This window comes from Haematospirillum sp. H4485 (genome assembly GCF_012102745.1).
Classification (GTDB): domain Bacteria; phylum Pseudomonadota; class Alphaproteobacteria; order Rhodospirillales; family Rhodospirillaceae; genus Haematospirillum.
Genome location: NZ_JAAVSY010000001.1, coordinates 1 through 115,343, shown reverse-complemented (window position 1 = coordinate 115,343; position 115,343 = coordinate 1). Strand labels below are relative to the sequence as shown.

The 115,343-nt window shown below is 55.5% G+C and carries 92 protein-coding genes, 2 tRNA genes and 2 pseudogenes (1 of these 96 running past the window's edge); 44 read left to right on the top strand and 52 right to left on the bottom strand.

The features are described from left to right. Positions 1–185 carry the beginning of a TetR/AcrR family transcriptional regulator gene (locus tag HEQ61_RS11375; RefSeq protein WP_168018638.1) on the bottom strand. It extends 430 nt beyond the left edge of the window, so the window shows 185 of its 615 coding nt (coding positions 1–185); its start codon is at positions 183–185; its stop codon lies beyond the left edge, outside the window. 167 nt (positions 186–352) lie between these two features. Beyond that, on the bottom strand, positions 353–691 hold the full coding sequence (locus HEQ61_RS00480) for a hypothetical protein (protein WP_168018636.1): 339 nt from the start codon (positions 689–691) through the stop codon (positions 353–355). 602 nt (positions 692–1,293) lie between these two features. Here HEQ61_RS00480 and HEQ61_RS00475 point away from each other — a divergent pair. From HEQ61_RS00475 to meaB, 3 genes are read left to right on the top strand one after another with little or no spacing between them, the layout of a single operon-like run. Beyond that, positions 1,294–3,345, top strand: a complete 2,052-nt coding sequence (locus HEQ61_RS00475) for a methylmalonyl-CoA mutase family protein (protein ID WP_168018634.1) — start codon at positions 1,294–1,296, stop codon at positions 3,343–3,345. Beyond that, positions 3,329–5,542 (top strand): methylmalonyl-CoA mutase, encoded by a 2,214-nt coding sequence (gene scpA / locus HEQ61_RS00470; protein WP_168018631.1) that lies wholly within the window; start codon positions 3,329–3,331, stop codon positions 5,540–5,542. The genes HEQ61_RS00475 and scpA overlap by 17 nt, the downstream gene beginning before the upstream one ends. A gap of 39 nt (positions 5,543–5,581) precedes the next feature. Next, positions 5,582–6,574 carry a methylmalonyl Co-A mutase-associated GTPase MeaB gene (meaB, locus tag HEQ61_RS00465; protein WP_209315572.1) on the top strand — a complete coding sequence of 331 codons (993 nt, stop codon included), beginning with the start codon at positions 5,582–5,584 and terminating at the stop codon, positions 6,572–6,574. Positions 6,575–6,585: 11 nt separating this feature from the next. Here the strand turns inward: meaB and HEQ61_RS00460 are convergent, their stop codons facing one another. The 4 genes from HEQ61_RS00460 to HEQ61_RS00445 all read right to left on the bottom strand — a co-directional run bounded on the left by HEQ61_RS00460 (position 6,586) and on the right by HEQ61_RS00445 (position 11,018). Beyond that, positions 6,586–7,776 carry a type III PLP-dependent enzyme gene (locus tag HEQ61_RS00460; RefSeq protein WP_245183033.1) on the bottom strand — a complete coding sequence of 397 codons (1,191 nt, stop codon included), beginning with the start codon at positions 7,774–7,776 and terminating at the stop codon, positions 6,586–6,588. A gap of 238 nt (positions 7,777–8,014) precedes the next feature. Then, entirely contained in the window at positions 8,015–8,872 is an 858-nt protein-coding gene (speE, locus tag HEQ61_RS00455; protein WP_168018629.1) for a polyamine aminopropyltransferase, read from the bottom strand. A gap of 96 nt (positions 8,873–8,968) precedes the next feature. Beyond that, on the bottom strand, positions 8,969–9,808 hold the full coding sequence (locus tag HEQ61_RS00450; RefSeq protein WP_168018628.1) for a 23S rRNA (adenine(2030)-N(6))-methyltransferase RlmJ: 840 nt from the start codon (positions 9,806–9,808) through the stop codon (positions 8,969–8,971). Positions 9,809–9,881: 73 nt separating this feature from the next. Beyond that, on the bottom strand, positions 9,882–11,018 hold the full coding sequence (locus tag HEQ61_RS00445; protein WP_322099157.1) for a DUF2817 domain-containing protein: 1,137 nt from the start codon (positions 11,016–11,018) through the stop codon (positions 9,882–9,884). 219 nt (positions 11,019–11,237) lie between these two features. Between HEQ61_RS00445 and HEQ61_RS00440 the strand changes: the two genes are divergently transcribed. Then, on the top strand, positions 11,238–11,903 hold the full coding sequence (locus HEQ61_RS00440) for a DUF6134 family protein (protein WP_168018627.1): 666 nt from the start codon (positions 11,238–11,240) through the stop codon (positions 11,901–11,903). A 1-nt stretch (position 11,904) separates the two neighbouring features. Here the strand turns inward: HEQ61_RS00440 and mnmC are convergent, their stop codons facing one another. From mnmC to rplM, 9 genes are all read right to left on the bottom strand, one after another. Then, the gene (mnmC, locus tag HEQ61_RS00435) at positions 11,905–13,878 is read right to left on the bottom strand and encodes a bifunctional tRNA (5-methylaminomethyl-2-thiouridine)(34)-methyltransferase MnmD/FAD-dependent 5-carboxymethylaminomethyl-2-thiouridine(34) oxidoreductase MnmC (RefSeq protein ID WP_168018626.1); all 1,974 of its coding nucleotides are present in this window, start codon (positions 13,876–13,878) and stop codon (positions 11,905–11,907) included. Positions 13,879–13,977: 99 nt separating this feature from the next. Continuing rightward, positions 13,978–14,778 (bottom strand): cytochrome c oxidase subunit 3, encoded by an 801-nt coding sequence (locus tag HEQ61_RS00430; RefSeq protein WP_168018625.1) that lies wholly within the window; start codon positions 14,776–14,778, stop codon positions 13,978–13,980. Next, entirely contained in the window at positions 14,778–15,425 is a 648-nt protein-coding gene (locus HEQ61_RS00425; RefSeq protein WP_168018624.1) for a cytochrome c oxidase assembly protein, read from the bottom strand. Before HEQ61_RS00425 ends, HEQ61_RS00430 begins: the two co-directional genes overlap by 1 nt. 2 nt (positions 15,426–15,427) lie before the next feature. After that, positions 15,428–17,044, bottom strand: a complete 1,617-nt coding sequence (gene ctaD, locus HEQ61_RS00420; protein WP_168018623.1) for a cytochrome c oxidase subunit I — start codon at positions 17,042–17,044, stop codon at positions 15,428–15,430. Positions 17,045–17,102: 58 nt separating this feature from the next. Beyond that, positions 17,103–17,942: a cytochrome c oxidase subunit II gene (gene coxB / locus HEQ61_RS00415; RefSeq protein ID WP_168018622.1), complete on the bottom strand. Its 840-nt coding sequence runs from the start codon at positions 17,940–17,942 to the stop codon at positions 17,103–17,105. Positions 17,943–18,259: 317 nt separating this feature from the next. Beyond that, the gene (locus HEQ61_RS00410) at positions 18,260–19,681 is read right to left on the bottom strand and encodes a homospermidine synthase (RefSeq protein ID WP_168018621.1); all 1,422 of its coding nucleotides are present in this window, start codon (positions 19,679–19,681) and stop codon (positions 18,260–18,262) included. A gap of 196 nt (positions 19,682–19,877) precedes the next feature. After that, positions 19,878–21,011: a type III PLP-dependent enzyme gene (locus HEQ61_RS00405; protein WP_168018619.1), complete on the bottom strand. Its 1,134-nt coding sequence runs from the start codon at positions 21,009–21,011 to the stop codon at positions 19,878–19,880. 630 nt (positions 21,012–21,641) lie between these two features. Beyond that, a complete protein-coding gene (gene rpsI, locus HEQ61_RS00400; protein ID WP_168018618.1) occupies positions 21,642–22,094 on the bottom strand; it encodes a 30S ribosomal protein S9 in 453 nt (150 codons plus the stop codon). 3 nt (positions 22,095–22,097) lie between these two features. Further along, a complete protein-coding gene (gene rplM / locus HEQ61_RS00395) occupies positions 22,098–22,562 on the bottom strand; it encodes a 50S ribosomal protein L13 (protein ID WP_168018617.1) in 465 nt (154 codons plus the stop codon). 309 nt (positions 22,563–22,871) lie between these two features. Between rplM and HEQ61_RS00390 the strand changes: the two genes are divergently transcribed. Continuing rightward, positions 22,872–24,662 carry a potassium/proton antiporter gene (locus tag HEQ61_RS00390; protein WP_168018615.1) on the top strand — a complete coding sequence of 597 codons (1,791 nt, stop codon included), beginning with the start codon at positions 22,872–22,874 and terminating at the stop codon, positions 24,660–24,662. 34 nt (positions 24,663–24,696) lie between these two features. Continuing rightward, positions 24,697–25,191 carry a CoA-binding protein gene (locus tag HEQ61_RS00385; protein ID WP_245183032.1) on the top strand — a complete coding sequence of 165 codons (495 nt, stop codon included), beginning with the start codon at positions 24,697–24,699 and terminating at the stop codon, positions 25,189–25,191. A 36-nt stretch (positions 25,192–25,227) separates the two neighbouring features. Here the strand turns inward: HEQ61_RS00385 and HEQ61_RS00380 are convergent, their stop codons facing one another. Then, on the bottom strand, positions 25,228–26,532 hold the full coding sequence (locus HEQ61_RS00380) for a glutamine synthetase family protein (protein WP_245183059.1): 1,305 nt from the start codon (positions 26,530–26,532) through the stop codon (positions 25,228–25,230). 300 nt (positions 26,533–26,832) lie between these two features. On the opposite strand from HEQ61_RS00380, the gene HEQ61_RS00375 reads away from it, so the two are divergent. Then, positions 26,833–27,438, top strand: coding sequence for a hypothetical protein (locus HEQ61_RS00375; RefSeq protein ID WP_168018613.1), 606 nt, complete (start codon positions 26,833–26,835; stop codon positions 27,436–27,438). Positions 27,439–27,467: 29 nt separating this feature from the next. Here the strand turns inward: HEQ61_RS00375 and glpD are convergent, their stop codons facing one another. Continuing rightward, on the bottom strand, positions 27,468–28,991 hold the full coding sequence (glpD, locus tag HEQ61_RS00370) for a glycerol-3-phosphate dehydrogenase (protein ID WP_168018612.1): 1,524 nt from the start codon (positions 28,989–28,991) through the stop codon (positions 27,468–27,470). 301 nt (positions 28,992–29,292) lie between these two features. On the opposite strand from glpD, the gene HEQ61_RS00365 reads away from it, so the two are divergent. Then, positions 29,293–30,087: a DeoR/GlpR family DNA-binding transcription regulator gene (locus HEQ61_RS00365; RefSeq protein ID WP_168018611.1), complete on the top strand. Its 795-nt coding sequence runs from the start codon at positions 29,293–29,295 to the stop codon at positions 30,085–30,087. Here the strand turns inward: HEQ61_RS00365 and HEQ61_RS00360 are convergent. Next, positions 30,084–31,325, bottom strand: coding sequence for a TIGR03862 family flavoprotein (locus HEQ61_RS00360; protein ID WP_168018610.1), 1,242 nt, complete (start codon positions 31,323–31,325; stop codon positions 30,084–30,086). The genes HEQ61_RS00365 and HEQ61_RS00360 overlap by 4 nt on opposite strands. Before the next feature lie 168 nt (positions 31,326–31,493). On the opposite strand from HEQ61_RS00360, the gene HEQ61_RS00355 reads away from it, so the two are divergent. From HEQ61_RS00355 to HEQ61_RS00345, 3 genes are all read left to right on the top strand, one after another. Next, positions 31,494–31,928, top strand: a complete 435-nt coding sequence (locus tag HEQ61_RS00355; RefSeq protein WP_066135189.1) for an Lrp/AsnC family transcriptional regulator — start codon at positions 31,494–31,496, stop codon at positions 31,926–31,928. A 152-nt stretch (positions 31,929–32,080) separates the two neighbouring features. Then, positions 32,081–32,308: a hypothetical protein gene (locus HEQ61_RS00350; RefSeq protein ID WP_168018609.1), complete on the top strand. Its 228-nt coding sequence runs from the start codon at positions 32,081–32,083 to the stop codon at positions 32,306–32,308. 410 nt (positions 32,309–32,718) lie between these two features. Further along, positions 32,719–33,246, top strand: coding sequence for a chemotaxis protein CheW (locus tag HEQ61_RS00345; protein WP_066136762.1), 528 nt, complete (start codon positions 32,719–32,721; stop codon positions 33,244–33,246). Between the two features lie 35 nt (positions 33,247–33,281). Here HEQ61_RS00345 and HEQ61_RS00340 read toward each other — a convergent pair whose 3' ends face one another. The 7 genes from HEQ61_RS00340 to HEQ61_RS00310 form a co-directional block, all read right to left on the bottom strand. Continuing rightward, positions 33,282–35,819 carry a PAS domain-containing hybrid sensor histidine kinase/response regulator gene (locus tag HEQ61_RS00340; protein ID WP_168018607.1) on the bottom strand — a complete coding sequence of 846 codons (2,538 nt, stop codon included), beginning with the start codon at positions 35,817–35,819 and terminating at the stop codon, positions 33,282–33,284. A 159-nt stretch (positions 35,820–35,978) separates the two neighbouring features. Beyond that, positions 35,979–37,634, bottom strand: a complete 1,656-nt coding sequence (locus tag HEQ61_RS00335) for a diguanylate cyclase domain-containing protein (RefSeq protein WP_168018605.1) — start codon at positions 37,632–37,634, stop codon at positions 35,979–35,981. Continuing rightward, positions 37,631–38,020, bottom strand: coding sequence for a response regulator (locus HEQ61_RS00330; protein WP_168018599.1), 390 nt, complete (start codon positions 38,018–38,020; stop codon positions 37,631–37,633). The genes HEQ61_RS00335 and HEQ61_RS00330 overlap by 4 nt, the downstream gene beginning before the upstream one ends. After that, positions 38,014–40,797 carry a PAS domain S-box protein gene (locus tag HEQ61_RS00325; RefSeq protein ID WP_168018598.1) on the bottom strand — a complete coding sequence of 928 codons (2,784 nt, stop codon included), beginning with the start codon at positions 40,795–40,797 and terminating at the stop codon, positions 38,014–38,016. Before HEQ61_RS00325 ends, HEQ61_RS00330 begins: the two co-directional genes overlap by 7 nt. A gap of 151 nt (positions 40,798–40,948) precedes the next feature. Further along, a complete protein-coding gene (locus HEQ61_RS00320) occupies positions 40,949–41,725 on the bottom strand; it encodes a putative DNA-binding domain-containing protein (RefSeq protein WP_168018597.1) in 777 nt (258 codons plus the stop codon). After that, complete coding sequence (locus HEQ61_RS00315; protein WP_168018596.1) at positions 41,709–42,557, bottom strand: DUF692 domain-containing protein; 849 nt, start codon at positions 42,555–42,557, stop codon at positions 41,709–41,711. Before HEQ61_RS00315 ends, HEQ61_RS00320 begins: the two co-directional genes overlap by 17 nt. 211 nt (positions 42,558–42,768) lie before the next feature. Then, complete coding sequence (locus tag HEQ61_RS00310) at positions 42,769–44,868, bottom strand: ATP-binding protein (protein WP_168018595.1); 2,100 nt, start codon at positions 44,866–44,868, stop codon at positions 42,769–42,771. Between the two features lie 176 nt (positions 44,869–45,044). On the opposite strand from HEQ61_RS00310, the gene HEQ61_RS00305 reads away from it, so the two are divergent. The 4 genes from HEQ61_RS00305 to HEQ61_RS00290 all read left to right on the top strand — a co-directional run bounded on the left by HEQ61_RS00305 (position 45,045) and on the right by HEQ61_RS00290 (position 49,322). After that, on the top strand, positions 45,045–46,466 hold the full coding sequence (locus HEQ61_RS00305; RefSeq protein WP_168018594.1) for a bifunctional enoyl-CoA hydratase/phosphate acetyltransferase: 1,422 nt from the start codon (positions 45,045–45,047) through the stop codon (positions 46,464–46,466). A gap of 3 nt (positions 46,467–46,469) precedes the next feature. Continuing rightward, positions 46,470–47,663 (top strand): acetate/propionate family kinase, encoded by a 1,194-nt coding sequence (locus HEQ61_RS00300; RefSeq protein WP_168018592.1) that lies wholly within the window; start codon positions 46,470–46,472, stop codon positions 47,661–47,663. A gap of 79 nt (positions 47,664–47,742) precedes the next feature. After that, positions 47,743–48,513 (top strand): peroxide stress protein YaaA, encoded by a 771-nt coding sequence (yaaA, locus tag HEQ61_RS00295; protein ID WP_168018590.1) that lies wholly within the window; start codon positions 47,743–47,745, stop codon positions 48,511–48,513. 20 nt (positions 48,514–48,533) lie between these two features. Next, positions 48,534–49,322, top strand: coding sequence for an alpha/beta fold hydrolase (locus HEQ61_RS00290; RefSeq protein ID WP_168018588.1), 789 nt, complete (start codon positions 48,534–48,536; stop codon positions 49,320–49,322). Positions 49,323–49,338: 16 nt separating this feature from the next. On the opposite strand, the gene HEQ61_RS00285 is transcribed toward HEQ61_RS00290, so the two are convergent. The 3 genes from HEQ61_RS00285 to HEQ61_RS00275 form a co-directional block, all read right to left on the bottom strand. Further along, positions 49,339–51,327 carry a DNA translocase FtsK gene (locus tag HEQ61_RS00285; RefSeq protein ID WP_415877244.1) on the bottom strand — a complete coding sequence of 663 codons (1,989 nt, stop codon included), beginning with the start codon at positions 51,325–51,327 and terminating at the stop codon, positions 49,339–49,341. Between the two features lie 107 nt (positions 51,328–51,434). Beyond that, the gene (locus tag HEQ61_RS00280; RefSeq protein WP_168018584.1) at positions 51,435–51,908 is read right to left on the bottom strand and encodes a PAS domain-containing protein; all 474 of its coding nucleotides are present in this window, start codon (positions 51,906–51,908) and stop codon (positions 51,435–51,437) included. Positions 51,909–51,994: 86 nt separating this feature from the next. Further along, on the bottom strand, positions 51,995–52,459 hold the full coding sequence (locus HEQ61_RS00275) for an iron-sulfur cluster assembly scaffold protein (RefSeq protein WP_168018582.1): 465 nt from the start codon (positions 52,457–52,459) through the stop codon (positions 51,995–51,997). 209 nt (positions 52,460–52,668) lie between these two features. On the opposite strand from HEQ61_RS00275, the gene HEQ61_RS00270 reads away from it, so the two are divergent. From HEQ61_RS00270 to HEQ61_RS00245, 6 genes are all read left to right on the top strand, one after another. Then, positions 52,669–53,976, top strand: coding sequence for an OmpP1/FadL family transporter (locus HEQ61_RS00270; protein WP_168018580.1), 1,308 nt, complete (start codon positions 52,669–52,671; stop codon positions 53,974–53,976). Between the two features lie 133 nt (positions 53,977–54,109). Continuing rightward, the gene (locus HEQ61_RS00265) at positions 54,110–55,846 is read left to right on the top strand and encodes a long-chain-fatty-acid--CoA ligase (RefSeq protein WP_245183031.1); all 1,737 of its coding nucleotides are present in this window, start codon (positions 54,110–54,112) and stop codon (positions 55,844–55,846) included. Between the two features lie 146 nt (positions 55,847–55,992). Beyond that, positions 55,993–57,135, top strand: a complete 1,143-nt coding sequence (locus HEQ61_RS00260) for a thiolase family protein (RefSeq protein WP_168019191.1) — start codon at positions 55,993–55,995, stop codon at positions 57,133–57,135. A gap of 21 nt (positions 57,136–57,156) precedes the next feature. Then, the gene (locus HEQ61_RS00255) at positions 57,157–59,499 is read left to right on the top strand and encodes a 3-hydroxyacyl-CoA dehydrogenase/enoyl-CoA hydratase family protein (RefSeq protein WP_168018578.1); all 2,343 of its coding nucleotides are present in this window, start codon (positions 57,157–57,159) and stop codon (positions 59,497–59,499) included. 20 nt (positions 59,500–59,519) lie between these two features. Further along, on the top strand, positions 59,520–61,316 hold the full coding sequence (locus tag HEQ61_RS00250) for an acyl-CoA dehydrogenase C-terminal domain-containing protein (protein WP_168018576.1): 1,797 nt from the start codon (positions 59,520–59,522) through the stop codon (positions 61,314–61,316). Between the two features lie 78 nt (positions 61,317–61,394). Continuing rightward, the gene (locus HEQ61_RS00245; protein WP_168018574.1) at positions 61,395–61,928 is read left to right on the top strand and encodes a thioesterase family protein; all 534 of its coding nucleotides are present in this window, start codon (positions 61,395–61,397) and stop codon (positions 61,926–61,928) included. Here HEQ61_RS00245 and HEQ61_RS00240 read toward each other — a convergent pair whose 3' ends face one another. Beyond that, positions 61,929–62,825 (bottom strand): hypothetical protein, encoded by an 897-nt coding sequence (locus HEQ61_RS00240; protein ID WP_168018572.1) that lies wholly within the window; start codon positions 62,823–62,825, stop codon positions 61,929–61,931. A gap of 132 nt (positions 62,826–62,957) precedes the next feature. On the opposite strand from HEQ61_RS00240, the gene HEQ61_RS00235 reads away from it, so the two are divergent. Next, positions 62,958–63,908 carry a lysine-2,3-aminomutase-like protein gene (locus HEQ61_RS00235; protein WP_168018570.1) on the top strand — a complete coding sequence of 317 codons (951 nt, stop codon included), beginning with the start codon at positions 62,958–62,960 and terminating at the stop codon, positions 63,906–63,908. Here HEQ61_RS00235 and HEQ61_RS00230 read toward each other — a convergent pair. Continuing rightward, entirely contained in the window at positions 63,905–64,591 is a 687-nt protein-coding gene (locus HEQ61_RS00230) for an RluA family pseudouridine synthase (RefSeq protein ID WP_168018568.1), read from the bottom strand. The genes HEQ61_RS00235 and HEQ61_RS00230 overlap by 4 nt on opposite strands. Positions 64,592–64,731: 140 nt before the next feature. Continuing rightward, positions 64,732–64,807 (bottom strand) — tRNA-Glu (locus tag HEQ61_RS00225). A 453-nt stretch (positions 64,808–65,260) separates the two neighbouring features. Between HEQ61_RS00225 and HEQ61_RS00220 the strand changes: the two genes are divergently transcribed. The 6 genes and pseudogenes from HEQ61_RS00220 to HEQ61_RS00195 all read left to right on the top strand — a co-directional run bounded on the left by HEQ61_RS00220 (position 65,261) and on the right by HEQ61_RS00195 (position 70,815). Beyond that, positions 65,261–66,532: a NupC/NupG family nucleoside CNT transporter gene (locus tag HEQ61_RS00220; protein WP_168018566.1), complete on the top strand. Its 1,272-nt coding sequence runs from the start codon at positions 65,261–65,263 to the stop codon at positions 66,530–66,532. A gap of 81 nt (positions 66,533–66,613) precedes the next feature. After that, a complete protein-coding gene (deoC, locus tag HEQ61_RS00215; RefSeq protein WP_168018564.1) occupies positions 66,614–67,447 on the top strand; it encodes a deoxyribose-phosphate aldolase in 834 nt (277 codons plus the stop codon). Continuing rightward, entirely contained in the window at positions 67,429–68,664 is a 1,236-nt protein-coding gene (locus tag HEQ61_RS00210; RefSeq protein WP_168018562.1) for a phosphopentomutase, read from the top strand. Before deoC ends, HEQ61_RS00210 begins: the two co-directional genes overlap by 19 nt. Positions 68,665–68,697: 33 nt before the next feature. Continuing rightward, positions 68,698–69,120 (top strand): annotated as a pseudogene (locus HEQ61_RS00205) (cytidine deaminase); the annotation flags it as partial. Positions 69,121–69,138: 18 nt separating this feature from the next. Continuing rightward, the gene (gene udp / locus HEQ61_RS00200) at positions 69,139–69,924 is read left to right on the top strand and encodes a uridine phosphorylase (RefSeq protein WP_168018558.1); all 786 of its coding nucleotides are present in this window, start codon (positions 69,139–69,141) and stop codon (positions 69,922–69,924) included. A gap of 324 nt (positions 69,925–70,248) precedes the next feature. Continuing rightward, positions 70,249–70,815, top strand: coding sequence for a winged helix DNA-binding protein (locus HEQ61_RS00195; protein ID WP_322099156.1), 567 nt, complete (start codon positions 70,249–70,251; stop codon positions 70,813–70,815). Positions 70,816–70,880: 65 nt separating this feature from the next. Here the strand turns inward: HEQ61_RS00195 and HEQ61_RS00190 are convergent, their stop codons facing one another. Beyond that, positions 70,881–73,166 carry a hypothetical protein gene (locus HEQ61_RS00190; RefSeq protein ID WP_168018556.1) on the bottom strand — a complete coding sequence of 762 codons (2,286 nt, stop codon included), beginning with the start codon at positions 73,164–73,166 and terminating at the stop codon, positions 70,881–70,883. A 363-nt stretch (positions 73,167–73,529) separates the two neighbouring features. On the opposite strand from HEQ61_RS00190, the gene HEQ61_RS00185 reads away from it, so the two are divergent. The 4 genes from HEQ61_RS00185 to HEQ61_RS00170 all read left to right on the top strand — a co-directional run bounded on the left by HEQ61_RS00185 (position 73,530) and on the right by HEQ61_RS00170 (position 76,745). Continuing rightward, a complete protein-coding gene (locus tag HEQ61_RS00185; protein ID WP_168018554.1) occupies positions 73,530–74,153 on the top strand; it encodes an exopolysaccharide biosynthesis protein in 624 nt (207 codons plus the stop codon). A 164-nt stretch (positions 74,154–74,317) separates the two neighbouring features. Beyond that, positions 74,318–74,650: a lipid asymmetry maintenance protein MlaB gene (locus HEQ61_RS00180; RefSeq protein WP_066135129.1), complete on the top strand. Its 333-nt coding sequence runs from the start codon at positions 74,318–74,320 to the stop codon at positions 74,648–74,650. Between the two features lie 209 nt (positions 74,651–74,859). Further along, on the top strand, positions 74,860–75,279 hold the full coding sequence (locus HEQ61_RS00175; protein ID WP_066135127.1) for an HIT domain-containing protein: 420 nt from the start codon (positions 74,860–74,862) through the stop codon (positions 75,277–75,279). A gap of 50 nt (positions 75,280–75,329) precedes the next feature. Then, positions 75,330–76,745, top strand: a complete 1,416-nt coding sequence (locus HEQ61_RS00170) for a cryptochrome/photolyase family protein (RefSeq protein WP_168018552.1) — start codon at positions 75,330–75,332, stop codon at positions 76,743–76,745. On the opposite strand, the gene HEQ61_RS00165 is transcribed toward HEQ61_RS00170, so the two are convergent. Next, complete coding sequence (locus HEQ61_RS00165; RefSeq protein WP_168018550.1) at positions 76,746–78,017, bottom strand: D-amino acid dehydrogenase; 1,272 nt, start codon at positions 78,015–78,017, stop codon at positions 76,746–76,748. 181 nt (positions 78,018–78,198) lie between these two features. On the opposite strand from HEQ61_RS00165, the pseudogene HEQ61_RS00155 reads away from it, so the two are divergent. Both HEQ61_RS00155 and HEQ61_RS00150 read left to right on the top strand, forming a co-directional pair. Then, positions 78,199–79,250 (top strand): annotated as a pseudogene (locus HEQ61_RS00155) (AMP-binding protein). A 121-nt stretch (positions 79,251–79,371) separates the two neighbouring features. After that, complete coding sequence (locus tag HEQ61_RS00150) at positions 79,372–80,199, top strand: sulfite exporter TauE/SafE family protein (RefSeq protein WP_322099155.1); 828 nt, start codon at positions 79,372–79,374, stop codon at positions 80,197–80,199. On the opposite strand, the gene gltX is transcribed toward HEQ61_RS00150, so the two are convergent. The 11 genes from gltX to glmU all read right to left on the bottom strand — a co-directional run bounded on the left by gltX (position 80,196) and on the right by glmU (position 93,663). Then, complete coding sequence (gltX, locus tag HEQ61_RS00145) at positions 80,196–81,533, bottom strand: glutamate--tRNA ligase (protein WP_168018544.1); 1,338 nt, start codon at positions 81,531–81,533, stop codon at positions 80,196–80,198. The genes HEQ61_RS00150 and gltX overlap by 4 nt on opposite strands. Before the next feature lie 31 nt (positions 81,534–81,564). Then, entirely contained in the window at positions 81,565–83,235 is a 1,671-nt protein-coding gene (locus HEQ61_RS00140) for an NAD+ synthase (RefSeq protein WP_168018542.1), read from the bottom strand. A gap of 144 nt (positions 83,236–83,379) precedes the next feature. Then, positions 83,380–84,525: a nicotinate phosphoribosyltransferase gene (locus HEQ61_RS00135; protein WP_245183030.1), complete on the bottom strand. Its 1,146-nt coding sequence runs from the start codon at positions 84,523–84,525 to the stop codon at positions 83,380–83,382. A 50-nt stretch (positions 84,526–84,575) separates the two neighbouring features. Next, positions 84,576–85,994, bottom strand: a complete 1,419-nt coding sequence (locus HEQ61_RS00130; protein WP_168018541.1) for a class II 3-deoxy-7-phosphoheptulonate synthase — start codon at positions 85,992–85,994, stop codon at positions 84,576–84,578. Between the two features lie 249 nt (positions 85,995–86,243). Next, complete coding sequence (gene gor, locus HEQ61_RS00125) at positions 86,244–87,614, bottom strand: glutathione-disulfide reductase (protein WP_168018540.1); 1,371 nt, start codon at positions 87,612–87,614, stop codon at positions 86,244–86,246. A gap of 93 nt (positions 87,615–87,707) precedes the next feature. Then, positions 87,708–88,241, bottom strand: coding sequence for a GNAT family N-acetyltransferase (locus tag HEQ61_RS11125; RefSeq protein ID WP_168018539.1), 534 nt, complete (start codon positions 88,239–88,241; stop codon positions 87,708–87,710). 144 nt (positions 88,242–88,385) lie between these two features. Next, positions 88,386–89,687: a DUF4910 domain-containing protein gene (locus HEQ61_RS00115; protein WP_168018538.1), complete on the bottom strand. Its 1,302-nt coding sequence runs from the start codon at positions 89,685–89,687 to the stop codon at positions 88,386–88,388. 111 nt (positions 89,688–89,798) lie between these two features. Further along, positions 89,799–90,164, bottom strand: coding sequence for an AAC(3) family N-acetyltransferase (locus HEQ61_RS00110; protein WP_322099154.1), 366 nt, complete (start codon positions 90,162–90,164; stop codon positions 89,799–89,801). Between the two features lie 23 nt (positions 90,165–90,187). Continuing rightward, on the bottom strand, positions 90,188–90,421 hold the full coding sequence (locus HEQ61_RS00105) for a hypothetical protein (RefSeq protein ID WP_168018536.1): 234 nt from the start codon (positions 90,419–90,421) through the stop codon (positions 90,188–90,190). 39 nt (positions 90,422–90,460) lie between these two features. Further along, positions 90,461–92,284 (bottom strand): glutamine--fructose-6-phosphate transaminase (isomerizing), encoded by a 1,824-nt coding sequence (glmS, locus tag HEQ61_RS00100; protein WP_168018535.1) that lies wholly within the window; start codon positions 92,282–92,284, stop codon positions 90,461–90,463. Between the two features lie 14 nt (positions 92,285–92,298). Further along, the gene (gene glmU, locus HEQ61_RS00095; protein ID WP_168018534.1) at positions 92,299–93,663 is read right to left on the bottom strand and encodes a bifunctional UDP-N-acetylglucosamine diphosphorylase/glucosamine-1-phosphate N-acetyltransferase GlmU; all 1,365 of its coding nucleotides are present in this window, start codon (positions 93,661–93,663) and stop codon (positions 92,299–92,301) included. A gap of 267 nt (positions 93,664–93,930) precedes the next feature. On the opposite strand from glmU, the gene HEQ61_RS00090 reads away from it, so the two are divergent. Further along, positions 93,931–94,005: transfer RNA gene (locus HEQ61_RS00090), tRNA-Val, on the top strand. Between the two features lie 117 nt (positions 94,006–94,122). Here the strand turns inward: HEQ61_RS00090 and HEQ61_RS00085 are convergent. Both HEQ61_RS00085 and HEQ61_RS00080 read right to left on the bottom strand, forming a co-directional pair. Next, on the bottom strand, positions 94,123–94,614 hold the full coding sequence (locus tag HEQ61_RS00085; RefSeq protein ID WP_168018533.1) for a c-type cytochrome: 492 nt from the start codon (positions 94,612–94,614) through the stop codon (positions 94,123–94,125). 226 nt (positions 94,615–94,840) lie between these two features. After that, positions 94,841–95,239, bottom strand: coding sequence for an acyl-CoA thioesterase (locus HEQ61_RS00080; protein WP_066136744.1), 399 nt, complete (start codon positions 95,237–95,239; stop codon positions 94,841–94,843). Positions 95,240–95,445: 206 nt separating this feature from the next. On the opposite strand from HEQ61_RS00080, the gene parE reads away from it, so the two are divergent. Then, positions 95,446–97,431: a DNA topoisomerase IV subunit B gene (gene parE, locus HEQ61_RS00075; RefSeq protein WP_168018531.1), complete on the top strand. Its 1,986-nt coding sequence runs from the start codon at positions 95,446–95,448 to the stop codon at positions 97,429–97,431. Positions 97,432–97,606: 175 nt separating this feature from the next. On the opposite strand, the gene otnI is transcribed toward parE, so the two are convergent. Continuing rightward, positions 97,607–98,398 (bottom strand): 2-oxo-tetronate isomerase, encoded by a 792-nt coding sequence (otnI, locus tag HEQ61_RS00070; RefSeq protein WP_168018530.1) that lies wholly within the window; start codon positions 98,396–98,398, stop codon positions 97,607–97,609. 120 nt (positions 98,399–98,518) lie between these two features. On the opposite strand from otnI, the gene hemN reads away from it, so the two are divergent. Together hemN and HEQ61_RS00060 are read left to right on the top strand one after the other, a co-directional pair. After that, complete coding sequence (gene hemN / locus HEQ61_RS00065) at positions 98,519–99,868, top strand: oxygen-independent coproporphyrinogen III oxidase (RefSeq protein ID WP_168018529.1); 1,350 nt, start codon at positions 98,519–98,521, stop codon at positions 99,866–99,868. A gap of 141 nt (positions 99,869–100,009) precedes the next feature. Next, complete coding sequence (locus HEQ61_RS00060) at positions 100,010–101,884, top strand: PAS domain-containing protein (protein WP_322099169.1); 1,875 nt, start codon at positions 100,010–100,012, stop codon at positions 101,882–101,884. On the opposite strand, the gene HEQ61_RS00055 is transcribed toward HEQ61_RS00060, so the two are convergent. Both HEQ61_RS00055 and HEQ61_RS00050 read right to left on the bottom strand, forming a co-directional pair. Beyond that, positions 101,842–102,597: an SDR family oxidoreductase gene (locus tag HEQ61_RS00055; RefSeq protein ID WP_168018527.1), complete on the bottom strand. Its 756-nt coding sequence runs from the start codon at positions 102,595–102,597 to the stop codon at positions 101,842–101,844. The genes HEQ61_RS00060 and HEQ61_RS00055 overlap by 43 nt on opposite strands. Next, positions 102,594–103,676, bottom strand: a complete 1,083-nt coding sequence (locus HEQ61_RS00050) for a mitochondrial fission ELM1 family protein (RefSeq protein ID WP_322099153.1) — start codon at positions 103,674–103,676, stop codon at positions 102,594–102,596. The genes HEQ61_RS00055 and HEQ61_RS00050 overlap by 4 nt, the downstream gene beginning before the upstream one ends. A gap of 384 nt (positions 103,677–104,060) precedes the next feature. On the opposite strand from HEQ61_RS00050, the gene HEQ61_RS00045 reads away from it, so the two are divergent. The 3 genes from HEQ61_RS00045 to HEQ61_RS00035 all read left to right on the top strand — a co-directional run bounded on the left by HEQ61_RS00045 (position 104,061) and on the right by HEQ61_RS00035 (position 107,524). Beyond that, a complete protein-coding gene (locus tag HEQ61_RS00045; protein ID WP_168018525.1) occupies positions 104,061–104,747 on the top strand; it encodes an orotate phosphoribosyltransferase in 687 nt (228 codons plus the stop codon). Positions 104,748–104,890: 143 nt separating this feature from the next. Then, complete coding sequence (gene rmuC, locus HEQ61_RS00040; RefSeq protein ID WP_168018524.1) at positions 104,891–106,462, top strand: DNA recombination protein RmuC; 1,572 nt, start codon at positions 104,891–104,893, stop codon at positions 106,460–106,462. A 195-nt stretch (positions 106,463–106,657) separates the two neighbouring features. After that, entirely contained in the window at positions 106,658–107,524 is an 867-nt protein-coding gene (locus HEQ61_RS00035; RefSeq protein ID WP_168019183.1) for an LOG family protein, read from the top strand. Between the two features lie 25 nt (positions 107,525–107,549). Here the strand turns inward: HEQ61_RS00035 and HEQ61_RS00030 are convergent, their stop codons facing one another. After that, positions 107,550–108,326 (bottom strand): MOSC domain-containing protein, encoded by a 777-nt coding sequence (locus tag HEQ61_RS00030; protein ID WP_168018523.1) that lies wholly within the window; start codon positions 108,324–108,326, stop codon positions 107,550–107,552. Between the two features lie 198 nt (positions 108,327–108,524). Between HEQ61_RS00030 and clpB the strand changes: the two genes are divergently transcribed. Next, entirely contained in the window at positions 108,525–111,146 is a 2,622-nt protein-coding gene (gene clpB / locus HEQ61_RS00025) for an ATP-dependent chaperone ClpB (RefSeq protein ID WP_168018522.1), read from the top strand. Positions 111,147–111,193: 47 nt separating this feature from the next. Here the strand turns inward: clpB and bla are convergent, their stop codons facing one another. Beyond that, positions 111,194–112,087 carry a class A beta-lactamase gene (gene bla / locus HEQ61_RS00020; RefSeq protein ID WP_168019182.1) on the bottom strand — a complete coding sequence of 298 codons (894 nt, stop codon included), beginning with the start codon at positions 112,085–112,087 and terminating at the stop codon, positions 111,194–111,196. A 141-nt stretch (positions 112,088–112,228) separates the two neighbouring features. Next, complete coding sequence (locus HEQ61_RS00015; protein WP_168018521.1) at positions 112,229–113,122, bottom strand: MBL fold metallo-hydrolase; 894 nt, start codon at positions 113,120–113,122, stop codon at positions 112,229–112,231. A gap of 430 nt (positions 113,123–113,552) precedes the next feature. On the opposite strand from HEQ61_RS00015, the gene HEQ61_RS00010 reads away from it, so the two are divergent. Both HEQ61_RS00010 and HEQ61_RS00005 read left to right on the top strand, forming a co-directional pair. Next, positions 113,553–114,401: a M15 family metallopeptidase gene (locus HEQ61_RS00010; protein ID WP_168018520.1), complete on the top strand. Its 849-nt coding sequence runs from the start codon at positions 113,553–113,555 to the stop codon at positions 114,399–114,401. Between the two features lie 339 nt (positions 114,402–114,740). Next, positions 114,741–115,115, top strand: coding sequence for a holin family protein (locus tag HEQ61_RS00005; protein WP_168018519.1), 375 nt, complete (start codon positions 114,741–114,743; stop codon positions 115,113–115,115). Positions 115,116–115,343 lie beyond the last annotated feature (228 nt).

The following is a 115,343-nucleotide window of genomic DNA, read 5'->3' as shown; positions in this document are numbered from 1 at the left end:
TTCTTGGTCGGAAAATGTTTGTAGAAGGTCATTCTTGCAACCCCGGACTCCTGAACCAGCCTGTCAACGCCGGTACCGTGAAACCCGTAGCGATCGAAGAGTCTCTCGGCGACTTCTACCAAGGTATCACGTTTGAGTGACGGACGTACGGCATCTGTCCTCAATACGGCGGTGCGACGCGGCATGAATTCTCTTCTCCTGCAAGCGGGGGGGGGGTACGAATAGTGGTGCAAAGTGACTTATCAGGCACAGCACGCTACGGCAACCCCACCCTTCACCAAAACCAAACATGACACAGGCGACCCAGTACCACCAAACAGCCATCCAACGCCCCAAATAACCTTGTACACACTCAACAAACCAGTTCATGAGCTGATGCGAGCTTCTGTCGGACACTCCCCATCCTTGACAACCAAGGCTCCGGATTGATTACGGACAGGGCCACAAAACGGAAAAACGTTCCGCACTGAAGGTCATCCTGTATCACATATGTATCTCTACGAGCCGCAGGGCCAACTGCTGCACTGAACAGTGCAATCCGGATCATGTTGGACTGAACGCCCCCGAGAAAAATACCAAGCTCCCACGTTCCATCCAGAACGACCCGAACACGATGTATATAGTAATCACCCCTATACCAATAAGGCCTGAGCGTGTCACATGAGCGGCAAACGTCCTCAGAATGGCTCACCCTTCATGAAACCGGATATCGCAGACTGCCTCATTGGGTGCCGAAAAGTACTCCATTGCATTCTCGAACCGGGCATGGAGGAAGCGTGCTACTATAGCCCATAAAATCAAAGGATGCGGCAAAGGCAAAATCGTAGTCCTAACGGGCAAACAGAGATAAGGACATGCTATACATCTGTACCGGGAGGAACGCTTTCAACATAAGATGTTATAACCCTGTCATCAAAATACTCTTCAACAGCACGCCGCCCCTGATCATGCTGGAATGACCATCCAAACATACCAACTACCGGGGTAAACGAAACCAACGCTGATGGACCTACCATCAGTCAACAGGCCAAGGGCAGAAGCTGGAAAGAGCAAACAAAAAAGAATCAAGGCAACAAGAGAAAAGAATTTCATAACCGCCCCATAGCACCGGGACAAATGTATCACACGGTGGAAGCGACTGCTTAAAAGCAATCAACATGATCCGGATCTAACCTTGATTCGATAAACAGGCGATGGGTTAACAGAATATATCGTTTTGACGCAACGGTATCGTATTATGAATATAGAGTCGGGAACCTGCGAAACAGCACCAAGAAAGAGACGGAAAGAACCATGGACGCAGAAGCCACAACAGACGCCGGATCTGGCCCTGTTACCCTGGATTCCGCACTGTGGTATCAGATGGTAGCCCGTGCCTTGGCTCAAGAAGATGCGGAAAAGGTTCTCTCCTCCCGCCTGCACGACGGCTTTGCTATCAAGCCGCTTTATGGCAGGCACAATACAGATGTTGCCGACATTGCCCCCCCGGGACTTGCTCCCTTCATACGCGGGGGAGCTGCCTCCGGGGCTGTTGTTCATGGCTGGGATATCCAGCAGGAGTTCAAGCATCCTGACCTTCAGGTTACAAACCAGGAGCTTCTTGAGGATCTGGAGAATGGCGTCACATCCGTCTTGCTGAAATGTGATGCCACGGCCCAGCACGGAACAGACACGCAGCATGTATCCGCTGACGACACAACACCCTGCGATGGGATTTTGATGTTCACTGCAGACGATCTAGATACAGCTCTGGCTGGTATTCTTCTGGAGGCTGTTCCTGTTAACCTGCAAATGGGGAATGGTGCATGGGCGGGAGCTGCCTTTCTGCAGGCCGTCTGGCGCAAGCGAGGCTTGGCAACGCATGAATGCAGCGGCTCCTTTAATATCGACCCGGTCGGAACACTGGCCAGAACCGGTCTTCTGATACAGGGGCATGAGCAGGCTCTGAAAGACTTGGGCATCTTCACGCGCAGAACCGTGCAGCATTTTCCCTATGTCGGGGTAGCCGCCGCAGATGGGACCATCTGGTCTGACGCTGGAGCAACCGATTGCCAGGAAATCGCCTGCACCTTGTCTACAGCACTTCTTTATTTACGCGCCATGATGGCTGCCGGGCTTGAGGCAGAAGAGGCATGCTCCCGCATTTGCTTTGTTCTGACAACCGGAACAGACCTGTTTGCGGGCATCGCCAAACTGAGGGCAGCACGCATGGCCTGGGCCCGAGTTGCATCAGCCTGCGGTGCTTCGGGGCCAGCAACAAGCATGCGCCTTCGGGCCACCACAGCAAGCCGCATTTTGTGCCACCGTGATCCGTGGACCAATATCTTGCGCGCAACCCTTGCCGGGATGGCTGCTGTCCTGGGGGGGGCCGGTAGCATCACAACACTACCCCCTGACGCTGCAAGCCGATTTCCATCCCGTGATGTACGGCGGATTGCGCGCAACATCCAGCATATCCTGCGCGATGAAAGTGGCATCGGACGTGTTCTTGATCCTGCCGGCGGATCCTGGTTTCTGGAAACGCTGACACAACAGGTAGCAGAAACAGCGTGGACGCACTTCCAGGAGCTGGAAAGACACGGGGGTATTCTGCCAAGCCTCCTTGATGGCTCTCTGCAACAGATGCTGGATGCCGCATGGGAATCACGGACCAAGGCTGTTGGCTGTCATGCTGACCTGATCACTGGCGTCAACCGGTTTCCTTCTCCTGACAGGCTGTCCATGCCCGAGCAAAGCATTAATCATTATGCCCTGCGCAAGGGTGTGGCCGCGCGTCTGCGCACTGTACCCGAAACAGTACAGGCCAACGGTATGGATGCATTCTTCCACGCCGCGGAGACAGCACGTCTGTCGGGGCTTACGGCGTGGATTGCCGGCAACCACCAACCGACAAGCCTTGCCCCGCTGCCATGCCGTCGCGTGGCTGAGGAGTTTGAAAGTCTGCAGGATGCATCGGACCACGCAGCCCGTACCAATAAAAGACCCGCTATTTTTCTGGCGTATACGGATGGATGTTCTGATGCCATGACGTTTGCCCGTCATGTCTTGTTATCGGGCGGCCTGGATGTTGTGGAATGCGGGAGACCTGAGTCCGTTGATGCCATGACAAGCCGCCTTGAAGCGCATCCCGGGCTTGATGTATGCCTGTGCACAAGCCCGGATCTATGGCCCTCCCTGTGTGAACGCCTACGCCGAACCGGGATCAGGCACATCACCGCCGTAACAGAAACACATGTGGACTGGCCCGGTGCAGATACCGTTCTGTCCCGGACAAGCCACACTCCGGACTTTCTGCGGGCCTGCCTGCACCGCGCGGGAGCATGGCCCCATGTCATCCATTCCTGATTTCAGCACCCTTCCCCTTTATGACAATGGGTCCCTGTCCGAACATGCACAAAACGGCGATATCGAAACATGGGCTGAACATTTCACGCGCGAGGCAGGCTGCCACCCCGATGAAGCGGTATGGAAGACAGCAGAAGGCATACCCGTAAAACCCCTGTACACGGCCCACGATACAGAAGGACTGCCGTGCATCGACAGCCTTCCAGGCTTGCCACCCTTTATACGCGGCCCCTATCTGACCATGTATGTCCAGCAACCATGGACAATCCGTCAGTACGCAGGATTCTCGACAGCAGAAGAATCAAACGCTTTCTACCGCCGTAATCTGGCTGCAGGACAAAGGGGGCTTTCCGTGGCCTTTGACCTGCCGACACACCGCGGATATGACAGTGATCATCCACGCGCGGGCGGGGATGTCGGAATGGCCGGCGTCGCGATCGACAGTGTGCTGGATATGCGCATCCTGTTCTCCGGGATCCCGCTGGACAAGGTCAGTGTCTCCATGACCATGAACGGTGCGGTCCTGCCGATTATGGCACTGTACATCGTTGCCGCAGAGGAACAGGGCGTACACCCCCAGCACTTGTCCGGAACCATCCAGAACGACATCCTGAAGGAGTTCCTGGTCCGTAACACCTATATTTACCCGCCCGAGCCATCGATGCGGATTGTCTCCGATGTCCTGGCCTATACTGCAGAGCATATGCCGAAGTTCAACGCGATATCCGTATCGGGCTACCATATGCACGAGGCTGGGGCGACAGCAGACCTGGAACTGGCCTACACACTGGCCAATGGCATCGAATATGTCCGCACAGGGCTGGCAGCAGGGCTGGATATTGATCAATTTGCCCCGCGCCTGTCCTTCTTCTGGGCAACAGGCATGAACTTTGCCATGGAAATAGCCAAACTGCGGGCGGCACGCATGCTATGGTCTTCCTTGCTGGAACCGTTCAATCCCCGCTTGGACAGATCACGCATCCTGCGCGCGCACTGTCAGACGTCCGGCTGGTCACTGACGGCCCGCGATGTCAGCAACAATATCGTGCGCACATGCATAGAGGCCTTGGCCGCAACACATGGACAAATACAATCCCTGCACACAAATGCCTTTGACGAAGCCCTGGCTTTGCCAACAGAAAACTCGGCCCGCATTGCACGCAACACTCAGCTGTTCCTGCAACAGGAAACCGGAATAACCCGAACCATCGACCCATGGGGGGGCAGCTTCTACCTGGAACGCCTGACATACGACCTGGCCCGACGTGCACAGGAACACATAGAAGAAATTGAACGCGAAGGCGGCATGGCAAAAGCCATTGCAACGGGCCTGCCCAAGATGCGTATTGAAGAAGCCGCAGCCCGGACCCAGGCTCGCATTGACTCCGGCATGCAGCCCGTTATCGGCATCAACCGCTTCCGTCCTCTTGATGACGAAACAACCGAGGTTCTGAAAATTGACAACGCCGCCGTACGGGCCTGTCAGCTGGAACGCCTGTCTGTCTTGAAGCGTGAGCGTAATACCACTGAAGTAGAGCAAAAGCTGCAAGCCCTGACCAGGGCAGCAGAAGACAAAAGCGGCAATCTTCTGGCCTTGTCAATCGAGGCTGTCCGCGCCAAAGCCACCGTGGGCGAGATATCGGCAGCTCTGGAAAAAGTGTACGGTCGGTACCAAGGCAGCGCACGCGTTGTTTCCGGCATCTATTCCCGGGAGATCAGCGGGATGGACACAGTCTTTGAGCAGGTCCGGCAACAGGTCGAACACTTTGCAGCCCTTGATGGCCGCCGACCGCGTATTCTGATTGCCAAAATGGGGCAGGATGGTCACGACCGGGGTCAGAAGGTTACTGCCACGGCCTTTGCCGACCTGGGATTTGATGTTGATATTGGTCCCTTGTTCCAGATGCCTTCAGAAACTGCCCGGCAAGCCGTGGAAAACGATGTCCACATGATTGGCGTCTCATCTCTTGCCGCTGGTCACCTGACACTTGTACCCGCCCTGAAGCATGAACTGGAGAAGCTCGGCCGCGGCGATATCCTGATCCTTGTCGGCGGCGTTATACCGCCACAAGACTTTGACGCCCTGTACAAGGCCGGAGCAGCCGCCATCTTCCCCCCCGGAACACAGATCAGCAAGGCTGCAGCCACAGTTCTGGACACGCTCAACACGCAACGGGGATACGACAGAAAACCCTGAGATAGTGCTCAAAGCCCACCACACGACAGGAGCTATACCTTGAACCCATCGGGTCACCTGACCACAGATGACTATGTTGCCGGCATACGATCCGGGGACAGGGGAATTATGGGACGCGCCATAACCCTGATCGAAAGCCGCGCCGCGCATCACCGCAAGGAAGCCGATGCGTTGATATCAGCCCTGCTTCCCTTTTCCGGAACAGCCCTGCGCATGGGAATATCGGGCATACCGGGCGTCGGGAAATCAACACTCATAGAAACATTCGGAATGCTTCTGACCGGACGGGGGATGAAGGTCGCCGTCCTGGCGATTGATCCAACGTCCAGTCGCTCGGGTGGCTCTATTCTTGGCGACAAGACCAGAATGGAGAAGCTGGCGGCGGATCCCCTGTCCTTTATCCGTCCTTCTCCCACATCCGGTCATCTGGGCGGTGTAGCCCGCACAACGCGGGAATCCGTTATTGTCTGCGAGGCTGCGGGGTATGATATTGTCTTGATTGAAACCGTGGGAACCGGACAGTCGGAAACCTGCGTCGCCGATATGGTAGATGTCTTCTTGCTGCTGATATTGCCCAATGCCGGTGATGAATTACAGGGCATCAAGAGAGGCATCCTGGAACTGGCTGATATTGTCGCCGTTAACAAAGTAGACGATCAAGACGATCCCACGGCCCGGCAAACATGCCAAGATTACCGATGCGCCCTGAATATTGTGGGGCATACGACACCATCTGGCTGGAAAACGCCTGTATTGCCAATCTCGGCCCTTCATAAGCGGGGCCTGGAAACGCTGTGGGACACAATACAAGCCTACCACACCCTGCAAAAAAGCAGCGGCGCACTGGAAACCAGAAGGCAGCAGCAAAAGCATGCCTGGATGTGGTCTCTGGTACAGGATCGTCTGGATGCCCTGTTCCGCGAGCACCCAGACGTCAGGCGACGAATCCCAGGCATCGAGGCCGACATCAGCCGGGGAATCATTGACCCGTCAAAAGCCGCAGAGGAATTGCTTGCGGCCTTCGTTGCCTGACCAAGAGCCCATCAGGCTGCACGTCGTCGCAAATCCTTCAGCGAAACCACCGAACAGACAGGCAGAACCTCGGCATCATCAACCAGAACCGGGGTTACCGATGCACAGCCATTGAACCGGGTCATCAAGGCCGCAGAGTAAGCACCAAGCCGACCAATCTCGATCCAGTCACCAACCTGAACATCTGACGGCAACCAGAATGGCCCCGGCATGGTATCCACACTGTCACAGGTCGGCCCATATAGATCAAACCCCTGCATGGGCGCTGTCGAAAAATCACGACAGGTGCTTCTGAGAAGCCGCATCGGGAAACAATTGCCAAGATATTTCAGCTCGGCAAGGGAACCATACGTTCCTTCGTTCAGATAAAGCTTGGTGTCACGACGTAATTCCACGCGGGTAATGACCGATGCCCCATCCGCAACCAGGGCACGACCAGGCTCGCAGTACAAACGGCAACTGTCAGGAAGATCCAGCGCCTGTACTTCGGGGGTAATGGCATGAAAAAATAACTCGAATTCAGGCTCTTCTCCTGTATAGATTCCAGGAAATCCACCACCAATATCCAACACGGAGAGAGGCACGCCCGCAGCCTGAATAACCTGTCCACACAGCCGGACCGCCTCGACAAAAGGAGCTGTATCGACACACTGCGAGCCAACGTGGAAGGTCAGACCGGCACAATTTCCCGTTGCCTGGATACGCTGAAGCAACAGGACGCTGTCCGTAACCGAGGCACCGAATTTCCCGCTGAGGCACATCATGGCCTGCCCATGGGGCATATCAAGACGGACAACAAGCGTCATATCCAAGGCATTATCTGTCGCAGCCAGAATTTTCTCCAGCTCATCGACATGATCGAGTGCAAACATACGGACGCCGTGCTCAAAGTAAGCTTCACGCACAGCATCACGGCTTTTGACTGGATGCATGTAGTGACATTCAACCCCGGGAAAACGGGCTGTCACCGTGCGAAGTTCCGTAAGAGAAGCAACGTCAAAATGACGAATCCCGCCTGCATACAGGGCATCCAATACAGACAGCGTATGATTACACTTTACAGCGTACATCACACGCCCGGGAAAAACCCCGACAAGGCGGGTCGCCCTGGCCGCAATAACGCGAGGGCGGATCAGCATAAGTGGATCGCGTGGACGCAGCGTCCCCACTGCTTCCTGTGCGGAAGCATAAAGGTGGCTCATGGCACCTACTCCCAACCAAACCGGACCGGACGGGCACAAAACCCGATGGCGCAAATTCGATCGAAGAGCCGGTCGCCGTGCATACTCGGAGAACGATGTTCGGTGGAGTAGCCGTGCTTAGGGCAATCTTTCGAGGCATCTGTATGCCGACCCCGAAAGACGCCGTAAAGAAGAATCGTTACAAACAGCTAAAATTTTCTATACAGAACCAGAATAACGATATGAACTTGGCAAATACTCAACGATGCGTCAAACGACGGATCCACTCTGGCAGCATGAAAGCAGCCGCATGTACATCAGCATTGTAATAATCAGTCTGTATCTTGCTGTTACGGAATCTCTCCTCCACTGCGTGCCGTGGAGCCGACCCCAAGGCCATTCCGCGTGATCCCCAGGTCAGGGCCATAAAGCCGCCGACATACGTTGGCGTTACGGTCAGGTAACAACCGGAGTGCGGAAACACCCGACGCAACTGGACCAAGGTTCCAGAGAGTTCTTCGGGCTGGAAGAAGGGAACACCATTCTGGAATACAACCACACCAGTGTCGGTCAGGGATTCCCGCAGCAATTCATAAAACTCTGTCCGGAACAGCACCTCGGCAGGACCAATTGGATCAGGACGATCGGCAATAATCAGGTCAAAACACCCCCTGTTCTCATCTTGCCGCATAAAATCAAAGGCGTCCCGCACGTGCAGGGTGAAGCGTGGATGATCAAAGATCCCCTTGTGGACAGAGGCAAGGTGCGTCTTGCACAAGGCAATAACACGCTCATCGATCTCGCACATGTCAACATGAAGATCAGGATGCTTCAGGGCTTCCTCAGCCACGGCGCCATCGCCACCGCCAATGATCAGCACACGCTTTACGGTCCCCGTCTCCAGAATTGGCAGATGGGTCAGCATCTCGGAATAACTGGCCTCATCCCTTTCGGTAATCTGGACGTTCCCGTCCAGAACCATGACGCGCCCGACACTGGGCGTGTCAAAAATCTGGATATGCTGGAAAGGCGACCTTTCATCAGCCAGCATGTCACCATCTATGGCCATTGTCTGGGCATAACCACGGTGAAGGGTCTCGGAGAATATGCGGGTCATCTGCTGGGTCCTGCACGTGTATCGGCCAAATGTACCGGTGCAGGGATATAGGGCACAGCACCGAAAAATAAAACCCCGAAAGAGAGGGATGCAACCCTAGGCCCCCCCGGCACACCACCCGGAATCCCAGAACGCGCCTTCCTGCTGTCGCAGGACGTCACACAGAAACGGCATCATGTCATCGGCAGCCTTGATTACAGACCAGGGTGGATTGACAAAAACAAGACCGCATCCATTCAGACGGGACGGGAAAAGATCAGTATAAACACAAAGCTCGACAAACCAAATCCTGGTTCCTGTCAAACTGGAAAGCGCTGCCCGGAATGCCCTATGACTGTCCGGATCCTTGACAGGATACCAAAGAGCATAGGTCCCGCTGGCCCAGCGCCTCAGGCCGTCCCGCACAGCATGCTCCATAAGCTGGAACTCGTCACGACGCTCGAACGGTGGATCAATCAGCACCAGCCCCCTGCGCTCGGGCGGTGGCAACATCGCCTTGATCGCTGTATAGCCATCGCAAGCCTGAACCCGCACGCGCGGATCACGGCCCATATTGGCCGACAGCAAAGCCGCATCATCGGGGTGCAGCTCGCACAGGGCCAAACGATCATTCTGCCGCATGGTTTCGCGGACGATATACGGGGACCCTGGATAAAAACGCCCGGTATCACCGCCAATACGGCGCACAAGATTACAATAGGAAATCAGGGGATCCGGGACGACCGCAACATCCAGAAGACGCCCTATTCCCTCGGTCCATTCCCCGGTTTTGCCGGCTTGCGTACCCTGCAAATCATAAAACCCCGTTCCTGCATGGGTATCCAGAACAAAAAACGGTTTTTCTTTCTGCTTCAAATGCTCGAGGGCTATCAGCAGAAAAGCATGCTTGAAGACGTCGGCAAAGTTTCCGGCGTGATAGGCGTGGCGATAATTCATCAGCTGGACGTGTCAAGGTGAACCGAGGAACACAGACATACAGTCCAATACCCCTGATACCAAGGAAAAAAGCCTAGCCCCCCATTTCAGAAAGCCCGACCAAGGCTTGGCGGATCACTTGACGACCACGCGTCATAACCATCTCCTGCCAATCCGGCGTATCAGGATAAAAGGCACGCCGCACAGCAGCCTTGACCACCCGTGTTCCTGGATCGTGCCAGGACAGGGTCCGGCTGGTGCGATACAGCCCGTGATCTGCCCGCAGGGCCGCAAAGACCTCTGCCCACGGCCAAGTCCCGAATTCCAGACCCAGCATACAGCCGCGTTCCCCGACAACAGGATGCCAGAAATAATCAGACAGACCATACCGGGCAGGATAGAGCGTAGATACAGACGGCATCTCAGAAACACTGGCCCCGAACCACAAGCGGGCCGTGCGGGCCGCCCGTGACTCCGGAGAGCACGCAGAGGACAACCCACCATAGCCAAAGGGACCGGAACCACTGCGGACATCAACAACACACAGGCTGGCACGCCCCGCAAGATCATAATCCCGGACCAGGGATTCCAGAATAACGCGCGACCAGGATGGGCCAGAACCGCCATAGAACAGCCCCTCTGGATGGCTGTACTGACCTGACGCCAGAAGATGCTCTGCAACAGCCTCCGTTTTGCTTTCGATAAAAGCTTTCAGATGATCATCTGCCTGGGCAAGAATTTTAGCATCCAGTGATGCCGGAACCACATCATCCGCTACGGCACTGTAAGCCGTGTCATCAGGAAGAGCGGAAGAGAAATCGATAAAGTTGCGATTCAGGTTTATGCCATCCTCGGTCACCTGCCGTAACCAAGCAAATCCCCATGGATTTATAGCGTGTATCAACATCACCGCACAGCTGTCGGGCAAATGGCCGGGACCACCACCAGCCAACCAGTCTGTCTGAATGGCAGATCCGCAAAACCCGTCAACGCCATGCGTAGCCGATATCAACACCAGAACGCGTCTTGCTGCGCGCGAACCAGCCCATACCACGTCACAGGCCAGCAATTCACCAAAGGGCCCCGTCAAGGCATGACGCCGGCTATCAACAGGCAAGCGCTCCCCCTCTGCAGCCAAGCAGAAATTACGCCGTGCCTCCTCATAGTTTGCAGGGAAAGCGGCCAAGAAACCAGACAATGGATTCAGTTCTGTCTGTAACTGGTTCACCACATACATTCCCCTGTGGAAAATAAAAGTAAACAGACAAGACAGAATAAAATCAGAAGGGATCTCATCATATAACGCATTTACATCAACCACAAAAATTCTTTAACCTTGTCTTTGTTGCAGCCATGAATGTGTGTCTTGAAGAATGTGACGGGAAACACGCACAAATTTTTTTACCCACCTTTATATCTTCATGACCAAAGAGCCGGGAAGGTATCCGCAATGCTTGATCGCAGACTTACATGCTCCGCACTGAAGATTGTCAGCTTTGTCTTTATCTTGCTTGTGTCCATAACCCCGCTTGCAGGACAGGCCCAGCCCCCGGCCAATGAAACCTGGGTCTACTCTGTCCTCAGGGATAGCAATCCCATCGGGACGCACAGCATTGCATTCAATCGTCAGGGGGAAACAACCACGGTCCAGATCAAGACAGAGCTGGCCGTTCAGATCGCCTTTATCACGGCATTCCGCTATGAGCATGAGTCAACAGAAACGTGGAAAGGAAAGAAGCTGGCAAGCCTGGTATCAAAAACGAATGATGATGGTACACATCACAATGTCTCGGTTACAGCAGCCAAGAACGCCCTGAGCGTTACCGCAGACGGCACCGAGAAGCAGGTCCCGGCGGATACCCTTCTCCATAATCAGTGGAATCTGGATAACCTGACCCGCAAGACCCTGCTCTCCCCGTTTGATGGCAAAGTGCTGAACGTATCCGTTGCAGGACCGACCAACGAAACCATCGAGATCAACGGCAAAAGCTTCGACACCCGCCGCTACACCATGAGCGGGGATCTGGAGCGGACCTTCTGGTACAACACCAAGGGACAGCTGGTCCGAACCGCGCTGAAATCACGCGGATCGGATATTACGTATGAGCTGCGTTGATTCACCGTGATCGGCGGCGAAGTGCGCGTATTGCAAAACGACCGGGGTGCAACGCCTCGTACAGATCGGTATCAAGGGGCAAGGGGGAACCATCACACAGAGCTCCCAATACCTCCGCCAAAAGGAAAGCTGTCTGAAAGCCCCGGGATCCAAGGGCACCCAGAATATACAGGCCATCAATCAAGGGAGCTTGGGGGTATGAGGTCCCGGGGCGGCCATGATGCAGGTCACGGTATGCTTCCTGCCAGTCCTTTACCCGGAACAAGGGCCCAACCATCGGCATATGGTCGGCGATGGTTGCCCGGAGCGAAATCCGCCCGCCACACGGCTCCCTGCCCTGCCAACGGTCTGCAACCGTCGGCACATGGTTGCCAAGCAGATCAAGGGACCGGCGCGCATCATCGGCCCGTTCCATCGCCCAGCTGTTATCGCCAATATCAGCCCATCGGTCATAAGTTGCCCCCAGCACCCGCATACGGCCCGCATCACCGGTACCGGATACAGCCGGGGACAGATATCCACCAAAAGACAAGGCAACATCGGGCAAACCCGGAACCTCGGGCATAAAGGCAATGTGCCCGCGGTTTGCCCGGACAGGCAGGTCAGCCTCCGGACAAAGACGCGGAATAGAGGGACCTGCCGCCAGTATAACAGCATCGGCTTCGATGCCTGTTCCTTCCAGATGCCATCCGGAAGCCGTTCTGGCCAAGGCCGTAACCTCACCCTGCACCAAGGGAATATCTGCACTCAGGGCCTGACACACAGACAAGGGGCAAATGGACAGGGCATCGGGAAACCACAAGCCACCGGGGGACGAAGACACCCCGATACCGGCAAGAGCATGTGCCTCTACAGAATCAACAGAAACAGCGACCCCCGGCGGCAGGGTGGGAGCGAGGGCGGTCATTTTCCCGTATTCATCATCACTACGGGCCACCGACAAAATACCCCGGCCAACCACCAGATCCAGATCCGGACACATCTTTTCCAGCTCGGCCATAACACGCAGGGTATGCAGGAAAGCCAAGCCATAAAAGCGGCCGTGTATACCCTGGTCCAGAGTCAGACGCGGCTTCAGCAAACCACACGGGTTTCCCGAGGCACCCTGACCCACCTGTCCGGCACGATCAACCAGGACCGGATCAAAACCACGGCGTTTCAGGGCGGCAGCGGCACTGCATCCCCCTATTCCTGCACCGACAATGGCAATACGGACCCCGGTGCGCAAAGGAGCCGGGCGCCTGAACCAGGGATGCGGACAAGACGGTGATGACTGCTGCAAGACGGCAGCGATACATTCGCGCTTGCGCCCATAACCTCGACGTTTCTCGACACGAAACCCCAAGGACTCCAGCGTACGCCGCACAGGCCCCGCAGCCGTAAAGCTGGCAAGGCGTGCCCCGGGCACAGACAGGGATGCAACAGATTGCAGAACCTCGGCACGCCACATATCCGGATTGCGGGATGGCGCAAAACCATCCAGAAACCAGGCATCAACGCGGGCTGATAATCTGGCCAGCGCCGCACCAACCTCCCCGAACCGCAGGTGAAGACGCACCCTACCCTCTGCAAACGTCAGCACATGGGCACCCTGGAAAGCCCGGGGCCAAACAGCAACCAGTTGCTCTGCCAAGGATGCAAGGGCAGGAAACGCGGACAAGGCACGGCACAAGGCATCCTTTGGTAAAGGAAAACCTTCGACAGAAACATAGTCCAGAAACTGGCTGCGGGCAGGATCATCCAGCCACGCCTTCCATGTCAGCAGAAAGTTCAAGCCTGTACCAAACCCGGTTTCGGCAATGGTATAGTGCGCCCGCCCTTGCCAGGATCGGGGAAGATCGCACCCGTCCAGGAACACGTGACGGCTTTCGGCATCTCCGCCATCCACCGAAAAATAAACATCGTCAAAAATACCGGAAACCGGCGTCTCGTCATCCCGCCAGACCAAGCGGGGATCACCCAAGGTATCGCGCATAGGAACTCCGTTGCCTGCAACGGCCGCACCCTGCCACGAAACAGGCCGGGTGTCTTCCCCGGCCTGCATAGCATCTGTTTTTCAGGGAGAAGGCCGCGATCAGAGCCCAACCCACCAGTAAAGAAAAACAAACAGGAAAATCCAGACCACGTCCACGAAGTGCCAGTACCACTCGGCAAACTGGAAGCCCAGATGCTTGGGGCCATCAAAATCGCCCAGCAAGGCCCGCGCCAACATGACGCTCAGCATGCAAACCCCGATGAACACATGAAAACCGTGAAAACCTGTGGCCATATAAAACGTGGAAGGAAAAATACCCTCGCGGAAACCATATGTCAGAAGACCGTACTCCCACGCCTGAAGCCCAAGGAAAATCAGACCGAGGGCGATACTGGCAGCCAAACCCGCCACAAGGCGCCAGCGCTGCCGCAGGGCAATGCCGCCCTTACCCCACATCAGGGTCAGACCGGATGTTACCAGAATCAGGGTATTCGCAAGTGGAAGCCCGAAGGCATGCGCTGTTTCAATACCGGCAGGTGGCCAAACACCGCCAATAACAGGGCTGAAATGCAGGGCATTATGAAAATAAGCCCAGAAGAACGCCACGAAGAACATGACTTCCGAACCAATAAACAAAGCCATGCCCATTTGCAGGCCCGTTACCACTGGTGGGGTATGCGCCCTGTCAATACGGCTTTCCCGAATCACATCCCGCCACCACAGAACCATGGTCAACAGAACCAGGCCCAAACCACACAGCAGTATGAAAGGAGGCTCACCGTGCATATAGTCAACGCCACCCCATGCCATGACAAGGGCCCCCAAGGAACCAAGGGCCGGCCACGGGCTGGGATCTATGATGTGAAATGGATGGCTGCGGGCTGACGCGGCATGACTCATCACAAGACTCCTGATGACGTGGGGACAGGCACTCCATCCGGTTGATCCACGTGGGAAGACGCTGCAGAATCGCTCCCTCCCTCGGGAATCCGGAAAAACGTGTAGGACAGGGTCATGGTTCCAACATCATTGACGTGTTTGTCCGAAACCATGGCCGGGTCAATACTGAACAGAACCGGCATGTCCATGGATTGACCTGGCTCCAGCCGCTGCTCAACAAAACAGAAGCATTCCTGCTTCACAAAATACTGGGCCGCCTTCATTGGTGTTACATTGAACGTGGCCGTACCCGAAACAGCTGCGGCGGATGTATTGGTCGCACGGTAGTGTACCAGAACAGGTTCCCCCACACGGACAGTGACCTCCCGATCCAAGGGAACAAACCGCCATGGCATATCGCGGTTAATATTTGCGTCAAAGCGCACCTTGACCAAACGCGCACCAATCTGGCCAGAGACTTGACCAATACGGGGAGTTCCTTCCAGTCCGGTCAAGGCACAGATCATCCGGTAAGCCGGCACTGCCGCAAACGCAACACCGATCATAACAATGGCCAAGCCAGCGAGAAGGAGGGCAGCACGGACATTGGCCCGCCTGGAATCCTGCACAGCAGGATAAACGGATGTCCGCGCTTCCCCCCCGCGCATGGTCAGCGACCACCGGCCGGAGCGATATGCGGCGGGGTTTCAAAGCAATGCTCCGGCGGAGGGCTGGACAAGGTCCACTCCAAGGTTGTTGCCCCTTCACCCCATGGATTGGCTTCTGCACGGGCACCGGCAGCAAAGGTACGCCAGATAACCGCCAAGAACAAAAGCGCCCCCAAGGCAGAAATATAAGAGCCTATAGAAGACACCATATTCCATCCTGCATAGGCATCCGGATAATCAGGGATGCGCCGCGGCATGCCGGAAATACCCAGGAAGTGTTGGGGGAAGAAAGTCAAATTGACCCCAATGAACATCACCCAGAACTGCACCTGGCCAAGGCGTTCCGGATACTGGCGCCCGCTCATCTTGCCAATCCAGTAATAAAAGGCCGCAAACATGGCAAACAAGGCGCCCAGAGACAGAACATAATGGAAGTGGGCCACAACATAGTAGGTATCATGCAGGGAAATATCGACTCCAGCATTGGCCAGAACAACCCCTGTTACCCCGCCAATGGTAAACAGGAAAATAAAGCCAATCGCATACAGCATAGAGGTGGTAAAGCGAATTGAGCCTCCCCACATCGTGGCAATCCAAGAAAAAACCTTGATACCGGTGGGAACAGCAATGGCCATGGTAGCAGCCGTAAAATAGGCACGGGTATTCACAGCCAGTCCAGTTGAGTACATATGATGCGCCCAGACCAGAAAGCCAACAAGACCGATAGAAACCATTGCGTACGCCATGCCCAGATAACCGAACACAGGCTTTCTGGAGAACGTTGAAACAATATGGCTGATAATGCCAAACGCCGGCAAAATCATGATGTAAACTTCAGGGTGCCCAAAGAACCAGAACAAGTGCTGGTAAAGCATCGGGTCACCACCACCCGCTGGATCAAAGAACGCCGTGCCAAAGTTCCGGTCTGTCAGCAGCATGGTCAGGGCACCAGCCAGAACAGGTAAGCTGAAGACAAGCAGGAACGCCGTAACCAGCATAGACCACACAAACAAGGGCATACGGTGCATGGTCATGCCCGGCGCCCGCATATTGATGATCGTCACAAGAAAATTGATGGCCCCGAGGATAGAGCTGACCCCTGCGATATGAAGAGCCAGAATGGAAAGATCAACCGCACGCTCCCCCATATGCCCCAAGGTCGACAGCGGAGGATACAAGGTCCAGCCTGTACCGGGACCAAGACCGCTAAGACCCGCAAGAACCAACAACAGGAAAGACGGCGGCAACAGCCAGAAGCTGATGTTGTTCATCCGCGGAAAAGCCATGTCCGGTGCACCGATCATCAACGGCACAAACCAGTTGCCAAACCCACCGATCAAACCAGGCATGACCATGAAGAAAATCATGATAAGGCCGTGAGATGTCAGAAACACATTATAGCTTTGGTAATTGTCTCCAAAGACCTGCATCCCCGGGGCATGAAGCTCAGCCCTTATGGCCAGCGACATTGCGGTTCCAACCAGACCCGCCACAACAGCGAACACCAGATACATGGTGCCAATATCCTTGTGGTTGGTTGAATAAACCCATCGCCTCCATCCTGTCGGGGACGCATGTCCGTGCCCCCCGGAATGCGCAGCTACCGTATGACTTTCCATAACGCTTTTCCCCTTGCGTTTCTTGTATCGGGTTTGTTGTCTCGGCGTACCGCTGTTGCTAGTGCACGTTCAAGGCGACCGCATTCTCTCCACCACGCCCTGAAGCGGCTGTTTGAGCAGCAACCCAACGATCAAAATCTTTTTTTGCGACAGCACGGACAGCAATCGGCATAAAGCCGTGCTGAACACCGCACAGTTCCGAACACTGCCCATAATAGGTACCCGGCTTTTCAATCCGGATCCAGGTCTCGTTCAAACGCCCGGGCATTGTATCCGTTTTCACACCAAGAGACGGAACAGCCCATGAATGCAGAACATCTTCCGAAGTCAGAAGAACACGAATTGTTGTGCCAACCGGGACAACGGCTTCACGATCAACAGAAAGCAGGCGTGGCTCGCCTGACTGAAGCGACGCCGCATCCTTCATGAAGCTGTCAAAAGACAAGCCGCCGTGATCAGGATATTCATAAGACCAGTACCACTGATGACCTGTTACTTTTAGGGTCATCTCGGCATCCTGTGCCTTGTCCATCATATAGAGTAGACGAAAGGACGGAACAGCAATACTGATCAGGACAAGAACAGGTACAAGCGTCCACAGAACCTCTACCGCCACATTATGACTAAACGTTGCCGGCACCGGGTTCCGGTTTGCGTTGAAACGCACGACCACATAGCCAAGTAGACCAAGAACCAGAACAACAACCCCGGCCATGATCCACGTAATGAAGTCATGCAACGACGTGATGTGCTCCATGACCGGGGTTGCGGCCTTTTGGTATCCCATCTGCCACGGCTGCGGCTGTCCACCGTCAGCAGCGAGAGTCTGGACGGCTGAAAGACAATAAACCGCCATAAACGACAATACCGGTACAAAACCGACGCGTGTTCTGTTCATAGAAGCCCCCCGGCCCCACTTTTCTTGCCAAACACCTGCCTGCTTTCCCCACCGGCAGATGCTCTCTCCCCATCGTTTCATAACCAGCGGCACCAGAACCGCAACACGAATACTGGCCGCCCATCACGATCAACGATAATGCAGTATCATTGTCACCCCTTCTCTTTTCAAGAGGCTATGTCCATAAATTCCATAAAAAATATCTGCCATATAAAGGTGTTCTGAATAGCACCCAATCATGAGAACCAGCAGATGCAAACAAGAATGAAAACCCGCTCACGCAGAAGCTTCCACAACACCACCGCTGTGCGCCCCGATCAGGACACAATAACATTCCGGAATTGCCACGGGTCATCACGGTCCAAGCATTCATCGAAGAAACGACTACGTCCGTTCAAAGGCGTCCATGACGTATATACACCCTCCACAACACCAAGATAGGGCTGTGCAAGAGACAGTATATCTTCATGCGGCAAGGCTTCGGCTTCAAGGATACCGGCATCCGGATTCTCGATAGCCCAGACAACGCCCGCCAGTACAGCTGCCGTAACCTGTAGCCCCGTTGCATTCTGGAAAGGGGCCAAACCACGTGCTGTTGCAATATCAAGCCGTGATCCATACCAGTAGGCATTCTTCTGATGTCCGAATAACAAGACACCCAACTCATCATGCCCATCCTGAATGTCATCAACAATCTGTACCGGTACTTGCGGGGCATCCCACCCTTTTCCTGCAAGCTCATGCAGGCTGAGAACAGCGGCATCACAAGGATGATAGGCATAGTGACATGTAGGACGATACACAACACGGTCTCCATCATGGACCGTCAGATAATCCGCCAATGAAATAGATTCATTATGGGTAATCAAGAACCCAAAAAACGGTCCCTCGCACGGCGTCCACGTGCGCACCCGAACAACGGCTCCGGGGCGATCCAGCCAGATGGCAGCCTTGCAGCCAAAGTCATGATGATGCCCACCCTGTGGCAAAAATTTCTCGTGCGTTCCCCATCCCAGCTCTGCAGGTTGAAGGCCTTCCGAAATAAAGCCGTCAACAGACCAGGTATTCACAAACGTCATCTGCTCTTTCGGACACGCCGATCGCTGGGTATCCCGCTCTGCAATATGAATGCCTTTTATACCCAGCTTTTGCGCCAGCAAGGCCCAATCCGTTTGCTCTTCCGAGGCCGTAGCGGCAACACCGGTATCACGCGCAATGTGCAACAAGGCGCGCTTGACAAAATGACTGACCAATCCGGGATTAGCACCATGGGCCAGCAAGGCCGTCGGCCCTTTCCCATACTGGCCTGCCAGCATAATGGCCTCTTCCCGGAGGGCATAGTTACTCCTCTGAGCCGGAGAAGCCGCAGGGTCCGTATATCCGCCGGCCCAAGGCTCTATACAGGTATCAATATAAAGGGCACCCCACTCCCGGGCCAGGGAAACCAGGGCGGCCGAACTGACATTCACCGACAGGTTCACGATAAAACCACTCCGCCCCTGCAACAGATGCGCCAAGGTCTGCCGCAAGTTGTCGGCATCCAGTGCCTGCTGGATAAAGCGTACGCCCATTTCTTCGGCAATACCCCGCCCCCTGTCATCTGCACTGACAACAGTAACGTCCCTGCCCGGTAGATCGATGTGCCTGAACAAAAGCGGCAAGAAACCCTGACCGATACCACCAAAGCCAATAATGACAATAGGACCGTTAAAAACCGTCCGTCCAGGCACATGCCCCATAGAATGCCCAACCCCTGAAAAAACTGAAGCAACCCAAGGACAACCCCATACTGGAATACAACACACCATGCAACTACCATAGGTATATCGTATCATCTATACATGGATATCCACGACTGCAGAAAGTGCAAAAGTGACGTAAAAAACCGCCCCGAACCATGGTCCGGGGCAGTCGAGTCACAGTATGACAACGTGTTCAGATATAAAATGCTTGTAGAGGGGGAAAGCCGTTAAAAGCAACGGCCGAATACGTCGTGGTATAAGCACCGGCCGAGCCGATCAGCACCTTGTCTCCAATTTCCAGGGAAACAGGCAAGGGATAGGGCGTATGTTCATAGAGCACATCGGCGGAATCGCAAGTAGGCCCCGCCAGAACACATGGTGCCATCTCTGCACCATCACGCGGCGTGTGAATGGGATAGCGAATGGCTTCCCCCATTGTTTCCGCAAGCCCGCCAAATTTTCCGATATCCAGATACACCCAGCGCAATTCATCCGGACGGGATGACTTTCTTGAAATCAGAACGACTTCAGCCTGTAATATACCTGCGTTGCCGACCATGCCACGGCCAGGCTCAATAATTGTTTCCGGCATACGATTCCGGAAATACCGGTGCAAGGCATCGCTGATCGCACGGGCGTAACTGTCAACATCAGGGATATCGCGCAGGTAACGAACCGGGAACCCCCCTCCCATATTGACCATGGAGAGGTCGATGCCTTTTTCCGACAAAGACTGGAAAATTTCCGCAACACGCTCCAAGGCGCGATCATAAGATCCAACATCACTCTGCTGCGATCCAACATGAAAGGAAACACCGTAGGCACGCAAGCCAAGCGCATGAGCATAGACCATAAGCTCAACAGCCATCTCGGGCTCGCAGCCGAATTTACGGGACAGGGGCCACTCTGCCCCTTCACAGTCGAACAGGATACGGCAGAACACCCGCGCTCCCGGGGCAACCCGGGCAATTTTCTCCAGCTCCTCACGGGCATCAAATGCAAAAAGCGTTATGCCCATCTGATAGGCCCGGGCAATATCAGTCTCTTTCTTGATCGTGTTTCCATAGGAAATACGATCCGGTGTTGCCCCTGCCGCCAGTGCCATTTCGATCTCGGGGACCGAAGCTGCATCGAAACACGACCCAAGACCTGCCAGAAGCGACAGAATCTCCGGGGCCGGATTGGCTTTTATGGCATAGAAAACACGCGTATCAGGCAAACACGTGGCAAATGCCTGGTAATTGGCACGGACCACATCAAGGTCCACAACCAGGCAAGGGCCTTCGGGACGGCGGGTTTCAAGGAAATGATGAATTCTTTCAGTCATGGCAGCGAGCTTTCGGCTGTCAGGTTTCACGAAACCGGAAAACCACCCGGACAGCACCCCCATGCTTTTCCGGATATCCCGCAGGCTTCCGGCACCTGCAGGCGAATGGCAGTGCTTGCTGTTCGTGGCTGGCACACCAGGCAGCCGGGGGTTGCCGACTGTTGGGTCATGGGGCCAGTTTTCGGATTGGGGAGAACCAACCCGCACGCTTGGCAATGATGTAAAGTGCCTCTTCAGTAACGCCAACGGTGGAAGGCTGGCGGAGACCAAAAAAGCCGCGTTACGTCGTTGCTTTAGGTCGCCTCCAAAGCCCCGGAAAATCAGGAACTATGGCTGTCCGGCGACGACGGGCACGTGCGAATACGGACAATGTTTCTGTAGCTCCGGACGACAGACAATGCAAACGGTTTTTGCGGTCCGCAATGCCATACTTATGCACTCATAAAAGTGCAGGAATAAACTTTATAAAGCGATAGGGGAAAACAGGTCAGCAAAACAAGATAAAGGGGAAAGACCCAAAGACATATTCCAGACATATCAGCCCGAAACAGGGCAAAAAGCCCCCTCCTGATGCACAAAAGGGGCTGACACATGCCAGCCCCCAGTGAACAGCAACAAAGAACGCTGGGATCAGCGCTTCGAGAACTGGAAGGAACGGCGAGCCTTGGGCTTACCGTACTTCTTGCGTTCAACCACGCGGGGGTCACGGGTCAGGAACCCGGCAGCCTTCAGGGAAGGACGCAGCGCCGGATCAAACAGGGATAGGGCACGGCTGATACCATGACGAATCGCCCCGGCCTGACCGGACAAACCACCACCGTTGACGGTGCATGTCACATCAAACTGGTCGGACACGTTGGCAACCGAAAACGGACGATTGACAAGCATTCTCAGAACAGGACGCACGAGGTACTGCTCCAGGGAGCGGCCATTCACAATAATCTTGCCGGAACCTGGCTTTACCCAAACACGGGCGACAGCATCCTTGCGTCGACCGGTTGCATAGGAACGACCCTGTGCATCACGCTTCGGCTCGACTTTTGGCATCTCCATGACGGAGCCCTTCAAATCCGCGAGGGACATGGATTACGCGCTCCTCTTGTTCTTTGGATTACGGGCAGCCAAGTCCAGCACTTCAGGCTGCTGGCTCTCGTGCGGATGCTCGGCGCCGGCATAAACCCGAAGCTTCTTCAGCTGGGCACGACCAAGCGGACCACGGGGCACCATACGCTCCACGGCTTTTTCAATAACACGGGCCGGGAAAGGACCTGTCAGAATCTGCTCCATGGTACGGTCCTTGATGCCACCCGGATACCCGGTGTGCCAATAGAAACGCTTCTGGGACAGCTTGCGACCGGTCAGGGCGACCTTCTCGGCATTGATGATGACCACATGGTCACCGGTGTCGATATGCGGGGTATAGATTGGCTTGTGCTTGCCCCGCAGTATATTGGCGACGGTGGCGGCAAGGCGGCCCAGAACGACGCCTTCGGCATCAATCACATACCACTTGCGAGACACATCCGTCGGCTTGGCGGAATAGGTTTTCATGGCTCTCACTTTATTTATCGCCGGGCGCAGGCACCATAAGCCAGCACCCCGGTGAAACCAGGAGCGCGGAGTATGCCACGAAGAGAGAAGACGTCAACCAAAATTAATTCTTTTATATCAATGCGCTAATAGTGCGGTTTTATAGTACCTTTACTGAGTGCCGCATAAAGCAAGGCATTACAGGGATTATGTGCACAACACATTGCAATCACCCAAACATGACAACGCCCCGAAAGCAGTATCTGTAACGGGGTACGCGCCCTATACTGGAAAAAGCCTGCCGTCCTGAAAGAAAAGGGAATTCCGCCCGTGGAAACGGCAAACCACCTTATCCTGATTGGTGGCAGCCTGTTGCTGGTTGCAATTCTTACTGGCGCCTTGTCAACGCGCATTGGTGCCCCTTTGCTTCTGGTTTTCCTGGGGTTTGGCATGCTGGCGGGCGAAGATGGCCCCGGGGGCATCCGTTTTTCCAACTTCGAGGCCATTTACACCGCAGCCTCGGTTGCTGTTGCGATTATCCTGTTCGATGGTGGACTACGGACATCATTCCGGTCTGTACGACGATCGTGGGGGCGGGCCGCCGCACTGGCGACGGTGGGCGTTGTGATTACGGCCGTCATAACCGGCATAACTGCCTGGATTGCCTTTGACAGCGGCGTTCTTGTGGCCCTTCTGACCGGCACAGTCGTCGCCTCAACAGACGCGGCTGCAGTCTTTTTGCTGCTGCACCAACAAGGATCGGCCGTCCGGGAGCGAGTGTCCTCGACTCTTGAACTGGAATCAGGGGCCAACGATCCCATGGCCGTTCTCCTGACCGTTACGCTGGTAGGCATGATCCAGACCAATGGGTCAACAACTGACTCCCTTGTCACCTCAGGTCTGTCACTCCTTCAGGCCTTCAGCGTGGGCACGGCAATCGGCATTGGCGGGGGGGCCGCCCTGGCCTTTCTGGTCAATCGCACCTTGCTGGCCCCGGGTCTATACCCTGTCATGCTGATTGCGGGCGCCCTGTCACTTTATGGAATCAGCCACGTTATGGGTGGCTCTGGTTTCCTGACCGTCTATCTGGCCGGCATCGTTGCGGGCAACCAGCGGCTACGGGCACAAAGCGTCATTCTCCGTTTCCACGATGGCATTGCCTGGGTCAGCCAGCTTGTCCTTCTGGTTGGACTGGGGCTTCTGGTCACTCCGCACCAGCTCCTGCCCGATCTAGGACCGGCCTTGGCTATCGCACTGACTATGGTTTTCATTGCCCGACCGGTGGCGGTGGCCCTTTGCCTGGCTGGCAGCCGCTTTGCCCCGCGGGAGAGAGCCTTTATTGCCTGGGTTGGCCTGCGGGGCGGGGTTCCGATTTATCTCGCCATCATCCCGGTTCTGGCCGGGATTCCGGAAGCCCAGCGCATTTTCAATATTACCTTCACGGTCGTCCTTGTCTCCCTGACCCTGCAGGGGTGGACCATTGGCCTGGCAGCGAGGCTGTTGAAAATTGAGATCCCCCCGGCCCCGGCACAGGAGGGACGCCTCGAGGTCGATATCCCGTCAAACCTGGACCGTGATATTGTTGGTTACACCGTCGGGGAAAGCTGCCCCATGGCCGGTCGGCCTGTCTCAGAACTCAGCCTCCCCCAGCGAACGCGTATTCTGGCTGTCCTGCGATCTGGCCTTGTTGTGCCCGAACGCATGCTGCATACCCTGAAAACCGGTGACTTTGTGCTGTTCCTGGCGCCACCGGAACACAGCCTGACCCTTGATCGACAATTCCTGTCCAATAGCCGGAAGAAAAGCAATACAGCCCTAGGGGATTTTGTTATCCCCGGAGCGACGGCACTGGGGCCCGTCTCTTTGGCATACGAAATACCCGTTGATGGGCCTGTCGAAGGCGTCACCATTGCAGAATGGCTGAGGGAGCACTTGGCTGACACTCCATCAATCGGAGATGCGGTATCAGCCGGCCCGGTCGAGCTTGTTGTCGTGCAAACGGAAGGTGACGAGATCATCTCTGTCGGCATTCGCCTTGACCCGACACGCTCGGACCTGTGGGACAAAATTCTGCGATACCTGCCCCGATGGCTGCGGGTGCATATACATACGCACGAGTAATTAAGCACAGCAGCCGGTAATGGAGATCATGACGATGGACAAAAACCCCATGCACTTCCGTCACACACCAGACCAGCTTCCACAAGATCCCCATGCCCTGATTGCCTATCCGGATTCCGTCCTGCGCAGCATTCTTGAAACTGTGCGTGTTATTGCTATGGTGGGGGCTTCTGACAGGCCGGAACGCCCAAGCTACGGCGTGATGGCCTTTCTGCAAAAGAAAGGGTACCGGGTCATCCCGGTCAATCCGTCACTGGCCGGTCAAACCCTGTTGGGGGAGCAGGTCTTTGCATCCTTGGGCGATATCCCCCATGATTTTGACATGGTAGATATTTTCCGGAAAAGTGATGCCGTACCCAACATTGTGGACGAGGCCATTCGCCTGGCACAACAGCGCCATATAAAGATCATATGGATGCAGATCGGCGTAAGGAACGACCACGCTGCGTCCACGGCCGAAGCCGCGGGCCTGTCTGTCATCATGAACCGCTGCCCGAAACAGGAATATCCCCGCGTCATGTCACCCTGATCAGACGCGGGGACCAGACATCCATTCACGCCATCATTAAACGTTCAGCAACAGGAACTCACGCTCCCAAGAGCTGATGACATCCTGATAGGCATCCCACTCCGCCCACTTCACCGCCGTGAAGGCAGCCCCGAACAAATCCCCCAGATGCTCGTGCAGGCGCTGTGCTTTCTGGAACTTCTCAATGGCATCGGGCAAATGTTTTGGCAGATCATGGGCCTTGGTGTAGCCCGATCCCGTTATCGGGTTTGATGGCTCCAGACGCTCCACCATGCCCAGATAGCCGCACAACAGCGATGCCGCAATGGCAAGATAGGGATTGGCATCCGCTCCGGACAAACGGTTCTCGATGCGGGTATCGCCGGCTTCCGAGTTGGGGACACGCAAACCAACCGTCCGGTTGTCACGCCCCCAGTGCATGTTGATCGGGGCCGAGAAATTCTTCACCAGCCGCCTGTAACTGTTGACGTGCGGTGCCAGCAGCAACATGGCTTGGGGCAAGTAGGTTTGCAAGCCGCCAATGTGCCAACGGAAGAGATCACTTTCCTTGCCGTCCCGATCAACAAACAGGCTGAGCCTGCTGTCACGTTCAACCACAGACTGATGCAGATGCATGGCGCTGCCCGGCTGTCCCTCAAGGGGTTTGGCCATAAAGGTCGCGTACACATTGTGACGCAGCGCTGTCTGATGCACCGTACGCTTGAACAGGAAAACCTGGTCCGCCAGATCCAAGGGGTCTCCGTGCTCGAAATTGATCTCCATCTGCGCAGGCCCGGACTCGTGATGGAGCGTATCAACATCAAGCCCCTGAGCCTCGGCATAGTCATACACGTCCTCGAACAAAGGATCGAATTCGTTGACCGCATCGATCCCAAAAGCCTGACGCCCGATTTCAGCCCGACCTGAACGTCCGATGGGAGGCTCCAGAGGATAGTCAGGGTCCGTGTTGACCTTGACCAGATAAAACTCAAGCTCAGGGGCAATAACGGGGGCCCACCCCTTTTCCTCATACAGGCACAACACCCGGCGAAGAACGTGGCGGGGCGCAATATCAACCGAACTGCCATCCCTGTAATAGCAATCGTTGATAACCTGGCAGGTTGGCTCGTCGTACCATGGAACGACTCGGACCGTGGATGGATCAGGACGCAAATACATGTCCTGATCCACATCCTCCATCACATCCTCTTCGGGGTAATCCCCCGTGATTGTCTGAATAAACAAACTTTCAGGCAAACGCAGCCCACGGTCTTTCAGGCCAGCAATAAATTTGTGGGCAGGTAATATTTTACCCCTTGGTACACCCGCAAGATCGGGAACAAGGCATTCCACTTCGGTCATGCCTCGCTCTGTGATCCACTGGACCAGATCTTCTGTTGTCAGGGGCCCTCCACTATCGGTAGAGGAAGGAGAAGAGGCCGGGGCGCCGCTCGGCGCGGCTTCGGTCTCAGACATGCAACGCCTCGTCTGTAAAGTCATACACTCGCAGATGATAGCCCGACATCCCCCGCAGAGACAACCATGACAACAGACGAAAACAGCCGTATGTACACGCGGAACGGGCGGACGTAGAATGATCGAATGCCCGTGCCGTGGTCCACATACGGCGTCCGGGACTTCCGGGGGGAGGAGGACCAAGCCATGGATTATGCCGTTCTGACGGGGCTGACGGTATCCGTTGCCGCCTTGGTTATCGGTCTTTTCTTCCTGCTCTCCTATCTGTCATCCCTTGTCAAATCAGCCTATCAGATAAAGGTGGAACTCCGCTCTGACATGGAGAAAAACCTGCGCCATATTCGGGATGAACTTGGAAAACAGTCACGCCAGTTGCGTACCGAGCTTGTCAAGGATGTCAGCAGGATCCGCCGGTCGCTGGAACAGGACAGCGCGGTACGCATTGATCGCATGGAACACGACCTGCGCGCCACAACGGAAGAAAGCATACGCAAACACGAAGCCGCTGTACGTGAACACATGAGCATCATTGCATCACGCCTTGCGCAGATCGAGGATGACATATCCCGCGCTTACAAGAACGCAGCGCGGCAACAGGCACCACGCAAAGTGCAGCGGGACACGACACGAAGACCCGGCCAGGACTCCAGGGAAGCCGGAACAAGGGCAGCACACATGATGGAGCTGTTACAGGCCCGACAAGAACAGGCTGAAACCAAGGCCAAAGATCAGACACCACCCCTTCCCCAGCCGGTTGACTTGCCGGATTTCGGCAATCCAACCCGACAATAGAAGACCTGATGCCGTGTTACTTAGGGAAATCAGGAGACCTGACTACGGATCCAGGTATCCAGAGCCCCTGCCTCCTCTCGGGTCACGCGCAATCCCAAGCGGGACCGTCGCCATAACACATCGTCTGCGCTGCGGGCCCATTCATGCTGGATCATCCACTGCACCTCCCGAACGGTCAGACCTGCCCCGAAAGCCTCCCCAAGATCAGAAAAGCACGACGCATCACCCAGAAGATCGTTTACACACGTACCATATGCACTGAAAAGACGGTGCGCCTGACGCGCGTCCAGAAAAGGATAAGCCCTCAACAGATCTGCAATGTGTCTGTCAAAGTCAACGGGATCAAAATCACCGCCCGGCAGACAGGAATCCTCTGTCCACGATGGGCCAAGACCGGGAAAGAACTCACGCAGACGTTCAAGGGCTGACTCGGCAAGCTTGCGGTACGTCGTTATCTTGCCACCAAAAACGTGAAGAACAGGGGCCGAATCAGAAGGTCGCTCAACACGCAGAACATAATCACGTGTCACAGCATGAGACGCCGAGGCGCCATCGTCATACAAAGGCCGAACACCGGAATATGTCCAGACAACATCCGAAGGACAAACTGAATAGCGAAAATAACGTGAAACGGCCGCACATAGATACGCAGTCTCTTCCCCCGAACAGCAGGCATCCGATGGGTCACCACTGTAATCCAGATCTGTTGTGCCAATCAGGGTAAAATCATCTTCAAAAGGCAGGGCAAAAATAACGCGACGATCCGTGTGCTGAAGGATGTAAGCTTTTTCATGGCTGAACTGCTTGGGAACCACAATATGACTTCCACGGACCAAGCGTACCTTCTCTCTCGGTCCTGCATGAGACGATGCACCATCAATCACGTTGGCCATAACATCATTCACCCACGGTCCGGATGCATTGACCAGAACTTTTGCCCATACATCCTGTTCACGGGATGAATCACGCGACACGACAGTCAGGCACCACCCTCCTGCATCACGGCGGGCCCTGATACACCGTGTACCACTGTCAATAACAGCACCACGCTCGGCCGCATCGCGCGCATTAAGGATTACCAACCGCGCATCATCTACCCAACAGTCGGCATACTCAAACCCCTTCTGGAAAGCCGGTAAAAGGGGCGCACCGGACGGATCAACTCGCAAGTCCAAGGCACGGGATGCAGGCAAAAACTGACGCTGCCCCAAAAAATCGTACAGGAAAAGACCAAAACGCAGGATCCAGTACGGGCGCAAACCCGGTGCCCAAGGAAGGATAAAGGACAAAGGACGAACAAGGTGCGGAGCGGACCGCAACAAAACGTTCCTTTCAGCCAGAGACTCCCGAACCAAGCGAAACTGCATATGTTCAAGATAACGCAAGCCACCATGAATCAACTTGGTACTGGCCGATGAGGTTGCTGATGCGAGGTCATCACGCTCGCACAAATACGTCGACAAGCCACGTCCGGCAGCATCTCGCGCGATACCACACCCATTAATGCCGCCACCAATAACGGCAAGATCATAGGGTGCGTTATACGCTGTCATTGCATACCCCTTACGTTGTTCCCGACCCTGTTAAACAGAAAATACTGAACAAATTTTCTACGCCCATATTCTTAAGGATGATCAATTTTCATATAAAGATAAAAAGGTTCAAGACAGTTATAGAACTATATCAGCGCATCTACCATAGATCTATATACCGACAATTCCCTCTTAACTTTTAAAACAACAAGCCGAAAACAAGGGGTAGAAACCAGACATCTTTATCGTGTTTTTACACCTTGACCGGGAAAAGATGATCCTTATGCTTCCTCGCTCATATCTTGCATGAAAAGGACACACGATGATCCTGTCTTTCCGGCAGCAGGAAATCATGGACGCGGCTCGTGAAACCGGAAGGGTCCTGGTTGATGACCTTGCATCCCGCTTCCAGGTCACACCACAAACAATCCGCAGGGATCTGAACGAGCTGTGTGAACGTGGCATGCTGGCCCGGGTCCATGGTGGTGCAGTGCTGGCTTCAGGGATCGAGAATGTCGGCTACGAAACACGCCGTGTCATTGCTGCCGACGAAAAGAATGAAATCGGGCGACTGTGTGCGTCGGAAATACCGCACAACGCATCCCTGTTCATGAATATTGGCACAACAACAGAGGCTGTTGCCCGTGCCCTTCTGGGCCACCGGAATCTGCTTGTCATTACCAATAATCTTAATGTTGCCAATACACTGACCCAGAACCCATCATGCGAGATCATTGTCGCCGGTGGCATACTTCGCCGCTCTGACGGTGGCCTGGTCGGGGAAGCCACAGCCGAGTTCGTCAAGAAGTTCAAGGTTGACTACGCTGTTATCGGGGCATCTGCCATGGACGAGGATGGCGCTCTTCTGGATTACGACTATCGGGAAGTACGCGTGGCCCAAGCTATTATTGAAAATGCCAGACAGGTGTTTCTGGTTGCAGACCGCACAAAGCTGTCACGATCGGCACCTGTACGGATCGCTCATATAAGCCAGGTTTCGGCCTTGTTCACAGACGAGGTGACCTCCCCTCGCCTTTCCCAGGTCTGTACCCAGGGGGGCGTCAAGGTCTTCTGTACAGCAAACGCCATAACCCGGATCAGTGTCTTGCAGGACTAATCTTCACAACGATCCTGCTTCTGCAACCATGACACAAGACCGGAAGCCGCGTGCGCACCTGTTGCCAGGCAGGCTGTCAGCAAATATCCTCCGGTCGGTGCTTCCCAGTCCAGCATCTCTCCGGCACAAAAAACGCCCGGCCAAGATGACAGCATCAGCGAGGAGTCCAGTTCTGCCCGCACCACTCCCCCCGCTGAACTGATAGCCTCGGCTATGGGTCGGGGGGCTAACAGCGACAAAGGCAACGCCTTGAGGAACCGGGCCAGATCATCAGGACGGGACAATGTAGAGGGATCGACACACTCGCGCAGCAACGCGGCCTTGACGCCCCCCAGCCCAACAGTTTTTCTAAGAAATGTTGACCAGGACTGACGACCGCGGGGTGATGAGAGACTTCGCACCACCTGCCCATAGCCACGATCAGGCAACAAATCCAGACAGGGCACAGCCTGACCATCTCTTTCCAGCGCATTCCGCAAAGCGGCTGCAAAAGCATAGACGAGGCCACCCTCTATCCCGCTGCGGCTGACAATCATTTCGCCCTTCCGGGTAACGCCTTCAAAAGACAACGCCACACCCTTGAGGGGTTCTCCTTCCCAGCGGGCCATAAAATGATCGGACCAAGCCCGCTCAAAACCGCAATTGGCAGGACGCAGCGGGGCAATGGAAAGACCTGCAGAGGACAGAATATCAACCCAGGCCCCGTCAGACCCAAGCCGCGGCCAACTGGCACCGCCCATTGCCAGTAACACAGCACGCGCACGGACAGATACATGCCCTTCCGGACTCTCAAACACCCAGTCTCCGGACGAAGCACGCTCGATCCAACGACAACGGGTGTGAATGACAACGCCTTGGCTGCGCAGCTGCCTGAGCCAGGAACGCATTAAAGGAGCTGCCTTAAAGTCAACGGGAAAGACACGCCCCGATGTACCCACAAATGTCGCAATCCCGAGATCGGCAGCCCAACGCTGAACGTCTTCTGGACCAAAAGCCCTGATCATAGGTTCCAGCCAAGACCTTTGCTCACCATAACGACCCAGGAAAAGATCCTCAGGCTCGGAATGCGTCAGGTTAAGACCCCCTCGACCTGCCAACAAAAATTTGCGCCCGGGGGAAGGCATGGCATCAAAGACATGCACATCCGAAAAAACAGATGAAATCTTTTGTGCGGCAATCAAGCCAGCCGGCCCTGCCCCAATGATAGCCACATTCACGGCCTTTACAGATGTGCACATCTCTTCTTTCCAGCCTGATCCGGCGCGGACCATAGCAGTGTCAAAACCTGAAAGCCAAGGCCCATTCACGCGCCATGAACCCGGGCATGACCCGATCATGGCGCTTGCCCAAATGGGCCGAGCGTGCATCATGGGGACAAAACTGAACAATAGGTTTCTTGGTGGACTATGGCTCTTGATGATCTGGATCGACGCCTTCTGGCACTGCTGCGTGATAACGCGCGGCTACCAGTTGCCTCCTTGGCGGGCATTCTTGGCGTGTCACGCGGCACTGTCCAGAACCGCCTGGATCGCCTTCAAACAGACGGGGAAATTCTTGGTTTCACAGTACGAACCCGCTCTGAGGTAACTGGCCCCACAGAAGGGGTACGCGCCATTACGCTGATCCACGAACAAGCGCGCACCAGCGAAAACACCCTGCGGGCCCTGCGCGAAATCCCCGAAGCAAAAACCATCTACACGTCGAATGGACGTTGGGACATTGTTATGGAAATGCAGGCGCAATCCTTGTCAGAGCTGGACAATGCCCTGTCATACATCAGAAAGCTGAAAGGCGTGGAAATCACAGAGACCATAATACTTCTCACACCACACAAATTATAAGAACGAAAGAAAATGAACGGCAAAACACCGTCATAAAACCAGAATAAAGCCTGCATTGTATGCTATCATTTGCGCATATAAATAGAATTGAATACTGAGCAATAAAAGGTAAAATACGGGAACGGTAGTAACTGCTTCGGATAATCTTTGCCATGCCGTTTGATATTTATGGAACGTACCATGATACATGCACAGAAGGCTTGGATCCGGATTCCTGCTCCCCGGCGGGTCGCGTAGTTGCCATTCGCGGCATTCACGCCTGTTTGACATACTTGCTTCACGAGGCTGAAGCCCTGAGCCCGGAACTTGCCAGTTCTATCCATTCAGCTATCAGCGCAGCTGAAGATGTCATGCAACAACAGCCCGACATGCGCAACTGAGGTACCCACGACCACTTGCTTGATCTACACACCGAATCATCGCGGCGCCGTGGTTTTGCTTGTATGCGATTGCAGCTGATTCCCGGTATGCTGTGGCAGCATGAAGCGGAGGACGCGAAAAAAACCTTGGATTGATAGACTGATATTATAAAAACCACGACAGGGCTATCCCCCTACCGAAACCAAGATGTACACTTGTCTGCACAGTCAAATGACGATACGGACAACAACTGCCGAAACAGCCAAATTCCACCTTGCATACCAAGGTTTTTTTGCCTGCTCGCTTTTGGTCCTTCCTGTTCGTGTCCATCCCGTCACAGGCCAACATCAGTCTGGCAAAAGATCTGGCACAGGCAGTTCATTGCGTTCATTATCGTGCACAACAGGGGATCACTGGAGAGTGTGAAAACATGGGTGACTTGACCCCCAGCCAAGGGCATATCGTACCTTCAACAGGAGGGCGTACCGCCGCTGGTCGCGACGAGCAGGTTTTTGTAACTGTCTACGTCGAACGTCAGCTGTTTGGGATCCCGGTGGAACGCGTCCAGGACATTCTGGTCCCCGAAAAGATTGCCCGCATCCCGCTCGCACCCCCCGAAGTCGCGGGCTCCATCAACCTGCGTGGCCGCATTGTAACCGTTATAGACGTGCGCACCCGTCTGGGCCTGCCCAAACAAGCAGAATCCGAAACGCAGGGACACGTCATGTGCGTCACGGTGGAGCTTGGCCAGGAACTATACAGCCTCAGGGTCGACAGCGTAGGGAATGTCCTGACACTGCCAACACGTGGTGTAGAACAGAATCCATCCACGCTGGATCCACGCTGGCGCGGCATATCGGCCGGCGTTGTACGACTGGAGGGAGAATTGCTGATCGTCCTGGATGTCGACTCCTTCCTGGCCTTTGGAGAGGGCGGATTCACGTACGCCAGCCGGTAGGACAGCTTTATCCAGGAAGTCGCAGGAGTCCCCGTCTAGGCAATAGCCTCAGATAACTGGCCACCGGACTCGTGCTCCAGAGACAGCACTTCACGCTCGACAGCCTCAACAAGGGCCTGCATGAAGCTTTGCTCTAACTCGTCATAATCTTCTCCCGGCTTGCTCTCCCAGACTCGTCCCTGATCCTCCAGACGTCTCAATGCCTCTACCAGACGGGGGCAAGCAAACAGCATTGCATTCCCTTTCGCGGCATGTGCAATGCGCACAACATCCATACTTCTGCCCTGAACAACCATCTGACGTAACTCTGTAATATGGGCTTGCATCGCCTCAAGAAAACCGGGCAACAACGTCACAAGGGATGGGGAAACAGAAACCGACCTACTGGAAGGAAGGCGCGAGACAGCCCCACACATGGATGGATCAACACAGGCCACAATACTATTCCCCGAAAGGAAGCGATCAAGAAGCTCAAGCAACTGTTCGCGTCGCAGGGGTTTGATAACATAGGCGCAGCAACCCGCCTCCAGAGCTGCTTCACGATCCTCATCCCGGGAACTGGCCGAAACAGCAACAACAGGAACAGGCTGACGGCCAGCGCATTGCTCTGCAAAACGAATACGCCGTACAGCTTCTATCCCGTTAACCTCGGGCATCTGGATATCCATGAAAACGAGATGATACCCCTCTGGCCCGGATTGAAGACAATTGATGGCTTCTGCACCGTTCCGCGCCTCGACAACACAAAATCCAAGGCGACTCAACATTTCACAAATCACCAGTCGGTTAAGGTCCGAGTCATCAACCACCAGAACTTTTATGGCCTCAGGCGCCCTCTCCCAAACCCGCGGCATATGGACTGGCAGAACATCTTTTACAAGATTGACACGTTCCGGCCCGACAGAAAGAGGGATCGTAAAACTGAAAACAGACCCCTGCCCAACAGCGCTGGATACAGAAATCTTACCGCCAAGCAAGGTGACCAGACGTCTGGAGATAGCCAAGCCAAGACCGGAACCAACAGACTTCCCGATCAATTCGCGATTGACCTGGACAAAGGGGTCAAAGACAGAATCACAAGCCCCTTGTGCAATACCTACACCAGTATCCTCAACATCAAAGCAAAGGACCCCCTGATCTCCGGATAAAGAGCCCCGCACACAGACCTCGACATGACCAACCTGTGTAAATTTCACGGCATTGCCGACAAGATTGGCCAAAATCTGACGCAGACAACGGGAGTCTCCCACCCATGTTGCCGGCAATTCCGGGGCGACAACCGCACGCATTTGTATTCCCTTGGCTTTTGCCTCGCCGCGGAACATGTCCGTAACAGCCCCCACAACACGCCGCAGGTCAAATGGTTCAGCCTCAATCCGTATACCGCGGGCTTCGATACGCGAAAAATCAAGAACACTTGTCAGGAGATCCAACAGATGATCACAGGCACGCTGCAAGACACGCACGTGCTCTCTCTGCGCTTCCGTCAGGTCACTGACCGACAGAAGGTCAACCAAGCCGAGGATCCCGCTCATCGGGGTACGAATTTCATGACTGATCATAGCCAGAAAGTCTGACCGGGCTTTTCCTGCCGCTTCGGCCTCATGTTTTGCCCGTCGCAACGTCTCCTCAACATGAAGGCGCCTAGTTGCATCACGAAGGGTAATCACCAGCTCCTGTGGCCGACGCTCCGGAGAAACGCCCGGTATAGCCCGCCCACGCAGCGACAAGGGGACAGAACGCCCGTCACGGGAAAGCCCGCCGATCAACTCTGCAAACGTCTGCTCCGGATCCAGGAAAAGACCATGCAGGGCACAGTGAAGGCGGCTCCGGTCTGCCGGAGCAATAACAGCGAGAAGATCCATCCCTTGCATGGTACCCGGAGGATAGCCGAAAAGATCCCCCGAAGCAGCGCTATGAAAGGTAATACGCAGATCCGCATCCAGAACTACCACCAATTCGGGCAGATACTCCAGAACCGAACGATGGCGAACCTCGTGCTCGGCAAGCCGCTCTGACACATCACGGTGGCTGGCATTGATACAGTACTGGTGGACCAGTTCGCGATAACGTGCCCATCCACCGGCAAGGAGGAAAATACCGTAACCGATACCGGAAAGCCCAATCAGCGGTAAAATAGGTCCTTCATCGCCGGCAAGGACAGCCGCAGGAAAGAACAAGGCCCCACTTGCAAAACCAAACATACCCGCAGGCAAAGGAGCGTAGTTCAACACCGTAATCGCGGCAACAGCAACCAGAACCAGCAGATACAAAAAGGCTTCAGGTCCGGGCAAAACACCCCCGAATGTTACAATGCCGCTTCCCCAGGCCAAGCCTTGCAAGACAGCGAGAACACAAAGGCCGACTTCACAAGTCAAAAGTGCAGATGAGATACTGGCAAGGCGGGAACGCCAGTATATTCTCCAGACAACAGCAAGCAGCCCAGATACAAGAACACTACCCCCCCAGAGGATCCCGCCAACCATGTCAATCGGAACAGCGAACAATAGTGCAACAACAGCCAAGGAGGCGGCTATATTGGCCAGAACGCGTGCAGCTATGGAGCCAGACAAGTACCTCCTGAGCAAATGCTCACGCAATTGACAAGAAGTACCCGACGAAAATGCACCCTCACCTACATCAACGAACCAGAACACAGTGCCTCGCCCACCCATACATACCCCAAGGCGTAAAGGAAGCACAGATACCACCAGACAAGCAAGGACAGGATGTCAGTCAGGCGAGATATCGACGTCACGGTATACTTGCGCACGACCACCACGCTTGGCGGCATAAAGCGCACGATCTGCAGAAGCAAGAAGCTGATCCGCAGCAATACCTGCTGTCAGTTCCGCCACACCGGCACTGAATGTGAGGGTGAATGTTTCCGAACCACTGTGATGGGTAATGTCACGGAAGGCATCCAGAAGCTCCCCCCCCACCCGCAGGGCATCGGACCCCTTGGTACCAGTCAGTAGAATGGCAAACTCTTCTCCACCAAGACGACCACACAGGTCACCGGACCGTAACCGCTGGCGCAAAAGACGGGCCAAGGATTGCAATACGGCATCACCAGCCGGATGCCCCCACGTATCATTAACTTTCTTGAAATAATCAAGATCAAGAAGCATGACGGAAAGCGGATTACCGCTACGGTGGGCCTGTGCAATCTCCACCTCCAGGCGCTTGTAGAAAGCGGCGTGATTGAGCAGACCGGTCAAGCCATCACGACTGATCATACCCTGTAACTGCCGGGATCTCAAAATACGCTGCCGCACCAAGGCAATCAGATACTCCATGTCAACCGGCTTGGTGACATAGCCATCTCCACCAGCCCGAATGGCATCAATGCGTGATTCCAGATTGTCATCCCGCGTCAGGAAAATCAGCGGCAAGTTTGTATAAGCGGGTTGCTGGCGTATAGCGGCTGCAACCTCAAGACCACTAAAGTCAGGCATATGCCGGTCAATGACCAGCAAGTCTGGCCGGAACACACTGATCACATCCAGAATATTTTCGGCGTGCGGCAATGTTTCGCACGAAATACCAACCTCGGACAGCACGTGCTCGCAGACAGCCAAAATGGCTTCGTCATCATCAACAATAAGAACACGCGGTACGGCATAACCAATAGGACCGGCTGCATGCTCTATGGCATCAACAACCTCGGCACCACCACTGCTGATGTCGATGACAGAACCGGCACCGTTATGCCACGCATCAACACGGCACCGCAGATCTATCTTGTCCGATAAAATAACCAAGGACACAGAAGGTGGGCACAGGGCACGAACCTGATCAGCGGAAAGCCCGGATACTGTAGAATGCCTGTCAATCAACACAGCCCGCAATTGGTTGTCTTGTAGCAACATCATGAAACAATCACGGTTACTGCACAGGGACAGCTCCAGACCAAAGGGGTGGAGCTCCTGAGCTAACCGAGTGAACTCCCCAAGCGCAGAGGATACAAGCGCAATAATACGGGGCTGTCCTGATGGTGCATCCTCTGTCCCGTCATGAGACAGGGCAAAAAGGGTACTGTCTTCCGCATTGGTTGCTTCCATACGCAGAACAACGCGCTCGAACAAAGCGCGCATCTGCCGGATATCACGTACAGAAGGTGAAGACTGACGCTCGACCAATGCATTGATCATCACTTCCAGCGCCATGGCCGCACGCCCGAGCGCCGCAAACCCCATACTGCCGGCAGATCCGGCCAACTGATGAGAATCACGCCGGAAATCAGCAAAGTAACGATCACGACGGATATCCTTCCCCTTTTCGGCAAGCGACACAAAATGGTCAACGGCTTCCTGCATCGATACACGCCGTGCATCAAGGGAATGGACATAGCGTATGATCAAATCACGCAGCTTGCCTTCGGTCATATGCCCTCCGCACGCTGCCAGATTGTCCGGACCTGTTCGGCCAATGTCATAGGATCAAACGGCTTGCTGATAACACCAGCCGCTCCCATATCAAGGTAACGGGCCACTTCGTGCGACTGAACCTTGGCTGTCATGAAAGCAACAGGAACACGATCACCGCCGGGAAGCTTCCGCAAGGCTTGCAGGGTACCCGGACCATCCATACCCGGCATCATGACGTCCAGAAGAACAATCTGAGGATCTGCCGAAGGAAAAGCAGACAGTGCCTCGTCTCCCGATGAACAGGCCGTTACCTTCAATCCTCCGACATCGACCAGGGCCAGAGTGGCAATGGCTTGAATATCAGGGTCATCTTCCACGTAAAGCACCCGCTGCAGGGTCACCATGAACCCTCCTTGCCATGTCCTGTCGGTTGCGCACGCCCGGAATCACCAACAGCCGGAATATCAACATAAAATGTTGTTCCCTGCCCTTCAACTGAATGAAATCCAATGTGTCCACCGTGATGCTCGACGATCGCCTTGGCAATGGACAAGCCAAGTCCGGTCCCTCCCTTGGCGCGGCGATCCGTGGAGTCGGCCTGTGAAAACTTCTGAAAAATATCATCACGAAAACTTTCAGGAATACCGGGGCCGAAATCCTCTACCGTCAGGTGCACCATTGGTCCTGACAACTGGACGCCAACGTTGACCGCACCGCCAGATGGAGAAAACTTGACTGCATTCGACAGAAGGTTTGTCACAACCTGGAAAAGCCGGTCCCTGTCCCCATGCACCATGACATGGTCTGGTAAGGCCGCAGCAATAACCTTGACCTTGTACTGGTTGGCAAAAGCCTCGTTATCCGTAATGGATCGCCTTATGACATCAGAGAAGTCAATAACCTGCATGTCAAAGACCATGCGCCCTGCTTCTATCTTCTGGATATCCAGAATGTCATTGACCAACCGGATAAGACGCTCACAGTTTGAATGGGCAATATGGATCAGCTCATTCGCCTTCTCGGGAAGAACACCGGCCGCACCAGCACCAACCAGCCCCAGTGATCCACGGATTGACGTCAAGGGCGTTCTTAGTTCGTGACTGACTGTAGATACGAACTCGCTTTTCATTCTCTCCACACGCTTGCGCTCGGAAATATCACGCACCACACCAATGAAGAGACGAACACCACCAATCCAGACTTCACTGACAGCCAGCTCAACCGGGAAAAGCTCCCCGTTCTTTCGTTTGGCCTCCAGCTCGCGAACCATCCCAATAGCCTTGGGAAGGCCGTGCTCCAGATAATCAGCAAGATAGGTCCCATGATGAGCGGCATAAGGCTCTGGCATCAACATGGAGACATCGTGGCCCATCATATCAGCCGCCGCATAACCAAACATTTTTTCCGCTGCAGGGTTGACAGACAGAACCTTGCCTTTCTCATTGATTGTTATAATCCCATCAACAACGGTGTTGACAATGGTACGGAACCGCTCCTCGCTGTCCTGCAGAGCCTGACGTGCCAGGTAACTTTCCGTAATGTCCAGGGCCGTTCCCCGAAATCCATTCAGATGGCCATCCTCTGTCAGAATAGGAAGCCCGGACAAACGCAAGCGAACAGATGTTCCATCGGCTCGTGAAGCATCGGCTTCCATCCGAAATCCTGTCAAGCGCCCCAGGGAGGACTCAAGAAACCTCCGGGTCTCTCCACGCATGAAAGAGACAAACAGGCAGCCCTTCATATCGGGCGGGCGATAACCAAGAACACCCTGCACGCGCTCCGTCATAAAGACGATGCAACCGGCCGCATCAACTTCCCAAACAAATTCCCCTGATGCTTCAGCAACATCCCGGAACCTTTGCTCGCTTTGCCGCAAGGCACTTTCAGCCGAAAGGCGGCGGCTGATGTTACGGGCTATCGCGAAAATACCGGCACTGTCACTGACCGCCGTAAAGGACAGGGGCGTCTTGTTACCCCCTGCCCCCGTCACATGAACAACAAATTCCTCAACCCTTGCCCCCTCGATCAAACGAGCGACAACATCATGAAATGCCTTGCGGTCATCGGAAACAACAAAGTCCGATAACAACTTACGGAGCAGACTGCCCGGTTCTACCCCCAGTACATACCCCCACGCAGGATTGACTGACACAAAAGCACCCTCTGGATCCAGAATGCACACCGGATCCGGAGACAGCTCGAACAAACGGTTACGATCTGCAATGGCCCGGGAAAGTGGCCACCACAGCAGGGACAGGGCGACCAACGCTCCGAAAAGAAGAAACAGTTCCCGGACAAGGGTGCTGTACCACTCTGCCAAGGCAACCGACCATGGCCGGGACAAGATCAGGCCCAACGGCAGATCATCGACCCGGCGTATGACCGTCATCCACTGTTCATCCTCAAGAACAGTATCGACCAGCAGGGACTCTTCTACCGGCAATGGGCCCAGAGGGAGGCTATACACCTTGCGCCCTGTCCAGTTGTTACGCTGGGGAGGCACTTCGGCCTCAACCACCGCACCCGTTCCTGTCACAAGGACAACAGACGCTCCGGTTCGTGAGGCAAGATAACGAACATGCGATGCAAGAGGGACCGTCCCGACTGTTGCCAGGATTACTCCGGAAAATGCCCCTTCAGGACTGGACAAACGGCGCGCCATGGCAATAAACCATTCGCCGCTGATACGGCCGGTTACGGGGTCGCCGACAAACAGGACGTCATTGCCTTCGTTCAACCCATCAGCAAAGAAACGAAAATACTGCCGGTCTGCAACATTGAGACGGGGAAGAATGTCGTAACCACTGTGAAAAACAACATCACCATTCTGGTCAAAGACCAGGATATCATCAATTGCAGGAGTAGACATGGCATGGCGGCGTAACTGGGATACAATGCTGGCATAGCGTGACTGAACGTCAAAACTGCCTGCCTCCAGAACAGACAGCGCCGAAATCAGGGCCACATCGACCGCCCGCAGGGAAGACGAAAGAGCCGCAGCAGACGCCCCAACCATCGCCACGGCCTCCCGGCGCGATGATTCCAGCGCGCGGCCATGACTCTGCCACTCGAACCAGATTGTCCACAGGACAAGAAGGCCCAAGGCAGAAAGCATGATAACAATAACAGACCTGTTCTGGCGCACGGGAACGGCCTTTCCCACAGCCAAGCGGACATACATACGCCCGCAGCGTCGTCCAACGGTACCAAAAATACATGCTAAAGACGAAAGAGAATTCTTTCACTAGAAAAGAGTTGTTCCGCATACCACCGGAGAATTGCGCATCAGGAGATAACAATCAAAAAATTGATCAATCAATTAGTAAGAGACATCATTCAGATCCCTGAAATCGAACTCCAGCAAACCATTGCCCGTCCAGCGCCCTGATCAAAAAAGCCTGTAAGTCAAAATCCGGGTGTGACGCCAAGACACCCGATGCAGCCTGCCCGAAACATTCACCGGAAAAACACCGCTGCAAAAACACAGAACCAGGTTGACCAACATTTTCCACCAGAACTTGGTCGCCAGGCCGCACCAGCAACAGAAACTCGGGCCCATCACCAAGAGAAAGAGTGGACATATCCTGTAGCAGGCTGGCCGACCGAATGGCACTGATCGGCCACAAGGACGAGAACAGGCACGACGCTGTACGTGGAACAAAAATAAGATCATCAATGGGGCCTGAAAGGCTTGCAATATCAAGACAGGGGCTTTCTGCATGCCGGCTGACACGATGACACTCCCATTCAAGGGCCGCCACATCGACCAGCCAAGGCGTCCCAGCCACGCTGTCCTGCTCACCCAGAAATGCAGGAAACCCATCTCCAGCATCAAGCAAGCACGGAACATGAACCGGATAAGCCCTGAAAAAGGCTCTAACCAAACCTTGGAAGCAATCTGCGCCAACCACGCGGCGCACAGCAGGAAAAACAGCTGCCATAGCATCGATCTGAACAGATAGAATCCTGCTGCAATAAACAGACAGCCCCGGTCCCTCCAGCCATTCATCAAGGTGATGCCGGATGTCGTCCTGCCCAAGCATTACTTTTGCAAAACACGCTTGCAAATCCGCCCAAGGCGGGGCCAAGCGATCAGGAAAGACAGGCACGGACATCCTCCTCCTGAAGCAGGATATCCCGTGCGACAACGACTTCATCCAGAAGCGTAATCAAGGGGGGGATGTTGTTGTCCCACTCCACCAAGACTGGGAGCGCACCCCGTATCGCAACAACCTGTCGCAAAAGATCCCAGACAGCAGATGACACACGACTGCCGTGATCATCGACCTTCAGTATCCGTCCATCGTCCAGAACCGTGTGATGATGGCCGGCGACATGGATCTCGTCCACCAGGTCGAGTGGAAACGATCGCATACACAGCTGGTAGTCCAGCCCCATATTGTGGCAGCTGACCACCACATTATTGAGATCAAGCAGCAACCGGCAGCCCGTCCGGTGTGCCAAGGCTGCAAGAAATTCAGGCTCCGGAATAACCGAATGGCGAAACCACAGGTAACGGGACGGGTTCTCAACCAGAACAGGCCGCCCCAACACCTGTTGGAGTGTATCAACGTTACGCACCACCACTTCCAGGGTCTCATACGTCAACGGTACAGGAAGCTGATCATGAAAATAGGCAGCATCATGACGGCTCCACGCCAGATGGACAGAAAAAAGGCACGGCTTGAAGCGGTTATGTAATGCCAATATGCGTGAGAGGAATGCGGGATCATCCCCACAGGATGACCCGGGCGACAGCCCTACTGAATGAAAGGAGAGGGGCCACAGATCCGCAATCTGATACAGTCCGGCCAGTAAACTTCCACCGTCCATCAAATAGTTCTCGGGATGAATTTCCAACCATCCCGGAATGGACCTCTCACACCCACGCAGTTTGACAAGGTCAGTACAATGCTGTGGCCTGAACCCAATTCCGGCCATAGAACAAGGAGCAAGGCCTGTATCCAAAATCTGCACGCCCACAGGAAAGAACCTCACCGGCCGCTACAGTTCAGAGTCCGGGTAAACACCGGGAACCTTGGAACTGCTTGCGGTTACAGTTGCACTTTTCATGATGAAATCCCCCCCTGCTCAAACTGAGATCTCAAGCCTGCGGACGCGATAGTCTAACAAAATCAGGGAGTCATACTGATCACATATGTGTGAGCGGAGAAAGATCGGACCGCTGCTTGCCACGCAGGGCCAATGCACCCAGCGTTTCATCAAGAGCCTGCCTCAGAACAACCCCGTCCGGGCCACCAGCAACCAGAAGCTCTGCCAGTTTCTGACACCCCATACGACGGGCTGTCAGTTGAAGATCGGCAACGGACAACGTACCATTCCTGGTGCTTGCTCCACCACACAGGGCCCGGACATCATCCAGGAAAATATCCAGCAACGCATCCACCTGCTCGGAACCAAGAGCACGATCAAGGTGATCAAGGATCGTATAGTCTAGGGTATGGGAGCGACCATCTGCCCCCTCTACGCGATCAGGGTTGCTATCCTCTGTCGGAGCACACGGCAGCATGACCCGAACCGTAAAGGATGATCCCTGCCCTTCCTGACTGTGCACGGTAATGCGGCCATTCATCGCCCCAACAATCTTCCGACAAATGGCCAACCCCAGGCCCGTACCCCCGAAACGCCGGGAAATGGAACTATCTGCTTGCGAGAAGTGCTCGAACAAACGATCGATCTGTTCATCCGGAATGCCAATACCACTGTCCACAACACGGAGATCCAGCAACATGGATCCATAATCATCGTCAGCATGCTCCTCTTCTGCAGGAACAACAGCCGCTTCCGCATGCAGGCACACATATCCCTTTTCTGTAAACTTGAGGGCATTGGACAAAAGATTGAGCAACACCTGCCGCAGCCGGGATGGATCACCAAAGACCGGAAGATCAACAGGCCCCTCGGCATCCCATGACAGACTGATATCCCTCTCGGCAGCAGCGCCTGCCATCAACGCCATCACATCGCGGATCATGTCACGGGGCACAAAACGCACTGTCTCCAGATCAAAGTGACCCGATTCAAGCTTGGAGAAATCCAGAATGTCATTCAGAACTTTCAGCAGGGATTCACCGGATCGTAAAATCAGGTCGGACAGTTCCTTCAGGTGCTCATCATCCAGATCATCGCGCAAGATCTGGGCCATACCAAGAATACCGTTCAGGGGTGTCCGGATTTCATGGCTCATGACAGCCAGAAAATCTGATTTTGCCCGTGCGGCCTGCTCGGCATCCAGGCGGGCCTGACGCAGGGTTTCCTGATACTGGTGGCGCTGGGTCACGTCACGCACGGTTGCAACGAATTCCAGAGTGCCCTGATGCTCCATACGGCTGATGGACAGATCCATCGGGAAGACAGACCCATCCGGACGTTGCCCGGTTACCTCGCGGGCTTCCGTCCATTGCTGCGGCATAACGCGACCGGCGCGGCACTCGGCCAAAGTACGCAGAACATCCGTACTGTGCGGAGGAGCAACCAGGTCCTTCAACGAAAGACCGTTGTGAACCAGGGACGACGAGCGAAAAATAGCAGAGGCAACAGGGCTTGCTGAAAGAATGGTACCTTGGTCGTCCGTGACCAGAACACCTTCCGGAACAGCGTCAAGAACCGCACGGTAATGAGCCTCGCTTGCCGACAAGGCCCGTGTTCTCTCCTCTACCATCTGCTCCAGCGCCACATTGCTGTCAGCCAGAACACGACGACTGTTTTCCAGTGCCTCGATAGCCTCATAGGCACGCAATGCCGAAATAGTCAGGGTCAATAATTTCTGGGCCGTCAGCTCTGTCTTCGACTTGTAGTCATTGATGTCGTAACGCATCACGACATCCCGCTCCGGCGCCTGCCCGGGCTGTCCGGTCCGCAGCACAATACGCATGGCATCCAGCTTCATGATATCACGAACATGCGAGACAAGTTCCAAGCCCGAATTCTCGGTTTCCATGACAACATCAAGAAGCATCAGCGCAACATCGCGGTTCTGCTCGAGGAGAGAGACTGCCTGACGGGCCGAGTATGCCGACAGCATCCGGACAGGACGACTGCGGAAACTGAAATCGCTGAAAATAATACGTGTGATATGATGAACCTCGACGTCATCATCAACAACCAGGACCTTCCATGCGTCCTGCATGGCAGGATCTGTTTCTGCCGGAAGCGGTATCAATCCATCCGCAGCAACGCCGGTACCGGCTGGCTCGGGCAGAAAGTCGATCGCATCATCAAGATCCATCATGCAGGGTATAATCCAGAACACTGTGCCAAGACAGGTATTGTGCCCATCACACCTTGTCTTCTCAAGTTCTGGTACCTGGATTCGTGACAGTCTGTAACCATTTCGCGCTTGCACGTTGCCTGTTGCCCGCTTCATTGTAGATGATCAGGAATCGTCGGGAAAACTGGAAATATTTCATGCGCATCACGCTGCAAAACCGTACGTTCAGCGAAATTTGTATCGGTGACACAGCATCGCTGACCCGTACCCTGACCCGGGAAGATGCTGAAGTATTCGCAATCATGTCTTCTGATCATAACCCCACACATCTTGATGATGCATGGGCTGCGAAGCTTCTGAAGAACGGCAAGGTCAGCGGGCACAGCATGTGGGCAGGCTCCCTGTTTTCGTCCCTGCTTGGCAATGAACTTCCCGGCCCTGGAACTGTGTACCGGGAGCAAACACTGCGCTTCCTCAGGGCGGTGGAATTGGGTGACACTCTGACCTTGACGCTGACGGCAACGGAAAAAAGGGAAGATGAGCATATCATCGTCTTTCATTGCCAAGGTGTAAACCAGCGCCATGAAATGGTTGTGGAAGGCTACGCAACGGTAGAAGCGCCGATCGAGAAAGTAACTGTTTCAGCAGACCCACTTCCTGAAATAACGGTGCGGCGACGCAGCCACGTGTTCAGCCGGCTTCTGGAAACCACGCAAGCAACCGAACCCGTCAAAGTTGCTGTATGTCATCCCTGTGACGAGGTATCCCTGACCGGAGCCATGGATGCTGCAAAGCATGGCGTGATCACCCCTGTGCTGATCGGGCCATCAAAACGAATCCGGTCTATTGCACGGGAGTTTGGCATCAATATTGATGGCTGCCGGATCATCGATACAGAACACTCCCATGCATCCGCATCTACGGCTGTCGGCCTGTGTCGCACAGGGGAATGCGAAGCGCTGATGAAGGGAAGCCTCCACACAGATGAACTGATGCACGAAGTGGCCAAAGGTGATACGGGCCTGCGCACCGGACGACGGATCAGTCACGTTTATATTATTGATACGCCAGCCTACCCCAAGCCCCTGTTTATCACGGATGCCGCCATCAATATCTATCCGTCGCTGCAAGACAAGGCCGATATCTGCCAGAATGCCATCGACCTTGTGCGCATCATGGGTGTGGAGCAGCCTTTGGTTGCCATCCTGTCGGCTGTCGAAACGGTATACCCCAAAATCACGTCAACCATCGAAGCCGCCGCGCTGTGCAAGATGGCAGACCGTGGTCAGATTCGTGGCGGAATCCTGGATGGGCCCCTGGCATTTGACAACGCTATTTCCAGCGAGGCCGCCCGCATCAAAAACATCAGCAGCCCGGTTGCCGGCAATGCCGATATCCTTCTGGTACCGGATCTGGAGGCCGGCAACATGCTGGCCAAACAGCTGTGCTATCTGGCTGAGGCCGAAGCCGCCGGCGTTGTTCTGGGGGCAAGGGTCCCCATTATCCTGACCAGCAGGGCCGACAGCGCCAAGGCACGTCTGGCATCCTGTGTGGTCGCGGCACGCTATGCCCAGGCCCGGCGCACAGGAAAACAAAAACTCGTGACGGGGGTTGGCTAGGTCATGGCTGAAGAAGGCATCCTGGTTCTCAACGCGGGTTCATCTTCGGTCAAGTTCACGGTCTTTGCGTTGGCTGGCCGTTCCCTTGCACCAAAACTCCATGGACAGGTTGAAGGGATAGGAACCGGTATTACACCCCGCCTTATTGCCCGAAACCGTTCTGGTGAACCGGTTGCCGACGAAGCGTGGCCTTCCGGAACACACCAGGACATTCTGCAACGCCTGATCAACTGGATTCACGCAACAGAAGGAAATCAGCTGCACCTGCGGGCTGCCGGGCACAGGGTTGTACACGGGGGTATGCTCCATGATGCCCCGGTACGGGTAACGCCCGCTATTCTGGGGCAACTGCGGGCATTTGTTCCCTTGGCCCCGCTGCATCAACCCCACAACCTCGCCCCCATTGAAACCTTGGCAAAGCTGTATCCCGAGCTTCCACAGATTGCCTGTTTTGATACCGCCTTCCACCGCCATAAACGCCCGGAAGCATCACTGGTTGGCCTGCCCCGACGCTATCTGGATGCCGGGATCAAACGCTACGGCTTTCACGGGCTTTCTTACGAATACATCGCAGGCCGCCTTGCTGAGCTGGAACCAACACGGGCCAAGGGACGGGTTATTGCTGCACATCTTGGCAGCGGTGCCAGCATGTGCGCCATGAAAGACGGGGTTGCCATTGATTCCTCCATGGGGTTTACGGCCGTGGATGGGCTGATGATGGGCACGCGCCCCGGCTCCCTGGACCCAGGGATTATCCTGCACCTTTTGCAGCAAGAGAAACTGGATGTACCGTCACTGGAGAAACTGCTGTACCGGGAGTCCGGGCTGCTCGGTGTTTCCGGCGGCCTGTCAAATGACATGAGAATACTCCTGGACAGTGATTCTCCGGCAGCACAGGAAGCCATTGATCTGTTCGTATACAAGGCCGCCAAGGAAATCGGGGCCCTTGCGGTAACAATTGGCGGGCTTGATGTCCTGGTTTTCACAGCCGGCATTGGCGAACGCTCGGCCGAAATCCGTAAACGGATCTGCGCCTTGGTATCGTGGATGGGAATCAAGCTGGACCCTGCGGCGAATACAACCCATGCCCTGCGCATCAGTACCGATGACAGCCTCATTGCTGTCTGGGCCATTCCCACCGATGAAGAACTAATGATCGCCCGCCATACGGCCCGCTTGATAGAACACGCACCGTGATCATGACCGGGGCTTGCCCCCGGCGTCTTTCACAGTCAAATATACACGTTGCGTTTCCAATCCACAGATGCTGGTGCTTATGCTTGCCGTTCTTTCTCCGGCCAAAAACCTGGACTTCTCCGCCCCTCCACCCCATTTGCCCCGAACCCGGCCTGTTCTGGCCGAGGATACAGCCATATTGGCCAAACGGGCACAACGCCTGACTCCGGATGACTTGCGCCGGCTTATGAAGCTTTCCGATCGGCTGGCAGACCTGAACTACGCCCGCTTCCAGCATATGGGCCAGGCAGAAGGCCAGGAGCAGGCCAAACACGCTGTTCTTGCCTTTGCCGGCGACACATACATTGGCCTGCAAGCCGGCACCATGAACCAAGCCGATCTGGAGTGGGCACAAGACAGGCTGCGTATCCTGTCCGGTCTTTATGGGGTCCTTCGGCCGCTGGATGCCATTGAACCCTATCGCCTGGAAATGGGAACCCGTCTGGACAACGAACGGGGGCAGGATTTATATGCCTTCTGGAAAGGCCGCATCGCGCCACACTTGGACCGGGACGTACAAGCCCAGCCGCAGCCGGTTCTCATCAATCTGGCTTCCGCCGAATATTTCAAGGCCGCCGGAGCCGAGCTGAAATCCCGGGTCATCACGCCAACCTTTCACGAGGAAAAAAACGGCAAAAGCCGTGTCATCGGGCTGATGGCCAAACGGGCACGGGGCATGATGGCCCGTTATATGATTATCAATCGCCTGGAACAGGCCGACGACCTGAAGCGTTTCAATGATGGTGGCTACCGCTTTGTTCCGGATCGCTCGGACACCACGACCTGGGTCTTTTCCCGCCCCCAACCCTGAACGACCCCGGAGCTTTTCTCATGTTACTTGCCCACACAGACCATGGCCACGCTGGAACGCCGCTGATTATCCTGCACGGCTTATTCGGATCTGGCCGCAACTGGGGATCCATTGCCCGGACCCTGTCCGGTCACGGATACCACGTCTTCTGCCTTGATCTGCCCAATCATGGAAACAGCCCATGGACCGATGGCCCGGTTGACTACGTATCCATGGCAAACACTGTCATGGAGTGGATGGACAGGCAGGGGCTGCACAAAGCCATTGTGCTCGGCCACTCCATGGGGGGGAAGATTGCCATGACCATGGCTCTTCACCATCCAGAGCACGTGGAGCGCCTTCTGGTCGTCGATATTGCACCCGTCGATTACGGCAGCGCCGAACATCGCACCTATATTCAGGCCATGGAAGCAGTAAACCTTGTCGGCGTTACGCGCCGCGCCGAAGTCGAGGCTCAACTGGCCCATGCCATCCCGGAGGAATCCCTGCGCAAGTTCCTGACCCAAAACCTGGTCACAGACGAAAGCAGGGGCCATCTGAAGTGGCAGATCAACCTGCGGACCCTGGATGACAGCATGGATGCCATCCGCGCATTCCCCGCGACCGTTGAAACATCCCCGTACAGAAACCCGGCCCTGTTTCTTGTCGGTGGACAATCAGGCTACGTGACCTCAAGGGGCGAAGCACGCATTCAGGCCCTGTTCCCGTATCATGCCTTGGTCCGTATGGACGGGTGCGGGCACTGGCCACACGCTGAAGCCCCGGGAACATTTATCGGTCACGTGCTGGAGTTCCTGCAACAGGGATAAGCCCCCAACACTCTGGCTACAGCGTGCTGGAGCCATCGTCACGGCCAGCCAGATAACGGCTGGCCGAAACAAGGATATCACGCTTCCCGACATGGTTGGCAGCGCTGACAATTCCTTCTGTTTCCATCTTTTCGACAATACGGGCAGCACGGTTATAGCCGATTTGCAGGTGGCGCTGGATAAAGCTGACCGATACTTTCTGCTCGCGCATCACCAGTGCAACCGCCTGGTCATAGGGATCGTCATAGCCCCCCTCACCCAAGGCCGTGTTGTCGAAGACAGACCCTGCCCCGTCAGAGGAATCTCCATCCGGATCATCTCCCTCTTCGGTAATGGCGTGCAGGTAATCAGGCTCACCACAGAAGTCCTTGATGTGGCGCACGACACGCTCCACCTCGGCATCTGATACAAAGGGCCCATGCACACGGGTGATACGCCCACCCGCAGCCATATACAACATATCACCCTGGCCGAGGAGCTGTTCAGCGCCCTGCTCGCCCAAGATGGTGCGGCTGTCAATTTTACTGGTGACCTGGAACGAGATACGGGTCGGGAAGTTGGCCTTGATGGTGCCGGTGATTACATCGACGCTGGGGCGCTGGGTGGCCATGATCAGGTGAATACCTGCAGCACGGGCCATCTGAGCAAGGCGCTGGATCGTGGCCTCAATTTCTTTTCCGGCAACCAGCATCAGGTCTGCCATTTCATCGACCACAATCACAATGTAGGGCAACTGTGAGAGGTCAACAATCTGATCCTCAAATTCCGGCTCGCCGGTCTCACGATCAAAACCAACCTGAACCTTGCGGGTAACCTGCTCCCCCCGTGCGGCCAGATCACGAACCCTCTCGTTGTAACCTTCGATATTCCGCACCCCGACGGCAGCCATGTTGCGATAGCGCGTCTCCATCTCCCGCACTGCCCACTTGAGGGCCACAACAGCTTTCCTTGGATCGGTAACAACCGGGGTCAAGAGATGCGGTATACCGTCGTAAACAGACAGCTCCAGCATCTTGGGATCCACCATGATCAAACGGCACCGTTCCGGCGACAAACGGTACAGCAGCGACAGAATCATGGTGTTGATGCCAACCGATTTGCCGGATCCCGTCGTCCCGGCAATCAGGAGATGGGGCATCCGGGCCAGATCAACGACTACCGGATCCCCACCAATATCTTTACCCAAGGCCAACGGCAACCGACCGCCATGAGCTCCGAAAGCGGGGGACTCAAGCATCTCGCGCAACCAGACAGTTTCCCGCTCCTCGTTGGGCAGCTCAATCCCGATGGCCGAGCGCCCGGGGACAACAGCAACACGAGCTGTTACCGCACTCATCGAACGGGCGATGTCATCAGACAGATTGATCACTGTCGAGGACTTGGTCCCCGGCACAGGCTCAAACTCATACAGCGTCACTACTGGCCCGGCCTTGACCTCCATGATCTCGCCGCGAACCTTGAAATTCTTCAGAACCGTCTCCAGGGTCCGCGCATGCTCGGCCAGAACAGTTTCGTCGGCTTCCTCTCCATCGCGTACGGGGGGAGACTGCAAGACATCAAAGGCAGGAGCATGATAGCCATCATCGCTGTCAACTTCATGCGTACACTCAACAGAAACAGGATCATCGGGGATGCTGTATTCCCCCACATTTTCTTCCGGTTCCGGATCCTCTGGGTCATATACACCAACTTCGGGATTATCCTCTGCATTGCAGCTATCAGCAGACGGCAAAGCAGGCTCAGATGTCTCCAGACTATCGACGGAAGCGATATCCTCTACATCAGCGACAGGGTCGTGACACTCTACGCCAGCCAGAAAGGCAAAGGCGGCAATCACAGCCAAGGCTTCCTCTTCTTGGCCCGTCCCATAGACAATGGCAGCCTCGGGTCGTCCTGGCTTGTATTCAACATCCCACTCCAGCACACCATCTGGCCATACATTCTGCACCAGGCGATAGGGCCGGGACTGAAGCGCGCACCAAAGATTGAACTCTGCGGCCGTCATGGCGTCCCGCACAATAACAATGTCTTCCCGGCTTGTTGCCTGGTCAGCAGGAAACTGGTCTATGGTCATGCAGCTAGCTCTGAAATATGGGTCAGGGGAAGATGGCTTCAGGAAACCACGGCTCCGGCGGGCGGGGAAAGACGATAAACAGACAACAACAATTTCTCCACCTGTCCCTCTCCACTGAACAGAGGAAGAACAAGCCGCTCCCAGGCATGGTCGCTGTCTTCGGACATCCCACCACAGACGCGCGCCAAGGGAATATGCTCCTGCACAACCTGATCGTAATCGTCGCAAAGTGCCTGTGCCGGCCCCTCGCCTGTAACCTCGTCATCAACAGGGCAACCCGTTGGATCAGCCCCGAAGACAGGAAGCAAACCACGTCCACAATAGGTGTAGGACAACTGTCCGTCTTCGTTGCGGGCCACATCAACAACGGCCAGATCGTCAAGCCACGGACGCATGGCAGACGGATCAAGATTATCGGCCATAGGAAGTGTCTCGTCATCGCACAAACGTAACCAGAACTGGTACAGGTCTTTCAGACAGGGATGACGGAGAACAAGGACAAGACGACTCATCGGTGGGGATTCCGTTGGCAAGGGTCTGAAAGCAAAGGCCGGGCCCTATGTGTAGGATACGCACACCTTGCCTGCAAGAGGCAGTATTATGGATTGTCGAGAGAGTGTGCGTCCAGGGCCTGCGCAAAGGCATCGACAAGGGTATCAAACGGCAACATCACCGACCCATGGCGGGACGGCACAACCTCTGCCGGACGCAGGATGTCAAGATCCGCCCAGCGCCCACCGGGAAAGACGACATCCTGTCCCTTCAGCATGGCCTTGACCTGATCACGAACAGCACAGAGATCGGATAAAGAAAGTCCGGGAGCCGCAGACACGACAATAGCCGACGCTGCTGCAGCCAGAGCACAAGCTTGGACATCATAGCCAAGGGCAGAAACCCGCCCGGCCGAATCAAGCACAACAGAAAACGTCACCTGACTGCCGCACAGCGGGCTGCGGCGCTGCACAACCGCATGCGCAGCATCCACGACAACAGCGTCAGCCATCGAGGCCGCCAACACTTTCATGCGCGCCGAGTAAAGATCAAGAAGTTCAGGGTCAATCATGACTGTAAACATCCATTGTGCACATCATCTTGTCCAGTACAAATACAAGCATCCCGATGCTGCACGACATGCAAAGAGAACACGCATAGTACGAAAATACTTGACGGAACTACCCGCATAGATACCGTGAGCCAGAGGCGAAGCTGTTACGGGGCCATGCACCATGGGGGAGCCCGAACAGATCGTATAGCATCCAGGGGGGAAGTTATATGTCCGTTACCTTGAAATCACGCTATCGTATATCACGTGCTTGCCTGTCCCTTGCTCCGGCACTGGCCCTGTCTCTTGCGGCAGGGAACGCGGCGGCATCAGGCTTCCAGTTGCGGGAACAGGGTTCAGCCGGGCAAGGCAGTTCATTTGCCGGCGCCACTTCAAGCGCACGGGACCTGTCCACAATCTATTTCAATCCAGCCGGACTGACCCGTCTGTCGGGGCATGCTGCGCAGGCCAATATGTCGTTTGTCATCCCGTCCGCCAAGTTCAAGAACAATGGCTCGACGGTGGCGGGCACTGCTGTACTGGGAAGCAATGACGGCGGTGATGCCGGGGGGCTGGAACTGGTCCCATCACTGTATGCGCTGTATTCCCACAGCAATGACCTCAAGTTCGGCTTGGGGATCAATGCACCCTATGGCCTGAAAACAGACTACAAGAGCGGGTGGCAAGGGCGCTTCCATGCCCTGAAGAGCGAGCTGAAAACAATCAACGTCCAGCCCACGGTTGCCTATCGTATCAGCAACTGGGTGTCTGTTGGTGGTGGCATCAACATCCAGAAAGCCGACGCCACATTGACCACTGCAATAAACAACACTGCCTTTGGCGAAGCCGGTGAAGGATACACGGAACTCAGCGGTGATGACTGGGCTGTTGGTTACACGATGGGGGCAACGATACAGCCCTTTTCCAACACACGCCTTGGCATTGCCTATAAGTCACGCATCGAACACACGCTGGAGGGTGATGTAAGATTTTCCAACATGGGGGCGCTTGGCGGAAATACAAATTTTTCCAGCACCAAGGGAAGCGTAAAGCTGACCACACCCGACATGCTCAGCCTTGGGATCACCTATAACATTACCCCGGCGTGGGCGGTCATGGGGGAAGCCGCATGGACCAACTGGTCCCTGTTTGATGAAACCCGCGTCAAGAAAGCGAATGGCAGCGCCGATACGGTCAATCCGGAAAACTGGGAAGACACGTGGTTCTTTGCCCTTGGCACCAACTATCAGGCTACCGACAAGCTGGATCTCAGCTTTGGCGTTGCCTTTGATGAAGCCCCGGTACCGGATGGATACCGCACCCCGCGTATTCCAGACTCCAACCGGGTCTGGGCCTCGCTCGGGGCAGGTTATGCCATCACCGACAGCATCAACCTGACCGGCGCCTACACCCATATCTGGACCGGCAAGGCACCGATCAGCAAGACCGCAGGAAACCCCGCCGCTCCCGACGTATTACGGGGCAAATTCGATACATCGGTTAATATTGTCACGCTTGGCCTGACCGCCCGGTTCTGACCGGAAGGAGCACCCCTGCCCCGGCATGGGCCGGGGGTGATTCCTCTTTCTTCAGCGACAGGCGTTGTACCACCCCATGCGCATACGCCTGTTACTGTTTCCCCGCTCCCCGTCGATGCCAAGGGATTCTGCGATGACGCCTGACGTCCAGACAACAGCCGCCCTGTCTTCCCTGTCTGCGGCCGATGTTCGCCACCATACCCCGGATGTGGACTGGGACAGCCCGTTTACCCCGGAGCCCCTGTATGCGGCGCTGGATCGTTCGGTACAAAACTATGGCGACCTCCCCTACCTTCATTTCATGGGACGAACCTGGACCTACCGGGATGCATCAACCTTGGTTGACCGCACGGCCCGCGGCCTGCAGGACCTGGGGGTAGGCCAAGGCACAAACGTGGGCCTGTTCCTGCCCAATTGCCCGTATTACACCATCCTGTACTTTGCCATCCTGAAAGCCGGCGGCACGGTGGTGAATTTCAACCCGCTTTATGTAGAACGTGAAATTGCCAATCAGGTACGGGATGCCGGCGTACAGATCATGGTCACGCTGGACCTGATTCAATTGTACCCCAAGGTACGACACGTGCTGGAGCAAAAGGACACCCCGCTCAGCCGCATTGTTGTCTGCCCGATGCGCCGCATTTTACCACCCCTGAAGGGTTTCCTGTTTGCAGCCCTGAAACGGGCCGAGGTAGCGCCGGTTGATCACGACGACAAGACGATCTGGTTTGATCACCTGACCGACAATGCAGGCGATTTCCGGCGTATCCCCGTCAACCCGGTCGAGGACGTCGCAGTCCTGCAGTACACAGGGGGCACCACCGGAATCCCGAAGGGAGCCATGCTGACCCATGCCAACCTGGCGGTAAACTGCCAGCAGGCCATACGCTGGTTTCCGGGCGTTCGCATGGGGCAGGAAAAACTGCTGTGCGTGATTCCGTTCTTTCACGTTCTTGCCATGACAGCCCTGCAAAACCTGGGAACGGCTATCGGGGCCGAACTGGTTCTGCTCCCCCGGTTCGAACTGAAGGGATTTTTGAAAACCATCAACCAGAGCAAACCAACCCTGATGGTCGCAGTACCCACCCTGTTCACCGCCATCCTGAACGCTCCGGATCTGTCGCGCTATGATCTGTCATCCCTGCGGGCCTGTATATCCGGCGGGGCGCCGCTGCCGGTTGAGGTCAAGCTGCAGTTCGAGAAACTGACTGGCTGCGTTGCGGTGGAAGGATATGGCCTGTCCGAAAGTTCTCCCATCGCTACCTGCAATCCGATGGTCGGGATCAACAAGCCGGGGTCCATAGGTATCCCCATGCCCGGCACACGGATCGAAATCCGCTCTCTGGATGGCAATGATACCCTGATGCCACGAGGGGAAAAAGGCGAGGTATGTATCATCGGGCCCCAAGTCATGAAGGGATATTACAACCGCCCCGAGGAAACCGCCCGATCGATTCGGGACGGACGCCTCCACACCGGCGATGTCGGAACTATTGACCATGATGGGTACGTCTATCTGGTGGACCGGATCAAGGATGTGATTCTGGCCGGCGGGTATAACATATACCCACGTGTCATCGAGGAGGCCCTGTATCTGCATCCGGATGTTGCTGAAGCCGTTTGCATTGCGGTTAGCGATCCCTATCGCGGACAAGCCCCGAAATGCTTCGTACGGCTGCGCGACAATGCAGGCGACATCACGCCGGAACAATTGAAAGATTTCCTGAGTGACAAGGTATCGAAAATAGAAATGCCAAAAAGTATCGAAATCCGGGATGAACTGCCCAAGACCCCCGTTGGCAAGCTGTCCAAGAAAGAGCTGGTTGCCGAAGAGGCTGCCAAGAGCGGTCAGGAACAACCACCCCTCTAACGGCTTCAAGCTACCCTCAATGCCTCAAGAATACATCACACAGACGGCCTTGGACCATACACAGACAGGCATCGCTACATCCTGACTTCAGGCTGGTATCAGCCCAAGAAGCAGACATGCTCCGTGGAGGAAACAGAAATATGGGTATCAGACATGTTGTCATCGCCGGATATGCCCGGTCTCCCTTTCACCTTGCCGGCAAAGGCGGACTGACCAAGGTACGCCCGGAAGATTTGGCAGCACAGGTTGTCAAGGCTCTGGTAAAGCGCAGCAGCGTCAAACCGGAAGACCTGGAAGATCTGATTGTCGGCAATGCCTTCCCGGAAGGTGAACAGGGCTTCAACATCGCACGGATCATCGGCTTCCTCGCTGAACTGCCACAGGGAATCGGCGCTGTGACCGTCAACCGCTTCTGCGGTTCATCCATGCAGGCCATCCATCAGGCAGCCGGTGCCATACAGCTGGGCGCCGGAGAAGCCTTCCTGTGTGCCGGGGTCGAAAGCATGACCCGCGTTCCGATCATGGGCTTCAATCCCATGCCCCATCCGGAACTGTACCGCAAAATGCCCCAGGTTTTTGCAAGCATGGGGGATACCGCCGAAAATGTTGCCAAAAAATACCAGATTACACGCAAGGAACAGGAAGAGTTTGCCGTCACCTCACATGCAAAAGCTGAGAAGGCACGCAAGGCTGGTCTTTTCAAGGATGAGATTGTCAGTATAACCGGGCCAAAAGGTGACGTGGTTGACAGCGATGGCTGCATCCGGGCGGATACCTCGCTGGAAACCCTGTCCAGCCTGAAGCCGGCGTTCAATGCAGAGGGAACCGTGACAGCGGGCACGTCTTCCCCCCTGACCGACGGGGCCGCAGCGGTTCTGGTCTGTTCCGAGGACTATGCCATGAAGCATGGCCTGACCCCGGTTGCCCGACTGAAGAGCATTGCCGTCTCAGGATGTGCACCGGAAATCATGGGAATCGGGCCGGTGGAAGCAACCCGCAAAGCCTTGTCCCGCGCGGGACTGGCCGTCAAGGATATCGACGTTGTTGAACTGAACGAGGCGTTTGCCAGCCAGTCCCTCGCCTGTATCCGCGATTTGGGACTAAGCCCGAAATCAATCAACCTTGATGGCGGTGCCATTGCCCTGGGGCACCCCTTGGGGGCAACCGGTGCCCGTATTGTCGGAAAGGCAGCCAGCGTCCTGAAACGCGAAGGCGGCAAGTACGCCTTGGCGACACAGTGCATCGGCGGCGGCCAGGGCATTGCCACCATCCTTGAAGCCATATCCTGACACCACGGGGAGAAACAATAGATGGCAACCCCGATCAACAAGGTAGCGGTCATTGGAGCCGGCGTCATGGGTGCCGGCATTGCGGCTCATATTGCCAATGCCGGCGTTCCCGTTGTGTTGCTGGATATTGTTCCAGCCGATGCGGAAAACCGGAGCGTCATCGCCGAAACTGCTGTACAGAAAATGTTGAAGGCAGACCCGGCACCCTTCATGACCAAAGGATGCGCCAGAAATATCCAGACCGGGAATCTGGAAGATGATCTGCCGCGGCTGGCCGACTGTGACTGGATTATCGAAGCCGTTGTCGAACGGCTGGATATCAAGCAGGACCTGTACCGGAAACTGGATGGCGTACGCAAGAAGGGCTGCATTGTCTCTTCCAACACGTCAACGATTCCGCTGGAAAGCCTGACCAAGGGACTTTCTGATGCCTTTTCCCGTGATTTCTGCATCACGCACTTTTTCAATCCGCCACGGTACATGCGGCTGCTGGAAGTGGTGCGCGGCCCACAAACAAGGGCGGAGGCGATCGATGCCGTATCCGCGTTCTGCGACCTGAAGCTGGGCAAATCGATTGTTCACTGCCAGGACCGACCGGGCTTTATCGGCAACCGCCTTGGCATTCTCTGGATCCTGGCTGCCGTTGTCGAAGCAATGGACAACGATATCAGTATCGAAGAAGCCGATGCCATTCTCGGGCGTCCGTTCGGCATTCCCAAAACCGGCGTTTTCGGGTTGATGGATCTGGTCGGCCTGGACCTGATGCCGCACATCCTTCAGTCCATGCTGTCCCTGCTGCCCAAAACCGATGCCTTCCATGTTATCAACCGCGATCTTGCACTGATCCGGACCATGATTGCCGATGGCTATACCGGCCGCAAAGGCAAGGGGGGCTTTTACCGTATCAACCGGACCAGTACAGAAAAGATCAAGGAAGGAATCGACCTGAAGACTGGGCAGTACCGGGTTTCCGTCAAGCCTCAGCTGGCTTCGCTTGATGCCGCAAAAGAAGCCGGAAAGAAGGCCGGTCAGGTTCTTCTGTCCCATCCGGACAAAGGGGGACGGTATGCACGGCGCGTTATGGCCCGCACGTTGTCTTATGCCGCATCCCTGATACCAGACGTTACCGCATCGGTTGATGACATCGATGAAGCCATGCGCCTTGGCTATAACTGGAAATTCGGCCCGTTCCAGCTGGCTGACCAGATCGGCCCCGATGCGCTGATCGCCACCCTCAAACAAGAAGGCATGCCTGTACCTGCCTTCCTGGAGACAGCAGCGGGCAAGAGCTTTTACCAGATTGAGAACGGGCGGCGGATGGCCCTGTCTCCGGACGGATCATGGAAAGAACTGACCCGTCCGGATGGCGTCATCCTTCTGGAGGATATCAAGCGTACGGCAAAGCCACTGCTGAAGAATGGCTCAGCCTCTCTGTGGAATATCGGTGACGGGGTTGCCTGTCTGGAATTCACATCAAAGATGAATTCACTGGATCCCGAGATCCTGAAAATGATCAGCCAGACGGTTCGCTTCATTCCCAAAAACGGCTTCAAGGCTCTTCTGGTCTACAACGAAGGCTCCAATTTCTCGGTTGGTGCCAATCTTGGTCTGGCTATTTTTGCGGCCAATATTGCAGCCTGGCCCATGATCGAAGAGATGGTGGAAAACGGTCAGAAAGCCTACATGGCCTTGAAGCGTGCCCCGTTCCCGGTTGTCGGAGCACCATCGGGCATGGCGCTGGGAGGTGGGTGCGAAATCCTCCTGCATTGTGATGCCGTACAAGCCCATGCAGAAACCTATATGGGCTTGGTCGAAGTCGGGGTTGGCCTGATCCCGGGCTGGGGTGGCTGCAAGGAAATGCTGCACCGCCTGAGTGTTCATCCGGCCCTGCCCAAGGGGCCAATGCCACCGGTTGCAAAAGCCTTTGAGACCATTTCCACCGCAACCGTGGCCAAGTCCGCCATGGATGCCAAGGAACGTGGTTTCCTGCGGGACAGTGACGGCATTACCATGAACCGTTACCGCCTGCTGGCCGACGCCAAGGCAAAAGCCTTGGCCATGGTTCAGGGTTATAAACCGGCAGAGCCCATCGAACTCAAACTGCCGGGTGAAACCGGGAAGGTTGCCATGGAAATGGCACTGGGCCAGTTCCGCCGCATGGGCAAGGCAACACCGTACGACGAAGTGGTTTCCCTGGAACTGGCGAACATCCTGTCCGGCGGAGAAACGGATCATACCGAGACCCTGACAGAAGAAAATATTCTTGCGCTGGAACGGTCCTCTTTCATGCGGCTGGTGCGCCAGAAAGGCACACTGGACCGGGTCGAGCACATGCTGCTGACCGGCAAGCCCCTGCGCAACTGACAAGCTGAAGGAAAAACGCCATGGCCGCTCCCTACAAGGCCCCCCTGCGTGAGATGCGCTTTGTCCTGCACGAGCTTTTTGACGGTGGCGCGCTGCATACCCTGCCCGGCTATGAAGACATGACACCGGATGTCCTGGACGCCGTGCTGGAAGAAGCTGCCAAGTTCTGCGAGCAGGTCCTCTACCCTCTCAACCGTCCCGGTGACGAGGAAGGCTGCACCTATGAAAACGGGGTGGTACGAACACCCTCGGGTTTCCGTGATGCCTACCGGGCATTCTGCGAGGCTGGATGGGCGGCCATTGCCTGCTCTCCGGACTATGGGGGCCAGGGCATGCCCAAGCTGGTCAACAGCTTGGTGGAAGAGATGATCTGCTCGGCAAACCTCAGCTTTGGCATGTACCCCGGCCTGACCCATGGCGCGTATGTCTCGCTGTCGGCCTATGGCACGGAAGAGCAGAAAAACGTTTATCTTCCGAAGCTGGTCTCTGGTGAATGGTCAGGAACCATGTGCCTGACCGAACCGCATTGCGGAACAGACCTGGGTATGATCCGCACCAAGGCTGACCCCAACCCGGACGGCAGCTATCGCATTACGGGCACCAAGATTTTTATCTCGGCCGGGGAACATGACCTGAGCGAGAACATTATCCACCTGGTTCTGGCCAAACTACCCGGAGCACCCGAGGGCGCCAGGGGCATTTCCCTGTTTGTGGTACCGAAATTCCTGCCGGATCCGGCAGGAAACCCGGGCCAGCGCAACGGTGTCATGTGCGGTTCGATTGAACACAAGATGGGGATCAAGGCGTCTGCAACCTGTGTCATGAATTTTGATGACGCAACCGGGTGGCTGGTAGGAGAACCACATAAAGGCATGCGTGCCATGTTCACGATGATGAACACCGAGCGGCTGGCCGTTGGTGTCCAGGGGCTTGGACTGGGCGAAGCATCATACCAAGGGGCCGTAGCCTATGCCCGTGACCGGATTCAGGGGCGCGCCCTGAGTGGTGCCAAAAAGCCCGAAGCCAAGGCCGATCCCATTCTGGTTCATCCTGATGTCCGCAAGATGTTGCTGACCCAGCGTGCCACCATGGAAGGATCACGTGCTTTGGTGGCCTGGGTTTCCCATGCACTGGATCTGGCAACCGCACATCCGGACCCAGATGTGCGCCAGGAAGCGGATGATCTGGTGGCCCTGATGACCCCTATCGTCAAAGCCCTGATCACCGACCTGGGGTCAGAGGCAACCAACCTGGGCGTTCAGGTTTACGGCGGACATGGCTATATTCGTGAATGGGGTATGGAGCAATACGTCCGCGACGCACGTATCGCCCAGATTTACGAAGGTACCAACGGCATCCAGGCCCTGGATCTGGTCGGCCGCAAGATGCCCGCTTTCGCTGGACGTTACCTGCGACGATTCTTTCACCCGGTATCCGACTACATCGCTGCCAAAGGCGAAGATGAGGCTATGGAAGAATTTGTTGCCCCGCTGGCCAAGGCATTCACGCGCCTGCAACAAGCCACAGGTTTTATCGCACAAAAGGCCATGGCCAACCGCGATGAAGCCGGCGCGGCATCGTCTGATTTCCTGCGGCTCTTTGGCCTGACAGCCATTGCCTATCTGTGGTGTCGCAGTGTTGATGTCGCGCGCGACAAACTGGCTACGGGTACCAACGGAGATGCCGCATTCTACGAGGCCAAGATTGCCACGGCCCGTTTCTTCATGCAGCGGGTCCTGCCACAGACGGGTGCCCTGTTTTCCGGGCTGATGAGCGGTGCCTCAAGCATGATGGACTTCCCCGACGACGCCTTCTAGGATACTCCTTTCCTGTCCGTCTTTTGTTCCTTAACCACGTATAAAAGACGGACCATCCCCTCAGGCAGGCCACACACGATGACTCTCTGGCTGCGTTTCCTGTGGCTTCTGGTATGTGTCTGGTTCCGGCCACGGCTGGGCTTTACCGAAACCTCGGTCCTGAAGGGTCGGGTTTGGCCATCGGATGTTGACCTGAATATTCACATGAACAACGCGCACTATGCTGCGATCATGGATCTTGGCCGGATCGACCTGATGATGCGCTGTGGCATGTGGAAGCTGATCCTGAAAAACAAGCTGCAGGCAATGGTCGGGGCCCAGATGCTACGCTATCGCAAGGGATTGCGGCCTTTTCAGCCGTTCCAGCTTGAAACACGGCTTGTGTGCTGGGATGATCGCTGGCTGTGGATCGAGCAGAAGTTCGTGACCCGCAAGGGCGTTGTGGCCTGTATTGCCATGGTCAAAACCTGCTTTGTCGACGCGGCCGGCGTTGTAGACCCCAGTCACATTGCCACAATGCTTGGCGCCGATTCAGGGTTGCGTCCTCCGCTTCCACATTGGATTGAAAGCTGGAATGATGTTGAAGTTGGTGCCTTGGAACGCAAGGCCTGATCAAGCGGTACACTTTTTCCAGACAACAACAGACGATGGATTCTCCGGCTGGGCAAAGGATGCATTGAGAGCCACACCGGTTATCGTGATGGCCTGTTCACGCACAGCATGTTCCAGGCACGCCCACATGTTCAGGTTATAATCCTTGAAGCGGATAAAGGCGTTGTGCGCATGATTGACAGCGCTCCACGCGCTTCTGGGGACTGCCTGAAAACCGAATGGTTCGATATGGACACCGGTGATGTCCTCCGCAGAAGCTGCAAGATTGACAAAGAAATCCAACGGTAACTTCTCAACCTGCTCAAGGGAGTGGCAGCTAAAAACCAGCACCTTGTCCTTACCGGGAATAAAAGGAAAGGATGCCAGGCGGTGATCGGTAAAAACGGTTTGAATCGGGGTTAGATCCGGAAAACTGGCATTGAAGAACTCCATGGCGTCCCGTCCGGACTGGGTATATTCAGCCCCGATGAGCGCAAGGTCAGGGCGCCGCAGATGATGGCGCAGCTCCATCAGGTTACGACCATAACCGGCACCAAGCTCTACAATAGACTTAACCTTATCATCACAATGCTGCACGACCGCAGAGAGTATCTGATTAAAGCTGTATGATGGTGCGGATAGGCTTTGCTGATTGCTGTCAGGATTTGGCACCAGCCTTACAACACCGTTAAGGTACAAAGTACCATCGCCTGTCGGGGAAGGCAGTTTCTCTACACCAAAGGTAAACTGTTGCTCCAGATTAACGAGGCAAGCTATAATATCGAATGGCGTCTTGGCTCCACCCTCCAAGGCCTGACGAAAGACTTCCAGCCGCGCAGCCCACACGATTTCATAAAAATTCTGGTTCGTATACGGGATAGGCTGCGTAATTTCCACCTTGATAGCCTTATAATGCACCGCACTGCCCCCCCTGTTCATCGCTTGTGGGGAACAGTGTCCACGGATCTGGTTAAAAAATCCTGTTGTAAAGACAAACTATTATGCAAACGTCTTGCTTTCCGGGCCATACCGGGTATACCGCTGCCAATCATGATGACAGAAGCGCAGGACCAGCTTGAGGATGTTGCGCGCCGTTACGCTGTGCGCACAACCCCTTTCCTTGAACGTCAAATGGCTGATCTGCCGGACGACAGCCCTTTGGCGCGACAATTCCGGCCCTCTGTCAAGGAACTGCTTACAACCCCCGATGAATTGGCTGACCCAATCGGCGACAGCCTGAAGAGCCCGATAGCTGGGATTGTTCATCGTTACCCGGACCGGGTTCTTCTCAAGCCGGTACACGTTTGTGCAGCCTACTGCCGCTTCTGTTTCCGCCGCGAAGTTGTGGGACCAGGCTCTGAAAGCCTGAATGATGAAGAGCTTGAGAAAGCCCTGTCCTACATTGCAGACCACACGGAACTGCGCGAGGTCATCCTGACAGGCGGAGACCCCCTGCTGCTGTCACCCCGGCGCCTGCACTACATCCTCGGCGCATTGGACAGCATGGATCATATCGAACTGATTCGCTTCCATACGCGCCTGCCCATCCATGACCCCAAGCGCATTACACCAGACCTTGTTACCGCATTGACTTCCCTGGACAGGGCCACCGTCTGGGTTGCCATTCACGTCAACCACGCCGATGAATTTGCCCCCGAAGTCTGCCATGCTGTTGCAAGCCTGAGCAAAGCGGGAATTCCACTTGTTTCACAGACTGTGCTTCTGAAAGACGTCAACAACAACGTGGATGCATTGGAGGCCCTGTTTCGTGCCTGCCTGCGCAACAGGATCAAGCCCTACTACCTTCACCACCCTGACATGGCCAAGGGAACCAGCCACTTCCGGCTGGAAATAGAGGAGGGACGTGCCCTGCTGAAAGCTTTGCGCGGACGCCTGACGGGCATCGCCCTGCCACACTATATCCTAGATCGTCCCGGTGCCCTGGGCAAGGTTCCACTTGGCCCCAGCTGGCCAGAGGACTGGGCAGACTCCCAAGCCTAGGGAATGCCGTCCCACCCACATGCCTTCAAGGCATCCCGCATATGCTCTGGCGGGGGGGCATCTACAAAAATCGGTGGCTTTTCAGCATACAGGGGAATGCGGACCGAACGGGCATGAAGATGCATACGGACCCGCTGACCCACATCGCCGTAAACCCGGTCCCCCAGCAACGGGGCACCAATATGCGCCATATGCACCCGAATCTGGTGGGTACGCCCTGTTCTGGGGCGACATTCAATCCACGCCAGCCCCTGCGAAGAACGCCCAAGAACCCGATATTCGGTCACAGAAGGCTGCCCTCCCGCTGGATCCACAACCATTTTCCACCCACCGGCGGGAGTCAGCTTGCTCAAGGGCTGGTCTACAACACCTGCACCAACCTCTGGAATTCCCGTTGTGACAGCCCAATAGACTTTACCAACAGCCCCCTGCTGAAACAGCTTGCCCATCCGCCGCAACCCCTTGTGATGACGGCCCAAGATCAGGCATCCGGATGTATCCCGATCCAGACGATGGGCCAAAGAAGGGGGGCGCGGGTGTTCAAAACACAAATAGCGGAAATAATCCTCGACCGTATCACCGCCCCCTGGTCCTGCATGAACAGGCATTCCAGCAGGTTTATCAAGAACCAGAACAAGCCGGTCCCGGTAAAGAACACGTTGTCTGGCTTCATCGGGGGTCATGGTTGGTCCATCCTGCAAACACGAGGCACCCGTCAGAATCAAGAAACACGGCAACGCTTCTGATCGCGGAACAGCCCAAAGAAAAAGTAATAAAAAAGGCGCCTTTTCATTTGAAAAGGAGCCTCTCCCGCTTGTGCTCTTGGCGTCCCCACGGGGATTCGAACCCCGGTCGCCGCCGTGAAAGGGCGGTGTCCTAGGCCTCTAGACGATGGGGACGTCGTAGGCACGGCGGGTTTGTAGCCGTCCGCACCGAAACAATCAAGCCTTATTTTTCAGGGGATAACATTTTTTCTACAGGAATTTACCGACAGGCGATCCGCCCACTCGATTGCAATCAAGGGGTACGGCAAAAACTTATGGCACTCACTAGCTTTCTCACATAAGCAGAAAAAATCAGAAACATGCAAACAAAGTACATTCATAAAATTCTTTCTTAATCAATATCATGACTGTGATAGTGCTTTTTTATCCCTGCATCACAAAAGTCTCGCTTTCGCAGAATGAATTGCTATGGTTCTGGTGCCCTGCCGGAGACGGCTAGACATATGACGGTGACCAATTCTGAACATGGCAGAATTCCGCCGCTTGGACCCATGGAAACATGGCGCCTGTCTTTTCAGGTTGTGGCACGCAAAGCGAATGATTGAGTCAACGATTTAGGTGACACTTATGGATATTTGGCGCAGCCTCCTTGGAATGGCCATCCTTCTGTTGATCGGCCTGGCCATTTCCAATAACCGCCGTGCGATCAGGCCCAGGGTTGTTGTTGCGGCCTTGCTTTGCCAGATTGCTATTGGGGCACTGGTTCTGTTTGTGCCCTTGGGCAAGGATGTTCTGGCTGCTGCAGCAAATGGCGTAAACCATGTTCTGGATTATGGTCACGAAGGCGCTGCTTTTCTGTTCGGCGGCCTTGTTGACAGCAAGATGTTTGTGTTGTTCGGCGACAGCGGCTTTGTCTTTGCCTTCCGCGTCCTCAGTGCCATCATTTTTGTAACCGCCCTTGTTTCAGTGCTCTACTACATTGGGCTGATGAAGTGGTTTGTGATCATACTGGGCACCCTGTTCCACAAGGTAATTGGCGTATCCAGACTGGAATCATTCTCGGCTGTCACCACTATTTTTGTTGGCCAAAGCGAAATGCCCGCCGTCGTCAAGCCCTTCATCAACCGTATGAACGGGGCAGAATTGTTTACGGTCATGTCGAGCGGCATGGCCGCTGTTGCTGGCTCGGTACTGGCAGGATACGCCGGCATGGGCGTCAAGATGGAATACCTGCTGGCGGCTTCGTTCATGGCTATTCCCGGTGGGCTTTTGTTCGCAAAACTTATTCATCCGGATACCGAACCCAGCCAGGTCGAATTCAACGAAATTCACTTTGACGAGAAACGCCCAACAAACATCATCGAAGCTGCAGCCTCGGGCGTATTGGTCGGCTTGCAGATTGCGCTGAATGTCGGTGCCATGCTGATCGCCTTCATTGCCCTGATTGCCCTGTGCAATGGAGCAGTGGGGGGGTTCTTCAGTCTTTTTGGTCATCCGGAATGGAATCTGGAATTCCTGATGGGGGCGGCCTTCTCTCCCTTGGCGTGGATGATTGGCGTACCGTGGCAGGATGCACAGATCGCCGGTAACTTTATCGGCCAGAAAATGATCATCAATGAATTTGTGGCCTACAGCCAGCTGTCCGCCTATCTCAAAGATGCCGGAACGGTTGCAGCCAGCGGCCTGCAGGCTCTGGACCCACGGACCATTGCCATTGTTTCCTTTGCCCTGTGCGGCTTTGCCAATTTCGCCTCAATTGCTATCCTTGCCGGCGGCTTTGCAGCTGTAGCGCCCGAACGCCGTTCAGAGGTCACACAGTATGGCCTTCGGGTTGTAACAGCCGGCACATTGTCCAACCTTATGAGCGCCACAATTGCCGGTATATTCTTGTCGCTCTAATTCCAGCTGTCCCGCAGGCTGCCTGACAGGGTAGACCTGCGGGGCTTTAATAGCTTCACCTGACTTTGTGGACAATGATGCATGACTGATACAGGCACTCTGCAGCAACAGGCCACGACAGCCAAGCGGGCCCTGTCCCTGATGGATCTGACATCACTGGATACAGCAGATAATACTGCAACTGTTTCCGCAATGGCTGAAAGGGCCAATACACCTTTCGGGGCACCGGCCGCCCTGTGCATCTGGCCACACCTTGTTCCCGCAGCCAGGGCAGCGCTGGTAAAGCAGAACTTGAAGAATGTAAGGCTGGCTACGGTTACCAACTTCCCACACGGCGGGGAAAATGCCGCAGCAGCGGCACGGGAAGCTGAATCTGCCATTGAACAAGGGGCCGACGAGATCGACGTTGTCTTCCCTTGGTCTGCCCTGCTGGATGGCAATACGGCGGCTGGTCAGTCTGTGGTTGCGCAAAGCCGCAAAGCCGCTGGCTCCAAGGTTCTCAAGGCCATTCTTGAAACGGGCATGCTGCGTGATCCTGCCCTGATCCGCCAGGCCGGAGAAATCAGTATCACAGCCGGTGCTGATTTCCTGAAAACCTCTACCGGAAAGGTTGATGTCAATGCGACGCCTGACGCCGCCCGCATCATGCTTGAAACCATTCGGGACTGCGGCAGGAAGGTAGGATTCAAGGCATCGGGTGGAATCCGGACCGTTGCCGATGCCGGGCTTTATCTTGATCTGGCAGAACAGATTATGGGGCCTGACTGGATAAGCCCCGAAACATTCCGCTTTGGTGCATCGGGGCTTTTGGCAGATATTCTGGCCACCCTTGGCCACAAAGGCGCCCCCCCCGGCAGGGCATGGGTACTAAGGCGACGAGGCAGGAGAATACCGGCATGCGCGCCATTATCTTGATCATGGACTCCTTTGGCATCGGCGCTACGCCTGATGCAGAGCGTTTCGGAGACCAAGGAGCCAGCACCATCGGCCATATAGCCCAATGGTGTCGTGATGGGCGGGCCGATAGCCCGGAGCGCTCGGGACCACTGCGGATTCCTAATCTTGAACGCCTGGGGATTGGCTTGGCCGCGCGTCTTGCGACAGGGGAACTACCAGCCGGGTTTAACCCTCAACCGGATATCATCGGCGCATGGGCTGCCGCCCGTGAAATCTCCAGCGGCAAGGACACCCCATCCGGTCACTGGGAACTGGCCGGTGTGCCCATAAGGTTTGACTGGGGTTACTTCGAGAAAAAGGACAATACGTTCCCCCCCACACTGTTGGAGAACTTGGTTCGCAGGTTTGATCTGCCGGGCTGGCTTGGCAACTGCCATGCCTCCGGGACGACCATTATCGCCGAGATGGGTGAGGAACACGTACGAACGGGCAGGCCCATTTTCTATACATCCTCGGATTCTGTTTTCCAGATTGCCTGCCACGAGGAAAGCTTTGGCCTGCAACGGCTGTACGATTTATGTGAGATCGCCTTTGAGGAAGTAAGGCCTTACAATATATGCCGTGTGATTGCCCGGCCCTTTATCGGAACAACAGCAGATACCTTCAAACGAACAGGAAACCGGCGCGACCTTGCTGTCAAACCCCCTGCCCCAACCGTTCTCGAGAAGTTGTCGAATGCTGGTGGGACCGTTGTCGGCATCGGTAAGATCCCCGATATCTATGCCCACGTCGGTATTACCCGCAGCATCAAGGCCAGCGGCCACAATGCACTGTGGGACACCACCCTGCGGGCCATGAAAGATACCGGGCCGAACAGTATTATCATGACCAACTTTGTCGACTTTGATCAAACCTGGGGGCACCGCCGTGATGTGGCTGGTTATGCCGCCGGGCTGGAGCACTTTGACAACAGACTGCCCGAACTGATGGCTTGCCTGGGCAAAAATGACGTGTTGTTGGTATCTGCAGACCATGGTTGCGACCCTACCTGGCAAGGTAGCGACCATACACGGGAACACGTTCCCGTTCTTGCATTTGGCCACCGGATCCCACCGGGCAACGAAGGCATCCGCGAGACCTTTGCCGATGTGGGGCAAAGCTTGGCACACATGTTCAGATTGTCACCATTCCCGGATGGAATCGTCATGCCATGGGCACGTGCGCTTTCGCCTTGACCACACCATCGTGTTACACCTTGTCAGAATCGGAATTGTTTTATGAACCATCATCAACAGCTCAGGCAGGAAGCGATAAAGGCCCGCGAGAAAGCCTATGCACCGTACTCCCGTTTCAAGGTTGGTGCTGCCCTGCAAACACATGACGGCCGTATCTTCCACGGCTGCAATGTCGAGAACGCATCATACGGACTGTGCAACTGCGCGGAACGAACGGCTTTGTTCAAGGCTGTCTCGGAAGGGTATAAACCCGGTGAATTCACATGCCTTGCCGTTGTTGGCGATACAGATGGCCCGATCGCACCCTGCGGGGCCTGCCGCCAAGTTATCATAGAGCTTGGATCGCCTGCCTTGGAGGTTGTCTTGACCAACCTGAAAGGTGATATAGAAACAACCACGGCATCGGCTTTGCTACCACGTGCATTCTATCTTGATCCTGAAACAACACAATCCTGAAGTGGAAGTGCCGTTCTCATGCCCAATGTCAGCACCCAGCCCGAAGTTTTTCATCTTGGCCTGAACCGCGCCATACTCGCGGGCGCAACCGTCGCCATTCTGCCGGGAGACCCGGGACGAAGCCCCCTTATTGCCGAACGTATGGATAATGCGCGTCCACTGGCCAGTCACCGTGAATTCACATCGTGGCTGGGTGAGCTGGAGGGCGTACCGGTTGTCGTGTGCTCAACAGGAATTGGTGGCCCGTCTACATCGATCGCGGTCGAGGAACTGGCCCAGCTTGGCATTCGCACCTTCCTGCGCGTGGGCACAACGGGAGCTATACAAAAGCACATTGCTGTCGGTGATATTCTGGTGACAACTGGCGCTGTACGTCTGGATGGGGCAAGCCACCACTTCGCACCGGCCAGCTACCCTGCTGTAGCTGACTTTGACTGTACAACAGCCTTGGTTCGGGCCGCAAAAGAGGAAAGCGTAAACCTGCACGTTGGCATTACGGCGTCTTCGGATACCTTTTACCAAGGGCAAGAGCGCTATGATACCTACTCTGGGCATGTCCGCCGCCAATGGGCTGGGTCACTCTCGGAATGGCAGGCCCTGCACGTTATGAATTACGAGATGGAGTCAGCAACCCTGTTTACCATGTGCTCCGCTATGGGCCTAAAAGCCGGTATGGTGGCGGGTGCAATCGTGAACCGAACCGAACAAGAAATGCCGTCACCTGATCTTATGAAGAGAACGGAACAAGCCGCCATTTCCGTGGTAGTCCGGGCAGCAGGCATTCTTGCGCACCAAACCACATGATCCCCTCACAAGGCTGTGCATCTGTTGCATCACAAACAAAACGCCGACAGGAAACACGTAAGCCGACCTGCAATATACCAAATCCGAATCGGAATGGGATGGGATGGGATGCTGTTGGTCATAGTGCTGAACCGATCTCCCTGAAGCAGGATGCCACCGTCTTGATCCCGAAAAAATCTCACGGTTGCCCAGTAAACACGACATTCGCGCCGCAAACTTGTGATGTCCTATGATTTTACCTTGCAGACATCGTCATTGATGGCTCTATTAAGTGTAACTAATGCACGAAAATAAAAAACAATCAGATAGAGAGGAGGACGTCTCGTGCGAGAAGCAAGGGAACAAACACGGCTGGATGAAGCCATCACACAACGGTTTGATATCAATATGCCGGTCTCTGTTTGCGAACACAACGAACAGAGCCTGTGCCACGAATGGCAGTTAAGCGATCATGAATACAGCCTGATCGTTGCCCATAACGCCTTCAATCGCTGGATTACACGGTGCATGGCTGCCGTTGGATACCCGGATTTCAGCCCGCTTGATATTCTGGTTCTTCACAGTGTCAATCACCGCAGACGGGCAAAACGACTGGCAGACATTTGCTTTGTCCTGAATGTGGAAGACCAGCACACAGTTAATTATTCCTTGAAAAAAATGCTCAAGTCAGGATTGGTCGAGGGAGAGCGCCGCGGTAAGGAGCGCTTTTACAGGACAACAACACAAGGTGAAACCGTCTGTAGATCCTATCTTGCCATTCGAACCAAATGTCTGCGCGACGCTGCTGAACGACAGGATGATAGCGGGGATGGCTTTCACCATCTTGCAACGGCATTAAGAGATCTTTCGGGATTCTATGACCAAGTTGCCCGGGCAGCATCGTCGGTCTGACAGCGTATGTTGATCCTGAGCGGAGAAACCCGCTCAGGATCAACACTGCCGCTGCATAAGGAATGTCAAAGCAGCTCTGCGAACTCTGGTACAAAAAATGCTACAGCCGCTTTCATATCGTCAGGCAGAAGCTCGAAGACATCCTGGACAAACTCTGATTTTACAAGGCTGGATGCAACCGTTGGCAGTTCTTCTGTTCTGCATGCCATAGCATCAAGGTCAATCCAGTCCCCCGAAATGTCCGAAGTAATGGGCCCCGGGGTATATCCATGAGATGAGGGCAGGCAGACACCAGCGAAACCTTCGTGCTTTTCGTCTGGCATTTCGACAGAAACCGTCATCCGCTCAGCCCGGAAATCACGCCCGTGCTGATCTTGCAAAATAATCTTTCCGATATTGCTCTCAACAAGGAAGGATGCCGTAATGCCGTGTGCAGAGCCGGCCTGCGTTATCACATTGGCCAGTTCAGTTGGCGTACGCCACGACTGCGCCTGAATATGCAGAACGCCCGGTGAACTGAGAACAGGGTGGATAAACTCAAACGGCAGGGACAAGGCATGCCCCGAATATGCACCAATATCAAGAAAGGCAGTAGACGGCACAGCGTCTGAGGCCATACGCCCGTCCACACGGTCCAGAATATCGGGTGACCATACGATTGCCGGCGTTACGGACCAATGAGCCGCCGTAAAGGGTTGTGCGGCTGCATTCTCGATAACAAGAGCACCATCACTGATTTTTGCCAAGGTATTCTCCAACCCGGGCTTGCTCCGAATGGCATCGTTGACCGCCTGCTGGATTTCTTTAAGCGTCGCAAATGTATCCCGAACCGTAACGGCCTCATCCCCGATCTGGAACTGCAGATTCACAATCAGCAAATCCGGTCTTGTATCTGGCGGGGAATTGCCAGATCCCGACATCGCCATGGTGTTACCTGACAGGTCAAACCGGGCAAAAGATGGCTGTGCATAGGCCATTGCACCATCCTGCTGCAGGATACGGGATGCACCGGGCAAGGACGGTGCATCCTGACTCAGATCAGGAATGGCAGCAGGATCATACGCCTCGTCACCCTCGTGATACTGCCGGTCAAGACGCAGAGTTCTCTGCAAGGCAGGCTCATTCAAATGACGGTACGATGTATCCTGCGGCGGGATAACACCCGGCTTGCCGGGCTCAGTCTGGGCACCAATTGTGTCGGCTTGACCACGCCCATCAGGTATGACAAGCGTCACACGCTCGAAGATAAATCCTTCCGGGCTACTGATAACAAGCCTGTTCTGGCTGTCCAGTGACGCAACAAGTTCGTGGGGATCATTCACGAATGCCTGATTGAGGATCTCAACCAGCTGGTCAGGGCTGGTACTCTCACGATAATCGACTGCAATGTGAACAGATTCCCTCAGTATTTCTCCCTTGCGTAAAATAATGTTGAGGTCGAGAGGCTCTCCCCCATCACCGTTCGGTATACCTGATGGCCAAAGGCCAGAAAGCGTTATCGAAGATGGAACAGGATCCAGCGCAAGACCACCAGGTTCACCATCCCGGATCTGTAATGCAACAGGTGGCCTGGATAGAGTTACCTCCCCAGCCCCCATGGGAGCCTTGGTCGTTGTTTTTATGGTAATAACCCCATTACTGTCCGCAGCAACTTCAAAACGGGCCTTGGCGAACAGCCCCAAAACATCCTGCTCGCCGGCAAAGGTAATATTGACATCATGGCCACCAATCTTGAATTGCATGCCTTTTGGGGACAGCCCATCGGATAATGGAGGCAACCTGAATGTCATCGTGGATACAGCCCCGCTATCAGGGCCCGGAAAAGATGCATGCGCATACTGCACAGGTGGCAGGGCACGACCGGGCCCTTCGGTTGGCGGATTGTCGCCCAACATGATCCTGAATTCACCGGGACTGAAACGAAATTCTGTTGTACTGCCAATATCATCGCGGTGGGCTATGACCTTGCCAATACGGACACTACCCATGTTCATAAACCGAAGAGAATGACCATCCGGGGTAACCTTGATCCTTGCCGCCTCATGCATGCTTCCGCTTAGCGCAGTCTCCATGTCTTCGGCAAGACGATTGATGTCCCAGAACTTGGGACCTGAACCACGCGTAACATGATAGCTATGCCCGTCAATGGTAAAAGAAAGGCGATCAGCCTGAACGCCATAGACTGCGGTGTCCCCTGTACCTTGAACGTATGGGATGCGCCATTCCCAGACAGAATCGGCAGGGTAAGGAATATAGGACATCCCGGTGGCGTTACCATCCGCATCAACACCTGACAAAGAGCGCTCAGCACTGACAGCAGCATGCAGAGTTGTGTCATGATCTGTGCCCATATCCCCTCCCATGATGCAAAGACATCAAACACGCCGGAAAAACCTTTGAAGCACAATCCGCATTCATCTGAGAAAGGAACAGTGCAGAGCCATGAATACAATCACAAATACATCCAATACTCCACCGCAGTATTTTGACTGAGAAACAATTGCAATGATCAGATCAGGAAGGATCTGCTTATGAAATGCATGAAGGCAAATTTTTCTTTATGTTGAGATAATTCGTTTCACAGAAGCTGTACAGATTGTATTCATAAGATGCACAGGCTTGAAGAATACCGTAAAAACGTGCTCTGTTTTCTCCCGTCTCCCATCGCGCAGCACACTACAACGTACCTGAACTGCGATAACCTAGGTTTCTGCATGTCCTTTGATCAGCCGCGTTCCTACCGCCACATTCCAGCCTCCCAAGCTCTGGAAGCTCTTTCACCACCAGCTGGTTCTTCACGAATCTGTATCGGTGATATCACACGGGTTCTTGATGACCGGGCATGGGGTGTCATCGTTCTGGCCCTGGCATTTCCCTGCCTCATTCCTATGCCGATACCGGGTTTTGGCCTTGTGTTCGGGGCTCCCCTGCTGGTTATAAGTCTGCAACTGGCAGCCGGACAGAAAAGACCATGGCTTCCGGCTATTCTAAGCCGCCAATCGATTGACCTTGAGACATGGAAAAAGTCACTTGCTGTCATTCTACCCAGAATGAAGAAAGTTGAAAAAATCCTGCGCTATCGTTTGCCATGGCTCTCATCAACCGCAGGAGAAAGATTGACAGGCCTTATGATGGTTATTGTGTCTGTCCTTCTTCTCCTCCCGGTTCCCTTTACCAATATCCCTTTAGGAATCATCCTCTGCCTGCTGGGGCTTGGGCTTTTTGAGCGTGACGGGATTGTTCTTCTGATTGCATGGTGCCTGTCATTAATCGCCCTTATAATTTTTTCCGGACTTATCCTTTTCGGCGGCACCGCCGTCATGGGGCTTTTTGCCTGAATGACCCCATATCCCGCAAAACAGGCCCCGAAGCGCGTCGCAACCTGCGAATGCAGCAGGGACATCAGCACACATAAAACAATAATACCTTGATATAAAAGCCTCCCTAATCCTGGCATCGGGCTTGCTCTGACATGGGTAAGCCGATGAAGGAGTACAGAGAGATGTCCGTTACCCTACTCAACAGCCACCAAGACATTATTGCTGTTGTCATGGGTGACCTAACCCTCTCGACCCTGGACAGCGTTCTGCCGGTGTTTATAGACATCAGCCAAGACGCAAAGCAGGACGTAACCCTTGATCTGAGCAGCGTAGCGGTCATCGACGCCGCCGCAATCGGGTTGATCATCGCGCTGAACCAACGCCTGGTTTCCAGTGGTCGGGCACTGACACTCCTGTGCCCGCCCGGTCAGCCAAGAGGCCTGCTGTCCCTGGTCGGACTGGATAGTCAGGTCAAGATGATAGAGACATACGCACCCGGACCAGCGGTGCACTGAAACACCGGCAGAGGGGTAAAACCTTCTGCCCACCCCCGCCAAGCCTGAGACCCATCTCTCCCCCAGGGTCTTCAGGAATGGCGGGGGTTCCTCATTCCAGCATCCAGGACCATGGGCATACAGAATTGTTTTGCAGGCTTTCCCGTGACAAAACAACCTCATTAGGGCAGCATGGGGTGCACTGTCACAGCACCAGGAAAGAGCGCGCAATGTTCAGGCTGCACCCCCGCCTTGAAGCCGATACCGTTGAGATTGCGGTCTGGCCCCTGAGCCGGGTTCTGCTGATGAATGATCGTACGTACCCTTGGCTGATCCTGGTCCCCCAGCGGGAAGATGTCCGTGAGCTGCACCATCTGTCACCGGAGGATCGTACCCGCCTGGTCCATGAAATGGCGCTGGCAGCACGTCTGCTGGAAGATGCAACCAAGGCGGACAAGATCAACGTAGCCGCATTGGGGAACCAGGTGCCCCAGCTGCACGTACATGTGATTGCCCGTTTTCACGATGACCCGGCATGGCCCGATCCTGTATGGGGTGTTGTCCGCCCCGAACCTTATGATCAAGCCAGCCTCTCTCATACAATCCGTATGCTTCGCGGTAATATGACCCCGCCACAAACAGCCGGATAAGAGCTATATATCATTACCAGCCGCACGTTCCCGTCACGATGGATCTCTCCATGAACACGCATTCCCCTGCCCTGGTCTGGTTTCGCTATGACCTGCGCCTGGATGATCATCCCGCCCTTGTTGCCGCCATCGAAAGTGGAGCCCCTGTCGCAGGAGTCTTTGTTCTGGATCCGGATAGTGACGGCCGCCCGCTTGGGGCCGCATCACGCTGGTGGCTGCATCACAGCCTGAAAAGCCTGACAGACCAGCTTGCCTGCCATGGCGTGACATTGATATTTCGCCACGGCAGTAGCGCGACAGAAATTCCCTCACTTGCCAAAGCGTTGAATGCCAGTGCGGTTTTCTGGAATCAAGGCCACACACCGTGGATGACGGCACAGGACAACGCAGTACAGGACGCCCTGAAGTCCCGTTCCATACAGGGCATCATGACACGCTCCGGCTTGGTGGCTGATCCAGGGGCTGTACGTAACAAGGCCGGAGGGCGGTTCCGTGTCTTCACACCATTCTGGAAGACACTGTCAACACTCCACCCACCACACAAACCGCTGGACGTACCATCGCAGATACGGCCTGCACACGTCTCCCGTACAAGCGGTTCAAACCTGCAGGATTTCGGCCTTCTCCCCACATCAGGACCGGACTGGACACAAGGGCTGCGGGATACTTGGGAACCGGGAGAAGACGGCGCTTTCCAACGCCTCGGGCATTTTCTGGATGGTATCATCGATGACTATGCCACGGGCCGTGACTTTCCGGACCGGGCGGCAACATCGCGCCTGTCGGCCCATTTGCGGTTCGGGGAAATTTCTGTCCGCCGGATATGGGATGCAACGCTGGGAGCTGTGGGCGAGAAAGGCCTGAAGTTCCTTTCAGAAGTCGGATGGCGGGAATTCAATCATCACATCCTGTTCCAGCACCCGTCCCTGCATACAGAACCGCTGCGACCGGAATTCCGCCGATTCCCCTGGCAGGATGCCCCAAAAGCATTCCGGCTCTGGTGTCGTGGCCAGACCGGCTACCCTATTGTGGATGCCGGCATGCGGGAGCTATGGCACACAGGCTGGATGCATAACCGCGTACGCATGATCGTTGGCTCCTTTCTGGTGAAAGATCTGCTGGTGCCGTGGCAAAAGGGGGAAGACTGGTTCTGGGATACGCTGGTGGATGCCTGCCCTGCCAATAATCCGGGCAACTGGCAGTGGGTAGCTGGCTGTGGCGCCGATGCGGCTCCGTTCTTCCGTATTTTCAATCCGGTCCTACAGGGTGAAAAATTCGATCCTGCCGGTACGTATGTGCGCCGCTGGATTCCCGAGTTACGAACCCGGAGCACACAGTCTGTCCAGCACCCTGTTGATCCCGACGACCTGTTTGTGCGCAGTGCCTACCCACCCCCTATTGTCAATCATGGACGTGCGCGCGATCGTGCCCTTGCAGCCTTGAAGGCCCTCGATACAGCCACCTGATCAGACCGAGCGGTCCGGTTCCCCGTAACGGGCAATACTGAGACCATCCATATCAATATCCGGGGAACGTCCGCTGACAAGGTCTGCCGTAATCCGCGCCGAGCCACAGGCCATGGTCCAGCCCAAGGTTCCGTGTCCGGTGTTGATCCACATGTTGCCATACCGGCATCCACCCAGAACAGGGGTTCCGTCAGGCGTCATCGGACGCAGGCCGCACCAGGCATCTGCATAGTCCACCATGCCGGCATCAGGGAACAAATCCCGCACCACATGCCGGATCGTACGAACACGGCGCGGAGAAAGCGTCAAATCATAGCCAGCCAGTTCTGCCGTTCCCGCAGCACGGATACGATCCCCCAAACGGGTCACCGCCACCTTGTATGTCTCATCCATAATGGTGGAGCGCGGCGCAACATCCTCGTTGAGTACAGGCAAGGTGATGGAATACCCTTTTACAGGGGCTATCGGCAGATAAATACCAATCTCGCGGGCGACAAGAGGCGATGAACTCCCCAAAGCCAGCACAAAGGCATCAGCCATAGTCAAGCCTTCGGATGTCAGGACGCCCGTAACCCGCGTCGCATCCACCTGCAAGGCATTGACCGTCACACCATGACGAAAAACAACACCCGCATCGGCTGCCATGGCGGCAAGGGACCGGGTAAATTTCAGACAGTCACCAGTTTCATCTCCGGGCAAGCGCAAACCACCGACAATCTTGTGCTGAACGGGTGCCAACCCGGGTTCAACCGCGATACAGCCGGCCTGATCCAGAATGTCATGGCGCACACCATGGCGTTCAAGAACACGACAATCGCGGGAAGCCTCATCCAGTTGAGCCTGCGTACGGAAAATCTGCAAGGTTCCAAGCATACGTTCGTCATACGTAATCGCGGTTTCTGCCCGCAGCGCCTTCAGAAGATCCCGCGAGTATTCGGCGATACGCACCATACGGGCCTTGTTGATCTCATAAGAAGAAGGATTGCAGTTGGCCAAGGCACGCGCCATCCAGACAACCATGTCCGGATCAACAGCAGGGTGGAGAACCAGGGGCGCATGCCGTGAGAACAGCCATGACAGGGCCTTGAGAGGAATGCCCGGTGCCGCCCACGGAGAGGCATAGCCCGGTGATATTTCCCCTGCATTGGCATAGCTGGCCTCCAGGGCACTCCCCTTCTGGCGGTCAAGAACCTCTACCTCATGGCCGGCACGAGACAAGTACCACGCTGTTGTAACACCGATCACACCGGCGCCAAGAACCAGAACACGCATGCGATCCCCCATCCCCATGCACAGACTGAACCCGGATGAATACGGACTTCAGCTCCGTGATTTCCTTTCTGGTCACCGTAGCATGAAAATCCCGCCGCACACATGGCGCCACGACCAAGCAGAGATAATCGACAATACCAAAAACCTGACAGATCCAGGAAACCAGGTAAAATAGGATGTGATGCCGGGGGGCACAAAGAACAGACATCACATGGGGAAAGGCAGAAGATTCATGACAGGCTCTTTTTACGCCAGCATATACGCGCGATCACCTGCCAACGGGAATCGTATTCTGCTGGATACACCCGGTGGTCGAACCATCACCTGGACCATGGCAGCAGAATGGTCGGCCCGCTATGCAGACAGCCTGTACCGGCTTGACCTGCAAAAAGGTGACCGTATCGCCGTACGGGTACAAAAATCACCCGAGCTTCTGTTGCTTCATCTGGCCTGCCTGAGGGCGGGCGTGGTCTTTATCCCCATCAACCCGGATCATGAGGGGCAGGCACTGGACCATATCTGCATGACACCAGACCACAGGTCCTGATCGTCGAACCGGAACAGGAAGAGCACTTTCATGCCTTGGCGCAGCGCTTCGATATTCATCATGTGCTGACTTTGGGGACACATCACAACGGAACTTTTGCCATTCATGGCAGCAAAGGATCAGATCAGTTCCCGATCGTGGAATGTCATCCCGATGACCCGGCAGTCATACCGTATCGTTCTGACGCCAAAGGACAGCAGAGTGGCTCCTTGCTATCCCATGGCAATCTACTGTCCGTGGCGCAGAACATCATACAGGCGTGGCATATCACAGATCAGGATATCGTTCTGCATACCGTACCCATGTTTCAGGCTTATGGCCTGTCTATCGGGTGCCATTGCGCCTTGCTTGCGGGGGCAAGCATGATATGGCTTCCCTCCTTCAACGTAGACACCGTTCTGGCCAGCCTACCCCGCTGCACCATCTTCACGGGAACACCATCTTCCTACGAGAAGCTGTTGCAAAAATCCGGGCTGGGTCGCGTATCCACCCAGAATATCCGCCTGTTCCTGTCTGACACAGGTTCCCTGCCGGACCACATGTTCCATGACTTTGAGGCCCGCACGGGCCATCGTATCCTGGAATGCTCCGGCATTACGGAAAGCACACACATTACAACGGCAGGCAACGCCAACAGGCACGAAACAAGGACCCCTCACGACAAACGGCTGGTTCCAAATCCATAAAACAGCCCCCCCCTTTGTGTTACCAAGACATAATCTCTTGCCCGAAGGGAACCCATCACTTTGACAGCCCCATGAATGTGGCTCATCTTGGCTGGCCCTGCACATGGCATGGACCAATACGGTGAGCACCGATACAACACTCAGCATTCTCATCCTTGCTGCCGGTTTTGTCGGAACCGGCATTGCTGCCGGATTTCTGGCAGGGCTTCTGGGGGTTGGCGGTGGGATCATCATGGTCCCTGCCCTGTTCCACCTGCTGGCAACCCCGGGCATTGATGACAGTATACGGATGCACATGGCTGTTGGAACGTCCTTGGCCGTCATTGTCCCGACGGCCCTGTCATCATCATGGTCGCACTACCGTCGTCATGCCATCGATGCAGACCTGCTGAAGACATGGGCACCCGGCATTGTCGCAGGCTCTGTTCTGGCAGGTATCATAGCAGCATCAGTCAAGGGATACGTCCTGACTACCGTGTTCTCGGTTACAGCTCTTCTGGTCGCCCTCCACATGGCCCTCGGCCCGTCAGGACCTTCTTTCACCATCCGGATGCCGGGAACTTTGGGGCAACTCTGCCTAGGCACCCTGATCGGCACACTTGCCACATTGATGGGCATTGGCGGAGCAACATTAAGCGTGCCGGCCATGACAGCTTTCTCTGTCCCCATACACCGCGCTGTTGCAACGGCCAGTGCACTTGGTCTGGCGATAGGGATTCCCGGCGCGGTCGGGTTCGCCATGGCCGGAATGGATACCCCCGGGCGCCCCCCCTGGTCGCTGGGCTACATAAGCCTGCCCGGCGCACTGGTTCTTGCACCACTCAGCGCCTGCTTTGCCCCATGGGGGGCACGGGTTTCACATACGGTCAAACCACACAGACTGCGCCAAGTCTTTGCCCTGTTTCTTTTCGTGACAAGCCTGCGCATGCTCTGGAATCTCCAGAGTTAGGCAGCACCCCCCAGCCGCTGCAGAACGCGACCACGCCCAAGCAAGGGTAGAAGAATCTTAAGCTCCGGACCATGATCTAAACCGGTCAGGGCCAAGCGCAGTGGCATGAACAAGGCTTTGCCTTTTCGCCCGGTTTGCGTGGACACAACCCCTGTCCACTGCTTCCAGGTCTGCTCGTCCCATGGCTCTGGCGGAAGCAAGGAAGCAGCTTCGACCAGGAAAGCTGGATCTTCGCAAACAGGAACCATTGGGCCATGTAAAATACGGTACCACGGCAGGGTATCGGCAACCGTCTGCACGTTAGGACGAACAGCCAACCAGAAGGACTCGTCGGCCAGATCACAACCCAGGGACCGAAGGCGTTGGGCAACCTGATCCCAGCCCATGCCATGGACCAGTTTTTCTGTCAGACGCATCAAATCGGCTTCATCCAGCCTCGGGGTACCACGCCCAAAGCGCCCGAGATCAAAATCCCGGATCAGAACCTGCACATCCTGAACCGGCTCCACCGCACCTGAAGAGCCAAGACGCGCCAAAAGGGCATGGACAGCCAGTGGCTCAACCCCCTTGTCACGCAACTCCGCCACAGACAAACTGCCGCTGCGCTTGGACAGCTTGTGCCCATCCGCTCCAACCAACAGGGGAAGATGGGCAAACGCCGGCAGACTTCCCCCCAAGGCATGGAACATCTGGATCTGGACCGCCGTATTGGTTACGTGATCCTCACCCCGCACAACATGGGTTATGCCCATCGCAACATCGTCAACAACCGACGGCAACAAATATAAAAAGCTGCCATCTTCCCGTATCACAACCGGATCGGCCAAGTGGGCTGCGTTATAAACACACTCACCACGAACCAGGTCCGTCCAGCGTATCTCTCCGGGATCGAGCCGGAATCGCCAGTGCGGGCGCCGTCCCTGTTGCTCCAGGGTTTCCTTCTGCTCCGATGTCAGCGCCAATGCCGAGCGGTCATAAACAGGAGGCAAGCCCCGTGCACGCTGCCGGTTGCGCATATATTCCAGTTCTTCGGGTGTCTCGTAACAAGGATACAGGCGACCATCGGCAATCAGGCGGTCCCGCGCCTGCATATACAGATCAAGCCGACGCGACTGGAAAAACTCCTGCCCCCATTCAATGCCCAACCAGCGCAGGTCACGGGCTATGCCTTCGATGAATTCAGGCCTGGAACGCTCCCGGTCTGTATCATCATAGCGCAGAACAAAGCGCTCCGGATCACCGCCCGCAAGCAGGAAATTAATAACAGCCAGACGGATATTGCCCATATGAAGGGCACCGGTGGGGGAAGGAGCAAAGCGAACACGAACAGACATTCAGTATGTTTTCCAGAAAGCCCGGATAACCTCAGGCCAGTTTTACAAAAGCATTGGTCAACGGATAGCGGCGCTCGCGCCCGAATGCACAACGGGTGATCTTGACACCGGGCGGGGCTTGACGACGCTTGTATTCCGCACGATTCAACAGCACCCATACCCTTTCAACCTCGGCCTGAGGGTAGCCTGTTTCTGCCGCAACAGCCGAAACGCTTTTGCGCTCCTCAATCAGTTTCTCCAAGATAGAATCCAGCACCGGATATGGGGGCAAACTGTCTTCATCTTTCTGGTCGTGGCGCAGTTCCGCCGTGGGTGGCTTGTCAATGACCCGCCGCGGCATGACAGGCCCGGCCGGCCCAAGAAGCCCCTGCGGGCAACGGATATTGCGCCATTCCGATACAGCAAAGACCGTGGTCTTGTAGATATCCTTCAAAACAGAATACCCGCCGCACATATCACCGTACAGGGTCGCATACCCGGTGCTCATCTCGGACTTGTTGCCCGTTGACAGAACCATCGGGCCAAATTTGTTGGAAAGCCCCATCAGGATCACACCCCGCGTGCGGGACTGCAAATTTTCTTCGGTAATATCGGGCAGATGACCGGAAAAGAGAGGAGCCAGCATCTGATCCCACGCATCAACAGCCGGAGCAATGGGAATGGTATCAAGACGGCACCCCAACAGACGCGCAACCTCGGCAGCATCATCCAGACTTTCGCGCGACGTATAGACCGACGGCATCATCACACACCAGACACGGTCGGCACCCAGCGCATCCACCGCGATTGCGGCCGACAGGGCACTGTCAATGCCCCCCGAAAGTCCCAGCAGAACGCCGGGAAACGCATTTTTGGTTACGTAGTCGCGCAAGCCAAGAACCAAAGCCCGGTAGATATATTCTTCCCGCCGCGGATACGCGGCAGGGAACGACGCCCCCCCGTCCGGCCACCATCGCGCATTTCGGCGCGACCACGTGCAAAATGTGACGCCTTCATCCCACGGCGGCGCGGCATGGCACACGGCAGCATCGCACCCGAGAACGAAGGAAGATCCATCAAACACCAATTCATCCTGACCACCTACCTGGTTGACATAAACCAAAGCCAAACCGGTTTCGCCCACGCGGGCCGCGGCGTGCTGCTGCCTTTCGGCAATTTTGTCCAGTTCCCACGGAGAACCGTTGAGCACCACCAGCAGCTCTGCCCCGTTAAGGGCAAGAGAGCGTGACACATCCGGGAACCACATATCCTCACAAACCATCACCCCCATGCGAACACCACGCACCGTGACCGGCTGCGGCAGAGAGCCTGCAGAAAAAACCCGTACCTCGTCAAAAACGCCATAGTTCGGCAGGTGATGCTTCAGAATAACACCCTGAATCACCCCCCCATCCAGAACCAAGGCCGCGTTGTAAAGTGCACCGCTCTGCCGCCAAGGAGCGCCGACCAGAAGGGCGGGTCCACCATCCGCTGTGAGGGCGGCAAGAGCCTGAAGCTCACTCTCTATCATATCCAGGAAGGCCGGGCGATATACCAAATCCTCGGGCGGGTATCCACACAGGACCAGCTCACCGGTTATCAGAAGATTGGCTCCTTCTGCCGCAGCTTTGTCTCTGGCATCCCGAACCAGTGCCGCATTGGCCCGGATGGCACCAACAGTCGGATTGAGCTGCGCCAGCGCCAGCTTCAGGGTATCAGCCATCACCATGATCATTCTGCGATATCAAAACCAGCGAAGTCCGGCAAGCTAGGATGGAGACAGACCCCTGTCAACGCGCAAGACGACAGAACACACCAAGCCGCAGGTAAAAAGATATGAAAGGAACGATTACCAAGCCGCATACAGTTAACATGAACGGCGCAGCAGAAATTCACGGCCAACCTTCACCCTGGGTTCCCCTCCATAGGCAATAATATCAGCCGTTGCATAGGTCTCCTGCCAGGAATCCGGTAGGAAACTGCCTGTTCCAATCACATCCACCGGCGCCCGAGCATACCCGATAACACGGCACTTCTCCGGAGTAAAACCCGATGAGGCCACAATCCGCACACCGGGGAAACCTGCCTTGTCCAGGCAATCACGCACGTGCCATATAGCTGCCGCCGATACGCCCGTTCCAATCAGATGCTTCAGCTCCCGATCCGTACGATAACCGCGAATGGCCTGAGGAGCATGTTGATCCAGAACAGCATAGCTGGATTGAGGATCAAGCCCTTGCAGAAAACGCCCGCCATGCGTATCCAGACGCACGGCAAGGCGCCCCGCCACGGCCAGATCCGGGAAAGTACGGCATACCTCAAGAGCGTCATCCACTTCCTGCCCGAAGTAATCCACCAAGACTATTAGAGGATCATCAGGGAACGTTTCATGATACATCCTGGCGGCCTGCACCGTTGACCCGGCATAGCCAATCAAGGCATGCGGCATGGTCCCCATACCCTCACTACGGCCAAACCAGTGCGCTGTCGCATCTGTGGCATTGCCCGTAAAACCACGCGCACCAGCCCTCTTGCGGGCAGCAGCAGAGCCAACAGAGGCCGCATAGGCCATCAGGGCAGCCATCTCGGTTCCAGCACAATGCCGTGCATCCATGGCCAGAAAATCAACATGAGGCAGCTCGCTGCACATGGCTTCGGCCTGCCAGGCGGCAACGCAGGCAGCGCCCAGTTTCTGTAACAACAGTGTTTCCAGCTCGACCAGAACAGAGAAACGACCGGTCACAAAAAGAAGCGGCTCCCCCGCACCAACACGGTCCCCTTCCGCAAAGGGTTCCTCAACACACACACCCGGCCCGTCTTTGGAAACAACAGCCTCCAGCCACTCACGCGCCATGCGCGTTGCAGCCAGAACCGGGCGGCGCAAGAAAACAGCATAGGTGACATCAATATCACCAAACCGCTCAATAATGTTCCGGGTACGGGCAAAATACGCGTCGGTCCACGCCCGAACAGAATCAGGCGAAGGGGGAAACCTGTCCAGCAATCCTTCCAAGATGATATCCTTTGCGCCCCAGACCAAAGCAGAACAAACAACGCGACCGATCAGGCTCCCACGGCGAACCCGGACAATGGCTGCCCCCGTCGCTCCTCCTTCAGGGCCTGGGCGACCAGGAAGGCAAGGTCCAAAGACTGGGCCGCATTCAGGCGGGGATCACAAAAGGTATGATAGGCATCCCCCAGCCTAGCTTCGGTAATAGCCTGGGATCCGCCGATACACTCCGTCACATCACGCCCGGTCAGTTCCAGGTGCAAAGCCCCGGCATGGCTGCCTTCAGCCCGATGGACGGCGAAGAATGTCCGCACCTCGGCCAAGATGCGGTCGAAACAACGGGTCTTGTAGCCATTGGCAGCCTTGTGGGTGTTGGCATGCATCGGATCGCAAGACCACACAACCTTGCGCCCCTCGCGTTGCACAGCACGGATCAGGGCAGGCAGACGCGCCCCCAGAGCCTCTGCCCCCATACGGGTAATCAGGGTCAGGCGCCCCGCCTCGTTAGCGGGATTGAGAATATCACACAGCCGCAGGAGCACGTCCGGCGTTGTCCCCGGACCAACCTTGACAGCCACCGGATTCTGGACGCCGCGCAGAAACTCCACATGCGGCCCTTCGGGATCGCGGGTACGCTCGCCAATCCACAGCAGATGGGCGGAACAGCAGTACCAGTCCCCTGTTGTGGAGTCCACACGGGTCAGTGCCTGCTCATAGGGCAGCAGAAGCGCCTCGTGTGATGTGTAGAAGTCCGTCTTGCGCAACTGGGGTACACGCTCCCCCGTCAGGCCGCATGCATCCATGAAGCACAGGGCTTCCTGGATACGGTCTGCCATTTCCTGGTAACGAGCCACCTGTTCAGAGCCATTGACAAAGCCTAATGTCCACTGATGAACCTTGTGCAGATCGGCGTAACCACCTTCTGCAAAGGCACGCAACAGGTTCAGGGTCGCTGCAGACTGGTTGTAAACCTGCATCATGCGCTGCGGATCCGGCGTACGGTCCTGCAAGGTAAAATCCGGGCCATTGATCATGTCACCCCGGTAACTGGGCAGCTCCTGGCCATCCTGCATTTCCGTTGCAGCAGACCGGGGCTTGGCAAACTGGCCGGCCATGCGCCCAACCTTCACAACCGGGCACGATGCACCGAAGGTCAGGACAATCGCCATTTGCAGAATAACACGGAAGGTATCGCGGATCGAATCAGCCCGGAACTCCGAGAAGCTTTCCGCGCAATCACCGCCCTGGAGCATAAAGGCCCGCCCTTCAGCGACCTCGGCCAAGGCACTGCGCAGACGACGAGCTTCCCCGGCAAAAACCAGAGGCGGCAGGCCCCGCAAGGAATCTTCTACAGCTTGAAGCTTCTGTGGATCAGGATAGGTCGGCATCTGGAATGTCTCAAATGGCCACCCCGCCTCTACTGCCGAGTGCACAATGCTCCTCCAGCTTTCGGGGGTCCATTTTCCAGACATAACACCATCATCCTTCTTAAAGCAGACAGAGAAAAAGACTCTGACAAAAACAACAGGGAGTCCGAGATATAGGCTCCATCCGCATACAGACGCAAGCCAACAGACCAAAAGCAGGCAAAAAAGTCAGCCGGTTACCTCGCCACCCTTTTTATGGGCCCGGAGCAACGGTCTGCAGAGCAACGCATTGGGGCAAAGAATACACCACTGAAACAGGATTCCCTTTGCATCAAGACGTGTACTTATAACAAATCACACGGATACTGGGTCAGGCCGTGGTGTACGCAGGGTTACAAATTCTTCTGCTGCTGTGGGATGAATACCAACCGTCGCATCAAAGTCCTTCTTGGTCAGGCCGGCCTTTACGGCGATAGCGAGCACCTGGATGATCTCCGGCGCATCAGGACCAACCATATGGGCCCCGATCACAATCTGGGTTGCCCGATCGACCAGAAGCTTCATCATGGTGCGTTCCTCGCGCCCTGAAAGGGTATTTTTCATCGGACGAAAGCGGGTCACATACACATCAACCGGGCCACGGGCACGCGCCTGCTCTTCGGTCAGGCCAACCGTACCGACGGCGGGCTGGCTGAAAACAGCTGAGGCCACGTTTTCATGGTCCGGAGTCATGGGGTTGTTGTTGAATTCAGTTTCAGCAAAACAGGCGCCTTCCCGGATTGCAACCGGGGTCAGGTTGATACGGTTTGTCACATCACCCACGGCCCATATGCTGCTGATACTGGTCCGGGACCAGGCATCAACCTGTACCGCACCGGTTCGGGGATCCAGCGCAACCCCGGCTTCTTCCAGCCCCAGACCCGCCGTGTTGGGGGCTCGACCCGTTGCGTACATAACCTGCTCACAGACCAAGACCCGGCCATCCTGCAACGTTACCATCCGGCGATCATCCTTCTCGCAACGGATAGATTGCACCTGACTCTTGCGACAGACCGTAATACCCTGATGTTCAAGTTCGGCAACCAGGTGCTCGCGGATATCCTGATCGAAACCACGCAGAATATTGTCGGCCCGGATAACCAAGGTCACCGCGCATCCCAAGGCACGGAAGAGGCCAGCGAATTCCACCGCAATGAAGCCCCCCCCGACAATCACAATGCTGTCCGGCAAGCGGAGCAAATCCAGCGCCTCGTTGGATGTTATGGCATGCTCGACACCCGGGATATCCGGCAGGACAGGCCACCCACCAACAGCGACCAGTATTCTCTGTGCCGTCATACGGCGACCATTGACCTCAACCGTATGCGGATCAACAAGCCTGCCTCGCCCCTCTACCAGCTCGACATGATTTGACTTCAGCGTATTGCGGTAGACTGTCTCCAGGCGATCAAGTTCTCGGTTCTTGCTCGCCACAAGCGCCGGCCAGTCAAGATGGACATCACCAACATTCCAGCCATATCCACGTGCATCCTGAAAGGAACGGGCAAACTCGGCCCCATAGATCAGCAGTTTCTTGGGAACACAGCCGCGGACGACACAGGTTCCGCCAACCCGGCTTTCCTCGATCACGGCAACACGGGCTCCATACCCACCGGCAAGACGGGATGCCCGAACACCACCGGATCCGGCACCAAGCGTTACAAGATCGTAATCAAAAGCTGCCATTATATCTTCCTGATTATTGTCCGGGCACCGGCCTGCATGGTGCACTGTGCCCGTGCATCGAAGGAACGAACGGCACCGCCAAGTCCGCCTGACTTACGCAGAGAGCACAGAGAAGCTGTACCGCTCTGCCATAAATGACATCCCTGCCCGCACCAAAGGCTCTGCACCACCGGGCAGTCCCCCCATATGCTCGACTGCCGCAGCCCAGGGAGCACCAGAGGGAACGAACAGATCCGCCCTTACACCGCGCCCGCGCGCCACCTTTTCCAAAGCCGCCTTCAACAGCTGACGCCCAAGGCCCTGCTTCTGATGCGCACCCAGTACCGTGAAGTGACTGATCAACCAGTGCTCGGGCACACCGGGAGGATGGCCGGGAGCAACGCAGATAAAACCGACAGGACCATGCATGGAATCCGCTACCATAGCCTGGCCGCCATTGCGCGTTGTTGCGCGGGCCTTCAGCCATTCACGCCATTCTGCCGCACGGTCACCGGCCGACAGAACCAAGGCTGTTGGCGGCATTCCCCAAGGAACAGCAGCCTGCAAACCAATCCTGTGTATAAGGCCCAATGCATCTGCATCGATCAGGGTTGCTTCCCGAATAACAGTTCCATCAGATCCAGCCACACCGCATACTCCCTGTCTTTCCCTGAAGGAATCACCCGCCTGCCCTGCAAAGTCAACCCATGCCCCCAACGACAAAGACAAAATGACACGGCGTGGGGAAATCAGGAGCGGGCGGGATCACTGCGCCGGAAGAAGGGTAAGAACTCAAACCTGCAAGGGTAGCGGGCCATCCATAACATCAAGAAGACCATGACCAGACAGCTTGTCAACAAGCGGATACAGGTCCCATATTGGCACCCTGCACAGATCTGCAATTTCAAGCAGGGATCGTGTGCCATCGGACCAGGTAATCAGATCCATCATCAAGCGCACCTCCAGGCCACTCGACTTCGTTGATAATGTCGGATACAGCCCCCTCTTTCCCAACTGCGGCTCACAGAGTACCTTGACCTTGGGGTAACAATTCCGCTCGATAGCCTCAATAGCCCGCAAAAGGGCATTGTATCCGCCCTCAAGTCCTTCGGGGGTGACGACGTGATCCAGATCATCCAGCGACGTATGGTACTCGTCATACTCCGCGTATTTTGTCCTCATAATCGAGGCCACAGGCAAATCCACGCCAGGGGCGCAATACTGCCTCTCGTCACTCCCCCTGTCACTCCATGTATAAACTTTGTATTCAGGGCATATATGCTTCAGAACATGCTTCGCAACACGATCGCTGATGGTGTCTCCATGGCGTGACGGAAGATAGGAATAGGTACGGTCATCACCAACGCATGTCACATTGAAACCAGCAAAAACCCTGGACTTCAAACTGTCGAGATTCCGGCTGACATAACAAATGGATCCTATTGTTTCCGGTATGAAAACAATACGGTAACTGAATGCGTTCTGCTCCCTCTCTTTCAACCACTTCGCAATATACGTCGTAACGGTTGGACCGGAGAGTTCATTGTTTGCCATTGAAGGATGACAAACGTACGTTGACAACAACACTTCTTCCTTGGAGCGACCTTTCAGTAACACTTCCCCGTATGTCAGGGATCCATCAAAAAGTTCTGTGTCAATAACAACCTCATACTCACCATCAACAAGAGTATCACGCAGGATCTGCGGCAAACAAAACCCCCAATGTTCCGTGTAGTACGACGTAATATAAGGTATGGCCGTTGGCTGCTCTGGAAGGGAGTATAAATGCTTCTGCAGGTCCTCAAGACTGATCTTCTGCTTTATCGGGATACTGTATCCGACAAGGTGCAGATTGTTTGAGCTGAAGTCGCAAAGCTTCTTACCACTCGGGTCTATAATATAAGCCTTCCGGACCCTCCACTCTTTTGGAATCGTCCAGTCAAAGACCCGTGTCCCGCTTGGAACCTCATGGATCTCAAGATCCGGAAGAATGCCCTTGATTATTCGCAGCGTCTCTCTGACGCCTTCCCCTGTAAGGCTCCGATTAATACCCCAAAGCCGCCGTGCAAACTGGTGAATATGCTGACCTGTCAAGGCGAATTCTCCAAAGAGTACAGCATCCCCAGTGCTTTCCCTTGCTCGATAGCTTGCCCGACAAGATCAAACATGGCCTTGCTTCTCACCACACGAAGACCTGACCCTACCCTAGGCATGTCGCCCTTGTACAAGCCTTTCTCCCATATACGACATGCGTTCGCACACCGCGCTCCAGATCTCTGACATACAGCCTGTAGGACTTGCTTTCCGTGACGCCATTCCAATCTGGGTATGGAGCTTGAAAAACCGGTAATCAACTTTTTTGACTTCTTCAACGTGATGATAGAACATCATGCAATCTTGGTCATCCACATCAAGGGCCGCTATCTTTCTATCCATCCTCTTCAGAAGACCAAAAGGCGATTCCTCTGAATAGCCGCTTTCGTTATCGATGTTCTCAAATTCTTTTGAGCGATATCCAATCACTGCAAACGAATAAATGGGATGCCCGGTCCTGACTGCTTCGGCATGCACGCGCCCCGCTTCCGCCAAGGCGCCTATTTTTGACGGGGTATGCCTGATGTCAAAGGGAATCCCGGACGTAAAAACAATGGCAGCAGAAGTGTCCCTCTTGCCCCAACCGCATCAAGAAAGCTTTGCAGGATATCCCCCGGATCAACCGCAAAACCTGCACGCCGGAAGTCTGCAAGCGTGCGCCTGATGCTGCCATGAACCAAGATGGTATCCACCGGCTCCACGGCAACCCGCGCATTTTTTTCCACGCCCACCATGCGAGCAGTCCCAAGCCACCAACACCAACGGAAAGAATACTATTCCACCGTTACGCTTTTGGCCAGATTGCGCGGCTGATCCACATCCGTACCCTTCAGAACAGCAACATGATAGGCCAAAAGCTGAACAGGCAGTGCGTAAAGGATAGGGGCTACAAAGGGGTCAACCTCGGGCAAAATGACAGCATGAACAGCACTGTCCCGCATACGGGCAACGCCACGTGCATCCGAGAACACAATAACACGCCCACCCCGCGCAACCGTCTCCTGAACATTGGATATGGTCTTGTCCAGCAGCTCATCGCCGGGGGCAATGACCACAACAGGCACCTTGTCATCGATCAGGGCAATCGGGCCGTGCTTCATTTCTCCCGCAGCATACCCCTCGGCATGAATGTAACTGATTTCCTTGAGCTTCAAGGCCCCTTCCAGAGCAATGGGATAGCTGGAGCCACGCCCAAGATACAAGACGTCACGGGCTTGCATGACATCTTCGGCAATACGGCGAATATGCTCGTCATGATTAAGAATTTCTGCCACACGTGCCGGCACCTCACCCAGTGCATGGGCCAACTGCATTTCTCTTTCGGCCGTTACAGCACCACGGGCGCGCGCCAACGCCAGAACAAGGCAGGCAAGAACCGTCAACTGCGTTGTAAAGGCCTTGGTCGATGCAACCCCGATTTCAGGCCCAGCCAATGTATGCAGGATGGCATCACTTTCCCTGGCCATTGTGCTCTCGGTCACATTGACCAAGGACACAATCTTCTGACCATGAGCCTTGCAGTACCGCAAGGCTGCCAAGGTATCGGCGGTTTCACCGGACTGCGAAATGAAAAGAGCCAATCCGCCGGGCTGCAACACCGGATTCCGGTACCGGAACTCACTGGCAACATCAATATCAACCGGAATACGGGCGATTTGCTCAAGCCAGTACCGGGCAACCAGTCCCGCATAAAATGACGTACCACACGCCACAATCGTAATGCGGCTGACTGAAGCCAGATCAAAAGGAAGATCGGGCAAGGTAACCGTACGGGTCAACGGATTGACCAAGGCCCGCAGACTGTCACCGATCACCTGGGGCTGCTCGAAAATCTCCTTGGCCATATAATGGCGGTGTCCCCCCTTGCCAACCGCCGCACTGGACAGGGCGCTGACATGAACCGGCCGCTCGACCTTCAAGCCTTCTGTATTGCGGATCTCGACCCCGCTGCGGCTGAGGATAGCCCAGTCCCCCTCCTCCAGATAGCTGAGACGGTTGGTCACGTGCACAAGGGCCAAGGCATCCGATCCGACAAACATTTCCCCCTGCCCATACCCAACGGCAAGCGGGCTGCCACGCCGGGCCGCTATCATAAGATCCGGCTGTCCGGCAAAGATAACAGCCAGGGCAAACGCCCCTTCCAGCCGCAGGAGAGCCTTGTGCGTTGCCTCAACGGGGTCAGCACCCGGCTGCCAATACGAGCTGATCAGATGAACAATGGTTTCTGTATCCGTATCACTGCGGAACACACAGCCTGCCGCCTCCAGCTCGGCCCGCAGGGTACTGTAATTCTCGATAATGCCATTATGCACCACCGCAACCCGACCATCGGAATGCGGGTGGGCATTGCGTTCAACCGGCACACCATGCGTAGCCCAACGGGTATGCCCGATACCAACGCTTCCGGACAGGGGAGCCAAGGCAAGTCGGGCTTCAAGATTGACCAGCTTCCCTTCAGCACGGCAACGGGCAATTTCGCTGCCAACCAGCGTTGCGATACCGGCACTGTCATAGCCGCGATATTCAAGACGCTTCAGCCCTCCCACCAGAAGGGGAGCTGCATCCTGTTCACCAATGACACCAATAATCCCGCACATGCTCTTGCTTCCTGTCAGCCGCGTGTTGCTTCTTCTTTTTTGCTTTTATGAAAATGGATCCCCCATTGCTCCACATTCTTCTGCTCTGCCCGCTCCAAGGCCAGTGCCCCAGCGGGAACATCACGGGTCAGCACAGATCCGGCACCGGTCACAGCCCCGTCCCCAACCGTGACCGGAGCCACCAGAGACGTATTGGATCCAATCAGAACCCCCGCACCGATGTCCGTACGGTGCTTCTTGTACCCGTCGTAATTACAGGTAATGGTCCCCGCCCCGATATTTGACCGGGTTCCAACAGAAGCATCGCCGATATAAGACAGGTGGTTGACCTTCACGCCATCGGCAAGCACCGCATTCTTGATTTCCACAAAGTTACCGACATGCGCTTCGGCACCAATGTCTGCACCGGGACGAAGCCGGGCATACGGTCCCAGAACGGCACCCTCGGCAACCCGGCATCCCTCAAGATGGCAGAAGCCCTTTATCTCGACGTTGTCAGCCACCGAGACACCTGGACCAAAGATGGTAAAGGGCCACACCACCACATCCTGCCCCAACCGGGTATCCCAACTGAATGTAACGGTATCCGGGTCAATCAGGGTCACGCCGGACTCCATCATGTGCTGCCGCATGCGCCTTTGGGCAATAGCCTCGCAGGCAGACAACTCCGCCCGTGAATTGACACCCAGAAACTCTTCCTCAGGGCCTTCCACAACAACACAGGTACGACCATCCGCACGAGCCAAGGCAACGATATCGGTCAGATAATACTCTCCCTTGGCATTGGCATTTCCCACCTGTTCCAGCCAGCGCCAAAGACAGGCACCATCAATGGCCATCACGCCCGAGTTACACAGGCGCAGACGTTGCTGTGCCTCGTCAGCATCCTTGGCTTCCACAATCCGCTCAAGACCGGACGGCCCCATGACCAAACGACCATAACCACCGGGATCAGCCGCCTGGAAACCAAGCACGGCAACCCCGGCATTACGGTCCCGACGGGCCTGGACAAGGCGACGGATTGTATCAGCCTGAAGAAGCGGCGTATCGCCATAAAGCACAACAACCGTATCCGGTATACGGCCGATCACAGACATTACGGAACGCGCCTGCAGAACAGCATGGGCCGTTCCAAGACGATCCCTTTGTATCGCTGTCGGGACGGGACCAAGCAAATCAGAAACGGCCCCACCCTCTGGCCCAATCACCGCCACCAGCTGTTCAATGCCGGCACAACACGCCGCATCGGCAACATGAGCAACCATCGGGCGTCCCAGCACAGGATGCAATACCTTCGGACGGGTTGACTTCATACGGGTGCCGAGACCTGCAGCCAGGATAATGGCAACAGAATCAGGGACGTCTTGGGTAACAGTCATGCAGGGTCCCCCTGAAGCCGGAAGGAAAAGAACAACGGCAAAGGCCGGAAAAAGCCTAGCGCCTTGAGACAAAGCACCCTGCCATACCAGATACCGCTATCCAAAATCAAAGAATGTTACACTGTATTATGGATACAGCCTGCCATCTTGCTGACCAAAGACACCTTTTCGGAATACAGCCTTGACGAATGGGGGCACACAGCTTATAAAGCTGGCCTCCCGCATGCACTGACCTTTTAATGGACGGTGATACAGGGGAAAAGTACCGGGCGATTAGCTCAGCGGTAGAGCACACCCTTCACACGGGTGGGGTCGCAAGTTCGATCCTTGCATCGCCCACCATCAAGGCTCCCAGGTCATACCTGCGGGGCCTTGTTTGCATGTGGGGCAAAATACCGGCAGCCAACCCATCAGACACCAGCCAAAGGCCCCCGCACACACGACGGGGGTACCCGGATATCAGCGCAGGGTCTCAAGATAGGCGATAATATCGCGACGCTGCTGCTCGCTTTTGACCCCGGCATAGGACATCTTGTTACCGGGTATGAAGTCCTTGGGATTTGTCAGCCACTTGCCCAGATTCCCGGCATCCCACCGTCCACCATGACCGGCGACAGCATCCGAGTACTTGAAACCCTCGGCATGCGCAATTTTGGCCCCGACAATTCCAAACAGGTTGGGACCGACCTTGTTGGCCCCTCCCTGATCAAACGTATGGCAGGCCGCACAGACCTTCACTGCCTTCTTCCCCAAGGCCGCATCCCCGGGCCGCAGCTCAGCAGAAGCCGATCCTGACTGGGTTGCGGCCTTGCGGAACGTCATGGCCCCGGCAACGCGAGGCGCTTCATCCGGTGCAGCAGCCGAATAGACCAACCCACCGAACACCTTCGCCCCGACGACGGCAACAAGGGCAAGCCCGACGGCTGCTCCCAGCTTGTAAACGGTCTTCATACCACTCTCTCCAACAGCTCTACTTTCCGCGGTCTCCAACCCCTTCCCCGGGGCAGGACCAGCGACACGCTCCTCTGACTTCTGGAATTACACAGAATCCAGAGCCCTGTGCCAGAACAATCTTTTCTGTACCGCCGTGTAGCATAGTTTGTGGCGACCGGCGCATCGCAAACAGACAAGTCCTCCACCCTATTTGACACACCATACCGGACGCTACAAACCCGCCCTATCCTTGATCAAGAGGCCGGGCCTTGCGATCATCACCCAAGGCAACAAACGTAAAGGTTCCCTCGGTAACCTTTTCCTCAACTCCCGTATAACGGCGCCGGACCCATGCCTCCACCCGCACCCCGACCGAGGTACGCCCCCTTTTTATCTCCCAGCAGTAACAGTTGAGTTCGTCACCCACCATCATGGGCTTATGAAAGACAAACCCATCCACAGCGATTGTAACAACACGCCCTCCGGCGACCAGACGGGCATAGGACGCGCCGGCCAGATCCATCTGCGACATCAGCCAGCCACCAAAAATGTCACCATCGGGATTCGTATCCGCAGGCATGGCGATCGTACGCAGGTACAGGGATCCATCGGAATGGGGGTTTGCTTCGCTGGCTTTTCTCATGGTCCGCCTGTCCTCTGACGCAATGGCAAGCACCCGGATTGTGACTTTCGGAACCCCTGAAGGCAATCAGCTATTTCCGTCTGTGACAGGATATAGTAACCCTGTCCCCTTGGGCAGGCATGGCTCCTCGGCCGCCTGCCATCTCCGGTGCTGCCCCGTACCGGAGATGTATGCCACCGTACATCACAGCAAACCGCGCGAGTGCCATGTCAGACCTATTTCAGTTTCTTGCCCCGAAGTCACAGGAATATACCGCCAAGGACATTGAAGTCCTGGAAGGTCTGGAACCCGTACGCAAACGCCCGGGCATGTACATCGGTGGTACGGATGAGAAAGCCATGCATCACCTGGCGGCAGAGGTGCTGGACAATGCCATGGACGAAGCCGTGGCAGGACACGCCACCTTCATTGACCTGGAACTGTCAGCCGATGGTTTTGTGACAATCCGCGACAATGGCCGCGGCATCCCCGTGGATCCCCATCCGAAGTATCGGGACAAGTCGGCACTGGAAGTCATTCTGACCACGCTGCACTCCGGCGGAAAATTCGGGGGCGATGCCTACAAGGTCTCGGGGGGGTTGCACGGGGTGGGAAGCTCCGTCGTCAATGCCCTGTCCGAACTGATGATTGTCGAGGTTGCCCGGGATAAGAAACTGTGGCGGCAAAGCTATGTGCGCGGCACCCCCCAAGGGCCGCTGGAACTGGCCGGCACGGTGTCAAACCGCCGCGGCACCTTGGTCCGGTTCCGCCCGGACCCGGATATTTTTGGTATCCGTGCCCGGTTCAGGCCGGCAACCCTGTACCGGATGGCCCGCTCCAAGGCTTATTTGTTCCGGGGTGTCAAAATTCGCTGGTCCTGTGATCCGGTGCTCCTGGACGGGTCGGACTCTGTCCCCGCATCAGAGGAACTGCACTTCCCCAACGGGTTGGAGGATTTCCTCGCCACGACCCTCCGGGGACGGGCTACCATATCGGGCCTGTATGCCGGCAGCGCATCACTGGCTGATGATATGGGCAGTGTGGAATGGGCCCTGTGCTGGCCAGAAGATCAAGAAGGCTTCTTTTCTTCCTATGTCAACACCGTCCCGACCCCCGAAGGTGGCACACACGAACAGGGGCTGCGCAATGCCGTCACCAAGGGGCTGAAAGCCTATGCTGAGCTGACCGGGAACCGGAAAGGCTCCGCGCTAACAGCAGAAGACGCACTGGGCGGAAGCTGTGTCATGCTGTCCGTATTCATTCGGGAGCCCCAGTTTCAAGGGCAAACCAAAGAAAAGCTGTCATCGAGCGAGGCAACCCGCTTGGTCGAACAGGCTGTCCGCGACCTGTTTGACCACTGGCTGGCCGGGGCACCGGCCGCCGCCAATGTTCTTCTTGAACACGTTCTGAACCGCCAGGAAGAACGCCTGCGGCGGAAGCAAAGCCGTGAAATGTCGCGCAAATCCGCCACCAAGAAACTGCGCCTGCCCGGCAAACTTGCCGATTGCTCACGCTCTGTCGCAGAAGGCACCGAACTCTTTATCGTTGAAGGGGACTCTGCCGGCGGGTCAGCCAAGCAGGCCCGCAACCGGGAAACACAGGCCATTTTGCCGCTGCGTGGCAAGATCCTGAACGTCGCCTCGGCCAGCGCCGAGAAACTGCGCGCCAACCAAGAACTGCAGGACCTGGTGGAAGCCTTGGGCTGTGGCCCCGGCAACCGGTACGATTTAGAAAAACTGCGCTACGGCAAGGTCATCATCATGACGGACGCTGACGTGGACGGGGCCCATATTGCAAGCCTCCTTATGACATTCTTTTACCGTGAAATGCCGGGCTTGATCGAAGATGGCAGGCTGTATCTGGCCATGCCGCCCCTGTATCGCCTGACCCAAGGCGGGAAAAGCATCTATGCGCGGGATGATGCACACCGGGACCAGATCATGTCCAAGCACTTCAAGGGCAAGGGGAAAGTAGATATCAGCCGGTTCAAGGGACTGGGTGAAATGCCCCCCGCCCAGCTGAAGGAAACCACGATGAACCCGGCAACCCGGACCTTGCTTCAGGTTGTCTTGCCCGGCAAGAAAACCGAGGAAGAGCTGGAAGACAGCCGGGCAACAGCCAGCTTGGTGGAACAGCTGATGGGGCGCAAACCCGAACTGCGGTTCCAGTTCATTCAGGCCCACGCCCGTTTTGCCCGTGAACTGGACATATAAGGGGCATGACGCCCTCATAAAACCACTCTTTCGCCACAATCCGTTCAGATACAGTTCATGGACGCACGGGCATTATGCCCCCTGTGCCTCTCCTGTTATTGTTGTAGCACTCACTTTTTGCGCACCCAACTCAGCGGGGCTCCGGGTTTTCCGGCGCCCCGTTTTTTTAGACTGCTCACACCCCCTGGGGCCGCAACCAGTCCGAAGCCCAGCGCAGACCGTCAAGCGTTGTCCCCCTGGGCTTGTATTCGCACCCGATCCATCCGTCATATCCGGCCCCGTCCAGAAGATCGAACATGTAGCGAAAGTTGACCTCTCCCAGCATATCCGGCTCATTCCGCCCCGGAACGCCAGCAACCTGAATATGCGCAATCCGGCTCATGTTGCCCTCAATAAAATCGGTCAGGGCTCCCTGTGTCATCTGGGCATGGTAAACATCGTACAGTATGTAAAGATTACGATGCCCCGTTTGCTCCAGAACCAAAGCGGCATCATCCGGACGCGACAGGAAGTAGCCGGGCACAGTCTGCCGGGAGATCGGTTCAATCAGACACCTCAGCCCCTCAGCTTCCAGCTGACTGGCCGCATAGTCGATATTGGCCATATAGACATCCAGCGCTTCCTCCCAGTCTTCTTCCGGAACAACGCCGGCCATAACATGAACACAGGAACACCCAAGATGTCGGGCATAGTGAGCGGCAAGCTCCAGATCCGACCGGAAGTCATCCTGACGGCCGGGCACGGCAGCAAGGCCACGCTCTCCGGCAGCCCAGTCACCCGGAGGGGCATTGAACGCAACAATCTTCATCCCGGCGGCAACGGCCTTGTCGGCCACCTCCTCGGCGGGGTAGAGATAGGGAAACGCAAATTCACACCCCTTGAACCCTGCCTGGGCCGCAGCGGAAAAACGGTCGAGAAAAGGCTGCTCTGTAAAAAGAACAGAAAGATTGGCAGCAAAACGTGGCATGGAACCTCCGGAACAAACGGCGCTACACTATGCGCTTGCAGGCAAGGGGGGAAGCACGTTTTAACAGGCGGCAAGGCTTCCCCGACCGGAACGGGGCCGTTGTACAGATGAGGAAAGCTGATGAACCACGATCTGCTGAACAAATACAATCTGCGGCTTCCGCGTTACACCAGCTATCCAACTGCCCCGCATTTCTCGGCGGCCGTAACCCCGGATCTCTACCGGACATGGCTGGAAACACTGGACCCCGAAACACCGGTATCCCTGTATCTGCACGTGGTTTACTGTGCTGAAATGTGCTGGTTCTGCGGATGTCATACCAAAATCACCAAGCGGTATGCACCCATTGCAGAGTACCTGGAAACCCTGCTGCAGGAAATTGACCTTGTGGCCAATGCCCTTCCGGCACGTTTCACGGCCAAGCATATCCACTTTGGGGGGGGCAGTCCCACCATCCTGTCGGCACCTGACTTCACGCGGCTGATGCAACGCCTCAAGAACTGTTTCTCGTTTTCCCCTGATGCAGAAACAGCCGTCGAGCTGGATCCACGTACAGCCGATGAAGCCTACATCCAGGCCATGGCAGCAGCCGGTGTAAACCGGGCATCTGTTGGTGTGCAGGACTTCAATCACAAGGTACAGGAAACCGTTAACCGGATTCAGCCTTTCGAACTGGTTGCCTCGGTATTCAAGTGGCTGCGCAGGCACGGCATTGACCGGATCAACATGGACCTGATGTATGGACTACCCTACCAGACCACCACCAGCATTCTGGATACGGTGGACCGGGCTGTCAGTCTGGGGCCACAGCGTATTTCACTGTTCGGCTATGCCCATGTTCCCTGGATGCGCAAGCACCAGACCTTGTTGCCCGAAGACTGCCTGCCCGGGTTCCGGGAACGATGGGAGCAGTACGAAGCCGCCACAGAACGCCTGCATCAGTACGGCTACGTCAGTATCGGGCTGGACCACTTTGCCCTTGCCAACGACACGATGGCCATAGCCCAGACCAAAAAGCGGCTGAACCGGAATTTCCAGGGGTACACAACGGATACAGCACCTGTTCTTCTGGGCATGGGCGCATCGGGCATTGGGTCCCTGCCCCAAGGATACGTTGCCAACGAGGGGGAAGTGCACGCCTGGAGACACATGATCTCCGGTGGTATCCTGCCAATTCGTCGCGGCATTGCCATATCCGATGAAGACCGCATGCGGCGCATGGTTATTGAACGGCTGATGTGTGATCTGGAGGTTGACCTTGGTGAGATAGCCTCAGCTTTCGGGCGTGAGCATGACTATTTCACCCCTGAACTGAACGGAATGCAGGACCTGGAGAAAGACAACCTGGTTATCCGGCACGGATACATGCTGCGCATGACAGAAGAGGGAAGGCCGCTGGTCCGGGTCGCCGCAGCACGTTTTGACCAATATCTGAAACAAGGCGAACTCAAGCACTCCAAGGCCATATAACGCTTCACGGTCAGCATTGGGCGGACCAAGCACATCATCCCCTTGGTCTTCTGGACAGAAGGCTGGATTCGCCGGTATCCTCATAGCAGGACATGCGCAGCAAATCTGCTCTGCTCCCACGAACAGGAGATCTCCGGCTTGGTGGATGAAGGTCAGATTGACAAGGCCAGACCTGCGCAGGAGGATCTGTATGCCTCCATGCAAGAGCTTGTGCTGCCACCCCGGAAACCGGCACAAGACACGGAGCTTGGGAGTATAACAGGGTATGTAATTACCCTCGGCCTAAGCTTTCTTGTCACCATGGCAACGCTCCTGACGGTTTATCTTTCTGACACACGTCAGGAAAGCCGTTTCGTAACCGGACAAAGCCTTGAAAACAGTGCCCGTGAAGCAGAGCTGGCCCTGACGCGATTTGTAGGCCATCTGGAACGCGCTGCGGTTGCGGTGGAGTATGGAACCCCGGCTCCGGGGACAGCCCCACCCGGCACGGAATACAGCCCTCTCCTGCAACGAATCATGAAGCGGGAGGCTTCTCTTGTCAGCGTCGTTGTCAGCGACAGGGCGGGCCTTATCCACCACGCCTCCTTGCCCCAGATGGTCGGCACACAGTTTGAATACAGTGAAATGGCCATGGATGAACTGCGCAGTGACCGTTCGCGGCGAGCTGTGCTGGTTGGTCCCGTACGGAGTTCACTGGGCCGCATGGTCGTCATGTACGTTCATGCCCTGCACACGCCGGACCGCTCCATTCGCGGCATGGTTATCCTGACGTTTCCAACCCATGCCTTCACAACCTTGCTGGCTCCGCTGCGCCCTGACCATCCCAGCGGCAAACTGACCCTTCTTGACTCTGGCTTGACAATCCTGGCCCAACTGCCGGACCGGGATGCCGATGCCGTCGGATCATCCAAGGCTGACTTCACCCAGCTCGCACAGTTTGCAGCATCAGACAAGCTTGAAGCGCTTCTGGAAACCACGGGAAGCTCCGGGGGCCAGGACTCATTGATGATAGCAGCCCATAAAACATCCGTACTCGACCTGACCATTCTGGTTGAAATGTCTGAAAGCGATGGTCTGGCATCGTGGCGCCTCAGAGCCCTCAGCTTGTCTTTCCTGTTTTCTACTGTTGGGATCATGCTCACCGTTCTGGTTATTTTTATTCTCAGGCGGTCCTTGGCGTGGAGACAACAGAACAAAGAGATGGGACGGAACATACAAGTCTTTCTCAAGGCAGAAGAGATCGGGGATCTGGGCAGCTGGGCAGCCATGGAGGACGGCACAATCAAATGGTCTGATACGGCCTGCCGTATTCTCGGCTACAGGGAGGGGAACACAGGCCCCCTGGAAATGGCAGTGGGATCTCATGGTACAGAAACAGAAATGCTTGCTGAGGCCATCTCTGCCGCACGCCGTGGTGCCCCCTTGGATCTCGTGTACCGGTCCCACAATGGATCCAGGGAACTGTGGCTTCATATCAAGGCGGAACTTGGCTTTAATGAGCAAGGCAAGCCGGTCAACGGAACCGGCATCATCCAAGACGTCACCTGGATCCGTTCTTCTGAAGAAAAAGCACGGGCAACTGCACATCGTTTCCGCGAAATTCTGGAAAATCTGCCTGTCCCCGTATGGTGGAGCAGCCATGAGAAAGGTCGGAAACACTTCAATCATGCCTGGACAGTGCTGACGGGCATGCGCCCGGATCCGCTTAACCCGGATGAATGGATGGCAGCTATACACCCGGAAGACCGTCGCACAACACGATCACTGCTTCAGATCGCCTTCGAGAAACACGAACCCTCATCCATTCGCTTCAGGCTTCGTAATGTAGACGGTTCTTATATCCTGATGGCCTGCTCTCTCACCCCGTTCAGCGCAGAGGAGGGAGACGAGAAAGAACGGCGGGGCATTATCGCGGTATGCATGGAGGATCGTAAGGTGCAGCAGAAAGAACTGTCCGCTGCACCGTCCATCCCTCAAAAACAGGAAATAAAACCTCCGTCGACAAAAAGCACATGACCTGTCACATAGCTCGATGACGGAGAAGACAGAAAAACAGCCGCACCGGTCACTTCATCCGGACGCCCCCACCGCCCCACGGCTGTACGACCGGCAAGCCACGTAGCAACATCCGGATCTGAAGACATTTCCCGGTTCGTTTCTGTGGCAAAAAAACCGGGTGCCAAGGCGTTGACAGTAATGCCCTGATGCCCCCACTCCATCGCAAGGGCACGGGTCATCCCGGTCAAGGCCGCCTTGGAAGCCGTGTAAACCGCATCACCGCGTCTGGCAACATGGGCTGCAACGGACGTAACGTTGATAATGCGGCCAAACCCGCGCTCTGCCATCCCCGGAGCAACCAGACGTGCCAACGAAAAGGGGGCAATCAGATTTGCCGTCAACATAGTCTCAACATCTTGGTCGGTAAAAGCTTCGACCGGGCGACGGTCACGCATTCCGACAGCGTTGACAAGGATATCAAGCCGACCACTTTCCCGGAATACGGACTGAACAGCCCTGTCACGCTCGCCCTTGTCTTCAACCGCAAACACAAGCGGTCGACTTCCCGGAACGCGGTCACACGCAACCTGCAAGGCGGCGCGGTCACGTCCCCCCATCCAGACAACAGCACCAACAGACGCAAGTCCAACAGCAATCTCAAGGCCCAGACCACGGGATGCCCCCGTGACAAGGGCAACCCGACCTGTCAGGTCAAACAAAGGCAATGTCACTGACCGTCACCCTCTTCGCCGAGGAGGGCAAGACGAACCATGCGCGCAATATCAACGGCAGCATTCAGGGGCGGATGGACCCAGGTCGAAAACGTATCTTTCATCGGTTCAGCAATACCAAGTGCATAAAGGTTCCGGTGCAGCCGGGCATGCTTGCGCGATACCAGACCGGTGGGGGCATAAATAAAAACAGGTGCCGGGCTGGCACAGGCTTCCGAGACCATGCTGACCGAATCTCCGGTTACAACAATGGCATCGGCCAGAGCAAGATAGCCAAAATAGGGATTCTCATCCCGACTACCCCAGCGAAACGAATGACCAGGTGCCGGAAGGGCCGCAAAAAGGGCATCCGTAGCATCGCGCCCGGTTCTTCGTGACGTGGTTACAACAAGCGACCCACCCGCACTGGCAACCATGGACGAAACATGCTTGCCAAGATCGGTCGCCATCTTTGGTGTAAAGGCCTTGCGGCGCGTTGCCCCCCCGACGATCAGAGCCACCACCGGCCCCCGCAAATGCCGCAGGCGATCACGCCAGCGCGCACCCTCGACAGCAAGTCGCCCTTCCGTTACCCGGTGGGGAGCACCGGTAATCCTCATCACATTGGCATACTGGCCAAAAAGGTTATCGTGTGTCGGCACGGCAACCAGATCAAAGTCGGAAATACCGGGCATGCCGGGCCACATAATCTGGCAGAGGAAACACGGCTTTCCCGCACGTCGCTTGATCCAGCGTGCAACAGGAGCCGTACGACGCCCGGCAGCAATAACCAGATCAGGTGTCTGGTCCGGCGTCAGGGTTGTTTCCAACAGAACACAACTTTCATTGCTGATGCCAAGCAACGATGCCCCGCGCAACAGATTGGGCATGTGACCAAGAGCTGTATAGTGTATCGGGCGAACCTCAAAGGGCCAGCCAAGAGCTTCGGCAACGCCAGTTGCCTGGCTGACATTCCCAGCCCGGTCATCGGTCAACACCCAGACGACAGGATCCACAGGATCCACCAGCCTTGCCCCCTGTTTATGAGGAAACGACGGAGCCGCCGCAAAAGGTGCCCTGCCCGCGCGACCGGAAGACACACGCCCCCCTGTATGGGAACTTCGTGACGAACCCGACGCGCTTCCCCGCGATTTTTGCGGCGGAACTTTCATTTTGCCCAGCCCTGAAAGAATGGCACAAACATACCATCACACGAAACACGGCATACGTTGCGAAACTATATGACATAAAGTGTACAAAAAGAATACTCCGTAACCAGCCTCTTGCTACATATAACGTCTGCCCTGACACGAAGTTCAGATTCGCGACACATCCACCTTGGTATCGACACGGACAGACGGATGAGTCCTGCCCCGCACCGGAACAAAGACCAGATCGCGCAAGCAGAAGGTTTTGAATTGTTCGATACTACCAAAAGCTTTACAACGTCCGTACCTCTCAGTCTTCAAGCACAAGGAACAGCCATGGATGCCATCCGCACCCCGGACAGCCTGTCCACAGCCACAACTGTTTCCCGGATTTTACTGGATATCGGGGCCGTTCACTTCCGCCCAGACGAGCCTTATACCCTGACATCGGGCTGGGCAAGCCCGGTCTATATTGACTGCCGCAAGATTATTGCCTTTCCGCGGGCCAGACAAAAAATCATCAGCTTGGCGGTAGAGCATGTGGAACACAGAATCGGCTTCGACAGGCTGGACACGGTTGCCGGGGGAGAAACAGCGGGTATCCCCTATGCTACTTGGCTGGCTGACCGCCTGAATCTGCCCATGCAGTACGTCCGGAAAAAGCCGAAAGGCTTTGGACGCATGGCCCGGATTGAAGGAGACCTGAAAGAGGGGCAACGGGTTCTTCTGGTGGAAGATCTGGCGACAGATGGTGGATCAAAGATTCACTTTGCCCAAGCCCTGCGCGAGGCGGGTGCACAGTGCCGCCATGCACTGGTTATCTTTTTTTATGGCATTTTCCCCGGGGCCTTGGACCACTTGTCGCGGGAAGATCTGGAGCTACATTATCTGTGTACATGGCACGATGTACTGCAAACAGCCCTGAAGACCAACAGCATCACCCACAACGATGCTGTGGAGGTCCAGAACTTTCTTGATGATCCCAAGGGCTGGTCAGCCGCCAACAAGGGGCGTGCAGCCTGAAAGAGCACGGTGGGCCATGCCGGCGTGTACGGCCCACTTCCTGATTATTCACTTTTTGTTCTCTTTATCACCTTGATTCCTTTGTCCTGATATTCCACTGTAGGCGAGTATAGCGCCCTTCCACTCTCCTGGAATCTTTGGATATGCCTTCCCTGTTGCTGGATGTTTTTCTTGTTACCTTGAGCCTTGGCTGCGCCGCACTGGCCGGCATCCTGTGGCGCAACGGCGCCAGAATACGGGAAACACTGTCTGTCACCGAAAACGAACGCGAACGCCTGTCCGTAGCTTGGCATGAGTCCGAGTGCACCCGTGCCGTGCTTCAGGAACGCATATCGCACCTGGTTGATCTGGAAGACGAACTCAGGCAACAACATGCCCTGCGAAGACATCTGGAGCAGGAACTGGGCTCACTCCGTGAAACAGCAGGGCGGCTTGAAACCGTTAACCAGGAACAGAAAGATCGCCTTGGCGTAGCGGAACGAATAAGCGCACAGATGACGACGAAGCTTGAGCATCTGGAACGCGAACGTGCCGACCTGCAATCCAGACTGGCCGTTGTCACCGAAACACTGGAACAGGAACGTCGGCAGGCCAACGAAAGACTGGCCTTGCTCAAGGATGCCCGCGACCAGATGGGCAAGGAGTTCAGGGTTCTGGCCGAAGGCGTCATAACCCAGCATAGCACAACCTTTACCCGCCAGAACCGGGAACAGATAGAAGCCATCCTGGCCCCCATGCGCCAGAAGCTTTCAGAATTCCAGCAGGGACTGCAAAGTGCCCACGTTGAAAGCAGCAAGGACCGCGCAGCACTGGCCGAGCAAATTCGTACCCTGACAGAAACCGGGGCACGAATGAGTAATGAAACCCATAATCTGACACAGGCGTTGAAGGGCAAAAGCAAAACCCAAGGCGCGTGGGGGGAAATGGTCCTGACCTCTATCCTGGAACGATCCGGCCTGAGAGAAGGCGAGGAATACCAGAGTCAGGAAACCTTCACGACCGAGGATGGCAAACGGTTGCGGCCTGATGTTGTTGTCTACCTGCCAGGCGGGCAAAAGGTCATTGTCGACAGCAAGGTATCCCTGACCGCTTTTGAAGCCTGCATTAATGCGGAAACCGATGCTGAACGTACCGCCCAGGCCAAGGCTCACGTGACATCCCTGCGCAATCACATTCGCGACCTTTCGGGCAAGACCTATCAGAACTTGCCCGGCATCCAGCTGGATTACGTCATCTTGTTTGTTCCCATAGAGGGGGCGCTGGCCCTGGCGCTGCAGGAAGACCCGGAACTGACGGCCTGTGCGGCAGAAGCCAACATTGCCATTGCAACACCAACAACCCTGATGATTGCCCTGCGTACCATTGCTGCCGTATGGAAGGTGGAGCGACGCAACAGCAATGCAGAGGAAATCGCAGCCTTGGCCGGTAAAATGTACGACAAGCTCACCGGCTTTGTCGAAGACATGCAGATGATCGGCACACGTCTGAACCAAACCCACAAAAGCTATGATGCCGCCATGAACAAACTTTCATCCGGACACGGGAACCTGCTGCGGCAAGCACAGCGGGTCTATGAGCTGGGTGGAAAAGCATCAAAGAAACTGCCTCCGGAGCTTGTTTCCGAAGATACGCCAGCTCCGTCACAGCCCGCATTGCCACCTGCCCGCGCCGAGACCACCCCACAGAGACAGCATACCTTGACAACGGGGATGTAAACCGGATCGGCATGCGCGACACTATTCTTGGCTTGGTGGCTAAGTGCGCCGAAAACGGTTGCAGTCTGCCGCGTTCAATTATCTGATGAATGGAAAACGCTCCTGCATGCTTGTTGTGGAGATTGTTCCTTGTCATCTGATTCACACGACCGTCCCTACTCCCCGTTTGCCAGTTCGGCTGAAGACCGGCGCACAATCGACGAGGAAATCGCCAGGGACTCTACGCCGCAAAACAGCTCCCCCAGTTATCGCCTGGCTTTTACGGACCTGGACTTCCTGACCACGCGCGACCTGCGCCCCGTTCGGCTGCAGCTGGAGCTGCTCAAGCCTGAAGTTTTGCTGCAGGAAGAAGGCATTGTTTCAACCGTCGTTGTTTTCGGCAGCGCGCGGATCCATGAGCCCAAGGTCGCACAAGCGGCCTTGCAGCAAGCTGAAAAGGCAGCCTCGGCCAATCCCGACGATGCCACAGCCAAACGCAATCTGGCCATTGCAAAACGCCTGGCTGAAACCAGTCGCTACTACGATATTGCACGTACGTTTGCCCGCCTGGTGTCAGAAGCAGGAAGTCAACCCGGCCGCCGCCGTTATGTTGTATGTACAGGTGGGGGCCCTGGCATCATGGAAGCGGCCAACCGGGGGGCTGACGATATTGGTGCTGACAGCGTTGGCTTGTCTATTGTTCTGCCGCATGAACAGGCACCGAACAGCTACATCACGCCCAAGCTCTCGTTCAACTTCCACTATTTTGCCATCCGCAAAATGCACTTCCTGATCCGGGCCGAGGCGCTTGCCTGCTTCCCCGGTGGATTCGGAACCATGGACGAGCTGTTCGAGGGACTAACCCTGATTCAAACCCACAAAATCCAGAAGATTCCTGTTCTTCTTTTCGGAGAAGCCTGGTGGCGACGGGTGGTGAATTTCGAGGCCATGGTCGAGGAAGGCACAATATCACCCGAAGATCTGGACATATTCCGCTTCGTCGAAACGGCAGAAGAAGGATGGAAAGCGATTGAAGACTTCTACAGCCGCCATCCCAGGCCCAATGGCTGGGGCGGCGGATAGGCAGAGCGCAATACAGCCTCCTGTCTCAGGTTACAGAAGACAACGGCGCTGAAACCTTGCAGCCGACCTCCATTACCCCGCCTGTCACAACCTGGGCCAAAACACCGAAATAACTGTGCCCGAACCCGCGCTGCAGAGACCGCACCAGATTCAGGTCCACAAGACCCTGTGCAGGATCTACGTTGGCAGATGGCCTACATTCCGCAGGCTGAACGAAACGCAGGCGCAACCCTTTCCCTACAACGATTTCACGTCCGATCATCGACAGCTCAACCCAAGCCGGCAACCCTGCCAGTATCAAGTTGGGACGAAAACGGCGGGCATCAAGGGAATGGCCGGCAACACGCTCCAGATCCATCAGGCTGCTTTCCGAGACAACCGTCAGCAGCGTCCCACCAGCCAAACCGGACAGCTCATCACCCAGATCGACAAGACCAACATCCGGTTGACCGGGATCATGAAGAAAGGCGGAGAAAAAGTCCGATATCCTGGCGCGACCAACAACGGTCGACAAATCAGCCCAAGCCACCTGCCGGCCATCACGCTCAATCGTCAGTGTCGAAGCCCCGTCAATCCAGCGCGTTGTGAGAAGGGCCAAGCGCGGCGTATTGGCCAAGGTTACAAACTGATTCTCGGTCAGACGTACGCCCGGCAGGGAAACTGCCAACGTCCCACCACGGACAATGGCATAACGACGATCGCCTAGTATTCCCTCGCTTGGCCGCAACAAAACCCGCCGCAACGGATCGGCGCTCAATCCCTTGACCGGATACCGGCATATGTGCGCTACAGTCGCCTTCATATGACAATTCTCCTTTTATTTGCGCGAATTGTCAATTCGTCACAATTATAAGATGCTTCCTTCTGATCCCCCTTGCGGACAACTGTTTTTACTCCCTATGTTTTTCCTGTGTCGCCGTACATCGGGGCACACGTCATTGTTCGGCTGAGCATTCACATTGGCTGAACCGTTACCGTCGCTCATCACGAGGACAAAGACATGGATTTTGAACACTTTACCGATCGATCAAAGGGATTCATACAGGCCGCACAAACCATAGCTCTCCGGGAAAATCACCAGCAGGTTGTCCCTGAACATGTGCTGAAGGCTCTTCTTGACGACCGCGAAGGGCTGGCCTCGAACCTGATGGACAAGGCTGGCGCCGATGCCGCAAAGGCTCGGGCCGGGGTTGACAGCGCTGTTGCAAAGCTGCCCCGGGTACAGGGTGCCTCGCAGATGTTTTATGCCCAGGATCTCTCACGCATCCTGGTCACCGCACAAGAACTGGCTGAAAAGGCGGGAGACAGCTTTGTCACCGCAGAATACCTTCTTCTGGCCATGGTCGCACGCACCGGTACCACCGTGTGTGACATTCTGACCCAGTCCGGCCTGACCAGCGAAAAGCTGGTAGCGGCCATACGGGAGCTTCGCAAAGGGCGGGTTGCAGACTCCGCATCGGCAGAACAGCAGTACGATGCCCTGAAGAAGTATGCCCGTGATCTGACCGAAGCAGCCCGGAACGGAAAGCTCGACCCTGTTATCGGACGCGATGAGGAAATTCGACGCGCCATTCAGGTTTTATCACGGCGCACAAAAAACAACCCGGTGCTGATTGGCGAACCCGGTGTTGGAAAAACGGCGGTTGTCGAAGGACTGGCCCTGCGGATTATCAACGGGGATATCCCGGAATCCCTGGCCGGAAAAAGCCTGATGTCCCTGGACATGGGATCCCTGATTGCCGGAGCCAAATTTCGGGGCGAATTCGAGGAACGGCTGAAAGCCGTACTGAACGAGGTCACGGCAGCAGAAGGCGGCATTATCCTGTTCATTGATGAAATGCATACCTTGGTCGGGGCAGGCAAAACAGACGGCGCCATGGATGCTGCCAACCTGATCAAGCCCGCCCTTGCACGGGGGGAACTGCACTGTATCGGGGCAACAACCCTGGATGAATACCGCAAGCACGTTGAAAAGGATGCCGCCCTTGCACGCCGTTTCCAGCCTGTTTTTGTCGATGAACCAAACGTAGAGGACACCGTATCGATCTTGCGGGGTATCCGCGAGAAATATGAACTGCACCACGGTGTCCGCATTTCAGACTCGGCACTGGTCTCTGCCGCCACGTTGTCACACCGCTATATCACCGACCGTTTCCTTCCCGACAAGGCCATTGATCTTGTGGATGAAGCAGCAAGCCGGTTGCGGATGGAAGTCGATTCAAAACCGGAAGATCTGGATGAGCTGGATCGCCGTATCGTGCAGCTGAAAATAGAGCGGGAGGCCCTGAAACGGGAGACAGACAACGCATCCCGCGACCGTCTGGTAAAGCTGGAACGGGAGCTGGCCGAGCTGGAAGAAAAATCAGCTGAGCTGACCGCGCGCTGGAAAGCTGAAAAGGACACACTGGCCGGGGCAACCCGCCTGAAAGAACAACTGGACCAAGCCCGGATGGAGCTGGAACAAGCCTTGCGCGAAAGCCGCTATGAACGGGCCGGGGAACTACAGTATGCGGTTATCCCCGCCCTGCAAGCCCGGCTACAGGAAGCAGAGCACCGCGAAGACGGTAAAAATAGCATGGTCAATGAAACCGTCACCACCCAGCACATTGCCGGCGTCGTATCGCGCTGGACAGGTATCCCTGTCGATAAAATGCTGGAAGGTGAACGCGAAAAGCTGCTGCGCATGGAATCCATGCTGGGACAGCGTGTCATCGGACAGCACGAAGCACTGGTCGCCGTATCCAGTGCCATTCGCCGGGCCAGGGCCGGACTGGGAGATCCGAACCGCCCGATGGGTTCTTTCCTGTTCCTGGGGCCAACCGGGGTCGGAAAAACAGAACTGACAAAAGCCCTGGCCAGCTTCCTGTTTGATGATGACAACGCCATGGTTCGTATCGACATGAGCGAATTTATGGAAAAGCACGCGGTATCCCGCTTGATCGGCGCCCCGCCGGGTTATGTTGGATACGAGGAAGGTGGCGTGCTGTCCGAAGCCGTGCGACGGCGACCCTATCAGGTTATCTTGTTTGACGAAGTTGAAAAAGCTCACCCCGATGTTTTCAACGTCCTGCTGCAAGTCCTGGATGACGGACGCTTGACCGACGGACAAGGCCATACGGTTGACTTCCGCAATACGCTGATCATCCTGACCTCCAACCTGGGCGCCGATATTCTGGCCGCCCAGCCGGATGGCCAGGATTCAGAAGCCGTACGCCCGCAGGTCATGGATGTGGTACGGGCCGCGTTCCGTCCGGAGTTCCTGAACCGGCTGGACGAGGTCCTGTTGTTCCATCGGCTGGGCCGGGGTCATATGACCGGTATTGTATCCATCCAGATTGACCGGTTACGCAAACGTCTGAGCGATCGTCAGATAGAGCTGAGTGTCAATGCAGAGGCCATGACATGGTTGGCCGAGCATGGCTATGATCCTGTTTATGGGGCCCGTCCCCTGAAACGGGTGATCCAGAAGCAACTGGAAAACCCACTGGCCACACTGTTGCTCGAAGGCAGAATCCGCGATGGAGACACCGTGGCTGTAACCGTCAGCGACGGTCATCTGATGCTGAACGACCACACGGTTGCGACAGAGCAACCAGCGAACCCATCCTCGACTGTACACTGAACAACGGCGGTACGGAGCCTTGAGGCTCCGTACCGCCCTGTCTCGCGCTATGCCAACCCGTCAACAATGATGCGGGTAGCCTGGGCCACGATGTCATCACGCCAGACAGCCTCACGATAATGCTGGGTCGTATAAATAGACGCGATCACAGGCTTCCTGCCGGGAGGCCACAGCACACCAATCGCATTGGCCGTTCCATAAGACCCACTGCCTGTTCTGTCCCCGACCATCCAGCCTTCAGGAACACCGGCTCGTATGCGGGATGCTCCCGTTGTGTTGCCTTTCAACCAGTCCTGCAATACGGCACGATGCATATCTGACAACACATCACCAAACAAAAGGCGGTCCAGGCTTCGGGCTATAGCTACCGGTGTTGAGGTATCACGGAGATCACCGGGAATAGCTGTATTCAGGTCCGTCTCCCAGCGGTCCAGACGAAAATCCGTATCCCCTGCCTGACGCATAAAGGTGGTAACCGCATCAGGCCCGCCCAGAATCCGCATCAGAAGATTGGCCGCCGTGTTGTCGCTGTACTGGATGGCTGCGGCACACATATCCCGCACACGCATTCCGGAATGCACATGCTGCTGGGTCACTGGAGAATAAGAGACAAGCTCTTCCAGAGGATAAGATATCACCCGGTCCAGAAGCCCGTGATCCGATGTGCTACGGTGCAGAATTGCCGCAGCCAGAAATGCCTTGAATGTACTGCAAACCGGGAAACGCTCTTCGGATCGCCATGCGAGGGAAGCCCCACTGCCCGTGTCAAAGGCAAAAACCCCCAAGCGCCCGTCGAACGTTCCTTCCAGATCTGACAGACGCTGTACCGCATCAGCAGATGAGTGTTGTGCAGCCATTCCGTAAACCGGAGACAATGCAACAACAGAAAACAAGGACACCGTCTTGAGAAAAGAACGACGACTGTACACAGCAGCCTGCATCATATGGCCTCCAGCATGGCAACCCGTCAAAGGAACGCGATATTAGACGGACCACATGGAAGTTCCACTCTTTTCAACGGTATAAAGAAAATGGAGGGGCAATGCGCCCCTCCACGAAAGAATACAGCATTCATCAAAGGCTTAATGCGCAGGCCACTTCATTTCGCCCTTGATCACCTTTGCACTTAATTCCAGGGAATCTGCATGCGCAAGCTTTGGATACCGCTTGCGCATGGCCGCAATCAATTCACCGGAATTTGATGCCAAGGCGGCCTCAACCTCAAACGCTCTAAGGTAGATGCGTGTAAAGTCTATAGCACCAACATCAAAGGGCATCTTGCCATGGGCATCAGGCAGGAAATGACCCGGAATAACCTTTTTCGGATGCATTTCCTTGAAATGCTCCAACATCTTCAACCAGTCCTGGCGTGACTGGAATGTCTGCGTATCAGCAACCCAGACATGGAGGTTGGCAACAATCGGAACCCCACCCAGAATCGTCTGCATGGACGGTATCCATAAAACCGTGCGGTCAGGGCTTGGACCATCCAGCCCGATAATCTTGATCGTTTCGCCTTCCAAGGTCAGGGTGTTGCCCGACAGCGGACGTGGGACAATAACCTCTTTCGGGGCATTTTGCTTCAGGATCGGCCCCCAATAGGCCACCTTCCCGTCTTTATTGGCCTTGATGGCAGCCACCGTCTGGGGCGTAGCAACAATTTCTGCGTCAGGAAACGCTGCATGCAGGACATCAAGACCAAAGTAATAGTCCGGGTCATTATGGCTGACATAAATTGTCTTCAGCTTTCTGCCGCTGGCCTTGATCTTGTGCACAAGGGCCTGTGCGTCATTACGCTGGAACTGGGCATCAACCAGAATGGCTTCATGCTTTCCCATAACAATCGTTGATGTAACAGGAAAAATGCTCTTCTCACCCGGATTATAAACGTCAAGCTGAAGCGGGGACGCCACCGCCGAGATCGTAAAGAAAGCAGAGGCCACCATCACGGCAGCCGCAAGGGGACGAAATGACATTGTTCTGCTCCTGCTTGGGGGAACGACGGAAAACGCTAACACTTCACAACCATTTTGGCAAAAACAGGGACAGTTTACATAATCAAGCAAAATCCGGGCTTTCGTTCCGGGGCAGCCAGATACACCGGCAGACTCGAAAGAGCATATGTGACCCTGAAGACATAAACATATGCATGTTACGGCTCATCTTGGCTGAAACGGTCCTGAAAAGAGCACGTCACTTACTCCATGACAGCCAACAAAATATCAGGCTCATGTCTGCTATCCAGACACTATAGTGACAGAGTATTCTTGCTCCTCTGGCGGGGACATACGTGTGAATAGAACTGTCATCACGTCATTGAAAAGAAGAAGGCAATCTCCCCGAGCAGGAATATCAGAACATGTTTCAACCAAAGTTCCATGCGCAAAACCAAGGAGTTCTACATATATGAATACAATAATACGCATAGCCCTGTTTTCTGCCTTTACATCTCTTTTCATGGCACCAGGAAGAATGGCTACAGCAAACATTACTCCTGTTGATGAGGCCCAATGTCAGAACATGAAAGATCATGGCACAATGCCTGATACAAATCCTGACACACCGGATAAAGACAAGCCTCCCGTTGGATGTGATCGGCTGCGCAATGTTCATTTCCAATATATTGATTTCAAAGGAAATAAACACGAAGGCACACTTGTTGTTCTTGACGTTATTTCTGAAAGCACACAGTCTATATTTGACCATTTATATGCCATGCGCTTTCCTATCGCTCAGGCAATGCCCATGGAGCACTTCGACGGCGATGATGATCGCGCTATGGAAGCCAATAATACTTCCGCCTTTAACGGTCGAAGAATTGCTGGTTCCACAAGCTGGTCAAAGCATGCCTATGGCGCGGCAATTGACCTGAATCCACTGCAAAATCCTGTCCTGTACCCAAGCACGAATGGAACAATTGCCGTCAAGCCCCTTGCAGCAACAGGAACCTATATAAACCGTCTGGATGCAAGACCTGGGAAAGCTGTTCGCCCCGGCATGGCAGAACAAGTTATCGATTTATTTGCCCAGCATGGATTTATTCGTTGGGGAGGGTACTGGGATAGCCCAATGGATATGCAACATTTTGAAGTCGGGACTGTTAATTTTGTAAAAACCTTGGCTTCCAAGCCCCTTGAGCAAGGAAAGATCATCTTTGAAAAGTATATAGAAGACTACAAAAAGTGTATCTGCGAAAAGAAAGGCGAGGACAAGGCACGAGACCGCGCGGAATGCGTAGAGCAATTATCAAATTAATATAAATATAATCAATTTTTTATCCCCGGGGCATTTATACTCCGGGGTATATTTATCTATTTGATAGGCATGTTTTTGCGCAGATATTCCGCCACACCTATATACGGTATCTCTCTTTTTATTCTGCATCGCTTTTGCTGAAGGGATGGGCATATTTATACATTCTGCAGCGGTCACAGTGACGCGCTTTATTTACAGCTTAGTCCTTTGCCTCTCGGTTGAGTCAGGCGAATTCTGTCATTGAGTTATCGTCTTTGTTGCGCTATAGCGTACACAAAACAAGAGCGCTGGAGCGATTGGTGTTCCGGGCGCGTGCGCTTTTATGATGAGGAGCAAGCCATGTGGGGCACACTTTTTCCGTTGATCGGAGGATTGCTGGATAAAATCATCCCCGACAAGGACAAGGCCGATGAGGCGAAGCTGAAACTGATGGAATTACAGCTGAGCGGTCAGCTTGAAGAGATCACGCAACAACAGTCAGTGAATCGTGCTGAGGCAGGATCTGGCAGTTTGTTTGTATCGGGTTGGCGTCCTGCGATTGGCTGGATTCTTGCGGCCTCGATTGCGTATCAATACCTGGTTCGTCCGTTTTTGATTGGCTTCAATGTGTCGCCAAATCTTCCTGGCCTTGACGAGATGTTGTGGGAATTGATGTTCGGGATGGTAGGCGTCAGCAGTCTTCACACGTTTGAGAAAGTGAACATGCCGAAATAGGGTTTTCTGGGTGCGGTAGTACGGGGCTGCATGGAATATTTCGTGCAGCTTTTTTATTGTTCTGAATACAGAAAACCGGCTTATGTAAGCCGGTTTTCTGATTATTTTGTATAGAAGCAAGTTTTTTTGAATTGAGAGATGAGAAGACCTGGCGGCGCCCTACTCTCCCGTGCCTTGAGGCAAAGTACCATTGGCGCAGCTGTTTTTCACGGCCGAGTTCGGGAAGGG

Bases quoted from the DNA above. Each gene is read 5' to 3' on its own strand.
- HEQ61_RS00045 (WP_168018525.1), top strand. From the start codon at position 104,061: ATGGATGCCATCCGCACCCCGGACAGCCTGTCCACAGCCACAACTGTT.
- HEQ61_RS00350 (WP_168018609.1), top strand. From the start codon at position 32,081: ATGCCGTTTGATATTTATGGAACGTACCATGATACATGCACAGAAGGC.
- mnmC (WP_168018626.1), bottom strand. From the start codon at position 13,878: ATGCGCGATACCTTGGGTGATCCCCGCTTGGTCTGGCGGGATGACGAG.
- HEQ61_RS00355 (WP_066135189.1), top strand. From the start codon at position 31,494: ATGGCTCTTGATGATCTGGATCGACGCCTTCTGGCACTGCTGCGTGAT.
- HEQ61_RS00410 (WP_168018621.1), bottom strand. From the start codon at position 19,681: ATGGGGCATGTGCCTGGACGGACGGTTTTTAACGGTCCTATTGTCATT.
- HEQ61_RS00450 (WP_168018628.1), bottom strand. From the start codon at position 9,808: ATGAATTATCGCCACGCCTATCACGCCGGAAACTTTGCCGACGTCTTC.
- coxB (WP_168018622.1), bottom strand. From the start codon at position 17,942: ATGAACAGAACACGCGTCGGTTTTGTACCGGTATTGTCGTTTATGGCG.
- glpD (WP_168018612.1), bottom strand. From the start codon at position 28,991: ATGACAGCGTATAACGCACCCTATGATCTTGCCGTTATTGGTGGCGGC.
- rplM (WP_168018617.1), bottom strand. From the start codon at position 22,562: ATGAAAACCTATTCCGCCAAGCCGACGGATGTGTCTCGCAAGTGGTAT.
- HEQ61_RS00305 (WP_168018594.1), top strand. From the start codon at position 45,045: ATGCGCATCACGCTGCAAAACCGTACGTTCAGCGAAATTTGTATCGGT.
- HEQ61_RS00085 (WP_168018533.1), bottom strand. From the start codon at position 94,614: ATGAAGACCGTTTACAAGCTGGGAGCAGCCGTCGGGCTTGCCCTTGTT.
- scpA (WP_168018631.1), top strand. From the start codon at position 3,329: ATGTCATCCATTCCTGATTTCAGCACCCTTCCCCTTTATGACAATGGG.
- HEQ61_RS00360 (WP_168018610.1), bottom strand. From the start codon at position 31,325: ATGTGCACATCTGTAAAGGCCGTGAATGTGGCTATCATTGGGGCAGGG.
- HEQ61_RS00300 (WP_168018592.1), top strand. From the start codon at position 46,470: ATGGCTGAAGAAGGCATCCTGGTTCTCAACGCGGGTTCATCTTCGGTC.
- speE (WP_168018629.1), bottom strand. From the start codon at position 8,872: ATGACCCGCATATTCTCCGAGACCCTTCACCGTGGTTATGCCCAGACA.
- otnI (WP_168018530.1), bottom strand. From the start codon at position 98,398: ATGCCACGTTTTGCTGCCAATCTTTCTGTTCTTTTTACAGAGCAGCCT.
- HEQ61_RS00315 (WP_168018596.1), bottom strand. From the start codon at position 42,557: ATGGCCGGAATTGGGTTCAGGCCACAGCATTGTACTGACCTTGTCAAA.
- HEQ61_RS00180 (WP_066135129.1), top strand. From the start codon at position 74,318: ATGTCCGTTACCCTACTCAACAGCCACCAAGACATTATTGCTGTTGTC.
- yaaA (WP_168018590.1), top strand. From the start codon at position 47,743: ATGCTTGCCGTTCTTTCTCCGGCCAAAAACCTGGACTTCTCCGCCCCT.
- HEQ61_RS00425 (WP_168018624.1), bottom strand. From the start codon at position 15,425: ATGCGCGGGGGGGAAGCGCGGACATCCGTTTATCCTGCTGTGCAGGAT.
- HEQ61_RS00285 (WP_415877244.1), bottom strand. From the start codon at position 51,327: ATGACGGCCGCAGAGTTCAATCTTTGGTGCGCGCTTCAGTCCCGGCCC.
- clpB (WP_168018522.1), top strand. From the start codon at position 108,525: ATGGATTTTGAACACTTTACCGATCGATCAAAGGGATTCATACAGGCC.
- HEQ61_RS00005 (WP_168018519.1), top strand. From the start codon at position 114,741: ATGTGGGGCACACTTTTTCCGTTGATCGGAGGATTGCTGGATAAAATC.
- HEQ61_RS00475 (WP_168018634.1), top strand. From the start codon at position 1,294: ATGGACGCAGAAGCCACAACAGACGCCGGATCTGGCCCTGTTACCCTG.
- HEQ61_RS00385 (WP_245183032.1), top strand. From the start codon at position 24,697: ATGGACAAAAACCCCATGCACTTCCGTCACACACCAGACCAGCTTCCA.
- glmU (WP_168018534.1), bottom strand. From the start codon at position 93,663: ATGACTGTTACCCAAGACGTCCCTGATTCTGTTGCCATTATCCTGGCT.
- HEQ61_RS00080 (WP_066136744.1), bottom strand. From the start codon at position 95,239: ATGAGAAAAGCCAGCGAAGCAAACCCCCATTCCGATGGATCCCTGTAC.
- HEQ61_RS00010 (WP_168018520.1), top strand. From the start codon at position 113,553: ATGAATACAATAATACGCATAGCCCTGTTTTCTGCCTTTACATCTCTT.
- HEQ61_RS00380 (WP_245183059.1), bottom strand. From the start codon at position 26,532: ATGACCGAAGTGGAATGCCTTGTTCCCGATCTTGCGGGTGTACCAAGG.
- HEQ61_RS00265 (WP_245183031.1), top strand. From the start codon at position 54,110: ATGACGCCTGACGTCCAGACAACAGCCGCCCTGTCTTCCCTGTCTGCG.
- HEQ61_RS00170 (WP_168018552.1), top strand. From the start codon at position 75,330: ATGAACACGCATTCCCCTGCCCTGGTCTGGTTTCGCTATGACCTGCGC.
- HEQ61_RS00185 (WP_168018554.1), top strand. From the start codon at position 73,530: ATGTCCTTTGATCAGCCGCGTTCCTACCGCCACATTCCAGCCTCCCAA.
- HEQ61_RS00405 (WP_168018619.1), bottom strand. From the start codon at position 21,011: ATGACTGAAAGAATTCATCATTTCCTTGAAACCCGCCGTCCCGAAGGC.
- HEQ61_RS00250 (WP_168018576.1), top strand. From the start codon at position 59,520: ATGGCCGCTCCCTACAAGGCCCCCCTGCGTGAGATGCGCTTTGTCCTG.
- HEQ61_RS00015 (WP_168018521.1), bottom strand. From the start codon at position 113,122: ATGTCATTTCGTCCCCTTGCGGCTGCCGTGATGGTGGCCTCTGCTTTC.
- HEQ61_RS00220 (WP_168018566.1), top strand. From the start codon at position 65,261: ATGGATATTTGGCGCAGCCTCCTTGGAATGGCCATCCTTCTGTTGATC.
- HEQ61_RS00030 (WP_168018523.1), bottom strand. From the start codon at position 108,326: ATGAAGGCGACTGTAGCGCACATATGCCGGTATCCGGTCAAGGGATTG.
- udp (WP_168018558.1), top strand. From the start codon at position 69,139: ATGCCCAATGTCAGCACCCAGCCCGAAGTTTTTCATCTTGGCCTGAAC.
- HEQ61_RS00235 (WP_168018570.1), top strand. From the start codon at position 62,958: ATGATGACAGAAGCGCAGGACCAGCTTGAGGATGTTGCGCGCCGTTAC.
- HEQ61_RS00345 (WP_066136762.1), top strand. From the start codon at position 32,719: ATGGGTGACTTGACCCCCAGCCAAGGGCATATCGTACCTTCAACAGGA.
- HEQ61_RS00310 (WP_168018595.1), bottom strand. From the start codon at position 44,868: ATGATGGATCTTGATGATGCGATCGACTTTCTGCCCGAGCCAGCCGGT.
- HEQ61_RS00230 (WP_168018568.1), bottom strand. From the start codon at position 64,591: ATGACCCCCGATGAAGCCAGACAACGTGTTCTTTACCGGGACCGGCTT.
- HEQ61_RS00165 (WP_168018550.1), bottom strand. From the start codon at position 78,017: ATGCGTGTTCTGGTTCTTGGCGCCGGTGTGATCGGTGTTACAACAGCG.
- HEQ61_RS00365 (WP_168018611.1), top strand. From the start codon at position 29,293: ATGATCCTGTCTTTCCGGCAGCAGGAAATCATGGACGCGGCTCGTGAA.
- HEQ61_RS00335 (WP_168018605.1), bottom strand. From the start codon at position 37,634: ATGACCGAAGGCAAGCTGCGTGATTTGATCATACGCTATGTCCATTCC.
- HEQ61_RS00290 (WP_168018588.1), top strand. From the start codon at position 48,534: ATGTTACTTGCCCACACAGACCATGGCCACGCTGGAACGCCGCTGATT.
- glmS (WP_168018535.1), bottom strand. From the start codon at position 92,284: ATGTGCGGGATTATTGGTGTCATTGGTGAACAGGATGCAGCTCCCCTT.
- HEQ61_RS00190 (WP_168018556.1), bottom strand. From the start codon at position 73,166: ATGGGCACAGATCATGACACAACTCTGCATGCTGCTGTCAGTGCTGAG.
- HEQ61_RS00255 (WP_168018578.1), top strand. From the start codon at position 57,157: ATGGCAACCCCGATCAACAAGGTAGCGGTCATTGGAGCCGGCGTCATG.
- hemN (WP_168018529.1), top strand. From the start codon at position 98,519: ATGAACCACGATCTGCTGAACAAATACAATCTGCGGCTTCCGCGTTAC.
- bla (WP_168019182.1), bottom strand. From the start codon at position 112,087: ATGCAGGCTGCTGTGTACAGTCGTCGTTCTTTTCTCAAGACGGTGTCC.
- HEQ61_RS00460 (WP_245183033.1), bottom strand. From the start codon at position 7,776: ATGAGCCACCTTTATGCTTCCGCACAGGAAGCAGTGGGGACGCTGCGT.
- gltX (WP_168018544.1), bottom strand. From the start codon at position 81,533: ATGTCTGTTCGTGTTCGCTTTGCTCCTTCCCCCACCGGTGCCCTTCAT.
- HEQ61_RS00440 (WP_168018627.1), top strand. From the start codon at position 11,238: ATGCTTGATCGCAGACTTACATGCTCCGCACTGAAGATTGTCAGCTTT.
- HEQ61_RS00280 (WP_168018584.1), bottom strand. From the start codon at position 51,908: ATGAGTCGTCTTGTCCTTGTTCTCCGTCATCCCTGTCTGAAAGACCTG.
- HEQ61_RS00245 (WP_168018574.1), top strand. From the start codon at position 61,395: ATGACTCTCTGGCTGCGTTTCCTGTGGCTTCTGGTATGTGTCTGGTTC.
- HEQ61_RS00330 (WP_168018599.1), bottom strand. From the start codon at position 38,020: ATGGTGACCCTGCAGCGGGTGCTTTACGTGGAAGATGACCCTGATATT.
- parE (WP_168018531.1), top strand. From the start codon at position 95,446: ATGTCAGACCTATTTCAGTTTCTTGCCCCGAAGTCACAGGAATATACC.
- rpsI (WP_168018618.1), bottom strand. From the start codon at position 22,094: ATGTCCCTCGCGGATTTGAAGGGCTCCGTCATGGAGATGCCAAAAGTC.
- deoC (WP_168018564.1), top strand. From the start codon at position 66,614: ATGACTGATACAGGCACTCTGCAGCAACAGGCCACGACAGCCAAGCGG.
- gor (WP_168018540.1), bottom strand. From the start codon at position 87,614: ATGGCAGCTTTTGATTACGATCTTGTAACGCTTGGTGCCGGATCCGGT.
- HEQ61_RS00325 (WP_168018598.1), bottom strand. From the start codon at position 40,797: ATGTATGTCCGCTTGGCTGTGGGAAAGGCCGTTCCCGTGCGCCAGAAC.
- HEQ61_RS00140 (WP_168018542.1), bottom strand. From the start codon at position 83,235: ATGGCTGATACCCTGAAGCTGGCGCTGGCGCAGCTCAATCCGACTGTT.
- HEQ61_RS00375 (WP_168018613.1), top strand. From the start codon at position 26,833: ATGGATTATGCCGTTCTGACGGGGCTGACGGTATCCGTTGCCGCCTTG.
- HEQ61_RS00175 (WP_066135127.1), top strand. From the start codon at position 74,860: ATGTTCAGGCTGCACCCCCGCCTTGAAGCCGATACCGTTGAGATTGCG.
- rmuC (WP_168018524.1), top strand. From the start codon at position 104,891: ATGCCTTCCCTGTTGCTGGATGTTTTTCTTGTTACCTTGAGCCTTGGC.
- HEQ61_RS00275 (WP_168018582.1), bottom strand. From the start codon at position 52,459: ATGATTGACCCTGAACTTCTTGATCTTTACTCGGCGCGCATGAAAGTG.
- HEQ61_RS00430 (WP_168018625.1), bottom strand. From the start codon at position 14,778: ATGAGTCATGCCGCGTCAGCCCGCAGCCATCCATTTCACATCATAGAT.
- HEQ61_RS00105 (WP_168018536.1), bottom strand. From the start codon at position 90,421: ATGGTGGGCGTGGAAAAAAATGCGCGGGTTGCCGTGGAGCCGGTGGAT.
- HEQ61_RS00130 (WP_168018541.1), bottom strand. From the start codon at position 85,994: ATGTCTGGAAAATGGACCCCCGAAAGCTGGAGGAGCATTGTGCACTCG.
- HEQ61_RS00270 (WP_168018580.1), top strand. From the start codon at position 52,669: ATGTCCGTTACCTTGAAATCACGCTATCGTATATCACGTGCTTGCCTG.
- ctaD (WP_168018623.1), bottom strand. From the start codon at position 17,044: ATGGAAAGTCATACGGTAGCTGCGCATTCCGGGGGGCACGGACATGCG.
- HEQ61_RS00210 (WP_168018562.1), top strand. From the start codon at position 67,429: ATGCGCGCCATTATCTTGATCATGGACTCCTTTGGCATCGGCGCTACG.